Annotated in this window: 116 protein-coding genes, 4 tRNA genes and 1 pseudogene (2 of these 121 cut by a window edge); 81 read left to right on the top strand and 40 right to left on the bottom strand. The window is 40.7% G+C overall.

The features are described 5' to 3' along the window. Window positions 1–367 carry the start of an oxygen-dependent coproporphyrinogen oxidase gene (gene hemF / locus P9211_RS08270; protein WP_041391635.1) on the bottom strand. Its footprint begins 674 nt before the window's first position, so the window shows 367 of its 1,041 coding nt (coding positions 1–367); the start codon lies at window positions 365–367; its stop codon lies beyond the left edge, outside the window. A gap of 79 nt (window positions 368–446) precedes the next feature. Here hemF and P9211_RS08265 point away from each other — a divergent pair, with 79 nt between their 5' ends. The 8 genes from P9211_RS08265 (at window position 447) to P9211_RS08230 (ending at window position 10,897) form a co-directional block, all read left to right on the top strand. Next, window positions 447–1,520 (top strand): Mrp/NBP35 family ATP-binding protein, encoded by a 1,074-nt coding sequence (locus P9211_RS08265; RefSeq protein WP_012196252.1) that lies wholly within the window; start codon window positions 447–449, stop codon window positions 1,518–1,520. 3 nt (window positions 1,521–1,523) lie between these two features. Continuing rightward, entirely contained in the window at window positions 1,524–2,804 is a 1,281-nt protein-coding gene (gene rodA / locus P9211_RS08260) for a rod shape-determining protein RodA (RefSeq protein ID WP_012196251.1), read from the top strand. Further along, a complete protein-coding gene (locus tag P9211_RS08255; RefSeq protein WP_012196250.1) occupies window positions 2,801–4,168 on the top strand; it encodes a sensor histidine kinase in 1,368 nt (455 codons plus the stop codon). Before rodA ends, P9211_RS08255 begins: the two co-directional genes overlap by 4 nt. 105 nt (window positions 4,169–4,273) lie before the next feature. Further along, complete coding sequence (locus tag P9211_RS08250) at window positions 4,274–4,699, top strand: photosystem I reaction center subunit II PsaD (RefSeq protein ID WP_012196249.1); 426 nt, start codon at window positions 4,274–4,276, stop codon at window positions 4,697–4,699. Between the two features lie 63 nt (window positions 4,700–4,762). Further along, a complete protein-coding gene (locus P9211_RS08245) occupies window positions 4,763–6,283 on the top strand; it encodes an anthranilate synthase component I family protein (protein WP_012196248.1) in 1,521 nt (506 codons plus the stop codon). Further along, on the top strand, window positions 6,280–7,416 hold the full coding sequence (gene gshA / locus P9211_RS08240) for a glutamate--cysteine ligase (protein WP_012196247.1): 1,137 nt from the start codon (window positions 6,280–6,282) through the stop codon (window positions 7,414–7,416). The genes P9211_RS08245 and gshA overlap by 4 nt, the downstream gene beginning before the upstream one ends. A 1-nt stretch (window position 7,417) precedes the next feature. Next, the gene (ppc, locus tag P9211_RS08235; RefSeq protein ID WP_012196246.1) at window positions 7,418–10,441 is read left to right on the top strand and encodes a phosphoenolpyruvate carboxylase; all 3,024 of its coding nucleotides are present in this window, start codon (window positions 7,418–7,420) and stop codon (window positions 10,439–10,441) included. A gap of 60 nt (window positions 10,442–10,501) precedes the next feature. Then, window positions 10,502–10,897 (top strand): N-acetyltransferase, encoded by a 396-nt coding sequence (locus tag P9211_RS08230; RefSeq protein WP_225866206.1) that lies wholly within the window; start codon window positions 10,502–10,504, stop codon window positions 10,895–10,897. Window positions 10,898–10,912: 15 nt separating this feature from the next. On the opposite strand, the gene P9211_RS08225 is transcribed toward P9211_RS08230, so the two are convergent. Further along, window positions 10,913–10,986, bottom strand: a tRNA-Arg gene (locus P9211_RS08225). A 136-nt stretch (window positions 10,987–11,122) separates the two neighbouring features. Here P9211_RS08225 and recF point away from each other — a divergent pair. Next, window positions 11,123–12,187, top strand: coding sequence for a DNA replication/repair protein RecF (gene recF, locus P9211_RS08220; RefSeq protein ID WP_041391247.1), 1,065 nt, complete (start codon window positions 11,123–11,125; stop codon window positions 12,185–12,187). Window positions 12,188–12,216: 29 nt separating this feature from the next. Then, window positions 12,217–12,681: an adenosylmethionine decarboxylase gene (gene speD, locus P9211_RS08215; RefSeq protein WP_041391245.1), complete on the top strand. Its 465-nt coding sequence runs from the start codon at window positions 12,217–12,219 to the stop codon at window positions 12,679–12,681. 56 nt (window positions 12,682–12,737) lie between these two features. Here speD and larE read toward each other — a convergent pair whose 3' ends face one another. Then, window positions 12,738–13,604 (bottom strand): ATP-dependent sacrificial sulfur transferase LarE, encoded by an 867-nt coding sequence (larE, locus tag P9211_RS08210; RefSeq protein ID WP_012196242.1) that lies wholly within the window; start codon window positions 13,602–13,604, stop codon window positions 12,738–12,740. Window positions 13,605–13,677: 73 nt separating this feature from the next. Here larE and P9211_RS08205 point away from each other — a divergent pair, with 73 nt between their 5' ends. After that, on the top strand, window positions 13,678–14,889 hold the full coding sequence (locus tag P9211_RS08205) for a cob(I)yrinic acid a,c-diamide adenosyltransferase (protein WP_012196241.1): 1,212 nt from the start codon (window positions 13,678–13,680) through the stop codon (window positions 14,887–14,889). 20 nt (window positions 14,890–14,909) lie between these two features. On the opposite strand, the gene moeB is transcribed toward P9211_RS08205, so the two are convergent. After that, the gene (gene moeB, locus P9211_RS08200; RefSeq protein ID WP_012196240.1) at window positions 14,910–16,049 is read right to left on the bottom strand and encodes a molybdopterin-synthase adenylyltransferase MoeB; all 1,140 of its coding nucleotides are present in this window, start codon (window positions 16,047–16,049) and stop codon (window positions 14,910–14,912) included. A 43-nt stretch (window positions 16,050–16,092) separates the two neighbouring features. Continuing rightward, the gene (locus P9211_RS08195; protein WP_012196239.1) at window positions 16,093–16,587 is read right to left on the bottom strand and encodes a M67 family metallopeptidase; all 495 of its coding nucleotides are present in this window, start codon (window positions 16,585–16,587) and stop codon (window positions 16,093–16,095) included. Between the two features lie 125 nt (window positions 16,588–16,712). On the opposite strand from P9211_RS08195, the gene P9211_RS08190 reads away from it, so the two are divergent. Next, complete coding sequence (locus tag P9211_RS08190) at window positions 16,713–17,099, top strand: CAAD domain-containing protein (RefSeq protein WP_012196238.1); 387 nt, start codon at window positions 16,713–16,715, stop codon at window positions 17,097–17,099. A gap of 26 nt (window positions 17,100–17,125) precedes the next feature. Here the strand turns inward: P9211_RS08190 and P9211_RS08185 are convergent, their stop codons facing one another. After that, window positions 17,126–18,019: a fructosamine kinase family protein gene (locus P9211_RS08185; RefSeq protein ID WP_012196237.1), complete on the bottom strand. Its 894-nt coding sequence runs from the start codon at window positions 18,017–18,019 to the stop codon at window positions 17,126–17,128. 34 nt (window positions 18,020–18,053) lie between these two features. Between P9211_RS08185 and crtD the strand changes: the two genes are divergently transcribed. Continuing rightward, window positions 18,054–19,565 carry a C-3',4' desaturase CrtD gene (crtD, locus tag P9211_RS08180; RefSeq protein ID WP_012196236.1) on the top strand — a complete coding sequence of 504 codons (1,512 nt, stop codon included), beginning with the start codon at window positions 18,054–18,056 and terminating at the stop codon, window positions 19,563–19,565. A gap of 8 nt (window positions 19,566–19,573) precedes the next feature. Here the strand turns inward: crtD and P9211_RS08175 are convergent, their stop codons facing one another. Further along, window positions 19,574–20,440 (bottom strand): prephenate/arogenate dehydrogenase, encoded by an 867-nt coding sequence (locus P9211_RS08175; RefSeq protein ID WP_012196235.1) that lies wholly within the window; start codon window positions 20,438–20,440, stop codon window positions 19,574–19,576. 83 nt (window positions 20,441–20,523) lie between these two features. On the opposite strand from P9211_RS08175, the gene P9211_RS08170 reads away from it, so the two are divergent. Continuing rightward, complete coding sequence (locus P9211_RS08170; RefSeq protein ID WP_012196234.1) at window positions 20,524–21,975, top strand: helicase; 1,452 nt, start codon at window positions 20,524–20,526, stop codon at window positions 21,973–21,975. 35 nt (window positions 21,976–22,010) lie between these two features. Beyond that, on the top strand, window positions 22,011–22,256 hold the full coding sequence (locus tag P9211_RS08165; RefSeq protein WP_012196233.1) for a DUF2839 domain-containing protein: 246 nt from the start codon (window positions 22,011–22,013) through the stop codon (window positions 22,254–22,256). Between the two features lie 52 nt (window positions 22,257–22,308). Here P9211_RS08165 and recA read toward each other — a convergent pair whose 3' ends face one another. The 4 genes from recA to ndhN form a co-directional block, all read right to left on the bottom strand. After that, a complete protein-coding gene (gene recA, locus P9211_RS08160) occupies window positions 22,309–23,412 on the bottom strand; it encodes a recombinase RecA (RefSeq protein ID WP_012196232.1) in 1,104 nt (367 codons plus the stop codon). A gap of 105 nt (window positions 23,413–23,517) precedes the next feature. Continuing rightward, window positions 23,518–24,294 (bottom strand): HAD family hydrolase, encoded by a 777-nt coding sequence (locus P9211_RS08155; RefSeq protein ID WP_012196231.1) that lies wholly within the window; start codon window positions 24,292–24,294, stop codon window positions 23,518–23,520. Between the two features lie 16 nt (window positions 24,295–24,310). After that, window positions 24,311–24,382: transfer RNA gene (locus tag P9211_RS08150), tRNA-Gln, on the bottom strand. A gap of 116 nt (window positions 24,383–24,498) precedes the next feature. Continuing rightward, window positions 24,499–24,960 (bottom strand): NAD(P)H-quinone oxidoreductase subunit N, encoded by a 462-nt coding sequence (gene ndhN, locus P9211_RS08145; RefSeq protein WP_012196230.1) that lies wholly within the window; start codon window positions 24,958–24,960, stop codon window positions 24,499–24,501. Between the two features lie 380 nt (window positions 24,961–25,340). On the opposite strand from ndhN, the gene rplC reads away from it, so the two are divergent. The 30 genes from rplC to prfA all read left to right on the top strand — a co-directional run bounded on the left by rplC (window position 25,341) and on the right by prfA (window position 41,899). Beyond that, window positions 25,341–26,000 carry a 50S ribosomal protein L3 gene (rplC, locus tag P9211_RS08135; RefSeq protein WP_012196229.1) on the top strand — a complete coding sequence of 220 codons (660 nt, stop codon included), beginning with the start codon at window positions 25,341–25,343 and terminating at the stop codon, window positions 25,998–26,000. After that, complete coding sequence (rplD, locus tag P9211_RS08130; RefSeq protein ID WP_012196228.1) at window positions 26,000–26,635, top strand: 50S ribosomal protein L4; 636 nt, start codon at window positions 26,000–26,002, stop codon at window positions 26,633–26,635. The genes rplC and rplD overlap by 1 nt, the downstream gene beginning before the upstream one ends. Next, on the top strand, window positions 26,628–26,930 hold the full coding sequence (locus P9211_RS08125) for a 50S ribosomal protein L23 (protein WP_041391629.1): 303 nt from the start codon (window positions 26,628–26,630) through the stop codon (window positions 26,928–26,930). The genes rplD and P9211_RS08125 overlap by 8 nt, the downstream gene beginning before the upstream one ends. An 11-nt stretch (window positions 26,931–26,941) precedes the next feature. Then, window positions 26,942–27,805, top strand: a complete 864-nt coding sequence (gene rplB / locus P9211_RS08120) for a 50S ribosomal protein L2 (protein WP_012196226.1) — start codon at window positions 26,942–26,944, stop codon at window positions 27,803–27,805. 35 nt (window positions 27,806–27,840) lie between these two features. Beyond that, window positions 27,841–28,116: a 30S ribosomal protein S19 gene (gene rpsS / locus P9211_RS08115; RefSeq protein WP_012196225.1), complete on the top strand. Its 276-nt coding sequence runs from the start codon at window positions 27,841–27,843 to the stop codon at window positions 28,114–28,116. 2 nt (window positions 28,117–28,118) lie between these two features. After that, complete coding sequence (rplV, locus tag P9211_RS08110) at window positions 28,119–28,508, top strand: 50S ribosomal protein L22 (RefSeq protein ID WP_012196224.1); 390 nt, start codon at window positions 28,119–28,121, stop codon at window positions 28,506–28,508. Further along, window positions 28,508–29,239: a 30S ribosomal protein S3 gene (rpsC, locus tag P9211_RS08105; protein ID WP_012196223.1), complete on the top strand. Its 732-nt coding sequence runs from the start codon at window positions 28,508–28,510 to the stop codon at window positions 29,237–29,239. The genes rplV and rpsC overlap by 1 nt, the downstream gene beginning before the upstream one ends. Before the next feature lie 13 nt (window positions 29,240–29,252). Beyond that, entirely contained in the window at window positions 29,253–29,792 is a 540-nt protein-coding gene (rplP, locus tag P9211_RS08100) for a 50S ribosomal protein L16 (protein WP_012196222.1), read from the top strand. Between the two features lie 2 nt (window positions 29,793–29,794). Continuing rightward, window positions 29,795–30,007: a 50S ribosomal protein L29 gene (gene rpmC, locus P9211_RS08095; protein ID WP_012196221.1), complete on the top strand. Its 213-nt coding sequence runs from the start codon at window positions 29,795–29,797 to the stop codon at window positions 30,005–30,007. A 13-nt stretch (window positions 30,008–30,020) separates the two neighbouring features. Continuing rightward, complete coding sequence (gene rpsQ / locus P9211_RS08090; protein ID WP_012196220.1) at window positions 30,021–30,287, top strand: 30S ribosomal protein S17; 267 nt, start codon at window positions 30,021–30,023, stop codon at window positions 30,285–30,287. After that, window positions 30,284–30,649: a 50S ribosomal protein L14 gene (gene rplN / locus P9211_RS08085; RefSeq protein WP_012196219.1), complete on the top strand. Its 366-nt coding sequence runs from the start codon at window positions 30,284–30,286 to the stop codon at window positions 30,647–30,649. Before rpsQ ends, rplN begins: the two co-directional genes overlap by 4 nt. A gap of 51 nt (window positions 30,650–30,700) precedes the next feature. Then, complete coding sequence (rplX, locus tag P9211_RS08080) at window positions 30,701–31,012, top strand: 50S ribosomal protein L24 (protein ID WP_012196218.1); 312 nt, start codon at window positions 30,701–30,703, stop codon at window positions 31,010–31,012. A 68-nt stretch (window positions 31,013–31,080) separates the two neighbouring features. Beyond that, window positions 31,081–31,620 (top strand): 50S ribosomal protein L5, encoded by a 540-nt coding sequence (gene rplE, locus P9211_RS08075; protein WP_012196217.1) that lies wholly within the window; start codon window positions 31,081–31,083, stop codon window positions 31,618–31,620. A 15-nt stretch (window positions 31,621–31,635) separates the two neighbouring features. Further along, a complete protein-coding gene (rpsH, locus tag P9211_RS08070; RefSeq protein ID WP_012196216.1) occupies window positions 31,636–32,037 on the top strand; it encodes a 30S ribosomal protein S8 in 402 nt (133 codons plus the stop codon). Between the two features lie 11 nt (window positions 32,038–32,048). After that, the gene (rplF, locus tag P9211_RS08065; RefSeq protein WP_012196215.1) at window positions 32,049–32,588 is read left to right on the top strand and encodes a 50S ribosomal protein L6; all 540 of its coding nucleotides are present in this window, start codon (window positions 32,049–32,051) and stop codon (window positions 32,586–32,588) included. A 42-nt stretch (window positions 32,589–32,630) separates the two neighbouring features. Continuing rightward, entirely contained in the window at window positions 32,631–32,999 is a 369-nt protein-coding gene (gene rplR / locus P9211_RS08060; RefSeq protein WP_012196214.1) for a 50S ribosomal protein L18, read from the top strand. 14 nt (window positions 33,000–33,013) lie between these two features. Further along, on the top strand, window positions 33,014–33,643 hold the full coding sequence (gene rpsE, locus P9211_RS08055) for a 30S ribosomal protein S5 (protein ID WP_012196213.1): 630 nt from the start codon (window positions 33,014–33,016) through the stop codon (window positions 33,641–33,643). Between the two features lie 6 nt (window positions 33,644–33,649). After that, entirely contained in the window at window positions 33,650–34,117 is a 468-nt protein-coding gene (rplO, locus tag P9211_RS08050; RefSeq protein WP_012196212.1) for a 50S ribosomal protein L15, read from the top strand. Between the two features lie 36 nt (window positions 34,118–34,153). Continuing rightward, window positions 34,154–35,473: a preprotein translocase subunit SecY gene (secY, locus tag P9211_RS08045; protein ID WP_012196211.1), complete on the top strand. Its 1,320-nt coding sequence runs from the start codon at window positions 34,154–34,156 to the stop codon at window positions 35,471–35,473. Window positions 35,474–35,491: 18 nt separating this feature from the next. Next, a complete protein-coding gene (locus P9211_RS08040) occupies window positions 35,492–36,052 on the top strand; it encodes an adenylate kinase (protein WP_012196210.1) in 561 nt (186 codons plus the stop codon). A 36-nt stretch (window positions 36,053–36,088) separates the two neighbouring features. Further along, on the top strand, window positions 36,089–36,205 hold the full coding sequence (rpmJ, locus tag P9211_RS09460; RefSeq protein WP_011125841.1) for a 50S ribosomal protein L36: 117 nt from the start codon (window positions 36,089–36,091) through the stop codon (window positions 36,203–36,205). Between the two features lie 94 nt (window positions 36,206–36,299). Then, window positions 36,300–36,665, top strand: a complete 366-nt coding sequence (gene rpsM, locus P9211_RS08035) for a 30S ribosomal protein S13 (protein WP_012196209.1) — start codon at window positions 36,300–36,302, stop codon at window positions 36,663–36,665. A 62-nt stretch (window positions 36,666–36,727) separates the two neighbouring features. Next, window positions 36,728–37,120, top strand: a complete 393-nt coding sequence (gene rpsK / locus P9211_RS08030; protein WP_012196208.1) for a 30S ribosomal protein S11 — start codon at window positions 36,728–36,730, stop codon at window positions 37,118–37,120. A gap of 49 nt (window positions 37,121–37,169) precedes the next feature. Continuing rightward, complete coding sequence (locus tag P9211_RS08025) at window positions 37,170–38,108, top strand: DNA-directed RNA polymerase subunit alpha (RefSeq protein ID WP_012196207.1); 939 nt, start codon at window positions 37,170–37,172, stop codon at window positions 38,106–38,108. A 30-nt stretch (window positions 38,109–38,138) separates the two neighbouring features. Next, entirely contained in the window at window positions 38,139–38,489 is a 351-nt protein-coding gene (rplQ, locus tag P9211_RS08020) for a 50S ribosomal protein L17 (protein WP_012196206.1), read from the top strand. Between the two features lie 32 nt (window positions 38,490–38,521). After that, on the top strand, window positions 38,522–39,391 hold the full coding sequence (truA, locus tag P9211_RS08015; protein ID WP_012196205.1) for a tRNA pseudouridine(38-40) synthase TruA: 870 nt from the start codon (window positions 38,522–38,524) through the stop codon (window positions 39,389–39,391). Window positions 39,392–39,585: 194 nt separating this feature from the next. After that, the gene (rplM, locus tag P9211_RS08010) at window positions 39,586–40,035 is read left to right on the top strand and encodes a 50S ribosomal protein L13 (protein WP_041391628.1); all 450 of its coding nucleotides are present in this window, start codon (window positions 39,586–39,588) and stop codon (window positions 40,033–40,035) included. Next, complete coding sequence (rpsI, locus tag P9211_RS08005; protein WP_012196203.1) at window positions 40,035–40,448, top strand: 30S ribosomal protein S9; 414 nt, start codon at window positions 40,035–40,037, stop codon at window positions 40,446–40,448. Before rplM ends, rpsI begins: the two co-directional genes overlap by 1 nt. A gap of 44 nt (window positions 40,449–40,492) precedes the next feature. Continuing rightward, a complete protein-coding gene (gene rpmE, locus P9211_RS08000; protein ID WP_012196202.1) occupies window positions 40,493–40,777 on the top strand; it encodes a 50S ribosomal protein L31 in 285 nt (94 codons plus the stop codon). A gap of 24 nt (window positions 40,778–40,801) precedes the next feature. Next, entirely contained in the window at window positions 40,802–41,899 is a 1,098-nt protein-coding gene (gene prfA, locus P9211_RS07995) for a peptide chain release factor 1 (protein ID WP_012196201.1), read from the top strand. 7 nt (window positions 41,900–41,906) lie between these two features. On the opposite strand, the gene P9211_RS07990 is transcribed toward prfA, so the two are convergent. Further along, window positions 41,907–42,413, bottom strand: coding sequence for an HNH endonuclease (locus tag P9211_RS07990; RefSeq protein ID WP_012196200.1), 507 nt, complete (start codon window positions 42,411–42,413; stop codon window positions 41,907–41,909). Between the two features lie 71 nt (window positions 42,414–42,484). On the opposite strand from P9211_RS07990, the gene alr reads away from it, so the two are divergent. Together alr and P9211_RS07980 are read left to right on the top strand one after the other, a co-directional pair. After that, a complete protein-coding gene (gene alr, locus P9211_RS07985) occupies window positions 42,485–43,630 on the top strand; it encodes an alanine racemase (protein ID WP_012196199.1) in 1,146 nt (381 codons plus the stop codon). Between the two features lie 65 nt (window positions 43,631–43,695). Next, window positions 43,696–43,784, top strand: a tRNA-Ser gene (locus P9211_RS07980). A 231-nt stretch (window positions 43,785–44,015) separates the two neighbouring features. Here the strand turns inward: P9211_RS07980 and P9211_RS07975 are convergent. Both P9211_RS07975 and P9211_RS09455 read right to left on the bottom strand, forming a co-directional pair. After that, window positions 44,016–44,615: a photosystem I reaction center protein subunit XI gene (locus tag P9211_RS07975; protein WP_012196198.1), complete on the bottom strand. Its 600-nt coding sequence runs from the start codon at window positions 44,613–44,615 to the stop codon at window positions 44,016–44,018. Between the two features lie 45 nt (window positions 44,616–44,660). Beyond that, a complete protein-coding gene (locus P9211_RS09455; RefSeq protein WP_012196197.1) occupies window positions 44,661–44,777 on the bottom strand; it encodes a photosystem I reaction center subunit VIII in 117 nt (38 codons plus the stop codon). A 111-nt stretch (window positions 44,778–44,888) separates the two neighbouring features. Here P9211_RS09455 and P9211_RS09145 point away from each other — a divergent pair, with 111 nt between their 5' ends. Beyond that, window positions 44,889–45,359 carry a HEAT repeat domain-containing protein gene (locus P9211_RS09145; protein ID WP_012196196.1) on the top strand — a complete coding sequence of 157 codons (471 nt, stop codon included), beginning with the start codon at window positions 44,889–44,891 and terminating at the stop codon, window positions 45,357–45,359. Here P9211_RS09145 and P9211_RS07965 read toward each other — a convergent pair. Continuing rightward, complete coding sequence (locus P9211_RS07965) at window positions 45,314–46,279, bottom strand: glycosyltransferase (RefSeq protein WP_012196195.1); 966 nt, start codon at window positions 46,277–46,279, stop codon at window positions 45,314–45,316. The genes P9211_RS09145 and P9211_RS07965 overlap by 46 nt on opposite strands. Window positions 46,280–46,321: 42 nt before the next feature. After that, the gene (locus P9211_RS07960) at window positions 46,322–47,026 is read right to left on the bottom strand and encodes a C40 family peptidase (protein WP_225866205.1); all 705 of its coding nucleotides are present in this window, start codon (window positions 47,024–47,026) and stop codon (window positions 46,322–46,324) included. A gap of 53 nt (window positions 47,027–47,079) precedes the next feature. On the opposite strand from P9211_RS07960, the gene P9211_RS07955 reads away from it, so the two are divergent. Continuing rightward, window positions 47,080–47,979 carry a serine hydrolase gene (locus tag P9211_RS07955; protein ID WP_012196193.1) on the top strand — a complete coding sequence of 300 codons (900 nt, stop codon included), beginning with the start codon at window positions 47,080–47,082 and terminating at the stop codon, window positions 47,977–47,979. Window positions 47,980–48,057: 78 nt separating this feature from the next. On the opposite strand, the gene psaB is transcribed toward P9211_RS07955, so the two are convergent. Beyond that, the gene (gene psaB / locus P9211_RS07950) at window positions 48,058–50,286 is read right to left on the bottom strand and encodes a photosystem I core protein PsaB (protein WP_012196192.1); all 2,229 of its coding nucleotides are present in this window, start codon (window positions 50,284–50,286) and stop codon (window positions 48,058–48,060) included. Window positions 50,287–50,307: 21 nt separating this feature from the next. After that, window positions 50,308–52,629 (bottom strand): photosystem I core protein PsaA, encoded by a 2,322-nt coding sequence (gene psaA / locus P9211_RS07945; protein WP_012196191.1) that lies wholly within the window; start codon window positions 52,627–52,629, stop codon window positions 50,308–50,310. A gap of 317 nt (window positions 52,630–52,946) precedes the next feature. Between psaA and cobJ the strand changes: the two genes are divergently transcribed. Together cobJ and lipA are read left to right on the top strand one after the other, a co-directional pair. Continuing rightward, window positions 52,947–54,809: a precorrin-3B C(17)-methyltransferase gene (gene cobJ / locus P9211_RS07940; RefSeq protein WP_012196190.1), complete on the top strand. Its 1,863-nt coding sequence runs from the start codon at window positions 52,947–52,949 to the stop codon at window positions 54,807–54,809. Between the two features lie 121 nt (window positions 54,810–54,930). Then, complete coding sequence (lipA, locus tag P9211_RS07935; RefSeq protein WP_041391624.1) at window positions 54,931–55,800, top strand: lipoyl synthase; 870 nt, start codon at window positions 54,931–54,933, stop codon at window positions 55,798–55,800. Window positions 55,801–55,802: 2 nt separating this feature from the next. Here the strand turns inward: lipA and P9211_RS07930 are convergent, their stop codons facing one another. Both P9211_RS07930 and P9211_RS07925 read right to left on the bottom strand, forming a co-directional pair. Further along, entirely contained in the window at window positions 55,803–56,111 is a 309-nt protein-coding gene (locus tag P9211_RS07930; RefSeq protein WP_012196188.1) for a YciI family protein, read from the bottom strand. Window positions 56,112–56,114: 3 nt separating this feature from the next. After that, window positions 56,115–60,698, bottom strand: coding sequence for a glutamate synthase-related protein (locus tag P9211_RS07925; protein ID WP_041391234.1), 4,584 nt, complete (start codon window positions 60,696–60,698; stop codon window positions 56,115–56,117). Window positions 60,699–60,907: 209 nt separating this feature from the next. Between P9211_RS07925 and rpsL the strand changes: the two genes are divergently transcribed. The 7 genes from rpsL to P9211_RS07890 all read left to right on the top strand — a co-directional run bounded on the left by rpsL (window position 60,908) and on the right by P9211_RS07890 (window position 67,329). Next, window positions 60,908–61,279 (top strand): 30S ribosomal protein S12, encoded by a 372-nt coding sequence (gene rpsL, locus P9211_RS07920; protein ID WP_012196186.1) that lies wholly within the window; start codon window positions 60,908–60,910, stop codon window positions 61,277–61,279. A 52-nt stretch (window positions 61,280–61,331) separates the two neighbouring features. Next, window positions 61,332–61,802 carry a 30S ribosomal protein S7 gene (rpsG, locus tag P9211_RS07915; RefSeq protein WP_012196185.1) on the top strand — a complete coding sequence of 157 codons (471 nt, stop codon included), beginning with the start codon at window positions 61,332–61,334 and terminating at the stop codon, window positions 61,800–61,802. A 93-nt stretch (window positions 61,803–61,895) separates the two neighbouring features. Then, window positions 61,896–63,971, top strand: a complete 2,076-nt coding sequence (fusA, locus tag P9211_RS07910) for an elongation factor G (protein WP_012196184.1) — start codon at window positions 61,896–61,898, stop codon at window positions 63,969–63,971. A gap of 40 nt (window positions 63,972–64,011) precedes the next feature. Beyond that, on the top strand, window positions 64,012–65,211 hold the full coding sequence (gene tuf, locus P9211_RS07905; RefSeq protein WP_012196183.1) for an elongation factor Tu: 1,200 nt from the start codon (window positions 64,012–64,014) through the stop codon (window positions 65,209–65,211). A 147-nt stretch (window positions 65,212–65,358) separates the two neighbouring features. Next, window positions 65,359–65,679: a 30S ribosomal protein S10 gene (gene rpsJ, locus P9211_RS07900; protein WP_012196182.1), complete on the top strand. Its 321-nt coding sequence runs from the start codon at window positions 65,359–65,361 to the stop codon at window positions 65,677–65,679. Between the two features lie 58 nt (window positions 65,680–65,737). After that, on the top strand, window positions 65,738–66,400 hold the full coding sequence (locus P9211_RS07895) for an LON peptidase substrate-binding domain-containing protein (RefSeq protein WP_012196181.1): 663 nt from the start codon (window positions 65,738–65,740) through the stop codon (window positions 66,398–66,400). Continuing rightward, on the top strand, window positions 66,400–67,329 hold the full coding sequence (locus tag P9211_RS07890) for a methyltransferase domain-containing protein (RefSeq protein WP_012196180.1): 930 nt from the start codon (window positions 66,400–66,402) through the stop codon (window positions 67,327–67,329). Before P9211_RS07895 ends, P9211_RS07890 begins: the two co-directional genes overlap by 1 nt. Window positions 67,330–67,333: 4 nt before the next feature. Here P9211_RS07890 and pheA read toward each other — a convergent pair whose 3' ends face one another. Further along, window positions 67,334–68,179 (bottom strand): prephenate dehydratase, encoded by an 846-nt coding sequence (gene pheA / locus P9211_RS07885; RefSeq protein ID WP_012196179.1) that lies wholly within the window; start codon window positions 68,177–68,179, stop codon window positions 67,334–67,336. 53 nt (window positions 68,180–68,232) lie between these two features. On the opposite strand from pheA, the gene P9211_RS07880 reads away from it, so the two are divergent. Beyond that, a complete protein-coding gene (locus P9211_RS07880) occupies window positions 68,233–68,745 on the top strand; it encodes a DUF1997 domain-containing protein (protein WP_041391623.1) in 513 nt (170 codons plus the stop codon). 18 nt (window positions 68,746–68,763) lie between these two features. On the opposite strand, the gene P9211_RS07875 is transcribed toward P9211_RS07880, so the two are convergent. From P9211_RS07875 to P9211_RS07865, 3 genes are all read right to left on the bottom strand, one after another. Further along, on the bottom strand, window positions 68,764–69,354 hold the full coding sequence (locus P9211_RS07875) for a ribonuclease HII (RefSeq protein WP_012196177.1): 591 nt from the start codon (window positions 69,352–69,354) through the stop codon (window positions 68,764–68,766). A gap of 2 nt (window positions 69,355–69,356) precedes the next feature. After that, the gene (locus tag P9211_RS07870; RefSeq protein WP_012196176.1) at window positions 69,357–71,231 is read right to left on the bottom strand and encodes an Rne/Rng family ribonuclease; all 1,875 of its coding nucleotides are present in this window, start codon (window positions 71,229–71,231) and stop codon (window positions 69,357–69,359) included. Window positions 71,232–71,479: 248 nt separating this feature from the next. Next, on the bottom strand, window positions 71,480–74,128 hold the full coding sequence (locus P9211_RS07865) for a TIGR03960 family B12-binding radical SAM protein (protein ID WP_012196175.1): 2,649 nt from the start codon (window positions 74,126–74,128) through the stop codon (window positions 71,480–71,482). 133 nt (window positions 74,129–74,261) lie between these two features. On the opposite strand from P9211_RS07865, the gene P9211_RS07860 reads away from it, so the two are divergent. The 3 genes from P9211_RS07860 to P9211_RS07850 all read left to right on the top strand — a co-directional run bounded on the left by P9211_RS07860 (window position 74,262) and on the right by P9211_RS07850 (window position 76,756). Further along, entirely contained in the window at window positions 74,262–75,488 is a 1,227-nt protein-coding gene (locus P9211_RS07860; RefSeq protein ID WP_012196174.1) for an LL-diaminopimelate aminotransferase, read from the top strand. Window positions 75,489–75,509: 21 nt separating this feature from the next. Then, window positions 75,510–75,860 carry an ATP-dependent Clp protease adapter ClpS gene (gene clpS, locus P9211_RS07855; protein WP_012196173.1) on the top strand — a complete coding sequence of 117 codons (351 nt, stop codon included), beginning with the start codon at window positions 75,510–75,512 and terminating at the stop codon, window positions 75,858–75,860. Window positions 75,861–75,925: 65 nt separating this feature from the next. Then, a complete protein-coding gene (locus P9211_RS07850; RefSeq protein WP_012196172.1) occupies window positions 75,926–76,756 on the top strand; it encodes a CPBP family intramembrane glutamic endopeptidase in 831 nt (276 codons plus the stop codon). Here the strand turns inward: P9211_RS07850 and P9211_RS07845 are convergent. After that, the gene (locus P9211_RS07845) at window positions 76,678–78,312 is read right to left on the bottom strand and encodes a photosystem II high light acclimation radical SAM protein (protein WP_012196171.1); all 1,635 of its coding nucleotides are present in this window, start codon (window positions 78,310–78,312) and stop codon (window positions 76,678–76,680) included. The two genes, P9211_RS07850 and P9211_RS07845, sit on opposite strands and share 79 nt — an antisense overlap. A gap of 71 nt (window positions 78,313–78,383) precedes the next feature. Further along, window positions 78,384–78,455: transfer RNA gene (locus tag P9211_RS07840), tRNA-Thr, on the bottom strand. A gap of 70 nt (window positions 78,456–78,525) precedes the next feature. Here P9211_RS07840 and P9211_RS09450 point away from each other — a divergent pair. After that, window positions 78,526–78,684: pseudogene (locus P9211_RS09450) on the top strand (photosystem II assembly family protein); the annotation flags it as partial. Here the strand turns inward: P9211_RS09450 and P9211_RS09910 are convergent. From P9211_RS09910 to P9211_RS07815, 5 genes are all read right to left on the bottom strand, one after another. Continuing rightward, entirely contained in the window at window positions 78,610–79,353 is a 744-nt protein-coding gene (locus P9211_RS09910) for a low-complexity tail membrane protein (RefSeq protein WP_012196169.1), read from the bottom strand. The pseudogene P9211_RS09450 and the gene P9211_RS09910 overlap by 75 nt on opposite strands. 24 nt (window positions 79,354–79,377) lie before the next feature. Then, window positions 79,378–82,719 (bottom strand): translation initiation factor IF-2, encoded by a 3,342-nt coding sequence (gene infB, locus P9211_RS07830; protein WP_012196168.1) that lies wholly within the window; start codon window positions 82,717–82,719, stop codon window positions 79,378–79,380. Between the two features lie 62 nt (window positions 82,720–82,781). After that, complete coding sequence (locus P9211_RS07825) at window positions 82,782–83,060, bottom strand: YlxR family protein (protein ID WP_012196167.1); 279 nt, start codon at window positions 83,058–83,060, stop codon at window positions 82,782–82,784. Then, the gene (gene nusA / locus P9211_RS07820; protein ID WP_012196166.1) at window positions 83,057–84,472 is read right to left on the bottom strand and encodes a transcription termination factor NusA; all 1,416 of its coding nucleotides are present in this window, start codon (window positions 84,470–84,472) and stop codon (window positions 83,057–83,059) included. The genes P9211_RS07825 and nusA overlap by 4 nt, the downstream gene beginning before the upstream one ends. A gap of 55 nt (window positions 84,473–84,527) precedes the next feature. Beyond that, window positions 84,528–84,995, bottom strand: a complete 468-nt coding sequence (locus tag P9211_RS07815) for a ribosome maturation factor RimP (RefSeq protein ID WP_041391231.1) — start codon at window positions 84,993–84,995, stop codon at window positions 84,528–84,530. 209 nt (window positions 84,996–85,204) lie between these two features. Between P9211_RS07815 and P9211_RS07810 the strand changes: the two genes are divergently transcribed. Both P9211_RS07810 and rpiA read left to right on the top strand, forming a co-directional pair. Further along, entirely contained in the window at window positions 85,205–86,317 is a 1,113-nt protein-coding gene (locus P9211_RS07810) for a trypsin-like peptidase domain-containing protein (RefSeq protein WP_012196164.1), read from the top strand. Window positions 86,318–86,353: 36 nt separating this feature from the next. Next, window positions 86,354–87,067 carry a ribose-5-phosphate isomerase RpiA gene (gene rpiA / locus P9211_RS07805; protein WP_012196163.1) on the top strand — a complete coding sequence of 238 codons (714 nt, stop codon included), beginning with the start codon at window positions 86,354–86,356 and terminating at the stop codon, window positions 87,065–87,067. On the opposite strand, the gene hisD is transcribed toward rpiA, so the two are convergent. Then, entirely contained in the window at window positions 87,045–88,316 is a 1,272-nt protein-coding gene (gene hisD, locus P9211_RS07800) for a histidinol dehydrogenase (protein WP_012196162.1), read from the bottom strand. The genes rpiA and hisD overlap by 23 nt on opposite strands. Window positions 88,317–88,500: 184 nt before the next feature. On the opposite strand from hisD, the gene rpsT reads away from it, so the two are divergent. The 8 genes from rpsT to P9211_RS07760 all read left to right on the top strand — a co-directional run bounded on the left by rpsT (window position 88,501) and on the right by P9211_RS07760 (window position 102,408). Next, on the top strand, window positions 88,501–88,803 hold the full coding sequence (rpsT, locus tag P9211_RS07795) for a 30S ribosomal protein S20 (protein WP_012196161.1): 303 nt from the start codon (window positions 88,501–88,503) through the stop codon (window positions 88,801–88,803). A gap of 70 nt (window positions 88,804–88,873) precedes the next feature. Beyond that, window positions 88,874–89,659, top strand: a complete 786-nt coding sequence (locus tag P9211_RS07790) for a TatD family hydrolase (protein WP_012196160.1) — start codon at window positions 88,874–88,876, stop codon at window positions 89,657–89,659. Between the two features lie 287 nt (window positions 89,660–89,946). Then, the gene (gene rpoB, locus P9211_RS07785) at window positions 89,947–93,237 is read left to right on the top strand and encodes a DNA-directed RNA polymerase subunit beta (RefSeq protein ID WP_012196159.1); all 3,291 of its coding nucleotides are present in this window, start codon (window positions 89,947–89,949) and stop codon (window positions 93,235–93,237) included. Window positions 93,238–93,290: 53 nt separating this feature from the next. Beyond that, window positions 93,291–95,192 (top strand): DNA-directed RNA polymerase subunit gamma, encoded by a 1,902-nt coding sequence (locus tag P9211_RS07780; protein WP_012196158.1) that lies wholly within the window; start codon window positions 93,291–93,293, stop codon window positions 95,190–95,192. 46 nt (window positions 95,193–95,238) lie between these two features. After that, entirely contained in the window at window positions 95,239–99,339 is a 4,101-nt protein-coding gene (locus tag P9211_RS07775) for a DNA-directed RNA polymerase subunit beta' (RefSeq protein ID WP_012196157.1), read from the top strand. Between the two features lie 55 nt (window positions 99,340–99,394). Next, window positions 99,395–99,547 carry a high light inducible protein gene (locus P9211_RS07770; protein ID WP_012196156.1) on the top strand — a complete coding sequence of 51 codons (153 nt, stop codon included), beginning with the start codon at window positions 99,395–99,397 and terminating at the stop codon, window positions 99,545–99,547. After that, complete coding sequence (gene rlmN / locus P9211_RS07765) at window positions 99,544–100,614, top strand: 23S rRNA (adenine(2503)-C(2))-methyltransferase RlmN (protein WP_012196155.1); 1,071 nt, start codon at window positions 99,544–99,546, stop codon at window positions 100,612–100,614. The genes P9211_RS07770 and rlmN overlap by 4 nt, the downstream gene beginning before the upstream one ends. Before the next feature lie 30 nt (window positions 100,615–100,644). Continuing rightward, window positions 100,645–102,408 carry a sodium:solute symporter family protein gene (locus P9211_RS07760; protein ID WP_012196154.1) on the top strand — a complete coding sequence of 588 codons (1,764 nt, stop codon included), beginning with the start codon at window positions 100,645–100,647 and terminating at the stop codon, window positions 102,406–102,408. Between the two features lie 12 nt (window positions 102,409–102,420). Here P9211_RS07760 and P9211_RS09660 read toward each other — a convergent pair whose 3' ends face one another. Beyond that, the gene (locus tag P9211_RS09660; RefSeq protein WP_162465532.1) at window positions 102,421–102,594 is read right to left on the bottom strand and encodes a hypothetical protein; all 174 of its coding nucleotides are present in this window, start codon (window positions 102,592–102,594) and stop codon (window positions 102,421–102,423) included. Window positions 102,595–102,616: 22 nt separating this feature from the next. Here P9211_RS09660 and P9211_RS07755 point away from each other — a divergent pair, with 22 nt between their 5' ends. The 5 genes from P9211_RS07755 to P9211_RS07735 all read left to right on the top strand — a co-directional run bounded on the left by P9211_RS07755 (window position 102,617) and on the right by P9211_RS07735 (window position 105,724). Beyond that, window positions 102,617–103,426: a HEAT repeat domain-containing protein gene (locus tag P9211_RS07755; protein WP_012196152.1), complete on the top strand. Its 810-nt coding sequence runs from the start codon at window positions 102,617–102,619 to the stop codon at window positions 103,424–103,426. Between the two features lie 88 nt (window positions 103,427–103,514). Further along, window positions 103,515–103,718, top strand: a complete 204-nt coding sequence (locus P9211_RS07750) for a DUF2997 domain-containing protein (protein ID WP_012196151.1) — start codon at window positions 103,515–103,517, stop codon at window positions 103,716–103,718. Further along, window positions 103,718–104,110: a DUF1257 domain-containing protein gene (locus P9211_RS07745; protein WP_012196150.1), complete on the top strand. Its 393-nt coding sequence runs from the start codon at window positions 103,718–103,720 to the stop codon at window positions 104,108–104,110. Before P9211_RS07750 ends, P9211_RS07745 begins: the two co-directional genes overlap by 1 nt. An 8-nt stretch (window positions 104,111–104,118) precedes the next feature. Beyond that, complete coding sequence (locus P9211_RS07740; RefSeq protein ID WP_012196149.1) at window positions 104,119–104,505, top strand: ferredoxin; 387 nt, start codon at window positions 104,119–104,121, stop codon at window positions 104,503–104,505. A gap of 10 nt (window positions 104,506–104,515) precedes the next feature. Next, window positions 104,516–105,724 (top strand): aldo/keto reductase, encoded by a 1,209-nt coding sequence (locus P9211_RS07735; RefSeq protein WP_012196148.1) that lies wholly within the window; start codon window positions 104,516–104,518, stop codon window positions 105,722–105,724. Here the strand turns inward: P9211_RS07735 and rsmG are convergent. Next, window positions 105,703–106,464, bottom strand: a complete 762-nt coding sequence (rsmG, locus tag P9211_RS07730) for a 16S rRNA (guanine(527)-N(7))-methyltransferase RsmG (RefSeq protein WP_049750872.1) — start codon at window positions 106,462–106,464, stop codon at window positions 105,703–105,705. The genes P9211_RS07735 and rsmG overlap by 22 nt on opposite strands. 57 nt (window positions 106,465–106,521) lie before the next feature. Between rsmG and P9211_RS07725 the strand changes: the two genes are divergently transcribed. Together P9211_RS07725 and P9211_RS10035 are read left to right on the top strand one after the other, a co-directional pair. After that, the gene (locus tag P9211_RS07725) at window positions 106,522–107,094 is read left to right on the top strand and encodes a J domain-containing protein (RefSeq protein ID WP_012196146.1); all 573 of its coding nucleotides are present in this window, start codon (window positions 106,522–106,524) and stop codon (window positions 107,092–107,094) included. A gap of 34 nt (window positions 107,095–107,128) precedes the next feature. Beyond that, window positions 107,129–107,272, top strand: a complete 144-nt coding sequence (locus P9211_RS10035) for a DUF3143 domain-containing protein (protein ID WP_343205489.1) — start codon at window positions 107,129–107,131, stop codon at window positions 107,270–107,272. On the opposite strand, the gene bioA is transcribed toward P9211_RS10035, so the two are convergent. From bioA to P9211_RS07695, 5 genes are all read right to left on the bottom strand, one after another. Next, the gene (bioA, locus tag P9211_RS07715) at window positions 107,273–108,577 is read right to left on the bottom strand and encodes an adenosylmethionine--8-amino-7-oxononanoate transaminase (RefSeq protein WP_012196144.1); all 1,305 of its coding nucleotides are present in this window, start codon (window positions 108,575–108,577) and stop codon (window positions 107,273–107,275) included. It abuts the gene before it with no gap. Window positions 108,578–108,665: 88 nt separating this feature from the next. Continuing rightward, window positions 108,666–109,325, bottom strand: coding sequence for a dethiobiotin synthase (gene bioD / locus P9211_RS07710; protein ID WP_041391226.1), 660 nt, complete (start codon window positions 109,323–109,325; stop codon window positions 108,666–108,668). Beyond that, window positions 109,322–110,080, bottom strand: coding sequence for a methyltransferase (locus P9211_RS07705; RefSeq protein WP_012196142.1), 759 nt, complete (start codon window positions 110,078–110,080; stop codon window positions 109,322–109,324). The genes bioD and P9211_RS07705 overlap by 4 nt, the downstream gene beginning before the upstream one ends. Beyond that, window positions 110,080–110,793, bottom strand: coding sequence for a pimeloyl-[acyl-carrier protein] methyl ester esterase (gene bioK, locus P9211_RS07700; RefSeq protein WP_012196141.1), 714 nt, complete (start codon window positions 110,791–110,793; stop codon window positions 110,080–110,082). Before bioK ends, P9211_RS07705 begins: the two co-directional genes overlap by 1 nt. After that, window positions 110,790–111,920: an aminotransferase class I/II-fold pyridoxal phosphate-dependent enzyme gene (locus P9211_RS07695; protein WP_012196140.1), complete on the bottom strand. Its 1,131-nt coding sequence runs from the start codon at window positions 111,918–111,920 to the stop codon at window positions 110,790–110,792. The genes bioK and P9211_RS07695 overlap by 4 nt, the downstream gene beginning before the upstream one ends. Before the next feature lie 132 nt (window positions 111,921–112,052). Between P9211_RS07695 and P9211_RS07690 the strand changes: the two genes are divergently transcribed. Next, window positions 112,053–114,827 (top strand): DEAD/DEAH box helicase, encoded by a 2,775-nt coding sequence (locus P9211_RS07690; RefSeq protein WP_012196139.1) that lies wholly within the window; start codon window positions 112,053–112,055, stop codon window positions 114,825–114,827. Between the two features lie 13 nt (window positions 114,828–114,840). On the opposite strand, the gene P9211_RS07685 is transcribed toward P9211_RS07690, so the two are convergent. Continuing rightward, window positions 114,841–115,343, bottom strand: the end of a protein-coding gene (locus tag P9211_RS07685) for a class II fumarate hydratase (protein WP_012196138.1). Its footprint extends 898 nt past the window's final position; the window shows 503 of its 1,401 coding nt (coding positions 899–1,401); its start codon lies off the right edge, out of view — the gene reads right to left on this strand; its stop codon occupies window positions 114,841–114,843.

Genomic DNA, 115,343 nt, shown 5'->3' with positions numbered 1-115,343 from the left:
CGAAATAACGGTAATTGAGATGAACAGTTGGAATATAGGGATTTTTTGGATGAAGGACCATAGAAGTCCCAGTTGCAAACCAGGGATGCCCTTTGGCTTCAGGTCGTTGATTAATTATTGATGGGGGGAGTTCCTGTCCTTGTACTTCAGAGAAGTTGACCCCTCCTTGTTCAAGAACTCTTCCTTCACTCATTACTCTTGACCTGCCCCCGCCTCCTTCAGGTCTTTCCCATGTCTCTTCCTTGAAAGTTCCTTCACCATCTACTGCTTCAAGGCCATTACATATTTGATCTTGTAGCGAAAGTACAAGTTCTTTGGCCCTCTGTCTCGAATTTGCAGGAGGCTGAGAAAGGTGTTCCAATGACACTGGGCTATATCTGTATTTTCTAGTTGAGGCTAGGACATCAGAATACCCATTTAGGATTATTGAATTCAGATTGCAAATTATGACCACTGCCGAAGAAGCTATTAAAGCTCTTTCTTCAATCAAAGATTCTGGAACTGGAAAATCATTATTAGAACTCGGCTGGCTAGATCAAATTAGAATTAATCCCCCACGAGCCAGTGTGCGCCTTAATCTTCCTAATTTCGCCAATAGCCAAAGGCAGGGCATAGCTCAAGAAATTAGGACTTATTTAGAGAAGTTTGATGATATTGATGCCGTTCAAATTGAATTAGCCAATTCACCTCAGCAAGGAGAGATTGGTAAAGCAGGGCATGGGGAGATGCAGCCGGTTCAAGCCATTAATGGCGTGAAAAATATTGTTGCAGTTACTAGTGGGAAAGGAGGTGTTGGGAAAAGCACTGTGGCTGTAAATCTTGCATGCGCACTAGCTCAGAAAGGATTAAAAGTTGGTTTGTTGGATGCAGATATTTATGGTCCTAATACACCCACAATGCTAGGTGTGGCTCAAAAGACCCCTGAAGTATTTGGGCAAGGAGCGGAACAAAAGATTATTCCAATCGAAAGCGCTGGAATAGCCATGGTTTCAATGGGATTTTTAATTGATGAAGATCAACCAGTGATTTGGCGAGGTCCAATGCTGAATGGAATTATTAGGCAATTTCTTTATCAAACTTCCTGGGGTGAGAGAGATGTTTTAGTTGTTGATATGCCTCCAGGTACTGGCGATGCTCAACTTTCCCTTGCTCAGGCAGTTCCCATAACTGGCGTGTTGGTTGTCACTACTCCACAGAAAGTTTCACTTCAAGATGCCAGAAGAGGTTTGGCGATGTTTAAGCAAATGGATATACCAATCTTGGGCGTAATAGAAAATATGACTTTTTTCGTGACACCTGATCCACCGGAAAGAAAATACTCATTGTTTGGCTCCGGTGGAGGTGAACAGCTTGCTAAAGAAAATAGTGTTCCTCTTTTAGCTCAGATCCCTATGGAGATGCCAGTTTTGGAAGGTGGTAATGAAGGATGGCCAATAGTCAAGAGATATCCTGACTCTCTTAGTGCAAAAGCTTTTAAAGAGCTTGCTATTTCTATTGTAAAAACTATCAAAATTAATTAAAAGATGCTGGCATCATTCTCTGTTATGAGAAGTAAAAAACTGTATCGAAGGTTTATTCCTTTTTCTGGAAAATTTAAAGAGTTTGAATTTATAATTTGGCTTATTCCTTCCACTTTAGTTTTTATATCAGGGTTATTAATCGCTAGTACGCAGAGGCAAGTTGATTATGCTAGTTGGTATCAACATTGGATTACTGCTGGTTTTGGTTTAGTTTTAACTCTCCTCTTAGCTCAAGTTCCTCTGGAAAGACTTCGTTCTCTCTTGCTGCCTTTATACATCATCACAATCTCTTCCCTTTTAGCAGTAAGGTTTATAGGAACATCAGCTTTAGGTGCTCAACGGTGGTTAAGCATTGGTGGAATAAATCTTCAACCATCTGAAATTGCCAAGATAACTTTGATACTTATCTTGGCGGCATTACTTGAGCGCCAAAAGTTTAATAATCCAATACAACTATGGCGGCCATTATTGGTTATTCTCATACCTTGGCTTTTAGTTTTTATACAACCAGATTTAGGGACTTCGCTTGTTTTTGGAGCAGTATTACTGATCATGCTTTATTGGTCAGGCATGCCTTTTGAATGGGGCTTAATAGTTTTATCTGGATTAGTTACTTCAATTTTCTCTGGAGTATTGCCTTGGTTTCTATTCGTTTGGATTCCTTTTGTTGGTTTTATGGCCTATCGCTCTTTGCCTAATAAAAAGCTTGTAGCAATTTTGACTATGGGTATGCAATCCCTAATTGCAGCTGTAACTCCTTGGCTTTGGATGAATGGCCTCAAAGATTATCAAAGAGATAGATTGATTTTATTTTTAGACCCAGGAAAGGACCCTCTAGGTGGCGGTTATCATTTAATTCAAAGTAATATTGGCATTGGTTCCGGAGGTTTCTTTGGCACAGGTTTGTTCCAAGGTCAATTGACAAAATTAAGATTTATTCCAGAACAACACACTGATTTTATTTTCAGTGCATTAGGAGAAGAAACAGGTTTTTTAGGGACAATCTTGGTCGTTATAGCTTTTTTAACTTTGATTCTAAGGATATTAAATATTGCTCGAGATGCTCATACAGATTTTGAATCTTTAGTTGTAATAGGCATTGGATCAATGTTTATGTTCCAAGTTATTGTTAATATTTTTATGACTATTGGACTTGGTCCAATAACTGGAATTCCTCTGCCATTTATGAGTTATGGACGAACAGCCTTATTAGTTAACTTTACTTCATTAGGTTTTTGTTTATCTGTTGCACGTAGAGGAAGATCATTTAATAAAAATTGGTGACTAATCAAATCACAATTAGTTCTATTCAGCAGCGCATGGCAGAAGGTGTTCCTTCTGGAAGAGTTGATGAACAAATTGTTAGAAGATTGTGGTGGGCAGCATTAGATACTTTGCAAGACGAAATTCTATTGCCAATGAATTTAAGTAAGGGATTATGGCTTGCTGCACCTTTGCCTGCATTGTATGAACCTAAATTATTGGAGCGATTAGATGGTTGGGTTTGGGCTCCGGATGAATTATCAAGTTTGCATTATCCAAATGCGGCTCTTTTGCCACCTTCTAGGACAAGATCAATTCATCATGATTCGACAGCAAGCTTTAATAGATTTCCATTGAGAGAAGAAGATGGACATGATCCTTTATTGATGATAATTACACCAGAAGTTCAAGTCGCAATTGCTCTACAAGGCAAGCCTGGGGAAAGAAATTTGTTGATGCGCAGTGATCCAGAAACTTTGAAAGATTTGTTGAAAATGTTGGACTTGAGGTTAAATAATGAAAACTCTAAGCAAGCAAATCATGTTCGAGAAGCATTGGCTGGTTTAGGGCAATTAAGAAGCAATGAAGATCTTTCAGGTATTTTTTGGCCACTACTAGCTTCAAAAATGGCAAGGATTGCTCCTAGCCTAAATATTCAGACATTGCCAGATAAAGAGAATGTTGATGAACTTGACAATCAAACTAGTGGAGAAATTTTGCTTTTAGAAGCCCTAACCCATGAAGTAAGAACCCCACTTGCAACTATAAGAACTCTAATTAGGTCACTTTTGCGAAGAAAAGATCTTTCTAATGTTGTTCTCTCTAGGCTCAAACAAATAGATACTGAATGCACAGAACAGATAGATAGGTTTGGTTTGATTTTCAATGCAGTAGAGCTAGAAAGAAATGAAACCAAGCAATCCAGCCTTGCAAGCACTGATCTTGGAGAAATGCTTCAGATGCTTTATCCAGCATGGAGTAAACAATTGGATCGACGAGGTATAAAGCTTCACTTAGATTTAATACCTGATTTACCTCACGTGCTTAGTGATCCCCAACGATTGGAGTTGATGTTAGGAGGCCTTATAGATAGAAATACTAGGGGGTTGGAACCTGGAGGGATGCTTGTATTAGCACTTCGTCCTGCAGGCCAACGTTTAAAGCTTCAAATAATGGGTAAACCCTTTCATTTAAAAGAGAAAAGGAATATTGCCAATGAGGAGAACTCTGACCTTGGAACAGTTCTTAGTTGGAACCCAAGTACAGGGAGCTTGCAATTAACACAAGCTGCAACTCAGAGATTATTGGCCAGTCTTGGCGGGCGATTGACTAGAAGGAGAGATAGTGGGCTCACAATTTTTTTCCCGATTGCAGGAATTAAATAAACTTAATGTTGAGTCGTGTGAAGGTTCTTCTTTACAAGTAGCAAAAGGTACAAAGGTTAGTGCTACTTTCGACTTGTTATTGAATGCCTAATTGCAAGAACAGCAATGACAGAAGTTTTAAAAGGCAGTCTTCCTCAAAGCATTGGAAGTACCGGTGGATTACTCAATTCTGCTGAAACTGAAGAAAAGTATGCAATAACCTGGAGCAGTAAAAAGTCTCAGGCTTTTGAACTCCCTACTGGTGGTGCTGCAGTTATGAATGAAGGGGAGAATCTTATGTATTTTGCTCGAAAAGAACAATGCTTAGCTTTAGGCACCCAATTAAGATCTTTCAAGCCAAGAATTGAAGATTATAAGATTTATAGGATCTTCCCAGGAGGGGATACAGAGTTTTTGCATCCTAAGGATGGTGTATTCCCTGAGAAGGTTAATGAAGGCCGCAGCATCATTAATCATAATCCTCGCAGGATTGGTCAAAATCCCAACCCAGCAAGTATTAAATTTACTGATAAAAACACTTTCGACTCTTAAGCTTTTAGGCGAAAATTTTCTTCAAATTTCTTTCGCAGACCTATAGGCTGCAATGATGCCTACATGCATATATCAGATCAGGATTCATTTTTAGAAGCAGCTTCTAGAGGATTAACTTTTATTCCACTGGTTCACAGTTGGCCTGCAGACCTTGAGACACCATTATCAACATGGTTGAAGGTTGGTGAAGGCCATCCTCCAGGGGTTCTTCTTGAATCTGTAGAGGGAGGCGAAACTCTTGGGAGATGGAGTGTAGTTGCTACCGATCCTCTTTGGATAGCAACTGCTAGAGGGAATAGTCTCAAAAGGGAGTGGCGTGACGGACAATGCGACGAAATACAAGGCAATCCTTTTGAAGTTATTAGGGAATGGCTTCTTCCATATCGTACTGAGCCTATTGACGGCTTACCTTGCATAGGTCAATTGTATGGAATATGGGGTTATGAATTGATTCAATGGGTAGAGCCAAAAGTTTCAGTGTTTGCAAGGACTAAAAGTGATCCTCCTGATGGAGTGTGGATGTTTATGGATAGAGTTTTAATTTTTGATCAGGTTAAAAGAGTGATTAATGCAGTCTCGTATGGAGATTTGACATGCAATGATCAACCACTTCAGGCATATGAAAAGGCTGCACAAAGAAGCAAAGATTTGCAAGTTCTTTTGCAATCCCCACTTCCTTCGCTGAAACCTCTTCAATGGCAATCAACAACTGAGACTCCAAACTCAGTAAAGAGTAATACCACTCAAGTCAAATTTAAGAATGCAGTTAAATCAGCTAAGGAATACATAAAAAAAGGAGATATTTTTCAAATTGTCCTTAGTCAGAAATTAAGAACTCAGGTTCCTAATAAACCTTTTGAGATTTATCGAAGTTTGCGCATGGTGAATCCTTCGCCGTTTATGGCTTTTTTTGATTTTGGTGATTGGCAACTTATTGGATCTAGTCCTGAAGTGATGGTTCAAGCAAAGCCCAGTGAAAAAGGTATCTATGCAAGCTTGAGACCTATTGCAGGTACAAGACCTAGAGGTATCAATGAAATGGAAGATAAAACATTAGAACGCGAATTATTATCTGATCCAAAAGAAATAGCAGAGCATGTAATGCTAGTGGATTTAGGACGTAATGATTTGGGCAGGGTTTGTCGATCTGGGACTGTTGAAGTTAAAGAGTTGATGGTGATTGAAAAGTATTCTCATGTGATGCATATTGTTAGTGAAGTAGAAGGAATGCTTAGAGAAGATAAGGATGTATGGGATCTACTAATGGCAGCTTTCCCTGCTGGCACGGTTTCTGGAGCACCTAAGATAAGAGCAATGCAGTTAATCAATGAATTAGAAACTCAGCCTCGAGGACCATATTCAGGGGTATATGGATCAATGGATTTAAATGGAGCATTAAATACAGCAATTACCATTAGAACTATGGTTGTATCCTCTCATTCAAACAATATTTCAAATGTGCAAGTTCAAGCAGGTGCAGGTGTAGTTGCTGACTCAATCCCTGCAAATGAATTCCAAGAAACTATGAATAAAGCTAAAGGCTTGCTCACTGCACTAGGATGTCTTGAGCGGTCTGATTCATGAATAATTCTTTGCTCAAGGGTTTTGAGGTTGAATTATTTACTGGACGCCTTTCAGGAGAGAATGTTGGTGTTTCAGATGCTGTCTCTAAAGAATTTCCTGAGTTTGTTATAGAACCGGATAAACGTAACCTTGAATACATCACGATTCCCGATAGAGAATACAAACATTTGAACGAATCTCTTTTAGCTCCTAGAAGAAAACTTCGAAATTGGCTAGCCCTTCAAGAATTAACAATTTTGCCAGGAAGTACCCTGAGCCTAGGGGATAGTAGAAAATTTGAAAGATCTGATCTTTCAAATCCCTATCACGACTTCATAGAATCCAATTATGGGACGAAAGTTGTTACAGCAAGTGTCCACATTAATTTAGGCCTTGAGGATTTATCCCTTCTTTTTGCTGCACTTCGTTTAGTACGTTGCGAAGCAGCATTGTTTCTGGCTCTGAGTGCTAGCTCTCCATTCTTAGACGGAAAACTTACAGGAGTGCATTCTCAGAGATGGATTCAATTCCCAGTAACACCAAAAGATGTCCCGTTATTCTTGAATCATGGTCATTATGTAACTTGGATAGAGGAGCAACTGAGGGAAGGAGGTATGCATAATGAAAGACATTTGTGGATTTCGGTAAGAGCAAATGGTCCTGAGAGGCCATATAAGTTGAATAGGTTGGAATTGCGAATTTGTGATCTCATTACTAATTGTGATTTGTTGCTGGCAGTTACAACTCTTCTAGAATTGCGAGTTCTTTGTCTTTGCAATAATCCTAAAAAACTAGATCCACTGGAAGGAAGTCTTTTAAGTCCTCAAGAGTTATCTAAACTAATTGATATGAATGAGAAAGCATCCGCCACTACAAGCTTGGACGCAACTTTACGAGACTGGGTTGATGGCAAAGAAATACTTTGTCGAGAGTGGATCGCTCAGCTAATTAGTGATGTAACACCATTGGCAAAAGATATGGGACTTTTTCATCAGCTTTCTCCTATTAACTCTGTCTTGGAGGATGGTAATCAATCCATGCAATGGATTAGGGCGCATTCCAATGGAATAGATCTGCCTGATTTACTAAAAGAAACTATTCATGAGATGGAGAATGAGGAAAAGCTTTCACCAATGATGCATCGGCGGGTTTGAGATGATCATGTCAAAATCAGAATTAGGCAATACACCCTTAGAGCAATCTTCAGATTTGCATTCATCTTTCCGCAATAACCAAGCAAGTACTACGAAAAACTCTGGAAGCTTGTTGCAACAGAGATTGGCACTTGTTGAAGATCTGTGGGAGACAGTTTTATGCAGTGAATGCCCATCAGATCAAATTAATCGGGTTCTTCGTTTAAAGAAATTGAGTAACCCGAATAATTTTGCAGGAGAAGAAGAGCAAAAAAACCCATTTAATGAAATTGTTTTGTTAATTGAAGAGATGGACTTGGCTGAGTCAATTGCAGCCGCGCGTGCGTTCTCTTTATACTTTCAACTTGTCAATATTTTGGAGCAGAGAATTGAGGAAGACACATATCTAGAAACTATTGGCAGGATCGAAGAAGATGCGTCTAATCAATTTGATCCATTTGCCCCTCCTCTTGCGAGTCAGACTGCACCAGCAACTTTCAGTCAATTATTTGAACGTTTAAAACGTCTTAATGTCCCTCCTGGGCAGCTAGAGGCATTAATGCAAGAAATAGATATACGTCTTGTCTTTACCGCCCATCCTACAGAAATAGTCCGACATACCGTTAGGCATAAGCAACGCAGGGTAGCCAATTTGTTACAGCAATTTCACTCTGAAGCAGCAATTTCTTTCTCTCAGAAAGAAAGCTTGCGACAACAGTTAGAAGAAGAAATACGTCTTTGGTGGCGTACAGATGAGCTACATCAATTTAAACCAACTGTTTTAGACGAGGTAGATTATGCACTGCATTATTTCCAACAAGTTCTATTTGACGCGATGCCCCAATTGCGTCGTCGGATTAATGCAGCATTAGTTAAAAGTTATCCTGATGTTGAGGTGCCTAGAGAATCTTTTTGCACATTTGGTTCTTGGGTGGGGTCAGATCGTGATGGCAACCCATCAGTTACTCCGGAAATAACTTGGAGAGCAGCATGTTATCAACGTCAATTAATGCTTGAGCGGTATATCAACTCTGTTCAAGACCTTAGGGATCAATTGAGTATTTCTATGCAATGGAGTCAGGTTGGCTCACAATTGTTAGAGTCTTTAGAAATGGATAGAGTTCAGTTTCCAGAGGTTTACGAGGAAAGAGCAGCGAGATACAGGCTAGAGCCATATCGACTAAAGATTAGCTATATTTTGCAACGACTTAAGCTAACTCATCAACGTAATCAAGAATTAGCAGCTGCAGGATGGAAGATAGTTCCTGAAGCTATGAACTCCTTGATTACTTCTGGTAAGCCATTTGAGGATTTGTATTACTGCTCTATAGCCGAGTTTCGTAGTGATCTAGAGTTAATTCGCAATAGCCTGGTGGCAACAGATCTTAGTTGTGAGTCGTTAGATACGCTATTGACTCAGGTACATATTTTTGGCTTTTCTCTTGCTAGTCTGGATATTCGACAAGAGAGTAACCGACATAGTGATGCTATAGACGAGGTTACAAGATTTATAGACCTCCCTGTCATCTACTCAGAAATGGATGAGAAAGAAAAAGTTCAATGGTTAATGCAAGAATTAGAAACTCGTAGGCCATTAATTCCTTCTTCAGTTGATTGGTCACCTTCTACTCAGGAAACAATATCTGTTTTTCAGATGCTCCACCGTTTACAGGAAGAGTTTGGTAGTCGGATTTGCAGATCTTATGTAATTTCAATGAGTCATTCAGTTTCTGATCTTTTAGAAGTACTTCTTCTCGCAAAAGAAGCTGGACTAGTAGATATTTCGTCTGGTTCAGCTGATTTACTAGTGGTGCCTTTATTTGAAACTGTTGAGGATCTGCAGCGAGCTCCCTCAGTGATGGAGGAACTCTTTAGCTCTAGTTTTTATCTCAACTTATTACCTCGTGTTGGAGAGAAACTTCAGCCTTTACAAGAACTAATGCTTGGTTATTCAGATAGCAATAAAGATTCTGGTTTTTTATCAAGTAATTGGGAAATTCATCAGGCACAAATTGCACTTCAGAACCTTGCAAGTAGTCATGGTGTAGCTTTACGTTTATTTCACGGTCGTGGAGGTTCTGTTGGGCGAGGTGGTGGCCCTGCTTATCAGGCAATCTTGGCTCAACCTAGTGGCACTTTAAAAGGACGAATTAAGATTACTGAGCAAGGGGAAGTTCTTGCTTCAAAATATAGCCTACCTGAACTAGCAATGTATAACCTCGAAACTGTTACGACAGCTGTGCTGCAAAATAGTTTGGTTACTAATCAGTTAGATGCAACCCCTAGTTGGAATGAGCTGATGACTCGATTGGCAGCGCGTTCTAGGCGGCATTACAGGTCGCTTGTACATGACAACCCTGACTTGGTGCCATTTTTTCAAGAAGTGACGCCAATTGAAGAAATCAGTAAATTGCAAATTTCTAGTCGACCTACTCGTAGAAAATCAGGCAGTAAGGATTTATCTAGTCTTAGGGCCATACCTTGGGTCTTTGGTTGGACTCAGAGTAGGTTTCTTTTGCCCAGTTGGTTTGGAGTCGGGCATGCTTTGTTTATAGAACTTGAAGAAGATCCTGCACAAATTGAGCTTTTGAAAATGCTTCATCAGCGTTGGCCTTTCTTTCGAATGTTGATTTCTAAGGTAGAGATGACTCTTTCGAAAGTAGATCTAGAGGTGGCTAATCACTATGTCACTAGTCTTGGTAGTAGGCAGAATAAAGAAGCTTTTAATAAAATTTTTGAGGTGATTTCTGATGAATACCATCTCACTAAGAGGTTGGTTTTAAGAATAACTGGAAAATCAAAACTTCTTAGCGCTGATCCTGCATTGCAAGCGTCTGTAGAGCTTAGAAACCGTACGATTGTACCTTTAGGGTTTCTTCAAGTGGCACTATTACGTCGATTACGTGATCAAAAGCGTCAACCACCTGTGAGCGAGGAGCTTTTTAATGAACGAGATCTTGCTCGTACTTATAGTCGCAGTGAATTATTGAGAGGAGCTTTGTTGACTATTAATGGCATTGCTGCGGGAATGCGAAATACAGGTTGAAACTTGCTTTCTTTTCAAAACTCAAAACTACCTAAACTACCTTCAGGCTTTCTTCTAGATTTGAAAGAGTCACCTTCCCCTGAGGCACTTAACAGGCTTTTAGCAAGATGTTTTGGAGAGACTCATCCCCCCAGAAGATTAGCTTTAGCTTTAAAACAAAGTTATTGCAATGCCAGTATCAAAGATGAAAAGACAGGAAGATTAGTTGGATTCGTGCGAATAACTAGTGACAAAGGCTTGAATGCAAATTTGTGGGATCTTGCTGTTGAGCCTGGAAACTATCAAAAACAATTGATAGCAGTATTAGTCAATAAATCACTTGGAATTATTAGAAAGGAATTGCCGGGATGCAGTGTTTCTTTGGCAGCTCCTGCGATTGCATTCGAGGCTTTGCAATCACAGGGGTTTTTATTAGACCCGAATGGTATTCGCGCCATGACGTATCAATTTCGTTAGCTTTCTTGCAAGCTACGAGCATGGAGGGACTCGAACCCCCGACCCTCAGAACCGGAATCTGATGCTCTATCCAGCTGAGCTACATGCCCAAGACCGGCATTATGCCGTGTATTTGAGACTATGTTTTAAAGCCTCAATGCAGCTACCTTAGCTAAAGGTTGCCAAAGGAAGATCAGCCTTCATCATCTCGAACTGAATTGTTTCCGTAATTACAGGCGGATTCAACTGGAATTGACTGAAAAACGTCTTCTGGTTATTGGTCCTAATGGTATTGGCAAATCAAACCTGCTAGAGGCTGTTGAGTTGCTTGGAAGTCTTCGTTCTCATCGTGCAAGTAGTGACCAAGATCTGATTCATTGGGAGGAAAAAAGTGCTCTATTGCGAGCGATTACTGAAGATGAAGATAAAATTGAATTAGAGTTAAGAAAAAAAGGTGGACGCAAGGCATATCGAAATGACAAATGTTTGTCTCGACAGATCGACTTGATAGGACCACTGAGATGTGTGGGATTTAGTGCACTTGATCTTCATCTAGTTAGAGGGGAACCTTCACTTCGTAGGCATTGGTTAGACAGAGTCGTTCTTCAATTAGAACCAGTATATTCAGACTTAATGAGTCGACTTATCAGATTATTACGCCAGCGAAATCAACTGTGGCGCAATTGGAAACATACTTCAAGTAAAGATTATGGAACTCTTTTAGATGCTTTTGATGTTCAGCTAGCATTAGTCAGCACGAGGATACATAGACGTCGACAAAGAGCTCTCAACAGGTTGAAACCCCTTGCGATATTGTGGCAAGAAAGATTGAGTAAAGGAAATGAAGCATTAGAGCTTCATTATTTGCCAGGGAGTTTTCTCGAGAAACAAGACGAAGAACTCGAATGTAGATTATCTATAGAGAAGCAGCTTTTAGAACAAAGAGCTGTTGAACAGAAGTTAGGTCATTGTAGGGTTGGTCCTCATCGCGATGAGATTGAATTTTTACTCAATGGAGCTTCCGCAAGAAGATTCGGGTCAGCAGGACAGCAAAGAACGATTGTCTTGTCCTTGAAATTAGCTGAATTGGAACTTATTGGAGAAATCTATGGAGAAGCTCCGATATTAATTTTAGATGACGTGTTGGCAGAGCTTGATCCCATGCGACAGTTATTACTTCTTGAGGCAGTTGGTCATAAGCATCAGTGTTTAATAAGTGCCACGCATTTGGATGCTTTTGAAGGAGATTGGAGAGGTGAGTCTCAACTTCTTCAATTAGGAAATCAAGATGGATCTCTAGAGTTGGGTTAATGTAATCAACTATTTTTTAAGATGATTCAATGGAATCAATGATTACACATTTATATCCCAATCCTGGATGGCCAGATGAAGAGACTAGAAAGTACTCTCAGCTTGACTCTAGGAGTAAGCAAAGAATGATTGGTAAGCATTGCATTCTTGAACTTTGTGAATGCAATTCAGTCAAGCTAGATGATGAGGCTTTTATACGTACCACTATTCAAATGGCATCAAAAGTTGCTGGAGCTCAATTACTTAATCTCATCACTCATAAATTTGTCCCCCAAGGTGTTACAGGTTTGGCACTTTTAGCTGAATCTCACATTTCAATTCATACCTGGCCTGAAAGTGGTTATGCAGCTGTAGATGTATTCACTTGTGGGGATCAGACTATGCCAGATAAAGCTTGTCAGCTACTTGTTGAAGAACTGCAATCTAAAAGACACTCCTTAAAAACATTGCGAAGAGATACCCCAGTAATGATTTCAAACGCATTGATCAATTAAAAATCAAACAATGACCTGCTGACCTATAAGGCTCGTTTCCTTGATTTGCGTTTTAACTAGGCTTCATCTTTATAACTGGTTTGTTTATGGCTAAGTTCTCGGTTGAGTTTTCCACTAATTAGACCTTCTAGATCGACACTGATAGAAGTGAATCCAATTGATAGAAAATAAGTTATGAGTTCTTCTCTTCTTAACTTTATCAACAAATCATTGATACGATCAACAGGCAATTCAATTCTCGCTCCTAGGCCTTGAATACGCACCCTGACTTCACTAAAACCATGATCAATTAGCCATTGCTCTCCTTTTGCTACTTGTGCTAGGCGTAAAGAGGATATTGACTCACCGTAAGGGAATCTAGAGGCTAGGCAAGGTTGTGATGGTTTGTCCCACCAAGGGAAGCCTAGGGCCTTTGAAATATCTCGAATGGTTGATTTTCTAATTTTAAGCTCTGCTAGTGGAGACCTAACTCCTGCGAGTCTGGCAGCTTGAATGCCCGGTCTATGGTCCCCAAGATCATCAAAATTTACTCCATCGATTACTTGAGATTCTTTGAAATTGCTTGCAATGTTTGCAAGGTGAGTATGTAACTCTTGTTTGCATGCAAAACATCTGTCTACAGGATTTTGATTGTAATCAGGACTTTCTAATTCGTTGGTTATGCATTCTGTATGCTTAATACCAATCCAAGCTGCTTGCTGCTGGGCTTCTTTACGAAGATGAGGAGCTAGCGAATCTGAAACCCCTGTTACTGCAAGGGCATTTGTTCCCAATTGTTCTTTAGCAATTGCAGCAATAAGTGAACTATCAACTCCTCCGGAATAAGCAATACAAACTTTTCCGATTTGTTTAATTGCATCTCTTAAAAGCTCTAGTTGTTGCAATTGTGGTGCATTCAGATCCTCTTGGAGTTTTAGAATCATTTTTTTTTCATGTGCTTAGAGACTATCTTCATTGGTGGATCTGGTTAAGCTCTAAGTGATGTGAGATTCTTTTATGAAGCCACAACCAGAAGAAGTTAAGACTTCCAAAAACAAAATACAGGCACAAGCATCTGGAAGAAAAAATCGTATTGGCATTGTTACTGCAACTGATAGCAAAGAACGCAGTAATGGGCAATTACATATTTATGACGGAGAAGGCAAGGGGAAAAGTCAGGCTGCCTTGGGAGTTGTACTAAGAACTATTGGCCTTGGAATTTGCGAGAAACGTCGTACAAGAGTACTTCTTCTTCGTTTTTTAAAAGGGCCAGGGAGAGAATACGATGAAGATTCAGCAATAGAAGCATTGCAGCAGGGTTTTCCTCATTTAATTGATCAAGTCCGTACCGGAAGGGCTGATTTTTTTACTGCTGGAGAGGCTACGAAATTTGATGCTAGTGAAGCACAAAGAGGATGGGATATTGCTAAAGGGGCCATTGCAAGCGCCCTCTATTCTGTAGTTGTTTTAGATGAATTGAATCCTGTTTTAGACCTTGGTTTGCTTCCTTTAGATGATGTAGTGGACACACTTGCTTCTAGGCCAGATGGAATGGAAATTATTGTCACAGGGCGTGCAGCTCCTTTTGACCTTATAGAAATAGCAGAATTACATTCAGAAATGCGTGCTCATCGCCGTTCTGACTTGGCCAAAAATGAATTGGCGTCACACACTTCTTCAGGCGGTATTGAGATATATACAGGAGAGGGTAAAGGTAAATCTACCAGTGCTCTTGGCAAGGCTCTACAGGCAATTGGTCGTGGTATTAGTCAAGATAAAAGTCATCGTGTTTTGATTTTGCAATGGCTTAAAGGAGGTAGTGGTTATACAGAAGATGCTGCAATTGCGGCTCTTAGGGAGAGTTATCCTCATTTAGTTGATCATCTGAGATCGGGTCGGGATGCGATTGTTTGGCGAGGTCAACAACAACCAATTGATTATGTTGAAGCAGAGCGTGCATGGGAAATTGCTAGAGCAGCAATCGCAAGTGGCCTTTATAAGACTGTTATTCTTGATGAACTGAATCCAACTGTTGACTTAGAGCTTCTTCCAGTAGAACCGATTGTTGAAACTTTGCTTAGAAAACCTGCGGAAACTGAAGTGATCATCACTGGTCGATGCAAGAATTATCCACCTTATTTTGATCTTGCTAGTGTTCATTCAGAGATGGTTTGCCATAAGCACTATGCGGAAAAGGGAATTAATCTAAAAAAAGGGGTTGATTATTAATCCCTGTATCAAAAAGAAGCTTAGCTTTCATTCCAAGAATTTATCCCACCTTCCAGATTGACAGCATCAATTCCATTTGATCGTAAACTCAGTATTGCTTTCCTCGACCTTTTACCAGTCTTACAATGAACAAATATATTTTTATTGCTAGCTAGTTTTCGAATTTTATCTATCTCTTGCCCATTTTGAATATTTTTGAGTGGCACTAATATTGATCCTTTGATTGCATTTAATTTAAACTCTTCCTCAGTACGAACATCTAATAAGATATTTTTGTTGGGATTATCTTCAAGTAAAACTCTAAGCTTTTTAGCCGAAATACTTTTAATACTGTCTTCGACTTTTGTTACACCAGAAGAACCACAAAAATCCTTATAATCAATCAATTCTGTAATTGGCTTTGCAGCATAATCCTTCTTTAACTTTAGCTCTTTAAACTTCATTTCTAGCGCATTAAATATCAATATCCTTCCACTTAAAGTGGTACCTATCCCAGCTATAATCTTAATTATTTCTGTAGCCTGTATTAATCCAATAATACCTGGAAGAACCCCTATAACACCAGACTCACTACATGAAGGTAGTAAATCCATTGAGGGAGGTTGAGGGATTAAATCTCTAAAATTTGGACTATCTTTATCTAGATTAAAAACAGAGGCTTGACCTTCGAACTTTGAAATTGCTCCATATATATATGGCTTTCCAAGCAAAACACAGGCATCATTTATTAAATATCTGCTTTCAAAGTTATCTGTGCAGTCACATACTAGATCATATGGTTTAATAATTTCTAGGGCATTTTCATTATTTAGTAATTCACTAAAAATGGTTACTTTACAATAAGGATTAATATCAATTATTCGAGATCGTGCTGATTCTATTTTTGACTTACCAATTGACTTGTGAGTGTGAATGATTTGTCTTTGTAAGTTTGACTCTTCTACCAAATCATTATCTACAATCCCAAGATTACCTATGCCAGCCGCAGCAAGATATATCAGTACTGGAGAACCAAGCCCTCCACAGCCAATGCAAAGTACAGAACTGCCTTTTAGTTTCTTTTGACCCTTAATTCCAATTTCTGGTAATGATAAATGTCGAGAGTACCGAGCAAATTCTTCAGGGCTCAGCTGCATATTATTGGCTTTTATAGACTTCATTGAAGTAAAAGGGTAATGAAGATTTGATTTAAGGTTTACGCCATTAAATCGGGATTTCGGTTGGTTCTATTGTTTTAGAGGCCCCGATCCACCATGCACGAATGACACCCGATCCATCAACAATAATCATTAAACCTGGAGAAAAATTCCAAGAAAGATCAAGTCTTGAAGGATTTGCACATGAATAACTATGTGAATGAGCAGAACCTAATAGAGACAGGTTTTTTTTTCTAGCCCATTTCTGAGCTGAAATTTGCTCTTTTGGGTCAATCGCAAAACGGTTCGTTTTGGAAGGGGGCTTTTGAGTCAAATCTTCTTTAAGACATTCTTCTGAAAAGCTTTTCATCTCAGGTTCCCAAATATTGCAGCACGGCCAAATTAAGGAAATTTCGTAAAAAAAATTCTTTGAAAGATTGGTTTCTTTTTTTTTCTTGCCTAGCAATAAAGCACACCCTTCCTGTGGAAATTTAATAAGCAAGCTCTTAATAAGAACTTCTTTGGAATGGCCATGGAATTTAATAACAGTTGGCAAATTCATCTGATTTTTGGGTTGTTCGGAGTTTTCTCTATCAGGGTTCGGAATTATCTCTATTTTGATGTTGGCAATAAAAAGATTCTTTAGTTAAAGTTTGCTCAAATTGCTTTCAATGAAGGCTTGTCTAAATGAGTGATTTCACTCCGGAGTCCAATCAAGACTCAACATCAACATCAACCACCACCTCTCCTGACACATCACCTCCAGGTCCGAGTATCTCTGAACGAGCTAGTGATGCTATGGGTAAGGCCAATGAAATTCTTGGAAAAGTTGATTGGTCACAAATGGGTAAGTACGGCAAAGCTGCAGGGATTATCGCTGTAGTTATAGTCGCTCAGATCATTATTAAAGTAGTAATTGACACAATTAACTTCTTCCCAATTTTGCCAGGCTTACTAGAGCTTTTGGGGGTTGTGGTGGTTGGTCAATGGGGTTGGCAAAACCTAACTACAAGTGAAAAACGTACCGCAGTGGTAGATAAGGTGCAAGACCTTCGGAAGGAATATTTAGGGTAGTCAATTTACTTTCCAAAGTTAATTGATTAATCTTTTAAAACTAAATTTAATTTCTTAATACTTTCAATACACTGATTTGGATATATACCTCCGAAGATATTTGCATGATTAAGTAGATGGTAAAGATTATAAATATCTACTCTTTGCATCCATAATTTAGGTAGGGGCCATACTTCTTCATAGCCTAGATAGAACTCTTTTGAAAATCCACCAAACATCTTTGTCATTGCAATATCAACTTCTCTATCAGCCCACCATATCGCAGGGTCAAAAATAACTCCTAGACCCGACTCGTCGATCCCAGCATTCCCTTGCCATAAATCACCATGGACTAGTGATGGAGATGGGTTGTGGCGATTCAGGAATGACTTTATCTTTGTTAGCAGTTTTGTAAGTTCAATAAGCTTTAAACCCCATTTTTCAGCAATTTTTATTTGAGGAATTAGACGCAAACTAGTAAAACATTCCCCCCAGTTTGTCTCCCATCCTCCAGTTTGCGGACCTAAGCCAATAAAACCATTGGTTTCCCAGCCAAAGGTACCAACGGAACTTTCTGATGTTGTTTTATGAACTAAAGCCAACCCTTTGCCTAGATTGACTTTATTTCCATTTGAAAAGTTTACCCAAGGCATTATTAAGATTGAATGAGTCTCGAGTTTTTGAAGACATATTGGAACTGGGAGTGAAATTAAGGATTTGTCTGCATATTTACTTAGAGTATTCAGACCTATTTCCTCAAATTGGAGCATCTCAAAATTCTCTATAGAAGTTGTTTTGGCAAAAATCTTTTCGTTATCATTTAAATTGAGCCTCCAAGCATTATGAATAGAGCCTCCATTGACAGCAGTGATACTTTTTATTTTTGCTCCTGCTAATGGACCTTTTGACCCAATAATTTGTTCTAGAAGATAGCTTTCCATGTAGTTTGATGATTTGGGATGTAAATATCAGGCTATGACTAATGAGCAAGTAATTGTTGTTGGAGGCGGAATCGCAGGGTTAACTGCATCTGCTTTATTGGCTCATGAAGGATTTAATGTAATTCTTTTAGAATCCCATTATCAGACAGGAGGGTGTGCAGGGACGTTTAAAAGAGGAAATTACGTTTTTGATGTAGGTGCAACTCAAATTGCAGGATTAGAGAAAGGAGGTATTCATGAACGGCTATTTAGATATCTTGATTGGCCTCAACCTTTGGGGTCAATTCTCGATCCAGGTTGTGAAGTAGACCTTAGAGACGGCTCTCGGCCAATAAAAATCTGGCATGATCCTGTGCGATGGGAGATAGAACGAAATCAACAATTTCCAGGTAGTAAGCGTTTTTGGTCTCTTTGCAGTTTGATTCACCAAAGCAATTGGTCTTTTGCAGAAAAAGACACAGTATTACCAGTTTCAGACTTTTGGGATTTTAAGCAGTTCATCAGTTCAGTTGAGCCTTTAACCTTTTTGTTTGGCTTATTAAGTAGGTCATCAGTTTCTGATCTTCTTTGGCTCTGTTCTTGCCCTCAAGATCAACGGCTCCAGAAATTTCTTGATTTACAACTTCAACTTTATTCTCAAGAAAAAGCAGATCAAACAGCTGCACTTTATGGCGCCACTGTGCTTCAGATGGCACAGGCACCACGTGGCTTATGGCATTTGCAGGGTTCTATGAAGAGTTTGAGTGATGCATTGGAATCTTGCTTGCTTCGTGATGGAGGTAAATTACTTCTGAGGCATAAAGTTACTGCGATAGAGACAATTAGTACGACAGATTCTTGGATTGTAGATGTTGTCGATGGTAATGGTTCTACATCCCAACTGGTTGCTTCTGACTTAGTATTCACTCTTCCTCCTCAATGTCTTTTGGGGTTAACATCAGGCAATTCATCTTTACCTACTAACTATCGGGACCGCATAGCTAAATTACCTCAACCTAATGGCGCGATAGTTTTTTATGGAGCGATTTCGCGTCAGTACCTTCAAGAAATTCATTCAAACCATTATCAATTCTTTGTAGAAGATCTTGGCTCATTATTCCTTTCGATTAGTTGTGAAGGAGATGGTCGTGCACCTCTAGGTGAGGCAACTATCATTGCAAGTGCTTTTACTTCTGTAGATTTCTGGGCATCTTTGGATGATCAGATTTACCGAAAAGAAAAACAAGTGTTTTTGCAGAAAATTTTAAAAGCCATCAAATCAGTTTTTAATATTCATCCTGATGATTGGTTACATAAAGAATTGGCAACTCCAAGAAGTTTTGCAAAATGGACAGGCCGGCCACAAGGAATTGTAGGTGGATTGGGACAGAGGCCAACTACTTTTGGCCCGTTTGGATTATCTAGTAGATCTCCTGTGAAGGGTTTATGGCTCTGTGGAGATTCAATTTATCCGGGGGAAGGCACTGCTGGAGTTTCGCAATCTGCATTAATGGCCTGCCGACAGCTAATGGCTACCAAGGGGCACCCTTTCAGATTACCCAAATAGCATTAAGTTTAGTCCAAGAAATCACGTCTAATAGCTTTCGCATTCTCTAGTTTCTCTTGTAGCTTTTCCCATTGCTCTAGTCGAATAATTCCTTCTAGCTTCTTTAGGGATGATTGGTAAGAATTTAGAACATCTAAGATTTGCCGACTGTTATGAGACGTTATATCTACCCCTAATTTAGGGTTTCCTCCACCAACTCTTGTTGTATCCGTAAAACCGCTAGATGAGAGCAATTTTGCAAGCTCTATATCCGACTTGTCCTTTTTCCCCTCGCCAGCAGTTGTTAGTAGGGTAGCGCTTATTAATAATGGTAAATGAGAAATCAGAGCAACGGCCTGATCATGCCGATTTGCATCTGCTGTAATCCATTTACTACCAAGGGAGACTGCTACTTTACGTACTTCCTCTAGAGCCTCTAGATCAGTCTTTTCTGTAGGAGTAGCTATCCAAGGCCGATCCTTGAATAATCCTTTTTGACCTGCTTCAACGCCAGCTTCACTAGTGCCTGCCATAGGATGACTTGCAACAAATCTGGGATGAAGTTTTTCCCATGAGTTGAGAACAGGTGTTTTGACTGACCCAACATCAGTGACTACGCTATTAGGATTTAAACAACTAATTAATGCTTGGGACGGTGTAATTATCTGAGATAATGGCAAAGCTAATATCACCATTGAGCAATTGGAAAGTATTTCGGGGTCTGTATCAATTAATTGAGCCAGACCTCGTTCTTTTGCTCTTTCTAATGTTTCATGTCGATTTACAAGACCACAAACTTTGTATCCAAGACTTTGCAAATCTAAGCCTAGCGAGCCACCAATTAGGCCAAGTCCAACTATGCCTATTTGATTTAATCTTGCAGATTCTGACTCCATTAACTTTGGTAAGAGTTGTTTCTCTACATATTGATCCTTTGATCAATATATACGTAAAAGTTTTTGATGAGTAGGCTTTTGATATGTTGGAAGCTTATGCCCACAATTATTTAAAAAATCTGCTGAAGAAGAACTCGTTTGCTTGGCCACATAATTTAACGCTAAGTAGACTTATTAGTAGAAGTTTAAGGAGAAAGGATAGATCTTTTATTCAATTGGAAACTAGTGATATGAAACAGTCTTGGCCAGGGGTTTTAGTGCCTCTGTGCTTGCACAGTAGTGAAGTGGTTTTAGTGCTAACCACTAGTCAACGTCAACGACTTTTAAGCTTTGAGCTTCCTCGATTGAAGTTAGAAGGTTTACATTTGTCATCATGGGAAGGCCCGATGCCCCCAACTGGGAATCAACTCTGGCTATTAGATCATCTGGAATTCTTCAAGGCATTTTGTGAAGGTCACCTACACTCAAAACAACTCATTATTCCAGAAGCAGAGCTACTCAGTAGTCGTTTAAGAGATTGTATGTCTATCAAAGTATGTGCAAATCATTGGGATTCTCTAAGGAGAGCCCATCCTTCTGCAGCCTCTGCACTAATTAAATTGCATGAACGTTTAACTAGAAAGCTCTTTGCTCACGCTACTTGTGTTGATGGAACTGTGCGGATGGATTTTAGTGAGACTGTTGTTTTAATGGATCTTGTGGCTGTACTTGGTCATGCTCCGTCTCCATGGCCAGAAGTGGTAGCAGCTATTAGGCATGGTTGGGCAAGCTGGGCAGAACTGGACCATAAATTGCTTGATTGGTGTTGGAATTTAAAACCACTAGAGCCTTTGAAAGATTTGCATATTGTTTTTGAGAGAAATTCTCTGGTTCTGCTTAGTCTCACTAAGCAGAATGATTTCTTCTTAAAGCAACTTGAACCATTTGTGGGTTCATTTGATGTCAAGGTGAAACTAGGTGACGAATTTTGTCAGCATCAAGAGCCAATTCAGTTGTTTGCGCCTCGTAGACAACCATTACCTAATACAGAATATTTCGCTGAACACTTGCTTGATCAATGTCGTCGTTTAATTCTTGGACGTAAGGGAATAACGATTATTTTACTGGATGATTATCAGTTGTTAAGGCAATTAACTAGTGAGCTTGCAGCAGAATTTGGCAAGCGAGTTATTTTGGAATCAACTTCACCAGAGACCAATGGAGTCATTTGTTGCCAGTCTTTTTGGTGGATGAATTTTCAAGACCAACTTCCCATACCTGAGCAGTTAATTTTGGGCATCTTGCCATTTCCAAGTTTGGAACTTCCATTGACAGCTGCAAGAGTTGATGCATACAAGCGTCAAGGCCAGGATTGGTTTAGAGACTTGTTGTTACCTGAGTTGCTCAATTTGCTCCCACGCTTGATTTGGCCAGTTAGAAAGCATCATGGTCGTATAGCAATTCTGGATGGTCGACTTCGCTCAAGAAGCTGGGGTGAAAGAGTACTTCAATCTCTTGAGCCATGGACCCCGCTAGAACGTCTATTGCCTGACTAGTGTCATATCATCCTTAATGAAAGTAAAGAGGATTTATGGGAGAAGCACGTCGTAGAACTTCGCAGGGTTTACCACCCCGAAATAAAGGAGGTCAAAACAAAAACGAATCTCAGAGGATTTTGAAGTGGCTGCCTGTTACTGATCAGCAAAGAAATCAATTTATCAACCTAACAATTCGTGGAGGTTGGATTGGTATCGGCGCTTTGATATTCATATGGTTAATTGTGCGTATTGTTGGTCCTGCGGCTGGGTGGTGGGTCCCTGCTGACTTGCGCTCATAATGATGCGACATCACTTTCTTGTAGTCAGCATAAGGTGATTTGTTTGTGACCTTTAAGCTGCTTTGCGATTGGCTGTTGTAAGAGGACGCATTGAATTAGAACTTACTTCGGACCCTTCGGTAAGCTTTTGCCTAACTAGTTTCTCAATTTTCTCTTTAGCTTCCGTGTTTTGTTCAAGCCAGGTAATAGTGTTATCCCGTCCTTGTCCTATATTGTCACCCTCATAACTATACCAAGCGCCTTTTCGTGCGACGATATTTGTTTCTTCGGCTAAATCTAGTAGACATCCTATGGTACTGATGCCTTTGCCAAATAAGATATCAAATTCCGCGATACGAAAAGGAGGAGCAACTTTATTTTTTGCTACTTTGACTTTGGCTCGTATGCCATACTCATCTGTTCCTCGCTTTAGAGTTTGAATTCGACGGATATCGAGTCTAACGGAGGCATAGAATTTCAGCGCATTGCCTCCAGTAGTGGTCTCAGGGTTCCCGTAGGTAACTCCTATTTTGAGACGCAACTGATTTAGAAAAATAACTGTACAGCCAGACTTGCCAATATTTCCAGTAATTTTTCGCATTGCTTGACTCATTAACCTGGCTTGACTTCCTATTACATGGTCTCCCATTTCACCTTCAATTTCGGCTCTAGGAGTCAGTGCTGCTACAGAGTCGACAACAACAAGCTCAACAGCTGCGGATCTGATTAATTGATCAACAATTTCTAGTGCCATTTCGCCAGTGTCAGGTTGAGACACTAGGAGATTCTCCACGTCAACTCCTAAAGAAGCTGCGTAAACAGGGTCTAACGCATGCTCGGCATCGACAAATGCCGCTACTCCACCACGCCTTTGGACTTCTGCTATGGCGTGCAATGTCAGAGTTGTTTTTCCTGAACTTTCAGGCCCATATACTTCGACTACTCTTCCTTTGGGATAGCCACCACCAAGCGCTAGATCAAGGGTAAGTGCGCCAGTAGAAATTGTCTCTACACGCATTCTCGAGGCATCGCCCAGTCTCATGATTGAGCCTTTCCCAAAGTTTCGCTCTATTTGCCCTAGTACAAGATTGAGAGCTTTGTCTCTTTCTCCCGATCGTGCAGCCTCTTGCCGAGATTCTGCATTTGGGGATTGATTTGCATTAACTTCAGTTGACATTGTGATTGCTTGAGGACAGAGAAGACAGTTTGTAAGCTTGGATTTTTAAAAAACCCGTGCCACATTTTTTTATTTGCCTTATTAGTACAGACGTACCCTAACGAGTTAAGACCAGTTCGCCAAGGGGGATAAAAATTTTCTTTTTTCCAATAGCTGAATTCCTGAAGGAAGATTCTTGTTGTCTAAAGGTTTGAGATACCCCCAATTTGCTAAATAACATGGAATTGATTTAAGACCAGGAGTATTTAGAACGGTTTCAAGGGTTTTTCGACGATCCTCGATAAATCCTGCAATAGGAGTTTCCTTGGAGATTTTCAGCAGCATACTTGCCTTGTCCCCTGCTTCATGGCCATAGAGAAGTTTGGGATGAAGATTTAGATGATCTAGAAGTTCTAGAGTGAATTCGGCACTTTTGGTTGTTAAAACACCAAATTCAATTGATTCATTTTTGAATTGTTTAATACGTTCAGCTACTAATGGGAATGCTTGATGACTTGTTAACCACCTTTTGCGATCTTTTCTTATAGCTTCTCGTCGAACATCGTCGAGTGCTGCTTGTAATTGTTCTGGGCTCCAACCCCATTTATTTAGTGCTTCAAGGCAATTGCGTTCATAATGCTTGGAGAATATTGATGCACCTGAAGCTTTCAAAAAACTATCTGCTTGGAGAAGCTCTGCTGTGAGAAGTACCATCTCCCAACCACTTTTGACCCAAGGTCGAAGTATCCGGAAATCCTTAGGTATATTGCTATTAAATGGATCTAAATGATTTTCTTTACCAATAATTTTCCAATAGGCTTTTGTAGAGCTAATCCAATATTCCCAAATGCCGTCGATAATGACACCATCAAAGTCAAAAATTAAAATGTGCTGGCTTGTCACTAAACCTTTCTTGGAACTGGGGCGCTAGGATTCGAACCTAGGAATGGCGAGACCAAAACCCGCTGCCTTACCACTTGGCGACGCCCCATTGAGGGAAATGAGCTTTTTAAAAAGCTCTTCCCAACTTATACAAAATAATTGCACATTTTGGATTCAGATAGTTCATTTCATTAGGACCAGCTTTTTTATTGGAGGATTGATTGCTTATTGCTCTAAAAATTTGCGCATTGATTGCCATTTCAGTTTCCTTTCCCCTCCCATTTCTACAACTATTTTTAATTGGGGGTCTTTCTCGGATAGATCGCATAAGGCAAGTAATTCTGAACGCGATAGCACTTGACCTTCTAGTAACCATAGTGCCAAGGGTTGTTCCTCGGAGAGTAATTCATGAAGTTGAGGAATTACTTCTTGGACTTCACCCAGTGCTCCATTGCGACCAATATTTTGATGGCCTAAATGAGGAGGCCTAATGCCATGAAGCTTTAGTAGAAAAACCTCTGGGTCGCCAAAACCTCTTACGGAGGTGATTTGTGTCCTATATCCAGCAGCTTTTAAGCGTCGTAGCAATCTTGTTTCTGCTCCACCTTCTAGTGGGGTCTGAATGGCAAGACAGCAAGCAGATTCAAGATCATCACGAAATTCCTTCCCAGATAGCAATAGAGGCATTTCTTTTGAAGTAAATTCAGTCTAAAGAGAGTTGGACAGAGAAATTGGTGGATTTCTAGAACCCATTGTGGTGTATTCTATAAAATTGCTGTGATTTTCTGTGCCCGTACGCTAGCCGGGCCTCCAGGAAAACCAGCAGATTCGATGATTGCATCGGATCAATTGGCTTGGACAGATTAGGGTTTTTGTAATCCAACTCTGTCGAGAAACTGATCGAACTAAATTTCGACCAAGTCTCAGCCAGCTGATTTTTGCTAGTTACAGCCGAACTAACAGTTAGTTTGTTTTCGGTTTTAAACGAGTCATTCAAATCAGCCAATTACTCAAAGTGCCTTTTTTTGGGGCTTGAGTATTTATCCAGCTGGCGTTATTGCTTCATTATGTCTATTGGCATCCTAGGTAAGAAATTGGGAATGTCCCAGTTTTTTGATGACAAGGGTAGGTCGGTTCCAGTCACGTTGATTGAGGCCGGGCCTTGTCGTATTACTCAATTAAAGAGCTTAGCTACGGATGGTTATTCCGCTGTACAGATTGGCTATGGCTTTACTCGGGAGAAGCTGGTAAATAAACCTTTTAAGGGTCATTTATCAAAGTCTGGGGAAGGTTTTCTTCGACACTTGCATGAGTATCGAGTAGATGATTTGGGTGTTTATGAGTTAGGAGCCAAAATCACAGTGGGTAATTTCGAGGCTGGTCAGAAGGTAGATGTTAGCGGTAATTCAATGGGGCGAGGATTTGCTGGTTATCAGAAAAGACATAGTTTTAGCCGCGGACCAATGAGTCATGGTTCAAAAAATCACCGTCAACCTGGATCAACTGGAGCTGGTACGACACCAGGACGTATTTATCCTGGCAAGAGAATGGCCGGTAGATATGGAGGTAAGAAAATTACAACTAGAGGCCTGACAATTATGAAGATAGATAGTGATCGAAATCTTCTTGTTGTGAAAGGATCGGTACCTGGCAAACCAGGATCACTCCTGAATATTCGACCTGCTCAACGTGTTGGTTCTCAGAATCTCACTGGAGGTAAGAAATAATGGCTAATTGTGTTGTGCTTGATTGGCAAGGTCAGGAGGCAGGCAAAGCCACTCTTGATTTAAAAGTGGCAAAAGAAACTACTGCGGTTGATTTAATCCATAGAGCGGTTGTGCGCCAACAAGCTCATTCAAGGCAGGGTACTGCAAGTACTCTTACCAGATCAGAGGTTAGAGGTGGTGGACGTAAACCTTATAAGCAAAAGGGGACTGGTCGAGCTAGGCAAGGATCAATTAGAACTCCTCTGCGTCCAGGAGGAGGCATCATTTTTGGTCCAAAGCCACGTAGTTTTAGCCTAGGTATGAATCGAAAAGAGAGGCGTCTAGCTTTGCGAACTGCTCTGATGGCAAGAATTAATGATTTGATGATTGTTCAGGATTTTGGCACTGCCCTTAAAGTTCCTAAAACTCGTGAAATCGTTGAAGCCCTATCTCGTTTTGGGATAGCTGATGATGCCAAAGTATTAATTATTCTTGCTCAACCATCTGAGATTATTATTCGCTCAGTTCGCAACATCGAAAGAGTCAAAGTCATAGGTGCTGATCAATTAAATGTTTTTGACTTGCTGAATGCAAATTCATTGGTCATTGGCGAAAAGGCTTTGTCCACCATTAAGGAGGTATATGGAGATGACTAAGATGTTTAAGGAACGTTTGGCTGACGTAATTCGTCGTCCTTTGATTACAGAGAAGGCTACTCGTGGATTGGATTTAAATCAGTACACTTTTGAAGTAGACCCTAGGGCTGCTAAACCAGACATAAAAGCTGCCATTGAAAAGATGTTTGATGTCAAGGTCATTGGTATTAGTACTATGAATCCACCAAGAAGAACTCGAAGAGTGGGCCGGTTCGCTGGGAAACGATCCCAAGTCAAGAAGGCAATTGTGAGGTTGGCTGAGGGGAACACAATTCAATTATTCCCAGAGGCATGAGGTTTTAAACAATGGCTATTCGTACATTTCGTCCTTACACACCTGGCACTCGAACTAGAGTTGTAACTGACTTCAATGAGTTAACAGGTCGGAAACCAGAACGATCCTTGGTCGTTTCTAAACATCGGCTTAAAGGAAGGAATAATAGAGGTGTAATTACTTGCCGACATCGAGGGGGAGGACATAAGCGTCTTTATAGAATCGTTGACTTTCGTCGTAATAAACATGACGTTCCAGCAAAAGTAGCGGCAATACACTATGACCCTCATAGGAATGCAAGACTTGCATTGCTTTTTTACTCTGATGGGGAAAAGCGTTATATCCTTGCTCCTGCAGGCATTGCTATTGGTCAAGAAGTGATATCTGGACCAAAGGTTCCGATTGAAACGGGCAATGCGATGCCACTTTCAGCTATCCCTTTGGGATCGAGTGTTCATTGTGTTGAGTTATATGCCGGACGAGGGGGGCAAATGGTTCGAAGTGCTGGTGCTAGTGCTCAAGTTATGGCGAAAGAAGGAGATTATGTCGCATTAAGACTCCCTTCAACAGAGGTACGGTTAATAAGACGTGAGTGCTATGCAACTCTTGGGGAAGTAGGGAATTCAGAAATTAGAAATACAAGTTTGGGTAAGGCTGGACGTCGCAGATGGCTAGGACGTAGGCCACAAGTTAGAGGAAGTGTAATGAACCCTTGTGACCACCCTCATGGTGGTGGTGAAGGGCGAGCACCAGTTGGTCGTGCTGGTCCTGTAACTCCTTGGGGTAAGCCAGCTCTTGGTTTGAAAACTCGAAAGAGAAACAAGCCTAGTAACAGGTTTGTTCTGAGAAAACGTCGCCGAGTCTCCAAGCGGAGTCGGGGGGGACGAGATTCTTGATGCTTTTTATCTTCATTTATTTCTCTTAATCCGCTATGGGACGTTCACTTAAAAAAGGCCCTTTTATCGCCGATAGCCTTCTTAAAAAGGTTGAAAAACAGAACTCTAATGATGACAGGTCAGTTATCAAGACCTGGTCAAGAGCCTCCACCATCCTTCCAGTAATGATTGGACATACAATTGCTGTGCATAACGGCAAAAGTCATATACCAGTTTTTATTACTGAGCAGATGGTTGGCCACAAATTAGGGGAGTTTGCTCCAACTCGTACTTACAAAGGTCACATTAAAGATAAAAAAGGAGCTCGTTAGAAATGGTTGAATCATCATCTTCCAAAACCAAATTTGCTCAGGCCCATGGTCGTTATATCAGAGGGTCTGCTTCAAAGGTTCGCCGAGTCCTTGATCAGATTCGTGGTCGAACTTATCGAGATGCCCTAATTATGCTTGAGTTCATGCCCTATCGATCGACTGGACCAATTACAAAGGTTTTGCGTTCAGCTGTTGCTAATGCCGAGAATAATATGGGTTTAGATCCTGCTTCTTTGGTTATCACTCGTGCAACAGCTGATATGGCTCCTTCCATGAAAAGATATCGTCCAAGAGCTCAAGGACGGGCTTTTGCAATTAAAAAACAGACTTGCCACATTAGTATTTCTGTGGCTCCGTCTTCTGAATCAACTAACTCTGAGGCTTCTGACTGATGGGACATAAAATTCACCCAAATGGCTTGAGGCTTGGAATTACCCAAGAGCATCGTTCTCGTTGGTATGCCTCCAGTAAGACATATCCAACCCTTCTTCAAGAAGATGATCGTATTAGAGGATTTATTCAAAAGAAATATGCATCTGCAGGGATTAGTGATGTATTGATAGCTCGTAAAGCAGATCAGTTAGAAGTTGAATTGAAAACAGCTAGGCCTGGAGTCATTGTTGGGAGACAGGGTAGTGGCATTGAAGAATTAAGATCTGGTATTCAAAAGACTATTGGTGATAGAAGTCGACAAGTTCGAATTAATGTTGTTGAGATTGAGCGAGTGGATGCTGATGCACACCTTTTAGCGGAATATATAGCTCAACAACTTGAGAAACGTGTTGCTTTTCGAAGAACAATTCGTATGGCTGTGCAACGTGCTCAAAGGGCAGGAGTGCTTGGGCTGAAGATTCAGGTAGGGGGGAGGTTAAATGGAGCAGAAATTGCCCGATCTGAATGGACTAGAGAAGGACGTGTCCCTTTGCATACTCTTCGTGCTGAGATTGATTATGCAAATAAGACTGCTAATACAACTTATGGTGTATTGGGCATAAAAGTTTGGGTGTTTAAAGGAGAGGTTCTTTCTAAAGAAGATCAACCTTTGCCAGTTGGTGCAAGTCCGAGAAGAAAAGGTAGTAGAAGACCTCAGCAGTTTGAGGACAGATCCAATGATGGTAAATAAGGAGGTATAAACCATGCTCAGTCCTAAACGAACAAAATTTCGCAAGCAACAACGTGGTCGAATGAGAGGAGTTGCCACAAGAGGCAATAAAATTGCATTCGGCCAATTTGCTTTGCAAGCTCAAGAATGTGGCTGGATTACATCCAGACAGATTGAAGCAAGTAGAAGGGCTATGACCCGCTATGTCAAACGCGGAGGCCAGATTTGGATTCGTATTTTTCCAGATAAACCAGTAACTATGAGGCCTGCTGAAACTCGTATGGGATCTGGTAAAGGAAACCCTGAATTCTGGGTGGCTGTGATTAAGCCAGGCCGCATACTCTTTGAAATGGGAGGTGAAGAAATTACTGAATCAATTGCAAGGGAAGCAATGCGTTTGGCTCAGTACAAGCTTCCTATAAAAACAAAGTTTATAGCGTTGGCGGAAGGTGAAACCCCTACTCAAGTTGGGAAGGCATCATCGGCGTCACTTGCCAACTTAGACGAAGATGCTAACTCTCAGACTGATGATGAGACATCTTCTAGTGGATCAGTCGCTACCGTGGAGTCTTAATTATGGCCAGACCAGAGATATCAGAGGTGACCAAGCTCACTGATGATGACCTTAAAAACAAGATTGATGAAATCCGTAAGGAGCTATTTGATCTTCGTTTTAAGCGGGCCACTAGGCAGCTTTCAGAAACCCATCGTTTTAAGGAGGCCCGCATTCAGTTGGCTCAGCTTTTAACGGTTCAGGGCGATCGTAATCGCTCCAAAACTTCCTCCTAAATATTTAGAAACTATGGCACTTAAAGAAAGACTAGGCACAGTCGTTAGTGACAAGATGGACAAAACCGTGGTGGTTGCGGTTGAGAATCGTTTTCCCCACCCCATTTATCAGAAGATTGTTAGTAGAACTGCTCGGTACAAAGTTCATGATGCCGAGAATACTTGCAAAGTTGGGGACAAGGTCCGCATTACGGAGACGCGTCCTTTAAGCGCTAGTAAGCGATGGACTGTTGCTGAGGTTCTTCGTTCAACTCACGAGATTAAGGAGGTATCAAAATGATTCAGCAAGAGACATTCCTTACTGTTGCAGATAATAGTGGCGCAAAGAAGCTGCAATGTATTCGAGTACTCGGCTCTAATAGAAGGTATGCCCATGTTGGAGATGTAATTGTCGCCGCGGTAAAGGATGCTTTACCAAATATGGGTGTTAAGAAGTCAGATGTAGTTAAAGCAGTAGTGGTTCGTACTAAGGCAACACTCCGCCGAGAAACAGGAAATTCAATTCGATTTGATGATAATGCTGCAGTACTTATTAATGAAGACAAAAACCCTAGAGGGACTAGGGTTTTTGGTCCTGTTGCGAGGGAATTGCGTGAACGCAACTTCACTAAAATTGTTTCTCTAGCTCCGGAGGTGATTTAAATGATGAACCTCAATCAAAAAAATAAGAATCTCGTTTCTTCAAGGATCAAGATGCGTATTCGTAAAGGTGACACCGTACAAGTGATTAATGGGAAAGAGAAAGGGAAAACAGGAGAGGTTTTAAAGACTTTACCGTTTGAGAATCGAGTAGTTGTTCAAGGGATTAATCTTCGAACGCGACATGTAAAACCAACTCAAGAAGGTGAGACTGGACGAATCGTTACCGAAGAAGCTTCGGTTCATGCTTCTAATGTGATGATCTATTCCACAGAAAAAAAAGTTGCTAGCAAGGTGGAAATTTTTATAGAAAAAGATGGTTCTAAGAAACGACGATTGAAGAAAACTGGTGAATTAATTGATTAATTCACCAGTTTCATTTCGTTGCTCTTTTTAAATTCTGACAAAGACCAGAATTAATTTCACCATCAACCATGTCACTCAAACATCGCTATCGAGAGACAATTCGCCCCAAATTGCTTAAAGACTTGGGCCTCTCCAATATTCATCAAGTACCTAAGGTTGTGAAAGTCAACGTTAATAGGGGGTTAGGAGAAGCTGCCCAAAATTCTAAGACTTTGGAAGCTTCTCTTTCTGAGATGGCAACTATTACTGGGCAAAAAGCCCTTGTCACTAGGGCAAAAAAAGCTATTGCAGGCTTTAAAATTCGTGAGGGCATGCCAATAGGTTGTACTGTCACGCTTCGTGGAGAAAGAATGTATGCATTTTTAGAACGTTTAATTAATCTTGCTTTGCCAAGAATTCGAGATTTTAGAGGAGTCAGTCCAAAGAGTTTTGATGGTCGCGGAAACTACACTCTTGGAGTCAAAGAGCAACTTATTTTTCCTGAAATCTCTTTTGACAAAATTGACACTATTAGAGGTATGGATATCACCATAGTTACTAGTGCTAGATCCGACGAGGAGGGCAGGGCTCTCTTAAAAGCGTTGGGATTTCCTTTCCGTAGTACCTGAGCTTTTTAGACACATATGGCTAACCACGATCCTATCTCTGACATGCTCACTCGCATTCGAAATGCCAGTGAAAAACGTCATGAAACTACTCGAATCCCTGCTTCTCGTATGTCTAGAAGCATTGCAAAAGTTCTTCAAAAGGAGGGTTTTATAGCCCAAATTAGTGAGGAAGGAGAGGGATTTAAAACCCAACTTGTTCTTGAATTGAAATACAGCGGTAAGCACCGCCATCCAACAATTCGTTCAATGCAGAGGGTTAGTAAGCCTGGACTAAGAATTTATAAAAATACTCGAGGGTTGCCCAAAATTTTAGGTGGTCTTGGAGTAGCCATTATTTCTACTTCTAAAGGAGTAATGAGTGACCGTGACGCTCGGAAACAAGGTGTCGGCGGTGAAGTTCTCTGTTACGTCTATTAGGAGATTTTATTATGTCTAGAATTGGTAAACAACCCATCCCAGTCCCTGAGAAAGTTGCTGTCGAACTAGATGGACTTTCTTTAACAGTTAAAGGACCTAAGGGAGAGCTTAGTAGAACTCTTCCAGAAGGAGTCAGCATTAGTCAGGTTGATAATTCTATTGTTGTTTCGGCAATCAATTCAAAAAGAAAGTCGCGAGAACGTCATGGCTTGTCTCGTTCTTTAGTAGCCAATATGGTGGAAGGAGTTAGTAAAGGTTATTCAAAAAAATTAGAAATCGTAGGTGTTGGATCTCGAGCTCAGGTTAAAGGTAAGAATCTAATCGTAAGTGCTGGATACAGTCACCCGGTAGAAGTTATTCCTCCAGATGGAATTACTTTTGTGGTTGAAAATAATACAAATGTGACAGTATCAGGCATCGACAAGGAACTTGTTGGTAATGAAGCTGCAAAAATACGAGCAATTCGTCCACCTGAACCTTATAAAGGTAAAGGTATTAAGTATGCTGGTGAGCGAATAATTAGAAAGGCTGGTAAGTCAGGTAAGAAATAGCAATTCTTTTTTCTCTTTTTTATCAATGATCTCGATTTAACAATGGCAACTCTTTCTAAAAAACAGCAAACTCAAAAACGGCATAAGCGATTGCGGCGTCATTTAAATGGAACCAATCATCGCCCTAGACTGGCTGTATTCCGTTCCAATAACCATATATATGCTCAAGTTATTGATGATGAGGCCCAAAGTACTATTTGCTCTGCCTCGACTTTGGATAAAGACCTTAGAGAGAAACTTAAGGCTTCAGGAGGCAGTTGTGATGCTTCAATGGCTGTAGGTGCTTTGCTTGCTCAACGGGCTCTAGCTAAAGGTATAGAGCAAGTTGTTTTTGATCGTGGAGGTAATCTCTATCACGGTAGGGTTAAGGCTCTAGCTAAATCTGCTCGTGAAGCTGGCCTTAAATTTTGACTTCTGATAAAACCATGTCCGACACTCCAAACAAAAACCAAACTAAAGAAACCTCTTCGGCAGTACCTGCGGCCGCTGAAGGACAGCAACAGCAACAGCGAAAAGGTGGCGGTAATCGCGGCGAAAAAAGAAATAGACGCTCAGGAAGAAATCAAGAACGAGACTCAGAATGGCAAGAGAGAGTAGTCCAGATTCGCAGGGTCTCTAAAACAGTGAAAGGAGGTAAGAAAATGAGTTTTAGAGCGATTGTTGTTGTTGGTAATGAGAAAGGTCAAGTAGGTGTGGGTGTAGGTAAAGCAGGAGATGTGATAGGCGCTGTAAGGAAAGGAGTGGCTGATGGTAAAAAAAATCTCGTCAAGGTTCCTTTGACAAGAAATAGTTCTATTCCGACTCTTTCTAATGGAAGAGATGGTGCAGCTAGTGTTTTAATTCGTCCTGCTGCCCCTGGTACTGGTGTAATTGCTGGAGGCTCTATTCGTACTGTTTTAGAGTTGGCTGGTATTAAAAATGTTCTTGCTAAAAGATTGGGTAGTAAAACACCATTAAATAATGCAAGGGCAGCAATGGTTGCTTTGGCAGAACTTAGGACTCATAAAGGCACAGCCAAAGAGAGAGGCATTTCTCTTGAGCAAATTTATTCTTAATTTCTAATGACTATTAAACTTGACTCTCTAAAACCAAATAAAGGTTCCAGGCGTAGAAAATTACGTAAAGGTCGTGGGATTGCTGCTGGACAGGGTGCAAGCTGTGGCTTTGGTATGCGAGGGCAGAAGTCCCGCTCAGGGAGACCAACTCGCCCTGGATTTGAAGGTGGACAGATGCCTTTATATAGACGAGTACCAAAATTAAAGCATTTCCCTTTAGTTAATCCAAAGAGCTATAGCATCGTTAATGTTGCATCCTTAAATCAATTAAAGGATGGGAGCAAAGTGAATTTGGATGTTCTAGTAAAAGAAGGCATTCTAACTAGCCCAAAATATCCTTTGAAGGTTTTAGGCAATGGAAATCTCAAAGTAAAGCTTAACGTTCAAGCTGCCGCATTCACTATGTCTGCGAAAAGTAAAATAGAAGGGGCAGGGGGCACCTGTGAAACCTTTGATTACAAGAAGTTTGATTAGATTGACTTTCTTAGTTTTCAATAATTAATCATTTCAATGCTTGTTAGTAGAGGTCGTAATCCAAGTGCATCTGAAGTAGTTTCTCAGCTTGTACTTAACAAAGAACTAAGAGGAAGGGTTTTAATTACCTTAGGGATGTTGCTTTTAGTTCGACTAGGCATTTATATCCCTGTCCCAGGGATAGATAGGGAAGCTTTTAAAGAATTTATCCAGCAAGGGGGGCAATTAATTGGGTTTTTAGATATTTTTACTGGTGGAGGAATTTCAACACTAGGAATTTTTGCACTTGGCATACTTCCATTTATTAATGCATCAATCATCATTCAACTATTAACAGCTGCATTGCCTCAGTTGGAAGATCTGCAAAAGAATGAAGGTGAAGCTGGGAGAAGGAAGATTGCGCAAATCACACGTTATTTAGCCCTTGGATGGGGTTTAATGCAGAGTTTAGTCTTTGCTCTAATTCTCAGGCAATATTCTATTGAAAGCTTAAGTGAAGTTTCATTTGTTTTTCAAACTGCCATAGCTTTAGTCACAGGATCAATGATTGTTATGTGGCTTAGCGAGATCATTACAGAGCGTGGGATAGGTCAAGGTGCTTCGCTGGTAATCTTTTTAAATATTGTTGCCACTCTTCCAAAGGCACTGAGTTCAACTATAGAGAAAGCACAAACTGGAGATAGAAATGATGTTGTTGGGATAATTGTTCTTTTAGTTGTTTTTCTCATAACAATCGTTGGGATTATTTTTGTTCAGGAGGGTGCAAGACGCTTGCCAATTGTCAGCGCAAAAAGGCAGATAGGAGGAACTGCATTGTTGCCTAATCGACAAAGCTATTTGCCTTTAAAGCTAAATGCAGGTGGTGTGATGCCCATTATTTTTGCGTCTGCATTGATTTTTTTACCTATTACGATTGCAAATTTCACCAAAAATCCTTTTTTAATTAGAGCTGCAGGCGCCTTGAACCCATCTGCTTCTAACCCTTGGCCATATGCTCTGACTTTCTTTGCCTTGATCCTAGGATTTGCTTACTTTTACGCATCATTAACTATTAACCCAATTGACATAGCAGCCAATTTAAAGCGAGGTGGTGTAGCTATCCCTGGAGTTAGGCCTGGAAGTGCAACTTCAAAGTATCTCTCATCTGTTCAGAATCGATTGACTTTATTGGGCGGATTGTTTTTAGGATCCGTAGCAATTGTTCCTGCTGCTGTAGAAAGAGCTACGAATGTACAAACTTTCCAGGGGCTAGGAGCCACATCTTTATTGATACTTGTTGGAGTTGCAATAGATACTGCAAAGCAAGTGCAGACTTATGTGATTTCTCAGCGATATGAAGGTCTTGTCCGACAATAAATATTTTATTTTAATTATATGAAAAGCAGATTGTTGTTTTTAGGACCCCCTGGAGCGGGGAAGGGTACACAGGCAAAGCTTTTGTGTGAGAATCAAGGTCTTATTCATTTGTCTACTGGAGACTTGTTGCGAGCTGAAGTCAATGCTCAAAGTCCCTTAGGGAAAGAAGCTGCTCTTATTATGAATAAAGGAGAATTAGTAAGTGATGAGATTGTTTTATCTATTGTTCAGAAGAGACTGAGTGCAGATGCTAAATCAGGGTGGTTATTAGATGGCTTTCCAAGAAACCTCATACAAGCTCAGTCATTGCAACAATTATTGGAAAATGTTTCACAACCTATTCAAGCAGTTTTGTTAATAGAATTAGATGATGAAACTTTAATTAAGCGACTTTTGTCTCGAGGCAGATCAGATGATACTCAAGAAGTAATAAGGCATCGTTTGGAAGTTTATAGAGAGAAAACTGCTCCATTGGTAGATTTCTATCAGAGCTTAGGCATTCTTGTAAAAATTCAAGGTGAAGGAGATGTCAAAGATGTTGCTCTAACAATTAGATCAGCTTTAGGCTTAGTAATGTAGTAAAATTGATGTTTGCAAACTTGGAGCCACACCCATATGAAGGTGCGAGCCTCAGTCAAAAAAATGTGTGAAAAATGCCGGGTGATTCGTCGCCATGGTCGGGTAATGGTCATTTGCACTGCTACCCAAAAGCACAAGCAGCGTCAAGGTTAATTTTTACTTTGGACTGCTCAAAAAAGGGCTTTGCTTTTTGGTTTAACCAAAACTAGCTTTGTTCTATCTCAAGTTCCTTTTGATTCAAACTTAAGTGGCAAGAATCGCTGGCATCGACATACCTCGCGAAAAGCGGGTTGAAGTTGCTCTTACATACATTTATGGTGTTGGTCTCACAAGAGCCAAATCCATCCTCGCCAAAGCTGGGGTAAATCCTGACATACGTGTCAAGGATTTAGATGATGGAGATGTACAAAAGCTTAGGACTGCTGTTGAATCATTCACCCTTGAGGGTGACTTGAGGAGACAAGAGGGCATGGCCCTCAAGCGATTACAAGATATTGGATGTCTTCGTGGTCGTCGTCACAGAATGAGCCTCCCAGTTAGAGGACAACGTACTAGGACAAATGCTCGTACTAGAAGGGGTTCTCGCAAAACAGTTGCAGGCAGAAAGAAATAAACTTTAACCCTTGCCTTTAGAGGCTTATTACATCACTTTATTATTTCAAAAGGCCCAGCCAAATGGCCACACCCGCAAAGAAAACTGGTTCTAAAAAGTCTAAGCGCAACGTCCCAAACGGCGTTGTGCATATTCAAAGCACTTTTAATAACACCATCGTTTCAATCACTGATACTAATGGTGAAGTTGTTTCTTGGTCTTCTGCAGGGGCAAGTGGATTTAAAGGTGCCCGAAAAGGTACCCCATTCGCTGCTCAAACTGCCGCTGAGGCAGCAGCAAGACGTGCTCTAGAACAAGGTATGAGACAAATCGAGGTTCTCGTAAGAGGACCAGGTTCCGGCCGGGAAACAGCCATAAGAGCTTTGCAAGTTGCTGGCTTGGAGATTACTTTGATCAGAGATGTTACTCCTCTTCCTCACAATGGTTGCAGGAGACCCAAACGCAGACGCGTTTGATCCTTCTTCACTTACGTGAAAACCTTCCCTTATTTTCTTGATTCAGCCCGTGTTGCAATACCAGATTGATCGGATCGACCATCAAATTTCCGATGACCGCTCTCAAACAGGTTTATTCCTCATAGGACCTCTTGAAAGAGGTCAAGCAACTACGTTAGGTAACTCTCTTCGAAGAGTTCTTATGGGAGGTCTTGAAGGAAGCGCTGTTACGGCAGTTCGCATATCTGGCGTAAATCATGAATATGCAACTATCCCTGGAGTGAGAGAAGATGTTTTAGATATTCTCCTAAATTGCAAGCAGCTTTCAGTAAATAGTAGAAGTCCAGAACTTGAAATAGGCCGTTTAGTGGTTAATGGACCTGCAGAAGTTAAAGCCCGTGATGTGCAATTTTCTTCTCAGGTACAAGTTGTTGATGGAGATAGACCAATAGCCACTGTGCATTCAGGACATAGCCTTGAATTGGAGCTGCATGTAGAAAGGGGAGTTGGCTATCGTCCAGTTGATCGTCATAACGAAGAAACAACTTCAATTGATTTGCTTCATATTGATGCTGTTTTTATGCCAATTAAGAAGGTGAATTTCAATATTGACGAAACGGCTGTTGCTGAAGGTGGTTCAACTAGAGAAAGATTGAAAATGGAGATAGTAACTGATGGATCCATGTCTCCTGATGATGCTTTAGCAGAGGCGGCAAATCAATTAATAGAACTATTTCAACCTTTAGCAACAGTAACTATGGTTGAAGAAATACCTCAAGAGCCAGAACCTTCTGCTGAGGCTCAAATTCCTTTAGAAGAATTGAATCTATCTGTTAGAGCCTATAACTGTTTGAAAAGAGCCCAAGTGAATTCAGTTTCTGATTTGATGGGATTTAGCTACGAGGATCTATTAGAAATTAAGAATTTCGGGTCCAAGTCTGCTGATGAAGTTATTGAAGCTTTAGAACGAATTGGAATTTCTATTCCACAGAGTCGGACTTCAGCGTAAAATTTTTTTATTCAAGGAAACTTTATAACAATGAGACATCAATTACGAGTGCCCAAACTTGGTAGGCCAGCAGACCAAAGGAAGGCCATTTTAAGAGGGTTAACTACTCAACTAATTCGCGAGGGAAGAGTTACAACAACTAAAGCAAAGGCAAAGGCACTTAGGAATGAAGCTGAAAGAATGATTACTTTGGCGAAAGAGGGAACTCTTGCTGCAAGAAGAAGGGCAATTGGTTATATATATGACAAAAAATTAGTGCATCAACTTTTTGAAAAGGCACAAGATCGATATGGGGATAGAGAAGGAGGATATACCAGAATAGTTAGGACTGTTCCTCGAAGAGGAGACAATGCCGAAATGGCTATCATTGAGCTTGTATAACAACCATTCTTGATCAATAAAAGCTTCAGATAATGGAGACTGAGGCATCAAATGAATCAATTGAAAAATCTCTTCCCAAAAGGATTGCTTTATTAATTCAATATAATGGAAGTGGTTTTTGTGGTTGGCAGCGTCAAAAGGAAGGCAATAGTGTTCAATCAATTCTTGAAGAAGCAGTATCTTCCCTAGACCCTTTTCAACCTATAAAAGTTGTTGCTGCTGGAAGAACAGATTCTGGAGTACATGCTTCTGGTCAGGTAGCTCATTTTGACTGTTCTGGCTTTATTCCTGCTAATAGATGGGCGGCAGCCTTAAATGGAAGATTGCCTAAAGCGATTCGTGTTCGTTACTCTGCTTTACGCCCCATCACTTGGCATGCTTGCTTTTCAGCAACCTATCGAAGATATAGATACACAATTTATAATGGCTGTAAGCCGAACTTATTTTTATCTCCTTGGTGCTGGCATAGATATCAATTTCGTCTTGATGAAAACCTAATGAATTTGGCTTTGCAAGGGATCAAGGGTTTTCACGATTTCACAGCATTTCAAAGGGCAGGAAGTAACCGGCCAAATGCATTAACAACAGTGGAAGATGTTCATCTTTTTAGACAAGGAGATTTGGTAAGTATTGATATTCAAGCAACGGGTTTTTTATATGGAATGGTTCGGCTATTGGTAGGGCAACTCGTTGCGGTTGGAGAGCATAGAATTAGCGTTGCAGAATTTGAAAGGCGTTGGAAATTAAAATTAAGGGAAGAGGTTAGAGAAGCTGCTCCTCCAAATGGATTATCACTAATTAGAGTGGGTTATGAAACAATGATTTTTCCAGAGAATATTGCCTTTGATAGCTTTCCTTTTTTTTCTTTATCTACTTCAGATCCCCCTCCATCGCCTCAATAAATTTGTGGACTAGCCTTTTAGAACTTTTAAGTAAAAAAAAATTGTCAGTATTTTGCTAGTAAGCCCGCCTTCTATGTACTTTGAAGTGTAAAATTAAAGTTTGAGCATTTAAAGCTAATATCTATTGGCTAATGTTCAAAAAAGTTCTGTTTTTTATAAAACAGATGTATTTGCCAATCCGGTATGCCGGCGAGATGAACAAGACAATTACCCCAAAGATCGACGCAATCGACCGCCAATGGTACTTGGTTGATGCAGAGAATCAGACTCTTGGTCGACTTGCAAGTAAAATTGCATCAGTACTTAGAGGTAAAAACAAGCCAAATTTCACGCCTCATTTAGATACAGGAGATTTTGTTGTTGTTGTTAATGCAGAGAAGATTCAAATTAGTGGCAAAAAAAGCCAGCAAAAACTTTATCGTCGTCATTCAGGTCGGCCAGGCGGAATGAAAGTGGAAACCTTCAACTCTTTACAAGAAAGGATTCCTGAAAGAATTGTTGAGAAAGCAGTCAAAGGAATGCTCCCTCACAATTCTTTAGGCAGACAATTGTTCAGAAAATTGAAGGTTTACAAGGGCGCTGATCATCCACATGCTGCTCAAGAACCTAAGCTTCTAAATCTTGATACCAACGGATTAATTTAATGAATAGCAGCTCTCAAAGAAATACCGTTGTTTATTGGGGCACTGGCCGCAGGAAGACTTCTGTGGCTCGTGTGAGATTAATTCCAGGAACTGGGAAAATTACAATCAATGGAAGACCCGGTGATCATTATTTGAATTTTAATCCTGCTTATTTAGCTGCAGTTAAAGCCCCTTTGCAAACTTTGGGCTTGAGCGATTCATATGATGTTCTTGTTAACGTATATGGAGGCGGTCTGACAGGACAGGCAGATGCGATAAAACAAGGTGCTGCTAGAGCCTTATGCGAGCTTTCGGCTGACAATCGTAAACCACTTAAAATTGAGGGTCACTTGAGTAGAGATCCTAGAGCTAAGGAAAGGCGTAAATATGGACTGAAAAAGGCTAGGAAAGCCCCTCAGTTCTCTAAGCGTTAGAGTCCTCCTTAATCAATTTTTTTTATTCCTCGCTTTACTTAGCAATGCCAAAAGAAGATATCCATCCCACTTGGTATCCAGATGCAAAAGTTATTTGCAATGGAGAAGTGGTAATGACAACTGGTTCCACGCAACCAGAAATCCATGTTGATGTTTGGAGTGGGAATCACCCATTTTTTACTGGAACACAAAAGATTTTGGATACAGAAGGCCGAGTAGATCGTTTTATGCGCAAATATGGAATGGCTGATTCTGAGAATGATTCCACTGATAAGAAAAAAACAACCAATGAAAAAAAAGTTTCAGATTCTCCATCAAAAGAGTCTTAAGTATTAATAGGAAGTTGATGTGGAATGGACACTTCAACCCTCAAGATTAGGTTAGAGACAGCCAGGTCAAGCTTCCAAAACTTGGAACTCCAATTGGCTGACCCTGATGTTGCTTCAGACCCTAAACGGTTGGAGACAATCGCTCGTGAGAGAGCTCGTTTAGAACCTTTGGTTTTGGATTATGAAAAGCTTCTTGAGATAGAAGAAGAATTGTTAGAAGTAAAAGATGTCTTGCGAGAGAGTAAATCAGATAAGGATTTAGAGGAGCTAGCTCAGGATGAGATGCGAAAGCTAGAACTTTTTAAAACAAATTTGATAAATCAGTTGACATTAGCCCTTTTGCCAAAAGATCCTAGGGATGAACGTAGTGTAATGCTTGAGATTAGAGCAGGGGCTGGTGGAGATGAGGCTTGTATTTGGGCTGGTGACTTGGCCAGAATGTATGAAAGATATGGTCAGAAGATTGGGTGGTCAGTAAGACCAATTAGCTCAACAGATGCAGATTTAGGAGGCTTTCGTGAATTAATTATTTCTGTAAAAGGAGATTCAGTGTTTAGTCAACTCAAATTCGAAGCAGGGGTACACAGGGTTCAAAGGGTTCCTGCCACAGAATCGCAAGGCAGGGTGCATACTTCCACAGCGACAGTTGCTGTAATGCCAGAAGCAGACCCGGTTGAAGTTCAGCTGGACCCTGGAGATCTAGAAATTAGTACTGCTCGCTCTGGAGGAGCTGGAGGGCAAAATGTTAATAAGGTTGAAACAGCTGTGGATTTGCTCCACAAACCAACTGGAATCAGAGTTTTTTGCACACAAGAACGCTCTCAGCTTCAGAACAGAGAACGAGCTATGGAGATTCTGCGAGCAAAATTACTAGAAATGGAAATTGCTGAAGCAAATGCCAAAGAAAGGTCAGCAAGACTGGCTCAAGTAGGAACTGGAGATCGTAGCGAAAAGATTAGAACTTATAACTATAAAGACAATCGAACTACTGATCATCGCTTGGGCATTAATTTTCCATTAGAGAATGTTCTTGAAGGTGAATTAGATAATTTGATCGGAGCTTGTATAGCTGAAGAACAAAGATTGATGATAGAAGAATTAGGCGAGCAGTCCGAGAATTAACTCGAATTCACCTAACCCAGCCAATAACATATTTCTTCCATTCTTTATGCTGACCAGAGTTTATGAGCTTGGTTGTTTCAAAATTAATTGTGCTTATAGGTTTATAGGGCTTTGTTTTTAAAGGCATATTTGCTTCTTGAGGGGTGCGATTCCCTTTCATAACGTTGCATGACAAGCATGCAGTAGTTACATTTTCCCAGATATCAGCCCCTCCTCGACTGCGAGGAATTACATGGTCAATCGAGAGTTTGTCACCTTTATAACCACAATATTGACAGCAGTTATTGTCGCGTTGGAGAAGAGTTTTTCTTGTAAGCGCTAATTCTTTATATGGAACTTTTATGAAATATCTCAGCCTAATGACAGTAGGCAGTTTTGTGTCGGGCCTTAAAAGCCGACTGGAATCTTCTTCCAGACTCTCAGCTTTCCCTTTAAGCATCAGCACCGTCGCTCGTCGCCACGTGGTGATATTTAAAGGTTCGTATGACGCATTTAAAACGAGAACCTGTCCCATGCAAGCTCCCTAATTAAACGGCATGCTATTGGCATGAAACGGAAGCGGCTGTTCACGTGATTACTAAGACTATGTTATTGGACAAGTTAGATCCATGCCAGAGAGCTTGGGTAGAAGTGAAGCCTGCTGCAATTGAGGCAAATACTCGCAATATCAAACAAAGATTACCTAAACAATGCATGCTAATGGCAGTTGTTAAGGCAGATGGATATGGACATGGGGCACAAACAGTAGCAAAGTCTGCTTTGGAAGGAGGTGCGCAAAGTTTAGGAGTTGCAACTTTGCAGGAAGGGATTGATTTAAGGCAAGCAGGCATTAAATCTCCAATTCTTTTGCTTGGAAATTTAACTAATGAAGAAGATTTAGATGCTTGTCTTTCTTGGAATTTAATGCCTACTATCAGTGATTACCGTGAGGCAGTAATTTGCCACAAAATTGCTGAAGAACGCGTTCAGACTTTTGCTGTACATGTAAAGGTTGATACTGGGATGACAAGGTTAGGTTGTGAATTAAGTGATGCACCATCATTGCTTAATTTCATAGATGATCTGAGGTTTCTTGATCTTGAAGGGGTTTATAGCCATCTTGCTTTGGCAGATGGAGACTTTGATGGCGAAGGGGGCAGGGTAACTTTTCACCAAAAACAAAAATTTGACAATCTTTTAAAGAGTATTTCTTTAAAAAATAAATCTATAGTTAGACACTTAGCTAATTCAGCAGGAACTCTAAGAGATTGTGGCCTTTATTACGATATGGTCCGCGTGGGTATTGCATTGTATGGATATAGTCCAATTGAATCTTTGAAGAATGACTTCTCTTTAGAACCAGCATTAGCTGTTAAGGCGAGAATAACGTTAATTAGAGAAGTACCAGCTGGAACAGGAGTTAGCTATGGTCATACGTTTATAACCAAAGAACAAAGCCGACTCGCTGTAGTTGGAATTGGCTATGCAGATGGAGTGGGAAGGGCACTCTCAGGCAAGATTTCTGTTTTGATCAATGGAAAGCTTTTCCCACAAGTAGGAGCTATTACTATGGACCAACTTGTTATAGATATAACTGGCAACTTGGATATCTCAGTAGGGAACGTCGTCACTTTATTAGGGTTTGATCAAGGTAGAAGCCTTAGTCCATATTATTGGAGTGATATAAGTGGCTCTATTCCTTGGGAAATTCTGTGTGGCTTTAAATATCGTCTTCCTCGGGTAATAGTTTGAAAATCTAAAAAAGGATAATTGTTTCTTTAAGATGAATGCTCTCTTGATAAGGTATGGAAGCGCCTGGAGAGGTGGCTGAGTGGTTGAAAGCGGCTCCCTGCTAAGGAGTTACAGGAGGCAACTCCTGTCGAGGGTTCGAATCCCTCCCTCTCCGTTTCAAGAAGTTTTAGTAGTTCTTGAGAGATCTACTCTATAAAAGGATTGGTATTAGATGCTTCCGGCCTATATTTAACTACATTCATCAATTAATTAATTATAAATCAAGACTAACTTCTTTTGACGCTTATTAAGTAAGTTTCTCAGCAATTTTTTGATTTTGATCATTACATAAAAAAACTGAGGATGAGAAACATCCTCAGTAAACAAAATTTAAATATTCACTGATTTAACCAGCTGCCCAAACGCCTTTAACTATTGGCATAATCGTATCTAAATGAAGGGTTCCACAAAGCAGCCATGCAAATACTGCTCCACCACAACCTCCTAGCCAGAATCCACTAGTGAAATCTGTCCAGCCTGTTCTAGTAAATAAATCTGTTGGAGGATTCTCTACAGTGCAATCTGAAGGCTGGACATTTGGATCTTTTCCAGGGGCCGTATACAACACAAAAAGAGCTGTGAGGATATGAACAGCACCAATAGTGCTAAGCAAACCAGCTGTTAGAGCAAAATCAGTGTTCCTAAGTGGACCTGTCATTGCAAATGGCCCATAGAGTAGATATCCAAATGCTGCTCCCACTTCAAGACCACGGAAATTAGGAGAAATTCCAGACCTATAAAATGGAAGGTTGTTAATAAAAGCCTTAGTGAAATAACCTGAATTAACAGGAGTTTCTAAGTTTCCTACAAACGGGTCTGAAACAGGTTTTACAGCCCATTGATCGGCTATACCTATATCGCCAGGTCGAATAGTGCTGTCAATATATTTCTTGTCAAACTTGACAGGCTCACCTGACTTTAAGAAAGGGTCTTGGAATTCAGTCATTGGCGAAGAAAGAACTGGGTTGACTTAAAGGGAAAGCAATGTAATTTAGTCGGCTGCTGTTATGTAGCGACCAATTAGAACGATAAATACCGCAGGAGTAACTAGCCCAATAAGAGGCACGAATACTGCAGGTAGCCAGGTGGCAGCAAACTCACTAGACATTGGATATACCTATAGATCCATAGATACTGTATAGAGTGAACATCTAATAGATCCATTGGTGACATAAAAGTTCAATCCAATTGGAGTCTTTTTTCAACCCTTTTTAATTCCATGAGTCAGTTCTTTACTGCAGGAGCCGCATTAATACTTGCTTTAAGTCTTTGGGGCCTTGGTAGAAAGCCTAAAAACTTTATGCAGAAAACATTTAAGGAAAAAACTTGGATTGATCAAAAAGGATTAGTAGAAACTAAGAAAAAACCCTATTTTGAGATACATCTTGCCTCTAAATCAGAATTTAATGAATGGCTTCCACCCAAAACCTATAGAGAGCGTGCCAACCTTAAGAAACAGCTATTTCACTGGATTTCATTGGGTCCTGAGTATAGATTGAATGCTATAGAAATCGCATCCCAATGGGGGGATTCTAGGGTAATACCAATACTTAAGCGAGGCTTAAGAGATTCTGATAGTCAAATAGTAATTTGTGCTGCAAAAGCTATGGCCAAATTCCGATGCTCCAAGCACCCAATTAAGCCTCAAATCAAATCTCGACCACCACGTAATGTTTTTCTTATGCGATAAATAGGCCTGCCTTGGCTTTCGTGATATGTACGAATTAATAATTCCCCTAATAATCCAAAGCAAAAAAGTTGAACGCCAGCAATCCCAAGAATTAAGGCAAAAGTCAAAAGCGGCCTACTTCCAATATCTTCACCTAATAACTTGATTATTAATAAATATGTGCTTGCTATAAGGCTGCCTAATATGGCAATAATTCCTCCCAAGCCAAAAACATACATAGGCCTTGTTAGGAATCGATTCATAAACCAAACTGTAAGTAAGTCCATCATTACTCGAAAAGTGCGGTCAATTCCATATTTACTTTGCCCATATTTTCTGGCCCTATGATTAACTTTTATCTCTGTAATTCTTGCTCCTTCTATATTTGCTAAAACTGGTAAGAATCGATGTAATTCGCCATAAAGTCTCACATCTGAGAGTACTTCCCTCCTATAAGCTTTTAGAGAGCAACCATAATCATTTAGTCGAATCCCTGTCACTCTCCCAATTAGGCGATTGGCAACTCTTGAAGGAAGTTTACGTCTTAATTCAGCATCTTTTCTTTGATAACGCCAACCACTAACTAAGTCATAACCTTCCTCTAGTTTATTTACTAACTTGGGTATATCTGCAGGGTCATTTTGCAAATCTCCGTCCAAGCTGACTATTACATCGCCACTAGAAAGATTAAAGCCTGCAGCCATGGCAGCAGTTTGCCCATAGTTTTTTCTAAGTATAACTCCTAATACTTCGGGAATTTCTTGTGTTAGCTTGGATAGCACATCAACACTTTTATCAGTCGAGCCATCGTTAACCAAAACTATTTCAAACTTATCATAACTATTACGCATTGCGTCTAGAATTTCATTCACTAATTGAGGAAGACTGTCCTCCTCATTGTAAATTGGGATTACTATGGAAATGTCTATATTTTTTGACATTTAGTTAATTATGGAAAAGGATTAATACAGAGGAAAAGTTGATTATGGCTGTATGCTGCCATCATAACTAGATTCCACTCTACCTATGCTACGTAGTTTGGATAGATAATAAGCAGAAATAATGTTTTTCCCATTAGGTTTTAATTCATCTATTCCAATACCATTTCTACCTTTAACACGTCCAGAACTATGCCAATAAAGTCCTTTGCCTTTATATATACCAACATGGGTACACCTTGTTTTAGTACCAAAGAAAATTAAATCACCACAAATAATTTTGTCTAAAGAATTTAATTCGAAGGTAATTGATCGACAAAAATTTTCTTGTTGGTATGAATCTCGTGGCAACCAAATTTGTTGGGATGCAAAAGCAGATTGTATTAGTCCTGAGCAGTCAAAATCTGGACCTATTGTACCTCCCCATAAATATTGGTTTGTATTTCTCGAAGCTTTTTCTACCCAATTCAATACTTTGGGTAATCTACGGTTAATTTCAGTTTTACTTAAGGAGTACGCTTCCCAAGAATCTATTGAAAAAGCAAGGTTTTCAATGTCTTTAAATTGTAACCAGCATATATAACCATCTTCTAATAATCGAACTTTAATCCTTGATGAAGAAGGCTTTTCAGGTATTTCTAATAACTCAAAAGACCTTCCTTTTACTGCTTGAGTTGCTAGTTCACTCCCTTCTTTTGTTTTGTAACCATTTACGTCAACTTTTAATTCCCAGAAACTCTTGGGAATCATTGTATTGATTGTAATAGGCTTTCCTAAGGACAGCATTGATTCATCCATGGGATATGGCGTTATATAGAGCGAATGCCCATATGACCTCTCTACTTCGGAGGTTACTTCAAAAGTTTGCAGAAGACGGGAGACCAAATCTGCAAAAAAGCATTTCCATTATTTGGATTTGTTATGAAGGTCAAAACCCTTCAAGTAGCAGTGGGTTTGGTGCTTGTTGGCTGCCCAAAAAACTAATTTATCCAGCCAGCTTAGTCAAGTTAATATATGCATGTGCAGTAGAAGATTGGCTCGATAAAGACTTGCTTGTTGAATCTTCTGAGTTGCGTCGAGCCCAATCAGACATGATCAAGCATTCTAGTAATGATGCAACTAGCTATATAGTTGATATGCTTACAGGCACTACTAGCGGCCCTTCTATTAAAGGCTTCAATTGGGAGTGTTGGAAACAGCAGAGAAATATAGTAAATAATTGGTTGAAAAGCTTTCAATTTCAAGAGTTGGACCTTATTAATTGTTCTCAGAAAACTTGGAATGATGGTCCTTATGGTAGAGAAAAAGATTTTTATGGGGATAAAAACCAAAATAGAAACGCACTAACCTCTTTAGCTGTTGCAAAAGTCTTGGAAGGAATAATGACAAGTTCATTTCTATCAATTAAAGCAACTAAAAAACTCAGAGACCTTTTATCGAGGTCTTTAGACCTTGTCTCTAGAAAAGCAGATACAGAAAACCAAATTGATGGTTTTTTAGGGGAAGGTTTGCCACAAGGAAGTCAAATTTGGAGTAAGGCAGGTTTGATGAGTGAAGCAAGGCACGATGCTGCTTGGTTTATTACCCCTAAAGGAAGTCCTACTCTTTTGGTTGTTCTATGCGAAGGGAAGGTCCTAGCAAAAGATAATTATTTACTACCTTCTTTAGCTGATGAATTAAGTAAATGGCATTTGCAGAAATAACAAAAACACCTACTGGAGTATTAGTCCAGTAGGTGTTTTCTCCTTTCCACTCAAGATTAATATCTTGTGTTTACTTAGCTATCCAAACTTGCCCGAAGTAGAAGCTATCACAAAGGCACCAAAGGTAACAAAGTTTCCTACGGTGAAATGTGTAAGTCCAACTAGACGTGCTTGAACAATTGATAAGGCAACTGGCTTATCTCTCCAACCTACAAGGTTGGCAATAGGAGTACGCTGGTGAGCCCAAACTAAAGTTTCTATGAGCTCCTGCCAGTATCCTCTCCAGGAAATCAGGAACATGAAACCTGTAGCCCAAATCAGGTGACCGAAGAGGAACATCCATGCCCACGGAGATAATGCATTAACTCCAAAGGGGTTATATCCATTGATCAGCTGAGAACTATTGAGCCATAAATAATCTCTGAACCATCCCATCAAGTAAGTACCTGACTCATTAAACTGGGCTACATTGCCTTGCCAAATAGCAAGATGCTTCCAGTGCCAATAGAAAGTTATCCAAGCGATTGTATTTAGAGCCCAGAACATTGCTAAATAAGTAGCATCCCAAGCCGAACTATCACATGTACCACCTCTACCAGGGCCATCACAAGGGAATGCATAGCCAAAGTCTTTCTTGTCAGGGATTAATTTAGTGCCTCTAGCATCAAGAGCACCTTTAATCAGTATTAAGGCAGTTGTGTGTAGTCCTAAAGCAATTGCATGGTGAACCAAGAAGTCAGCTGGCCCAATTGGGAGGAAGTTAGTTAAAGCGTCCTGACGATTAATAAGATCCATCCAATAATGGTTACCAGGCATGCTGTTTGCAGCCAAGGTTGCAGAACTATTTGCATTAGCTAATAACGCATCAATGCCATACATGACTTTTCCACTAAAGGCTTGAATAGCCTGAGCAAAAACTGGTTCAATGAGAATTTGCTTTTCTGGATTGCCAAAAGCAACTACAACGTCGTTATGAACATAAAGACCAAGAGTATGGAACCCAAGAAGCATAGTTACCCAGCTGAGGTGACTAATTAATGCTTCCTTAGTCTCTAGAACTCTTGCCAGAACGTTATCTTTATTGAGTTCGGGATCATAATCCCTCACAAAAAAGATTGCTCCATGAGAGAAAGCACCAACCATCAAGAACATTGCTATGTATTGATGGTGTGTATAAAGAGCAGATTGGGTTGTGTAGTCCCTGGCTATAAATGCATAAGAAGGAAGTGCACCCATGTGCTGAGCAACCAAACTACATGCAGCACCTAATGAAGCTAGAGCCAGACCAAGTTGGAAATGAAGAGAGTTGTTAACTGTCTCATAAATTCCATTGTGATTTATTCCGAAATGACCTTTATGAGGATCATTTGGATGGCCAGTGTTATGAGCCTCTGTAATTTCTTTAAGGGTGTGACCAATTCCAAAAGTATTTCTATACATATGGCCAGCAATGATAAACATCACACCTATTGCTAGATGGTGATGTGCAATATCAGTGAGCCATAGTGATTCACTTTGAGGGTGAAGTCCACCTAAGAACGTAAATATTGCGGTACCTGCACCTTGCGAAGTTCCAAAAACTGCATCCAAGGAGTCTGGGTTTTGTGCATAAGCACCCCAATTCAATGAAAAGAATGGAGCCAAACCTTCTGGGTGAGGAAGAACTGTTAACCAGTTATCCCAGCCAATATGTTGGCCTCTGGACTCAGGAATTGCCACATGAACAAGGTGACCAGTCCAGGCAATGCTGCTAAAGCCAAATAAAACTGCTAAATGATGGTTGAGTTGAGCTTCAGCATTTTTGAACCATGCCAAAGAAGGCCTGAACTTTGGCTGAAGATGCAACCAACCTGCGAATAGGAGCCAGCAAACAAGGATATTTAAGAAAATTGCACCTTGAAATAGCTGCTCATTTGTTCTCATTCCTATTGTGTACCACCAGTGGTATAGGCCGGAATAAGCAATATTTACTGGGGAAGTTGCCCCTGCTTGAGTTAAGGCGTCTGTTAGACCTTGACCAAAGTGAGGGTCCCAGATTGCGTGTGCTATTGGGCGAATATGAAGTGGGTCGGTAACCCACTGTTCATAGTTGCCCTGCCAGGCGATGTGGAACAGGTTCCCAGCAACCCATAAGCCAATAATGGCTAGGTGACCAAAGTGTGTAGCAAACAGCTTTTGATAAAGCTGTTCTTCGGTCATTCCGTCATGGCTCTCGAAGTCGTGAGCCGTGGCGATTCCGTACCAAATACGTCGGGTTGTTGGGTCCTGTGCCAGACCCTGGTTAAACGATGGAAATTTCGTTGCCATTGAGGGAAAGGATCAGAAAGGTTAGCCGAGCCCAATAAGGCGGGCGTGGAAGAAGGCCCAGGTGGTAGCTATTCCACCTAGAAGGAAGTGAGCAACACCAACTGCACGGCCTTGAGTAATAGACAATGCACGAGGTTGAATTGTTGGAGCCACTTTCAATTTGTTATGGGCCCAAACGATTGACTCAAAAAGTTCCTGCCAGTAACCACGGCCACTGAATAGGAACATAAGGCTGAATGCCCAAACAAAGTGAGCACCAAGGAACATTAGTCCATACATACTAATGGGTTGTCCATAGCTTGTTAGAACCTGAGAAGATTGTGCCCATAGGAAATCCCTAAGCCAACCATTAATTGTGATTGAGCTTTGGGCAAAATTTCCACCAGTTAAGCCCCATACATCACTTTGCATTTTCCATGAGAAATGGAAGATAACAACAGAGAGACTGTTATACATCCAAAATAGGCCAAGGAAAACATGATCCCATGAGGAAACCTGACATGTGCCTCCTCTTCCTGGCCCATCACATGGGAAACGGAAGCCAAGTTGAGCTTTGTCAGGAATGAGACGAGAACTTCTTGAGTAAAGAACTCCTTTTAAAAGAATTAGGAGAGTTACATGAATTGTGAATGCATGAACATGATGAATCATCAAGTCTGCAGTTCCTAATGGGATCGGCCCAATAGCAACTTTTCCTCCAACTTCAATGACATTTCCATTGAATACTTCACTAAGAACGTTGCCAGGTAAATTTCCTGCACCTACAAGCTGACCTGTACCAACAGCACTTTGCTGTAAGTTTTGAACCCATTGTGCCAAGAAAGGCTGTAATTGAATTCCTGTATCACTAAACATGTCTTGAGGGCGTCCAAGAGCTCTCATGACATCGTTATGAATATAAAGACCAAAACTATGGAATCCAAGCCACATGCAAACCCAGTTTAAGTGGCTGATAATTGCATCACGAGCCTTGAGCATTCTATCAAGAACGTTATCTACATGAATCGCAGGGTCGTAGTCCCTGATCATCGCTATGCCAGCATGAGCTGCTGCTCCACAGATAAATAAACCACCTATCCACATGTGGTGAGTAAATAATCCAAGTACAGTTGGATAATCAATAGCAATGTATGGATATGGAGGAAGCGCATACATGTGATGGGCAACAACAATACTTGCTGACCCAACCATTGCGAGATTGATACTTAATTGGCCATGCCAACTATTACTTAAGAAATCAAAAATCCCTTCATGCCCTTTTGGAGCAGGGAAAAGGATTGGATCACCCTTATGAACATCCATTATCTCTTTCATGCTGTGACCTACGCCATGAACCGCGTTACGCCACATATGACCACCAAAGATGGCAAAGACACCAAACGCTAGGTGGTGATGAGAGATATCAGTCATCCAAAGGCTTCCTGTTACAGGATTCAAGCCACCTTTGTTTGTAAGGATATCGGTGAACGCCCACCAGTTGAGAGTAAAGAAATTCTCAACAGTTCGGCCAGCTAGGCTAGGGAAAATCTGACTTGCTATAGCTGGATCACAAAGCTTTGGAGCAAGGTTAGTGACATCAGAAGCACTTGCAATTGATACACCATCAACTACTAATGGATTCCCTGCATCAATTGCATCTAATAGAGCTGATACCGGGGCACCAATATGAATTAGGTGACCTGCCCATGCAATTGATCCCAGACCTATCAAAGCTATCTGATGGTGCTGGATCATTGGTTCTATTTTTTGGAACCACTCAAGTTTTGGAGCTGCTTTGTGATAATGATAAATTCCACCGTGAAGCATTAAGGCAGCCATTACAACTGCACCAATGGCTAATGCCATTAGTTGTACTTCGCTGGTAATACCCCAAGCACGCCACATTTGGAAAATACCTGATGTGATTTGGAGACCGTGATAATTGCCTCCTAAATCAGCATTAAGAATTTCTTGTCCAACTACTGGCCAAACAACCTGGGCACCAGGCTTTACGTTTGTTGGGTCAGCTAACCAACCAGTGTAATTAGAGAAGCGAGCTCCATGGAAGAATGCAGCACTCATCCATATAAAAACCACAGCCAAGTGGCCAAAATGGGCTGAGAAGATCTTCCTACTTGTCTCTTCTAGGTCTCCTAGATGAGTGTCGAAATCATGTGCGTCAGCGTGGAGGTTCCAAATCCATGTAGTGGTTTTTGGACCTTTGGAAAGCTTTGAAGACCAGAACCCAGGTTTGTTGAGTTTTTCAAAGTCGACAGGAGCATTGCCTCTATCAACTGGCTGGTCATAAGGAGTTGGCACTCCTCCTTTTGCTTTCTCCCCACGTTCTGGTGGGCTAATGGTCATCGAGAATTTCCTCGAGGGTTGGGTTCCAGGTGGTTTGCCACCGAGTTTTCTTTGCAAGGTATAGGAATAAATTCCATACCAACATTGAAAACATGACCCCTAATTTGGGATCTGATTTAAGAAGCATAGATCCGAGAGCCAGTTACTACGTATGCAAGTAACAAATGTTCTACCCAGAAACTTTTTTTTCGAAAGAAAATCTTGAAAGCTTTTTCTATTTTTTTGCCAATACCCTTGTTATTAAAAGGATTTTCCAGAAGTGATGGCCAAGATTGTTTACCAGGCTCAAATCAAGAAATAAAGAAAATTAATCTTCTATGAACCTCAGGTTGATCAAAATATCCATAAATACATTGGAAATTATCTTCTTTTCTAAATCAGCTAAGCGAATTGCGTTAGGACTTTCTGGTTCTTCATGGGAATTACTCCAAAGACTTTTATATAGAAAGCATGCGGATCATCTGGCTCTGCCCCCTGGAGCTGCTTCTACTATTAAAAATCCCCCCAAAGAATTGTGGATTGACTCTCCTACAGAAATTTTTAAAGAAAATTGGGGACCAGAATCTACTTTTCTGGTTGTGGGTGCGGTTGGCGCAGTTATAAGGATTATTGCTCCTTTATTAACGACAAAAACAGACGACCCTGCTGTACTTGTTATGGATTCGAGAGCTGAAAATATTATTCCACTTATTGGCGGTCATAAAGCAGGAGCGGAAGAATTAGCTTTCCACCTATCTGAAGAATTTGGAGGAAACATAGTTCTTACAGGTTTCTCATCAATGAATGAAATGCTCCCAATAGATAGTTTTGGGACTGCATGGGGTTGGAAGCGTAATGGAGACTTAAAAAAATGGAATGAATTAATGATTCAGCAATCAAAATCTTTACCTATAAAGTTTTTCCAACAAGCAGGCTCCACTTTGTGGCAATCTTCCAAAGGCGCATTCAATTCTTTATTTGCTAAAGGGAAACTCACCAATCAAGAATGTCTTTCTTTTGAAATTAGTTCTGATTTAACTGAAAAATGTTCGTGGCACCCTCCAGTCTTATGGGTTGGGATTGGTTGTGAGAGAAATACATCTTTAAGCCTTCTAGAAAAAGCATTACAGGATTCATTAAGAAAGGCTGGCTTAGCAAAATCTTCAATAGCAGGCTTTGCAAGCATTGAAATCAAATCAGATGAACCTGCTCTGACTTCGCTTATTAGTAAAGAAGCATTACCAGTGCGCTTTTATAGTGCTCAAGAACTTTCTGAAGTGGAAGTCCCTAATCCATCAGCATTTGTTCAATCAGAAGTTGGGACTTCTTCGGTTGCCGAGGCGGCATCTATTTTATCTGCTGGGAAAGGTGCAAAATTGAAATTGGAAAAGCAAATATTTCAATCAAAGGAGAATGGTGCTGCAACTATTGCGATAGCTGAGTCCGTTGAACCTTTTGCACCAGATCGAGGAGAAATTCATTTAGTTGGCAGTGGACCAGGTGAACTTAGCTTCTTAACGCAAGATGCGCGATTTGCTTTATCTAGAAGTGCAGTGTGGGTTGGATATAAACGTTATTTGGATCTTTTAGAACCTTTCCGAAGGCATGATCAAGTTCGTATGGACGGATCTTTGACTCGTGAAAGAGACCGCTGCCAAGAGGCCTTGAAATTAGCAGTGCAAGGTGTTCGCGTGGCTTTGATATCTTCTGGAGATTCTGGAATTTATGGTATGGCTGGGCTCGCTTTAGAACTATGGCTGGAGCTTCCACAAAAAAGCAGACCTAGATTTGAGGTCCATCCTGGTATTACTGCTCTTCAGTTCGCAGCAGCTAAAGCAGGTGCACCTTTAATGCATGATTTTTGTGCAATCAGCCTGAGCGATTGTTTGACTTCTTGGGAAAAAATAGAAGAGCGCCTAATCGCTGCTGCGAAAGGGGATTTTGTTATCGCTTTATATAATCCAAGGTCTAAAGATAGATTTTGGCAGTTAGGTAAGGCATTGGAAATCTTTCTTCAATATCTTCCAGCTAATACTCCAATATTGTTGGCTCGTCAGCTTGGTAGATCTGAGGAGACAATTGCTACATATCTATTAGGAGACTTTCCAATAGAAAAAGTGGATATGCTTAGTGTCGTGCTGGTCGGTAATAGTTCCACCTACGTACAAGATGGATATTGGTTAACACCTCGGGGCTACTAAGGTCTTCACAAATTAAAAACTCGTATTTATCCCTTGATCAGATTAGAAAAATGTTCAAAGCATTTTTTTCATGATTTTTTTAATCTAATCTTTCTAAAGTTGTTTTATGAAGAGACCGAACTTGCTCAAACCGGAATGGCTACGAGTCAAAGCACCTCAACAGGAGAGGATTGGCTCAGTAGCTGAGTTGTTGTCAGATTTAAAACTCAATACTGTTTGTCAAGAAGCTAGTTGCCCCAATATTGGGGAGTGTTTTGCAGGAGGCACTGCTACTTTTCTGATAATGGGGCCAGGATGTACACGTGCATGTCCATATTGTGATATAGCTTTTGATAAAAGTGAGCGAGGTTTAGATCCAACGGAACCACATCGCCTTGGAGAGGCTGTTTCGAGATTAGGGTTAAACCATGTTGTTATTACTTCTGTAAATCGAGATGATCTCAAGGATGGTGGTGCAAGCCAGTTTGTGGCTTGTATTGAGTCAGTCCGGGCACGTTCTCCAGAAACAACAATAGAGCTATTGATTCCCGACTTATGTGGCGACTGGAATGCTCTAAATGTTGTGATGAAAGCAAAGCCAAATGTTCTGAATCACAATATAGAAACAGTTCCACGCTTATATAAAAAGGCTAGACCTCAAGGGCAATATGAACGTTCTTTGGAATTATTGCGTCGTGTTAGAGATGGTTGGCCTAAGGTATATACCAAGTCAGGATTGATGGTTGGCCTTGGAGAGACAGATGAAGAGGTTATGAATGTCTTATCCGATCTTAGGTCTAACCAAGTTGATATTGTTACGATAGGTCAATATCTTTCTCCTGGGCCTAAGCATTTGCCTGTAGCACGCTTTGTCACCCCTGACCAATTTGCAGCTTATAGAAAGGAAGGAGAAGCAAAATTAGGGTTCCTTCAAGTTGTTAGCTCCCCACTCACTAGGAGTAGTTATCACGCTGGAGAGGTACAAAGACTAATGGCTACTTACCCAAGATGAATTTAACTTAGGAGCTGTCCTGTTACAGGTATCCATTCTTGTAGTTCCCAAGTGACTAAATTATTTTTTACCATGGGGTCTTGCTCAACAAGTAATTTTGCTTCTTCAAAACAATTTGCTTCTATAACTAGTAATCCTCCTCCCCCAGGACATTTTTCTTCATTGACTAAATAGCCGGAGGCTAGCTTTTTACCAGTGGACTTTAATTTCTCCACCCAAAACTTATGCTCTGCTAGGTAAGCATGACGCTGTTCTGGCAAAAGCCTTAGAGTGTCTTGAGTGAATTGCTCGGTCTTGATAAATAACGACACTGCTTATACGAGTGCTATGTCCACTGCCTCTAGGCCAACTTTACTTTTCTCACTTGGTGGGACAATTACTTTAAAAAGCTCCTTCCAGTATGCCCAACGATTAAGAATGTCATGGGCTTTGGTGCTTTGAGTTTGTACTAAGTGCTCTTCTAAGAGAGGCTTGAGCAAATCCTCCTGTTCTTTGGTAGATAAGCCATGAATTCCAACATTTTCTTGATTTATACGAGCTGTAGCTTGATCCTCTTCATCTAATAGAAAAGCTACTCCACCAGTCATTCCTGCACCTACATTTCTGCCCGTTGAGCCAAGTACGACAACTATTCCTCCTGTCATGTATTCACAGCAATGATCGCCTGCACCTTCGATAACTGCATGAACTCCACTATTTCTTACACCAAAACGCTCCCCTGCTCTTCCAAGAGAAAAGAGCTTACCGCCTGTTCCCCCATAAAGGCATGTGTTGCCAAGGATTACATGATTGGAGACATTTTGATTATTGCTAGGAGGCACTATTGTTAAAACACCTCCATTCATTCCTTTACCTACATAGTCGTTAGCTTCCCCCACTAAGCGAATGTTCATTCCTTGCAAAAGGAAGGCGCCAAAACTTTGTCCTGCCGAACCCTTAAATGTCAGATTAAGATTACCTTTAAAGCCTTTGTTTCCATATAGTTGAGCTATCTCACCGGATATACGGGCACAAACGCTTCTATCGGTATTGAGGATTGGAATCTCTTTGATTACATTGGCATGTGAAATGATTGACTGCTTAATTTCACTATCTTTTAGAAGCTTATCTTCCAATACAATTCCATTTGAATGAGCTGTATTCTTGTGCTGAAGCCATGATCTATCATTTGCAGTTTCTAGAGGCTTAAGGAGAGAAGATAGATCAAGCTTGTTCGTTTTTGGCAGTTTTAAATTACGAGGCTCTAGAAGCTCTGTTTTTCCAATTAGATCTTCCAGTCTTGCAACTCCTAGATTGCTGAGGATGTGTCGCACTTCTTCTGCGACAAAGAGGAAAAAATTGACTACATGTTCTGGGAGACCTGGGAAGCGTTTTCGTAGTGCTTCTTGTTGTGTAGCCACACCCACTGGACATTTGTTGGTATGACAAATGCGTGCCATTATGCAGCCTTCGGCAATCATGGCAATCGACCCGAAACCAAATTCCTCTGCTCCAAGTAGGGCAGCGATAACGACATCCCAACCGGTTTTTAATCCACCATCTGTTCTCAGTAACACTCGACTTCTTAAACCATTTTCAATAAGGGAGCGATGAACTTCTGTAAGGCCTAATTCCCATGGTAAGCCTGCGTGCTTTATAGAGCTAAGCGGAGAAGCACCTGTCCCACCATCATGGCCTGAAATCTGTATCACATCAGCATTTGCTTTTGCCACTCCAGCTGCAATAGTCCCAATCCCTATCTCTGCTACTAGCTTTACGCTTACTTTTGCTGATGGATGAACTTGATGTAGGTCGTGAATTAGCTGAGCTAAATCTTCTATGGAGTAAATATCATGGTGTGGAGGAGGAGATATGAGAGCAACGCCTGCTTTGCTATTTCGGAGTTTCGCTATATATGAATCTACTTTGGGGCCAGGTAGCTGCCCACCTTCGCCAGGCTTAGCTCCTTGGGCCATTTTTATCTCCAGTTGCTTAGCACTCCTGAGATATTCAGGGGTTACTCCAAAACGGCCCGATGCGATTTGTTTTATTGCTGAGCATGCAGTGTCTCCATTCCTAAGACCCTTGATATTTGGCAAGATTTGAGATTGATTCTCTGAATCGACATCATTCAGGGTTTTAAATCTATCTGGATCTTCTCCTCCTTCACCGCTATTACTTTTACCTCCTATGCGGTTCATAGCTATTGCTAGCACTTCATGAGCTTCTCTTGATAGCGCCCCTAAACTCATGCCTCCTGTGCAAAATCTTTTGCAAATACTTTCAGCACTTTCTACTTGATCTAGAGGTAAAGTTTTCTTTGATTCGCGCAGAGTTAGCAAGTCACGCAATGCTGTTGCGGGTCTTGACTCTAATAGGGATTTATATGTCGTGAAGTGGTTATACTGTGGCCCAGCCTTTACAGCAGCATGAAGTGCTTTAGACATCTCTGGATTGTTTAAGTGGTATTCACCGCCAGTTCTATATTGAACAAACCCTAGAAACTCTAGTCTCTTACGATCTAATTGAGGGTATGCTTTGCTGTGAAAAGAAAGAGTTTCAATAGCTAACTCTTTTAAGCTCAACCCAGCGATTCTGCTCGTTGTTCCTGCGAAGGCCAGGTTGATTAAGTCAGAGCCAATACCTACTGCTTCGAAGATTTGAGCACCATGATAACTCGCCAAGAGAGATATACCAATCTTTGATAGGATCTTTCGAAGCCCATCTTCTAAAGCCTTTTTTAAATTCTCTTGTGCTTTATTAATCGTGAGGTTCGGTATTTTGCCGCTTTGAATTAACTTTTGGGTCTTTGGGTGCTCCCACCAATGGCGAGTGCTTTCCCACGTTAACCATGGGCATATAGCGCTTGCACCATATCCAATGAGACATCCCACATGATGCGTACTCCAGCATTGTGCAGTATCAACAATTATTGATGCATCTAGGCGCAGCTTATGAAGCAGTAAGTGGTGATGAACTGCACCAACTGCAAGTAAAGGAGGAATATATGTTTTAGTAGCACAGATTCCACGGTCTGAGAGTATTAGGATTCTGTTCCCATCTCGTACGGCTTTTTCGGCTTCATTACAAAGTTGCATGAGGCTTTCCTTTAGCCCAGTAACACCTTGCTCAATATCTAATAAAGTCGTTAGTGTTTTAACAGGAAGACTGGCTTTGCTTATCTGAGCTAAATCATTTTCATTTAATATTGGTGAGTTTATATGAACAACTGAGAAGGCATTTGGCTTGGGCTTGAGAGGTGAACCACGTTTGCCAAGATGCATTTCGAGGCTCATTACTAGCTTTTCTCTCAATGGGTCTATTGGAGGATTGGTGACTTGAGCAAACCTTTGTTTGAAATAGTCGTATAAGAGGTGAGGCTTGCTAGAGAGTATTGCAAGAGGAATATCGTCCCCCATGCAATAAGTAGGCTCTTTCCCTTCGCTGGCCATTGCTTCGATGACTAGATCTAAATCCTCTGCTGAGAATCCAAATGCTGTTTGAATTTGTATTAGATCTAGTTGGCTCAAATACGTTTCTTTTTTCCAGGGTTGTTTAGACAAGTTTAGTCGATTATCTGATAGCCATTCCTTGTAGGGATGTCTACTCGCAGCTTCTTTCTTGACATCCCAATTTCTTAAAAGTCTGCCTTGCTGAAGATCCACAGCGAGCATTTGTCCTGGCCCTAATCTTCCTTTTTCAAGGATTCGTTCATCTTCAATATCAACCACACCTGTTTCAGAACCCATGATGACTAAATCATCTTTTGTAACGCAGTAACGTGCTGGCCTGAGACCATTTCTATCTAGTGTTGCTCCTACAAAACAACCATCCGCAAAGACTAGAAGAGCTGGGCCATCCCAAGACTCTTGTGTACAAGCTGAATATTCATAGAATGATTTTATTGCAGATTGACCTTCGAGTTCTGGTTGGTCTCGAAATGCTTCTGGAACAAGAGTAAGAAGGCTTTCCGTAATAGGTCTTCCACTTCTGACGAGTAGTTCAAGTGTTGCGTCAAGATTTGCAGAATCACTTGAGGATGCATTCACAACAGGTTTTAAGTCATCTGTTGAGTCATTCCAAATTTCTCTTAAGTGGACTTCCGTAGCTTTCGCCCAGTTGAGATTCCCTAGCAATGTATTGATTTCTCCGTTATGCCCAAGAAGTCTCATTGGCTGTGCCAGTGGCCATCTGGGAAGTGTGTTTGTACTGAATCTTCTGTGATAGACGGCAAAGGCTATTTCAAAGCGAGGGTCTAGGAGGTCAGTATAGAAACTTGCTAAAACCTCAGACCTAACCATCCCTTTGTACACAACAGTTCGATTACTTAAAGAAGCTATATAAAGATCTTTTGCATTTTCTCCTAGTGTTTCTATGCATCGCTTTTCTATGCGCTTTCTTAATCGATATAACAATCTCTCTAGTTTCTCGCCATGTTCTTGCCCTTCAATGAGCCATTGCTCGATAAAAGGGGCTGTATCTCTGGCGAGTACTCCTAGAACAGAAGTTTTAACAGGGACTTCTCTCCATCCTTTTGAAATTAGCCCAAGGCCTCGTGCTTCTTTCTCAAAAATAGCTTTTGCAGAATTACGTTCTTTTTCATCATTAGGCATAAAAATCATGCCTAATCCAGTGTATCTATTGGCTGTTTTTGCTGCCGACCAAATGCTTTTTAAATATTTCCATGGAATTTCACAGAGGATTCCTGCTCCATCACCGGAATCACTGTCTCCACCACATCCTCCTCTGTGCTCCATGCATTCCAAGCCGCGAAGTGCTTGTTGCAGTACCCAATGGCTGGGGACGCCTTTTGTATGAGCTAAGAAGCCGACGCCACAGGCATCTTTCTCCCCAATCATTGAGTCTGGGGATTTGCTATCGCAGTAAGGCGACTTAGGACTACTGGAATCAAGAGGCATAAATTCAACCAAACTGATCGATTTACCTGAGTAGATGGAAAAGTAGTGTGAGGCGTATCAAATGATCCTAGAAGAGTGCATTCAATTCTTTAAAGCTTTAAGTGCCTTGAATCAATTTAAATTAGAAATTGTTATTTAGGGTGGATGACCGAGTAATATGGAAGTTTGTTGATAGCAGGTCAAATTCCAGGCCTAAATGTTAATTCTCGATGCCAACCATTCAACAGCTAATTAGAACTGAGCGAAAGCGGCTCACTCGTAAGACTAAATCGCCTGCATTGCGTTCCTGTCCAGAGCGTAGGGGAGTTTGTACTCGGGTTTATACCTCAACTCCAAAAAAACCAAACTCTGCATTGCGTAAGGTCGCTCGCGTAAGATTAACCTCAGGTTTTGAAGTAACAGCCTATATCCCGGGTATTGGCCACAATCTTCAAGAACACTCAGTGGTATTGCTTAGGGGAGGCAGAGTTAAAGATCTCCCCGGTGTGCGTTATCACATAATTCGAGGGACTCTTGACACAGCAGGTGTTAAGGATCGACGACAATCTCGCTCTAAATATGGAGCAAAAGTTCCGAAGTAGTAATTAAACTTTCATCATTTCTTTCTATTCAAATTTCTTCATCACATAACTTATGTCAAGACGTAATGCGGCAGAAAAAAGGCCAGTTTTGCCTGATCCTCAATTTAATAATCGTCTAGCAACAATGATGGTTGCTCGGCTTATGAAGCATGGAAAGAAATCAACAGCACAAAGGATTTTGTCAGACGCTTTTGGATTAATCAATGAAAGAACAGGCTCTGATCCAATAGAACTATTTGAAACAGCAGTTAAGAACGCTACTCCTCTTGTAGAAGTTAGGGCTAGAAGGGTTGGAGGAGCTACTTATCAGGTTCCTATGGAAGTTCGTCAGGAACGGGGAACGGCAATGGCACTTAGATGGCTTGTAAATTTCTCAAGATCAAGGAATGGTCGCAGCATGGCGCACAAACTTGCTGGCGAACTCATGGATGCGGCTAATGAGGCTGGTAATGCAGTGAGGAAAAGGGAAGAGACACATAAAATGGCTGAGGCGAACAAAGCTTTTGCTCATTATCGTTATTGAGTTTTAGCAAATAGCATTGAAAAACTTTCATTTATTGCATGCTGACCTGTAGAGTCACATCCGCTTTTTAATATCCACAACGGAGAGTTGACTGTGGCTAGGCCCTTTCCCCTAGAACGTGTAAGAAATATTGGTATTGCAGCGCATATTGACGCTGGAAAAACCACTACTACTGAAAGAATTCTCTTTTATTCAGGAGTTGTCCACAAGATCGGTGAAGTGCATGATGGCGCTGCAGTTACCGATTGGATGGCTCAGGAGAGAGAAAGAGGCATCACAATTACTGCTGCTGCTATTTCCACAAGCTGGCAGGATCACAGAATTAACATCATTGATACTCCTGGCCACGTGGATTTCACCATAGAGGTGGAAAGATCCATGAGAGTCCTGGATGGAGTAATAGCAGTTTTTTGCGCAGTAGGCGGAGTTCAGCCTCAATCAGAGACTGTTTGGCGCCAGGCTGATAGGTATTCGGTCCCTAGGATGGTCTTTGTAAACAAAATGGATCGAACTGGAGCTGATTTCCTTAAGGTTTATGGCCAGATCAAAGATCGCCTAAAAGCTAATGCGGCTCCAATTCAATTGCCTATTGGAGCAGAAGGTGACCTTTCGGGGATTATTGATTTAGTAGCTAATAAGGCTTACATCTATAAAAATGACCTTGGCACTGATATTGAGGAGTCAGATATACCAGCAGACATGGCTTCAGAAGCCGCGGAGTGGAGGGCAAAGCTTATGGAAACTGTCGCAGAGACAGACGAAGAATTAATTGAGCAGTTTCTTGAAAATGGAGAGTTAACAGAGCAGCAATTAAAAAAAGGCATACGTGAAGGTGTGCTGAAGCACGGTTTAGTTCCATTGTTGTGCGGCTCTGCATTTAAAAATAAGGGCGTTCAACTTGTTCTGGATGCAGTAGTTGATTACTTACCGGCTCCTGTAGATGTTCCTCCTATTCAAGGGGTATTGCCCAATGGTGAAGAAGCAGTTCGTCCTTCAGATGATTCTGAGCCTTTCAGTGCCCTAGCTTTTAAGGTTATGGCTGACCCATATGGCAAATTGACTTTTGTAAGGATGTATTCAGGAGTACTTGAGAAGGGAAGTTACGTTACTAATTCAACTAAGGATATAAAAGAAAGAATTTCAAGGCTAGTTGTGTTAAAAGCTGATGATCGAGAAGAGGTTGATCAACTGCGAGCAGGCGATTTAGGAGCTGTTCTTGGGTTAAAGAATACAACCACAGGTGATACTTTATGTACAACAGACGAGCCAATTGTTTTAGAGACTTTATTTATTCCTGAACCAGTTATTTCCGTGGCTGTAGAGCCTAAAACAAAAGGAGATATGGAAAAACTGTCTAAAGCCTTGGTTTCTTTGGCTGAAGAGGATCCGACGTTCAGAGTGAGTACAGATCAGGAAACAAATCAAACGGTAATTGCAGGTATGGGCGAGCTGCATTTAGAGATACTTGTTGACCGAATGTTAAGAGAGTTCAAGGTAGAGGCGAATATTGGTGCTCCTCAAGTTTCTTATCGTGAAACTATTCGATCAAGTTCCAAGGGAGAAGGTAAATTTGCCCGGCAGACAGGAGGTAAAGGTCAATATGGACATGTCGTGATTGAGATGGAGCCTGGAGAACCAGGAACAGGATTTGAGTTCGTTAATAAAATTGTTGGAGGTGTTGTTCCAAAAGAATATATTGGTCCAGCTTCAAATGGGATGAAAGAGACCTGCGAGTCTGGAGTACTTGCTGGATATCCTTTGATCGATGTCAAGGTCACTATGGTAGATGGGTCTTTTCATGATGTTGACTCATCTGAAATGGCATTTAAAATTGCTGGCTCAATGGCTTTTAAAGACGGTGTGAAAAAATGTAATCCTGTTCTTCTTGAACCAATGATGAAAGTAGAAGTAGAAACACCTGAAGATTTCTTAGGTTCTATTATTGGAGATCTGTCCTCTCGGAGAGGACAGGTTGAAGGACAGTCTATTGATGATGGACAATCAAAAGTCCAGGCAAAAGTGCCCTTAGCCGAAATGTTTGGTTATGCCACCCAGCTTCGATCAATGACTCAGGGGCGGGGTATATTCTCAATGGAGTTTAGCAATTATGAGGAAGTTCCTCGTAATGTTGCTGAAGCAATCATCTCCAAGAATCAGGGCAATTCCTGATCTCTACAATCAACTATTATTTTTCTGATTCTTTAAACCAATGGCCCGCGAGAAGTTCGAAAGAAACAAACCACACGTCAACATAGGCACAATCGGCCATGTTGATCATGGTAAAACCACCTTAACTGCTGCCATAACAAATGTTTTGGCGAAGAAAGGTCAAGCTCAGGCTCAAGACTATGGAGATATTGATGGAGCTCCAGAAGAACGTGAACGCGGTATTACCATCAATACTGCTCATGTGGAGTATGAAACAGATGGCCGTCACTATGCTCATGTTGACTGCCCAGGGCATGCCGATTATGTGAAAAATATGATTACGGGTGCTGCTCAGATGGATGGAGCCATCATTGTGGTTGCTGCTACAGATGGTGCCATGGCTCAAACAAAAGAGCACATACTTTTGGCCAAACAGGTTGGAGTACCGTCGTTGGTAGTTGCTCTAAATAAATGTGACATGGTTGATGATGCAGAAATGATCGAGCTGGTTGAGATGGAAATTCGTGAGTTGCTTAGTAGTTATGATTTCCCCGGAGATGACATACCTGTAATTCAAGTTTCTGCGCTTAAGGCTTTAGAAGGTGATTCTGAATGGGAAGGGAAGATTGACGAATTGATGAAATCTGTTGATGAGTCCATTCCAGAGCCTGAAAGAGAAGTTGACAAACCTTTCTTAATGGCTGTGGAAGATGTCTTTTCTATTACTGGTAGAGGAACAGTTGCAACTGGTCGTATTGAAAGAGGTAAGATCAAGGTAGGTGAGGAAGTAGAAATCGTTGGCATTAAAGACACTCGTGTGACAACTGTCACTGGTGTAGAAATGTTCCGCAAGCTTCTTGATGAAGGTATGGCTGGAGATAATGTTGGACTTTTACTGCGTGGGGTGCAAAAGGAGGATATTGAGCGGGGGATGGTTTTGGTGAAAAAAGGTTCTATTACACCGCATACAAAGTTTGAAGGTGAGGTTTATGTTCTGAAGAAAGAAGAAGGTGGCCGCCATACGCCTTTCTTCGCTGGCTATCGTCCTCAGTTTTATATAAGAACTACTGACGTCACAGGACAAATAACTGCATTTACAGCAGATGATGGAAGCAATGTTGAAATGGTTATGCCCGGGGATCGAATTAAAATGACTGGAGAACTTATTTGTCCTGTTGCAATTGAGCAAGGTATGAGATTTGCTATTAGAGAAGGTGGTAGGACAATTGGGGCAGGTGTAGTTTCTAAGATCATTAAATGATCTTTTGAAGATTGTTAGGTGTTTTGCCTAATGATCATTTAGATTTAGAACTTGGGCTTTGAAAACTTTTGTTTTACTAAAGCTCAGCTTGAACCATGAAAATCAATTCCTAATCCCCTTTTTAGGGGAAATCATCAGGATTACCTTATGTCAACGGCTATTGCACAGCAGAAGATAAGAATTCGCCTTAAGGCTTTTGATAGGCGCATGCTAGATCTTTCATGCGATAAAATTATTGAAACCGCTGACAATACTGCTGCCACTGCCATCGGTCCAATACCTCTTCCAACGAAACGAAAGATTTATTGTGTCCTCCGGTCTCCTCATGTTGATAAGGATTCAAGGGAGCACTTTGAGACAAGAACTCACAGAAGAATTATTGATATTTACAACCCATCTGCAAAGACAATTGATGCTTTGATGAAATTGGATTTGCCAAGCGGTGTGGATATTGAAGTTAAGCTCTAACTGTTTAAACCTCAATATCACCAAGATTTTATTAGGATTATTCAAGTAGGGAGATTTCGTGTCGGACCTTGCAGTAAGGGAGTTGCCATTATTTCCGCTTCCTGAGGTGGTTCTCTTTCCTCAGGAGGTTCTCCCTCTACATATTTTCGAGTCTCGTTACCGAATGATGCTGAAGAGTGTGTTAGAAACTGATAGCCGCTTTGGCGTTGTTCGTTTTGATCCACATACTAAAAGAATGTCTGAGGTTGGATGTTGCGCTGAAATAATCAAGCATCAAACATCTGAAGATGGCCGCAGCAACATCATTACTCTTGGTCAGCAACGTTTTCGAGTGCTTGAGTTGACAAGGAAAGCCCCTTTTTATACTGCATTAGTTAGTTGGATAGATGACTCTCAAGTAGAAAGTCAAGAAGATTTAAAACAACTTTCGGATAGGGTTTTGCTTGCTTTAAAAGATGTTGTTTCACTTACAGGAAAACTTACTGACTCAGATAGAACCTTGCCTGAAGGCCTGCCAGAAATGCCAAGAGAACTTTCTTTTTGGGTAGCAGCTCATTTGGGAGGGCCAGTAGCTGATGAACAACAGCACCTTTTAGAGATGCAAGATACAACCAACAGACTTCTCAGAGAGTATGAAATGCTTGATCATACCCGTAAACAACTTGCTGCTCGTACAGCATTAAAGGAAACACTCAAAAATACAGATCAAGCAAACACTTGATGGGTACATTAATTTCTTTATTGGTTGGTATTTTATTAATATTGATCATATGGATTTGGTTAAAGACTAATCGAGCTTATAAGAGCAAATCAAGTGTTTCACTAGCCTATGATTCTTGGACTAATGACCGCCTTCTAGAGAGATTGTGGGGAGAACATATTCATCTTGGCTATTACAAAGATAGTTCTGTAAAAACTGATTTTAGGCAAGCAAAAGTTGATTTTGTACATCAATTAGTCAAATGGAGCGGTATGGATCATTTGCCAAAAGGCTCACGAATTCTTGATATTGGTTGTGGTATAGGAGGTAGTGCAAGAATCTTGGCAAGAGATTATAACTTTGATGTTTTAGGAATTACTATTAGTCCTCTCCAGGTTCGGAGAGCCCAAGAATTGACTCCTGAGGACTCTACTTGTCGATTCGAAGTAATGGATGCTTTGGATCTTCAACTAGAAAATGGCAGCTTTGATGGTGTATGGAGTGTGGAAGCTGGGCCGCATATACCTGATAAACAACTTTATGCAGATGAGATGCTTCGTGTATTACGTCCAGGCGGTGTTTTGGCTGTTGCGGATTGGAATAGAAGAGATATCCAAAAGAAGAAATATGATTTTTTGGAAGAACTTGTGCTTCGTCAGCTTTTAAATCAATGGGCCCATCCCGAATTTTCTACTATTAATGCCTTTCAAAAGAATTTATCGAATAGTGCATATTCTGCAGGTACTGCAGATACAGATGATTGGACAAGATTTACGATACCTTCCTGGAATGATTCAATAATCGAAGGAATTAAAAGACCAAAAGTCTTTTTTGATTTGGGGCCAAAATCCTTCTATAAAGGATTTCGCGAGATTCCTACTATATTATTAATGCGGTGGGCTTTTTCTGTAGGCCTAATGGAGTTTGGTGTCTTTAGAACTAGAGGCTGATAATCTAATCAATTTCAAATTCTTCATTTTTATATGAACCAAAATAAACTATATTTTCACAAAGAGGTTCAAGTAATCTTTTAAGCTTCTTATTTGTATCTATTAACTTATCTTTTAGGTCAATATCAATAAAGAATATATATTCTCCCAACTCTCTTTTCGATGGTCGGGACTCTATTCGACTCATGTTCAAGCCTAGACTGGCGATGCAATTTAATGCTTTTAATAATGAACCCGGTTTATTTGAATGTAGCGAAAATGCAAAGCTGGCGATGTCACCTTCTTGATTACTTTCATTGTTTTGCAGTAACACAAAACGTGTGCAATTACCTTGGACGTCATTGATTGGGTAGGCTAACTTGCTAAGACCATTTATTTCTAAGGCGGCCTTGGTAGATCCTATAGCGGCACGGAACTTACTGCCTTGAACCATCCTTACTGCTTCGGATGTTGAGCTGGTTGGTAATTGCAAGCAGTTAGGTAGATTTTGATTAAGCCAGCCACTGCATTGAGCAAGTGCCTGCGGATGAGAAAGCACTTCAGATATTTCTTCTAAAGAGCCACTCCCAATAAGAGCGTGACGAATTGGTATTACTACGGCACTTTTAATAAATAAATTTGGATGCCCCCATAAAGCATCAAGAGTTTCCGTGACTCCACCTTCGACAGAATTTTCAATAGGAACTACTGCTGCTTCACAATGTTTTGTTGCAACATTTTCAATGACTGATCTAATCCCTGAACAAGGTAAAAGCGTTGCCTCGGAAAGCTTGTCAAGCTTTACTAATGCATAAGCTGCCTTTTCTGCATAGGTCCCTCTCGGTCCTAAATAGGCCACTTTAGTTGGCATTGTTTAAAAAGAGTGCGAGTGTCGATAGGATCATGTCGCGTCAGTTGCCAATTATGCCTCTGGCCTTCGATGCCCGACAAAAACTTGATTTGTCAGTCAAAAGCCATTCAGAGCGACTTTCTGATTATCTCTTACAGCAGGAAAGAGTTGTAGGAGCAATGCTTGATTCAAAAAAACTTATTGCTTTGGGCGATGGAAATTTTCGCTATACAGTTACAAGCTTTAAGGTTTTTCAGCTAGAAGTTAACCCAGTAGTATCAATTGCTGTTGTCAATATTGAAAATGCTTTGCAAATGAAGGCAACTGATAGCACTTTGGATGGATTGGGATTGGTAGATGATTTTGAATTAAAACTTGATGCGACTTTAAGAGCTACTGAACAAGGGTTGAAAGGAGATGCGCATTTAGGGGTGACCGTTAGTCAACCTCCTTTATTGAAATTTGTTCCATCTAATATCCTTGAATCTACAGGCCAATCAATTTTAAATGGAATTTTATTAGGGATAAAAGCTCGCGTAGGTCAACAGTTGATCCAGGATTTTGGTAGATGGTGCAAAGAGAATTAAGTCTTGAAACAGGAAGCCCTAAGAGTCTTCAAAGATAATTTTGGATAAAAAAGATTTTCTATGTAGTTGAGTAGGTCCTGATTTGATCAATGCTTTTCTGTGATTACTTGTTCCATATCCAACATTTGTTTCTAGTCCATATCCAGGGAATTGTTTGGCCAAGCGCTTAATTACTTGATCGCGTGATTCTTTGGCTATCACACTGGCGGCCGCGATTGCTGGGGACTTGCTCTCTCCTCTTATGAGATTTTCTTGATTGCCTTTCCATAAACGAAGAGGAAGTGAGCCATCGATTAATAGCAGACTTGGGTGGATTGTTAATTTATGAATAGCTCTTAGCATCGCTTTCTCTGTAGCTTTTCTTATGCCCTGAGAATCGATTTCTTTTGCGGAGGCTTGACCTATACCCCAGTTGTCAGCAAGTTTTAGAATTTCAGGAAATAATTGTGCTCTTTTAGCTTTAGTTAAGAGTTTGCTGTCTTTCAAGCCTGCGTCGAGTAGTTGGTTCTCAGAGGAATTATTTAACATTACTGCTGCAGCAAAGACTGGGCCAAATAAGCAACCTTTGCCAACTTCATCTAAGCCTGCAATTTTTATTCCCTCTTCCACAATTAATTTGAAGCAGAGGATCTTCGTCTGCGTCTTCTCGAGTCATCTAACTCACCTTCTGGAGATATTTTTTCGTCGTCTACACGTTCTAATTCTTCAACAGAACCAATGTTTTCGGGCATATTATTCGGTGTATCTTCTTTGGCAATATCTATGAGGACTTCGTCTTCTGAAGCTGTTATAACTTCTTGATTGTTGACTAATAAAGAGTTTTCTAGAGTTGTTTTAGTACTGCGACTTGCACCGTTTTTTGTTTTTCTTCTGCGCTTATTCGTATTCTGTGAAAGTTGTTGTTTGGCCTCTTCCAGGATATTCTTTGCGTCTTCGCCAGGTCTAACTACATGAACTGATAAATTCTCATTTGTAGGCTGCGTCTCTAGTAAAAGAATTGGATTAAGGCCTAAAGAGCTAAAAACATATTCTTCATCAGGGCTCATATTTACAGCAATTAGTTCAGGTTCTTGCCTAGGGTTTGTCGATTCAGATTCGCTTTCTTGATTGTTTGCTTCAGAATTAATTGCCAATGTTGATGATTCACTTTCCTGAGCAAGATCGGGATTTTTTGCTTTGCTAATAACTTCTTTCGATGGCAGTATTTTTTTCGAAGAATCTTCTGTTTGTATCAACCCACCTATAGTTGCCGATGTTTGTATCTCTTCTTTGCCTGGGATCTCTGCAGTATGCCCGAGCCCATTGCAAGTAGTGCAGGTTTTACTAAATAACTCATAGATATTCTGACCTTGTCTTTTCCTAGTGAGTTCAACTAAACCAAGCTCAGTTAATTGAGCTATTTGAGGTCTTGAAGAGTCATTCTTGATTGCAGAAGTAAAGTACTCGAGTAATTGCAGTTGATCCCTGCGTGACTCCATGTCAATGAAGTCAATAATAATTACACCACCAATATTGCGGAGTTTTAATTGTCTTGCTATTTCTATTGCTGCTTCACAATTTGTCCAAAGAACTGTTTCTCGAGAATTAGATGAACGTGTAAAAGACCCTGAATTTACATCGATTACCGTCAAAGCTTCTGTAGGTTCGATGATGATATAGCCACCTGACGGAAGCTCTACTCTTGGCTTTAAAGACTCAAATATAGTTTTATTTATCTTGTAATGATCAAGTAAATTCGTTGGTTGATCATGAGACTCGACAATGATATTTGAATCTACTCCTAGAAATCCCTTAGCCCTTTCAACACCTCCAGGAGTTTCAACGATTACACTTGTTAGCTCGGGGCTAACATGATCTCTAAGGATTCTATTGATAAAATCTTCTTCTCTATTTAAAAGTACTGGAGGGCTTGACTGCTCTGAGGCTTGTTGAATTGATTCCCATTGCTTTAGAAGAGCTTCAAGATCAGTTATTAAGAGCTCTTCATTAATTCCTTTTGCCTCTGAACGTATTAAGAGACCTGTTCCAGGTGGTTTGATTAATACACCGAGAGCTCTTAATCGATTACGTTCATTTTCTGAGTTGATTTTACGTGAAATATTTACCCCTTGTCCGTTTGGTTGAAGTATCAGATATCTTCCTGGTAAGGCAAGATTACCGGTTAGTCTTGGGCCTTTAGAGCCAGTTGGTTCTTTCATGACCTGAACCAAGACCTTTTGTCGAGGCTCAAGTAGCTCATTGATTCCGGCAGCGTGTTTCTTGAGTCTTAATGGACCAAGATCAGTGACATGAATAAATCCATTTTTTTCACTTGCTCCTATATTTACAAAGGCTGCATCTATTCCTGGAAGGACATTCTCTATTGTCCCTAAATAGATGTCTCCGATTTGGTAGTGACCTTGGGCGACGATTAACTCGTCCACTCGCTCATCGGTAAGCAAGGCCGCTATACGCACTTGCTCAGCGATGACAACTTTCTGCGGCATATAAAGAAAAAGTAGTGGCTCTGATTAGCTAGCCTGTTTCAAAATTTGCAGTATTGCTGCAATGAATGAGTTAGTTGAAAATTAGTGACCAAAGATCTTGGGAAGGTAGAACAAGCTCTTAAATGAGATGGTGGCTCAAAACTCGGCTTAAAACTTGCCGAATCATACAAGGAGAGATTAAGACTTTCTTCCTAAAAACTAAGGCTTAGTAAGCTCAGGAGGAGCCTTTTGCTAACCCTTCTATAACTTTAGCATCTTTTCAAGATAAGTTGATTTCTTTTAAGGTCTGTTATCTCAATAGACTTCCCTAAGTATTTAGCAAGCCAGTATTTTATAAACTCTGGCTTAATGCTTTTCCCTAATGGTGTTATGTAAGAATGAAACTGAACTTCTACATGCTTGATTAAAGTTAATTCATTACTTTCATTGACACTTGTTTTTAGTTTAAGAGACTTTAGCTCTCCTCTAAAATCTCTTTCTCGTTTTCGACCTTTTTTGTCCAGGTCACGCCACATAAGTGTTGTTGATTTAATAATGCTTTGAACAGCTTTATTTATTTCATAGAGTGAGGCAGTCTCTTCAGAGGCCAATTTCAAATTGAAACTCCAAATTGCTTCTTTGAGCTCTTGAGAAAGACTTTTTTTGCTAACAGGAACCAACTCAGAACTTGATAAGTTGATTCCTTCAGGTAAATTTTCCTGCAGCTTTGTTTTTATATTTGTAGGGTTAACTTCCTTGCAAAAATCAATATCCATCCACTCTCCTAAAGCTTCTACACCTAATGGCAGTGCAAGAGCGACTTGCATGCGGGGAAGAGGATGGAATCCACCTGAATAGCTTATTGGCAGCTGGCTTCTTCTTAGTGCTCTTTCTATTAACCTTACAAGATCTAAATGACTTATAAGATGCATTGGCTTTGTTTTAGAAAAGCATAATCTGACTCGACAGATTTTCTGAACTGGAGGTTCTTGAGGAATTTTGAGAGTGGGTATTGCGGGAGGTTTTGCGATTTCATTGTGTCCTAATTCTGAGCCACATACCCCACAACTACTGCATGCATTAAAAGAGCAATCATCTACCACAATTGCTTGAAGCGCTAATTGCAAGTCTTTGATTAGCCAGCTTTTATCTATCCCTGTGTCTATGTGATCCCATGGAAGTGATTGGGAGCAAAATCTGATTAAATCTTCTTTGGTGCAAGCTTGTGCTTCGCCCCAGTTTCCCAATTCAAGTTTTCTTAGTTTTTGATCCAATCCTTCTTTTTTAATTGCAAGAGACCATGCTTCATATGCTCGATCTTGTGATTCAAACCATGCGTCCATTCCAGCTCCAGCTTTCCAAGCAGCCTCAATGACTGGAGCTAACTTTCTATCCCCTCTGCCCAGAAAATCTTCAATGGAAGAAATCCTTACATCAGTGAAGTTTACTTTTAGACCTCTTAATGTAATTAGTTGTTCTTTCAGTAGTTTTTGCCTTCTAATAAATTCAGATTTTGAGACACTGTGCCATTGAAAAGGGGTGTGTGGCTTTGGTGTGAAATTACTAATTGTTAGGTTTAACTTGAGATGTCCTATGTCATTGCAACTTTCCTGTAGCCATTGGCATGTTTTTGCGATACCAATTACGTCATTATCTGTTTCTCCAGGTAATCCAATCATGAAATAAAGCTTGATTTTTCTATAACCTGTCTCCATTGCTTTACGAATTCCATTAAGCAAATCGGTGTCTGTAAGTCCTTTGTTGACGATGTCCCTTAGTCTTTGGGTCCCTGCTTCTGGTGCAAAAGTTAGACCTGCTTTTCGGCTTCCTCCAATTATATGGGCAATGTTTTCATCAAATCTATCTACTCTTTGGCTAGGCAGTTGTAAAGTGATATTTTGATCAGCAAGACGGTTCCTTAGCTCAACCCCAACGGCGGGTAGGGATAGATAGTCACTACAACTAAGCGATAAAAGTGAAAAGTCACTATATCCAGTTTCCTTCATTCCTTTTTCTACAGCATTTATAACTTCTTCGGGGTCAACATCTCTTGCAGGTCTAGTAAGCATGCCTGGCTGACAAAAACGGCATCCGCGTGTACAACCTCTTCTTATTTCAATTGTGAGACGGTCGTGCACTGTTTCTATGTTTGGGACTAATCCAGTTCCATAGTGCGGGATAGGTGTGGAGACACGTCTTGTGATTGTTGAAGGCGTTAATGGATGCAATGGTTGAATTGACCCAGAATTTTCTTCAACTTGATATAGCGAAGGAACGTAAACACCAGGTACTTCCGCAAGTGTCTGAAGTGCTTGAGAGCGCTTAAGGTTTGATTGCTTGCATTCTGAAAAAACTAGTCCAATTTCTGGTAGAAGCTCTTCTCCATCACCAAGTGCAAAAAAATCAAAAAAGTCAGCATAAGGCTCTGGGTTACTTGTAGCTGTTGGCCCACCAGCAAAGATTAATGGAGGAGACCTTAGGTCATTTAATTCAAAGTCATGCCGATCCTTTGAGTAGAGAGGAATTCCTGCTAGATCCAACATCTCTAGAATATTTGTTGCACCAAGTTCGTAACTAAGGCTGAAGCCAAGGAGATCAAATGCTTTTAATGGAAGACGGGATTCGACAGCAAATAATGGCAAATTCTTTTCTCGAAGTCGCTTGGCTAAATCTTTCTCAGGTAAATAGGCTCTATCACAAAGTTGATTAGGAACACAGTTCAGTATTGAATAGAGAATAATGTGTCCAAGATTACTTGCGCCAACTTCATAAAGCTCAGGGTATGTCAGTACCCAATGAACTTGATTGGTTTCCCAAATTCGCTGCTTTACCCCTAGTTCATGCCCCATATATTGTGCGGGCTTGTGCACACCAACATCCACCAATTGATCAAACTGATTTTGATTAAGGTGATTCATATTTTTTGCAGAGCATGTTTAGAGGGATTGTTCAAAACAGGCAAAATCTTTTTATCTATACATCGTATGTAGTTCCTATCTACATAGGGACCAATTTCATAGCAGGATACAAAGGATTAATAGGATTTTTCTAGTGGTTCAGATTAACGGAAGCTATCTAAAGCTAAAAGCAGGTTACCTTTTCCCTGAAATTTCAAGAAGGGTTAATGATTTCAGTACTGCTAATCCAAAAGCAGATTTAATTCGTCTGGGCATTGGTGATGTCACTGAACCCCTTCCTAAGGCATGTTGTAATGCCATGCAATTAGCTATAGAAGAAATGTCTACAGAAGCTGGTTTTCATGGTTATGGACCTGAACAAGGTTACTCTTGGCTACGAGAGGCAATTGCGAAATTTGCATATCAAGCTAGAAATTGTGAAATAACACCTGAGGAAATCTTTGTTTCTGATGGGTCCAAGTGCGACAGCAGTAATATCCTTGATATCCTTGGCGATAACAATCGAATTGCAGTAACGGACCCTGTTTATCCTGTATATGTTGATAGTAATGTGATGGTGGGGAGAACCGGCTTGGCTGAAAAGTCTGGTCGTTATCAAGGTCTGTCATATATACCTATGAATGCCGAAAATGGATTTGAAGCTGAGATCCCTTCCGAGCATTTTGATTTGATTTACCTTTGTTTCCCAAATAATCCAACAGGGTCAGTAGCAACCAAAGAGCAATTGATGCGTTGGGTTGAGTATGCAAAAAATCACGATGCATTAATTCTTTTTGATGCTGCTTACGAGGCTTTTATTCAGGACCCTGAATTACCTCATTCCATTTATGAAATTGATGGTGCTAGAGATTGTGCGATTGAATTTAGATCATTCTCTAAAAATGCAGGTTTTACGGGAACTCGTTGTGCTTTTACCGTTATACCGAAGTGTTTGAGAGGTCGATCTCCGAGTAATGATGAGGTGGATTTGTGGTCTTTATGGAATCGACGACAAAGTACTAAGTTTAATGGAGTTAGTTACATTGTTCAGCGGGGAGCAGAAGCGGTTTATTCCCCTGAAGGTCAATCTCAGGTTTCTGATCTCATTAGTTTTTATATGGATAATGCCCAAATTATTAGAAGTCAATTATCTAGCATTGGATTACAGGTTTATGGTGGGCAAAATGCACCTTATGCTTGGATCAAAACCCCTGAAGGAATGGATTCTTGGGCATTTTTTGATTACTTACTACAGAAAGCAAATGTTGTAGGAACCCCTGGGAGTGGTTTTGGATCATCCGGGGAAGGTTATTTTCGTCTATCGGCTTTTAATAGTAGAAATAAAGTTAATGAAGCGATGCGCCGGATCACGAGTATTTGAGTGGAATTTGTCTTAGAGGTGATGAGCCTCGTAGATTGGAATTACTTACCCACTGGAATAATGGTGGAAGCGACAGGTAGTAGCCCCGGAGGGGCAACAGTAATTGAAAAACAGTCAGAACTTGTGAGGAAGAGATCCCCTCGATACAAGGTCTTACTTCACAACGATCCAGTTAATTCAATGGATTATGTGGTTACTACTTTGCGACAGGTGGTACCCCAATTAAGTGAGCAAGATGCCTTGGCTGTGATGTTAGAGGCTCACAATACGGGAGTTGGACTTGTGATTGTATGCGATTTAGAACCTGCTGAATTTTACTCGGAGTCTCTTAAAGCTAAAGGGCTTTCAAGCACAATCGAAAAAGAAACCTGATTACTTTATTTGCTGGTTTTTGGTACAGGTGGCTAACTCAACGGTTTCGTTGGGTGCCGATTATCATGCTTTTGCCCTTGTTATATTTCATTGGCTGGTTGACTGTTCAGCCTTTACGCCTCATAAATTCGAAGATCCCTCAAGAAGATCTTGCTCTATTTGGAACAATTCTTACATTTGTTTATTTTTGCTTGATCATTCCTCATTGGGTAAAGGTTAGATGGAAAGCAAGGAGACCTTGGGCAGCGTTAGGTTTTTTTAAATTAAGTAAAAATTATTTTTTGGTTATTTTTTGGAGAGGTTTGTCTTGGGCTTTGCTTTTAATATCTGCAATTGGAATATCTGTTTGGGTGGGGTCTTGGGGAGTTTGGATAGGTGACTTGAAGTTAGACATCTTTATTAATGCGATTGCTCTTGGCATTGGGGTCGGTTTAGCAGAGGAGTTGATTTTTCGCGGTTGGCTTTTAGAGGAAATGAATTTAATTTTTGGATTTCGATGGGGGATTTTTATTCAGGCTGCAATTTTTAGTCTTTCTCATACCCCTTTTAGCTTCGGGGTGATAGGAGCATTATCTGTTTCGTTTGGACTATTTCTTTTGGGAATAGTGCTCGCCATCCGTAAAAGACTGGATGGAGGGTCTTTAATTAGTTGTATTAGTCTTCATGGAGGATTAGTAGGAATATGGTTTTTATTAAATGAAGGTTTAATTAGCCTCTTGCCAAATACACCTTCTTTGTTGTTTGGTCCAGGTGGATTGACCCCAAATCCTATTGGAGGCTTAATAGCTATTGTTGCTTTACTTTGGACAATATGGTTTCACCGGACAGCATTTGCTATAGCTCGAGAGCCTTGGAGAGGTGCCCGCAATGCTTCTTCTAATGGAGCAACTCCATAATCTCTTTCTAAGAAGTCAAAAACTGTGCGCCCAAAGTTCACTGGATCATGGTCAAATGCTTCTAAGCAAATTCTCCCAAAAATTTGACCCATTGGTTCCGGATTCCAGAGAAGTTTTCTTGCAGTCCAGGGCATCATGCTCATGGGATTGTATCCAGGTTTTAAAAGCCCTTGGTCAAATCCATATTGCTCTAAATGAGTATGTGGCTGCAGTCCAATGAAAAATATTGCTGGTTCAACGTTTTCTACTCCAAAAATCCTTTCTAGTTCTTTGTGATATGCAATTGTTTGTCGAATGGTTTCAGAAGTTTCGTCAATTACATTGAACGAGTAATTGACTGAAACATGATCACGGAATCCTGCATTTACTAGCAGTTTACAGTTCTCCAGCACTGTTTTTAGGTTGTATCCCATACGCATCTTTCTTACTAATTCTTGTGAACCGGAGGTGATCCCTATTTCGAAATAGTTCATTCCAGTCGCAACCATTAAACTTGCTAGTTCAGCATCAAGATTGTCTGCTCTGATATAGGCAGCCCAATTGATCTCAGTTAAACCTTCTTCCAGAATTGCTTTTAACAGTTGTTTGGCATCTTCTATATATCGTCTTGCAGGAATAAATTGAGCATCGGTAAACCAGAATTTTCTAATACCGATGTCATATAGCTGTCGCATTTCATTGACTACCTCTTGGACTGGATTTATGCGAACTTGCTTTCCTTCAACGACTGTATAAACACAGTAACAACAATTATGAGGGCAGCCTCTTTTCGTTTGAACCCCTACATAAAAATCTCCACCTTCTAGGTACCAGTTAAGTTGTGGCCATATTGAAGAAATATATGAATAATCACAAGCAGTTTTTTGGGAACTTTTAGGTTGTTCATGTATGAGTCCAGGCCTAGGAGGGCTTCCGATAATAAAACATCTGTCTTGGGAAATATCTTTGCCTTGTAGTAACTTCTCTAGTAAGGGTTCACCTTCTCCTATTGAAATAATTGTTCCTTTTGGCAAAGATCTTGCAAGTTGTTCATAAAAAACACTGACAGCACCACCACCAATAAGAGCTCTCGCATTCATATTATGTTTTTTGGCTTCATTGAGCCCTTTCTTTATTAATTTTGTGTTTCGCCATAATTCTCCATAATGGCTTTTCATTAAACGTATTCCCCCTATGGCACCTCGTATTCTTTTTAAAGGGTTTTGAGCATAGAAAGCTTCAAAAGAGTGTTGAAGGGGATTGCCTCCTCGACCATCAACGGGCGCATAGATTTGAATATCTCTCCAGGAATAAACAAGTAATGAAGGCCTGAAGATTTTTATCTTGTTTAATAAGATTCTCTCTACATCAAGTACAGGCAGTGCTGCTAGGTCAAGTATCTCTTGGGAAAGGCTTGGGAAGCATTTGTGTATATGGTCTGCGAGGTATACAGGACCAATTGGGAATATTGGGTTGCAAGGAAGTCTAATTATTAGAACTTTTTCAATCTGAATATTATTAGTAGTAGTTTGCCTGCTCACTATTAATTCATTGGATTGTGTTTGGCTCATTTTCATAAGCTTACTAGGTCTACAAAAAAGAAGAGAGGCAAAAAAATGGTTAAGTGTTGGGAGTAGATTAAATAAAGTGCCGGTGAATGGAATTGAACCATCGACCTACTGGTTACGAATCAGTTGCTCTACCCCTGAGCTACACCGGCTTAACCCTCCCCTGCACAACTTTATTGCTTTAGCCTTCATCTTTCCTGTTATAACCTTCGCAAACTGACTTTGACATTAGATCCAAAAGTTCGCAAAAAACTCTTAAAAGAGTCTAGAAATCCATTCCTAGGGATTCGTCGGATCCTTTGGATTTCATTGCTTGGGTCTGCTGGCATTGGTTTGGTAATCATGATCATCAGATTGATTAGTGGAGATAGCGTCCTTTTTGGGGATCTTGGGATTCAAATAACTGCTTTTTTGGTGCTTGGCTTGCTTACTATTTTTGATAGACGAAGAAGTGATTGAAGCTGAAAAATCTATTTGCTTAACTGGTAAAAAGCCAAATCCAACGCAGCATCTTGATTGAAGAATCTCAGTAGGTGTTAAAAACTCAATTTTGTTTAATTCTTCTTCGGATATGGCCAATAGCCAAATACTTTGGCAAATCTGATGCCATTGCCAGAGAATTAAGGAGAGAAGAGGCATTGCCTTGAGGAGAATGACAATTCTTGAATTACTTTGGAAAGGTGAGATTTCATTTATAACTAAAGCGGATTTATCAATTTGCCAAAAAACAATTGTCAGTAATACTGCACCTCCCCAAAGGGCTATACGGGGGATTATATGCTTTTGAACAGTGCTGAGTTGAAGTTGTAGTTTTGACCGATGCTCAATGGGTATCTTCAATATTAGAAGGGACCCCCAGTCTGGCGGTCGTTGAAAGAAATAAATTGTGGGCAGGATTATGGAGATTCCAGTGAAAATTATTCTTTGAAATTCAGGGAAAGGTCCTGGCTGAGCTCCTGCAAGAATTAGCCTCAGGAATAAGCACTCAAGAGGTATAAAACCAACCGCTAAGAGTTGAATCCATAAAATCGGCTCTCTACGGCTAGACAAGGTAAATCAGAGGCAAATAGTTCTTTACGGGCCTAGTGTGCGACGTTTTGTCACCAGCTTATAGCCTTGAATAATATCCCCCTCTTTCCAATTCGCGAATCTATCGCAACCTACGCCACATTCAAATCCACTGCCGACATCTTTGACAACATCCTTGTTTCGACGCAATGAATCAAGATCTCCTTCAAAAACTATTTGAGAACCTCTTTTGACTCGAACTTTGCAATTTCTTTGCAATTTACCATTGGTGATATAGCAGCCTGCCACTGCACTCTTCCCAATAGAGAAGATGGCTCGGACTTCAGCTTCTCCAAGACTTTCTTCGACCATGTCAGGTTCTAATAGGCCTTCCATTGCTAGTTGAATATCTTCTAGCAGCTTGTATATAACCTCATAATCTCGAACATCAACACTATTAGCATCTGCTGCTTTTTTGGCACCAGAAGCCATTGAGGTGTTAAAGCCTACTATTACTGCTCCAGACGCGGCCGCGAGGTCTACATCTGTTTCTGTTACTTCTCCTGGTGCAGATAGTAATACTCTTACTTGTACCTCGTCTTTAGGGAGTTGCTCGAGTGAGCCTAATATGGCTTCTATACTTCCCTGTACGTCGGCTTTGAGTATGATGTTTAATTCTTTTAAGTCTCCCTCATTGGCTTGGCCTGACATTGAAGAAAGTGATACGCGCCTTGAGGCCATTTGTTGGGCAAGTCGTGTTGCACGAGCGTCAGATGCTCTATCGCCAACTACTGCTCTTGCTGATTTTTCATCTGGATAAACCTCAAATTCATCTCCTGCTGTAGGTACTTCGTTAAAGCCAAGTGCTTCTACTGGGCATGAGGGACCAGCTTCTTTTAGACGTATGCCATTTTCGTCTACCATTGCTCGTACTTTTCCAAGTACTGGCCCTGCAGCAAGAACATCTCCAGATTTAAGAGTTCCATTTTGAATTAATAGTGTTGCAACTGGTCCTTTGGCTTTGTCAAGGTGAGCTTCAATCACAGTTCCTTTGGCGAGTCGATCTGGATTTGCTTGTAAGTCTTCTACTTCAGTTACCAGTAAAACCATCTCTAAGAGCTTGTCGATATTTTCTCCTTTAATGGCACTGACAGGTACCATTACTACCTCTCCACCCCATTCTTCCGCAACTAATTCTTGTTCAGATAATTCTTGTTTGACACGATCAGGAGATGCACCTTCTTTGTCAATCTTATTTATGGCTACAACGATGGGTACTTTCGCAGCACGAGCATGGCTTATTGCCTCTAGGGTTTGTGGCCGTACACCGTCATCTGCAGCAACAACAAGAACAGCCACATCGGTCACTTTTGTTCCTCTTGCACGCATCGCTGTAAATGCTTCGTGGCCAGGAGTATCGAGGAAAGTCAGCTTTCGCTTTTTCTTCTCATGTTCTAGCTCAACTTGATATGCGCCTATATGTTGCGTAATTCCCCCCGCTTCGCCACTGGCAACTCTTGCTTTACGTATTGCATCCAGAAGACTTGTCTTGCCATGGTCAACGTGGCCCATAACTGTCACTACAGGTGGTCGTCTGATTAAGTGATCTTTGTCTGCTTCATCGAGCATCTCAGCTGTTTTAGTTGCAGCTTCTTCTATGTCATCCTGTAATACTGGGACACCAAATTCTTCTGCAACTGTTTCGATAGTGGATAGATCTAATGATTGCGTGACTGTTGCTGTTATTCCTTTAAAGAATAGTGATTTGATGATTTCAGAGCTTTCAACGCTGAGCTTATCTGCAAGTTCTTGAACTGTGAGATTACCTTCTGGAATAATGATCATTTCAGGTCTAACTTGCTTTGCCTCACGAGCAGCTCGAAGTTCCATTGCTCTTCTTCTTTGTCTTTGTCTGGTGGACTCTTTTTTACGCTTTCTGGTTACGACAGTTGCTTTAGAATTGGATTTCTTTGTCGATTTTGGCTTTGCAGGTCGGGCGAGGCTTGCAGAAAGAACCATAGCTTCCTGCTCAGCTGCAAAACCGCTCGTTTCAGTAGTTAAGGCATCGTCATTTTCTCCAATAATGTGAACTTTTTGACGTTGCTTTTGAGGGGCTTTATTCCTTAAAGCTTCTAATTTGGCCGCATCATCCCAATCAGACCTTCTTTTGGTTGGACCAGAACCTGGAGGCCTGTGAGAAGGCTTTTTGGGTGCGGTTGCTGGGGTTGGTCTATTGACAGGTTGCTTTGCCCCTGGCGACTTTCCTTGTCGGTCTTTAGTGCTATCTGCACGTTGGGAAGGTGGTGCAGGTGCTCCTACTCTTCGGGGGGCAGGAGGTTGAGACCTTCCCGTTGGCTTCTGAAGCTGCATTAGCTCTCCAGGAGCGACAGGCTTTCTCATGCCTGGTGGCATTCCTGGGCGTTGACGAATTGGAGCTTTGATATCTCGTTTTACGTGACCTTGTTGATTTGAAGGATCATTTCTATTTGGTGGACCTGGCCGATAGCCTCCATCTCTTGGCCCTTTGACATTGTTGTTAGGCTTATTACTTCTTCGTATCGGGGCACCAACAAGCTCTACAGGAGGGTTTCCTCTTAAAGGAGGCTTCCCAGGTTTGTTAGGGATTCGTTGACGGTTTTGGTTGTTTTGTGTTCGTGGTTGAACAGGAGAATTTCTATCTGGTCCTGTTTTTTTGCGTGGGGCTTCAATGATTGGTCGTGATTTAACACTAGACCTGTTGTCTAGAATAGGTTTGCTTGGTCGCGCTGGGGGTGTAATAGGCCGTTTGGGAATACTTGTTTTCTGTTGAGGGGGCTCATTATTTTTAGTGGGTAATGGCGGTTTTTGGACTAGCTGCGTGCGAGGGCTCCTTTCTTGAAAATTATTGTTATCTTCAATATTTTGTTTAGATGCATTATTTTCTAGATGAATGCTTTTCGGTTGCTTAGGTTGAAGAGGGGAAGGTTTTTGAGGTTGAATTAAATTATTAATTACACCCTTAGATTGATTTGAAGTATTGGCTTTTTGAACCGGTTCTTTTATAGGTTTAATTGGAGCAACAGGTGCTTTAGAAGTTTCAATTCTTGGTTTTGATGATTGACTCTCAGCAGAGGCTTTAGGAGGGAGATTTGCTTTCTTCTTAGTTATTTCATCTTTAATAGGTTTTGAGCCAGCTTTTTTTAGAGAAAGGATTTCTTTGCTTGAGTTTTGCTTGGTTTTGTTATTTATAGACTGATTTGATTGCTTATTTAGGAATGCTTTGATTTCGTTTGCTTCTGCATTGCTTATTGAGCTGCTATGACTTTTTGCTGGTATTGATAATTTTTTAGCAGCATTGAGCACGTCTTTATTTTCCAGGTTTAAATCCCTAGAAAGCTCATAGATTCTGATTTTGCCGCTGCTGGTCATTAAGTTCTCCAGTAAGTCCTGGCCATGTGTTTTTGGAACCTTCTAAAAGGTGGGGCTATTACTCATATTGCCTCAGAGCTTGCATCATTGCAGCTATTTAAACGATTTTGCAGCACCTCTAAAATACTCATCTGTACCTGACATCTGAGTGCTTTTTGGAGACGTTTGCGCCGCAAAGCTTCTTCGAGGCAGGCCTCATTAGGGCATAGATAAGCTGAGCGACCCATGCCTTCGTCGAGGACTACTCCGCCCTGATGGTCTCTTGTCACTCTCCAAAGTTGTTGGCGGTCGATTAATTTTCGACATGCAACACAGCGACGCAGGACGGTTTTTTGGTTCACCGGGGTCCATCCTCGGGGCTTTGTTCATTACTCAATCCTTCATTTTGTTTGGCTTCTTCATTTTCACTTATTGGAAGCTCTTCTAATTCAGTTGTACTTTCTTCTATATTCTCTTCATCATCTTCTGGAAGAGGATAAAGCTCTCTTAGTCGGGCATCTTCTTCTGCCCTAGCAGCCTGTTCTGCAGCCAATCTTTCTTCAGCTTCTCTTTGCAGACTTTCTTCTTCTTCTCTTTGAGAGATCAGTTCAGCAACTGCTGAATCTTCAGACTCTTGGTCATATTCTTGTGAATTCTTAATATCGATTTTCCAGCCAGTAAGTCTTGCTGCTAATCGAACATTTTGACCTTCTCTTCCAATTGCAAGACTAAGTTGATCAGGGGGCACTAAGACATGCGCATGCTGCCCTTCTGGATCAACGAGCCTTACAACTTCAACTCTTGCAGGACTGAGCGAATTAGAAATGTATTGGACTGGGTCTGCAGACCAGCGAATCACATCTATTTTTTCTCCTCTCAGTTCATTAACTACTTGCTGAATTCTGGATCCTCTTGCACCTATGCATGCGCCTACTGGGTCCACTTCTCTTTCAATGCTATCAACAGCGACTTTTGTTCTGGGTCCGACAGCTCGTGTTGGAGGATTAGCTTCTCTAGCCACAGCTACTATCCTGACGGACCCTTCTTGGATTTCTGGTACCTCGTTTTCAAATAAATAAACTACTAAACCAGCGTTAGATCTACTAACAAATAATTGAGGACCTCGCCTGGGTGTTTCACTTACTTCTTTTAGAAATACTTTGAAAGTTGCATTTGCGCGATAATTATCGTTTGGCAGTTGATCTCTGCGAGGGAGCTCCGCTTCAACTTCTGGTCTGCCTAGCCCTGAACTGACTGCCATGATTACTGATTGACGTTCGAATCTAATTACTCGAGCAGTTAGGACAGGATCTTCTAAATCTGCAAATTCTTCTTGAATCATTCTTCGCTGTTGATCTCGCAACTTTTGAGCAAGGACTTGCTTAGTTGTTGCAGCTGCCATTCTTCCAAACTCTTCTTTCTCAGGAGTTACATCTAGAACTACTGTGTCTCCTATTTGAGCATCTTCAGCAACTTGCATGACTTCAGATAAAGCGATCTGATGATCTTCACTCTCAACTTCGTCAACAATGATTTTGCTTGCTAATACTCGATAACCTTCTTCATCAAGATCCAGTCCAACATCAAAATTACTAAAGTATTCCTCTTCGAAGGGGTTTTCATTAATCCCTAGATAGAGGGTTCGTCTATATCTTTCATAACCTTTTAGGAGTGCTTCCCTAAGAGCAGTCTCAACGACCTGAGCAGGGAGCTTTTTCTCCTCACTTATGTCGTCGATCAGGTTATTGAGTCCAGGGAGAAGAACTAGTGCCATCGAGGCTGGGATAAAGAAATTTGGTTTTTTGCTGAGAAGATTGTGTTTTGATTGATTAGCCTGTAGGGCTTGTCAATTGAACTGTTATTACATCTTCCCTAGGGATTTTGCTGATTCTCCCTTTTATATTTATTAGCAAGTATTCCTTTGATCTTTCATGCAGTAGTCCACTTTTAGTAAGTTTTGTGTTTTCGTTATTTTTAAAGAGTACTTCAATGGGGAACCCTTTGAAAGTTTTAAAGTCTTTATCAGTTTGAAGCAAATCCCCTAAACCTGGACTGCTAATTTCTAGCAGATAAGGTTCATTGATTAATTTCGAGAGTTCAATAGTCTCACTTATCAGTTCACTAAATTGTGCGCAGTCATCTAGTGAGACATCTTTCTTTGGTTTTTTTTGGATTTGCACTTGAATTGTAATTGGTTTGCTGTGGGGATTAAATTTCAACTCAACAACTTCTAAACCCTTATCGGCAGCCGTATTGGATGCAAGAATCTTTAAACTCGTGACGATTGGATTTGACAAGAGGCAGGGTTTAATCGGGCATTTCGCCCGACAGCTTCCAGATAGCACCTGCCTCCAATAAAGGAGGTAACCGCCAGGCAATAAAATTCTACTGGATAAACTTTGCTTTTCTATAATCTAGATAAATCTAAGATCATTAGATTAAAGTTTGAGTTGCCTTCAAAGGAAGGTGATTGAAATTGCCAGATTCACAAGCGAGTTGTTTGGTCATGAGATTTACTAGATATTGCCTCGCATTGGTTTGCATAATTTTGCTTCTGGGACAGGAACCTGCTCTTGCAGAGATGGCTTTATCTAATCAGGTCAATCATGGTTTCGTAGCTGATGCCGTGAAGAATGTTAGTCATTCAGTGGTTCGTATAGACACAGAAAGATTGGTTGAACGTGAGCAATTTGATCCAACATTGCTAGATCCCTTGCTGAAAGATTTACTAGGTGAACCCTCTTATGGCCCTGAGCATGAAAGGGGCCAAGGATCAGGAGTATTGATTGATACCAATGGGCTGGTTCTAACAAATGCACATGTTGTTGAGAAAGTGGATGACGTGCTTGTAACAATTTCAAATGGATATGAGATAGAGGGAAAGGTTATTGGTACTGATGAGATTACAGATTTGGCTTTAGTTCGTTTAGACGGAGATTTGGATCTCAACCCTGCACCTCTAGGAAATTCTGAGGCTTTAGAGGTTGGGGATTGGGCAATCGCCTTAGGCACCCCTTATGGCTTAGAAAGCACAGTGACTCTCGGCATAATCAGCAGTTTGCATAGAAATATAAATAGTCTGGGGTTTTCAGATAAACGTTTGGATTTAATTCAAACTGATGCAGCAATAAATCCTGGCAATTCGGGAGGGCCTTTAGTTAATGCCTCTGGAGAAGTTATTGGCATCAACACTTTGGTGCGCTCTGGACCTGGCGCTGGCCTTGGCTTTGCCATACCAATTAATCTTGCAAAGAGAATTTCCGCGCAATTGCTAGACTCAGGTGAAGTTATTCATCCCTATTTAGGTGTTCAGCTGGTTCCGTTAACCGCTCGTATTGCTAAAGAACATAATCGCGACCCTAATTCAATAATTCAATTACCAGAAAGATCAGGTGCATTAGTTCAATCAGTACTTTCTGAAAGCCCGGCAGCAAAAGCTGGAATGAAAAGAGGAGATTTGGTTATTTCTGCAGAAGAAAAAGAAATTTTTGATCCAGAGGCTTTACTTCAAAAGGTTGAACAATCAGAAATAGGAGTCCCTTTTGGTTTAAGTGTTTTAAGGAATGAGCATGAGATAAGACTTTCAATAAAGCCTGAACCGTTACCTGGCTTTAATTAGAAACTTTGCTACTGTCTCGCCAAGGATTTTTTTAGTATGGAAGATTTGCAAACTCAAATGAAAGAGGCTGTTGCTAAAGCAGCTATTGAGCAAATTCACGATGGGATGGTTCTAGGACTTGGCTCAGGATCAACCGCTGCCTTAATGATTAAAGCCTTAGGGGCAAAGATCTCGTCAGGTCATCTCAAAGATATTGTTGGAGTGACAACTTCGTTTCAAGGAGAAGTCCTTGCAACTGAACTTGGCATTCCTTTACAAGGTCTATCAGCTGTCTCGCAAATTGATTTAGCAATAGATGGTGCTGATGAAGTTGATTCTAATTTTCAATTAATTAAAGGCGGTGGTGCTTGCCATGTTCAAGAAAAACTTGTTGCTTCTTTGGCTGAGCGTTTTGTAGTGGTTGTTGATTCCAGTAAAATTGTTAAGACTCTAAATCTCACTTTTAAACTGCCTGTAGAAGTTTTGCCTTCAGCTTGGCAATTGGTGAAAAATAAGATTCACGAAATTGGCGGAGTAAGTCAGCTTCGAATGGCGCAAAAGAAAGCCGGTCCAATTGTCACAGATCAGGGGAATTTGGTTTTAGATGTAACTTTTGCAGGTGGTATAAACGACCCTCAAACCCTTGAAAAGCAAATCAATAATATACCTGGTGTCCTTGAAAATGGCTTATTCGTTAATCTTGCAGATGAGGTATTAGTTGGAGAAATTGTATCTGGAACCCCAGGTGTTAAATCTCTTCAGAAGATTTAGAGAGTCTAATCTCTATTGACTTCGCATGACTATGAAGTCCTTCGCTATTCGCAAGCTCAATAATTGCCTTACTATTCTTATCGAAAGCTTGTTTATTAAATTCAATAATTGAAGTGTTCTTCATGAAAGTCTCCACCCCTAAAGCCCCACTAAATCTTGCAGTTCCTGATGTTGGTAATGTGTGGTTTGGACCAGCAAGATAGTCTCCAGTAGCTTCTGGGCTCCAAGCGCCTATGAAAATTGCACCAGCATTATTGATTTTATCCGCCACCTGATATGGCATTTTTAGTAATAATTCTAGATGCTCAGGTGCAAAGTAATCTGTTAACTTTGCACAAGTTTCTAAGTCATTGCAAATTACAATTAGGCCCCAGTCTTTAAGTGCCTTAAGACATATTTCTTTTCGTGGATGCTCTTCTAACTGCTCCATAATTTCATCATCAATCTTTTCAGCAAGAACGGAGTTAGTTGTTAGCAAGATTGTCGCTGCCAATGGATCATGCTCTGCTTGTGCAAGTAAATCAGCAGCAATATGACGAACATCGGCACTATTATCGGCAATAATTAGTACTTCACTGGGACCGGCAAGAGCATCAATTCCAACATCTCCATAAACGTATTTCTTCGCCAAAGTGACATATAAATTGCCGGGACCACTTATTACATTAACTTTTGGAATTGTGTTTGTTCCATATGCCATTGCTCCAATGGCTTGAGCCCCGCCTATCCTAAAAACTGTTTTTATTCCTGTGATATAAGCCGCAGCGAGTACAGTTTGATTCACAAGACCATTAGAACCTCCAGGAGAAACCATAATAATTTCTTTTACTCCCGCTACAGATGCAGGAATTGCGTTCATAAGAACTGTGCTGGGATAAGAAGCTCTTCCTCCAGGAATATAGATGCCTGCTTTTTGAACAGGTTGCCATCGCCTACCTAATGTCTCACCCTCAATCCCTTTAAAAAGAATATTTTTTGGAATTTGCTTTTGGTGGAAGTCTTGGATTCTATGTTTTGCAGTAATTAGAGCATCTTGAAGTGGCTTTGGAGTTTCTTCCCATGCTCTTTCTATTGCTTCTAAAGGAACCTCAAGGGGATCAGGGTCAAATCCATCAAATTTTTTAGTGTATTCAATCAGAGCTGTATCCCCATCCTTTTTTACTCGTTCAAGGATTTTTTCTACTGTAAGAACAGCCTTTTTTTGACCGTCTCCGCAAGTTCTATTGGATATCCTTTCCAGGGCAGTCATTGCGTCCTGGAGGTTGTTTGTGCAAGTTAATATTTGGTCCTTTTTAGGCAATCTTTTTGAGTTCAACTCTTTTAACAAACTAAGACCTTGCTTATTTAATTGTCCTGTATTGGGACAATATGTTTTTTAAAATTAGCTCGCTGCGGTAATGTAGCAAGTTGATAAAACTCTTTCCTCAGCCTCAGTGGCAAATAACAATTCCGCGAAGAAGCGAATACAGATTGCTGAGCGCAATCGCCTGCAAAACAGATCTTATAAGTCTGCCATGAGGACTTTGATGAAAAGATGTTTAACTGCAGCTGGTTCTTATCTTGAAAAACCTGGTGAAGAAGCAAAGGCTAATCTTCAACAAAATATCAATGAGGCATTTAGTAAAATTGATAAGGCTGTAAAGAAAGGGGTTTTGCATCGCAATAATGGAGCAAATAAAAAATCTCGTTTAAATGCTGCTGTTAAAAAGCTCATTGAGCCAGCAACTAAGCGCTAGTTTTTTTACTTAAAAGAGCGATTACTATCAATGCAGAAAAAGTAATTGATTATTTTGAAGTTCCATCACTATGACTAGACCTGTACTCATAGACAGTCATTGCCATCTTATTTTTAAAAATTTCGAAGAAGACTTGGATGAGATAGCAGAAAGGTGGAGAGCTGTTGGGGTACAAAGTCTTGTTCATGCATGTGTTGAAGCTTCGGAGATTCCAGCAATTCGTGCTTTGGCAGATAGGTTCCCTGAATTGAGATATTCAGTCGGAGTACACCCTCTAGATATAAATTCTTGGACTGATGAGACTTTAGAAGTTTTACGCAGAGCTGCCTTAGAAGATTCTCGAGTAGTTGCGATTGGTGAACTTGGTTTGGATCTTTTTAGGGATTCAAATCTTGATGAACAATTAGCTGTTTTAAAGCCTCAATTGAAATTGGCTTTTGAGCTGGATTTGCCAGTGATAATTCATTGTAGAGATGCTGCTCAGCCTATGATTGATTTGCTTTCTGAGCTAAGGGATTTGGATATTTGCCCTAAAGGGGTTATGCATTGTTGGGCGGGGGACTCTCAAGAAATGCAAGCTTTTTTGGATTTAGGCTTTTTTATCAGTTTTAGTGGCATGGTTACATTCCCTAAAGCGCAGAAAACACATCTTTGTGCTCGCAAGGTACCCGAAGATAGATTTTTAATAGAAACTGACTGCCCGTTTTTGTCTCCTGTCCCTTGGAGAGGTAAACGTAATGAGCCTGCTCATGTTGAGGCAGTGGCTAAAAAGATTGCTGAGATTAGGGGGAAATCTTTTCTGACAGTGGCCAATCAAAGCACTGACAATGCGATTAAATTGTTTAATTTGATCTAATAAAGACTTTTGCTGGCTAAAAAAATCATCAAAGTGTAATATCAAGAATTGTCCTGGACTTGGTGTGGTTTCCTACGCCTTCGTTTAGAGAAGCATGGCCTCCCCTTCAGAGTTTTGTTGACTTTTGCAAGTTTGAACCGATTTTATTGACCCATTGAGTACAAAGGAACCCTTTTCTTGCTAAGGGACTACTTTGAGCAATCTCTTTGTCTTAATAAATCGACTTTACAAAGGCCAAACTATCTCAGTCCAGTTTTGTTTCACCCTTATTAACCGCAGGTTCTCGCATGAGTAGAAGCGCGATTCAGGTCGCTAAGACCGCTACACACCTGCCTGACTTGGTTGAGGTGCAGCGTGCAAGCTTTAAGTGGTTTTTGGAAAAAGGTTTAATTGAGGAGCTTGAGAACTTCTCACCAATTACTGATTACACGGGCAAGCTAGAGCTACATTTTATTGGCAGTGAATATCGGCTTAAGCGGCCTCGCCATGATGTGGAAGAAGCTAAAAAGCGCGATGCAACTTTTGCTTCCCAAATGTATGTAACTTGCCGTCTTATTAATAAAGAAACTGGAGAAATAAAAGAACAAGAAGTTTTTATTGGTGAATTGCCATTAATGACTGAAAGAGGAACATTTATCATTAATGGAGCAGAAAGAGTAATTGTTAATCAGATAGTAAGAAGCCCTGGCGTATATTTTAAAGATGAGCAAGATAAAAATGGCCGAAGAACTTACAATGCAAGTGTTATTCCTAATCGCGGGGCATGGTTAAAGTTTGAAACAGATAAGAATGATTTACTTCATGTTCGTGTAGATAAAACTAGAAAAATTAATGCTCATGTTCTAATGAGAGCAATGGGTCTATCAGATAATGATGTAATAGATAAATTAAGACATCCTGAATACTATAAGAAATCTATTGAAGCCGCTGATGAAGAAGGTATTAGCTCCGAGGATCAGGCTTTGCTTGAGCTATATAAAAAGTTGCGACCTGGCGAACCACCCTCAGTCAGTGGTGGTCAGCAATTGCTTCAGAGCAGGTTCTTTGACCCAAAACGTTATGATTTAGGACGTGTCGGTAGATATAAAATAAACAAGAAATTACGTTTAACTATACCTGACTCTGTAAGAACTCTGACTCATGAGGATGTTCTTTCTACTATTGATTATTTAATTAATCTTGAGCTAGATGTTGGTGGGGCGACTTTAGATGATATTGACCATCTTGGTAATAGAAGAGTTAGATCTGTTGGAGAGTTATTGCAAAATCAAGTTCGTGTTGGTTTAAATCGTCTTGAAAGAATAATCAAGGAAAGAATGACAGTAGGTGAAACAGATTCATTGACTCCAGCACAACTAGTAAACCCCAAGCCTCTAGTGGCTGCTGTTAAAGAGTTCTTTGGATCAAGTCAACTTAGTCAGTTTATGGATCAGACCAATCCTTTGGCTGAATTAACTCATAAAAGGCGGATTTCGGCATTAGGACCAGGTGGTTTAACTAGAGAAAGAGCAGGTTTTGCGGTAAGAGATATTCATCCTTCTCATTATGGACGCTTGTGTCCTATTGAAACTCCAGAGGGGCCAAATGCTGGTCTAATTAATTCCTTAGCTACTCATGCCAGGGTTAATGATTATGGATTCATTGAAACGCCTTTCTGGAAAGTAGATAAAGGAAGAGTTATTAAGGAGGGAAAGCCAATTTATCTATCTGCTGATCTAGAAGATGAATGCAGAGTTGCGCCTGGTGATGTTGCTACGGATAAAGAAGGCATGATTGTTGCTGATTTGATTCCAGTTAGATATAGGCAGGATTTTGAGAAGGTTCCTCCTGAGCAAGTGGATTATGTGCAACTTTCACCAGTGCAAGTGATTTCTGTAGCGACATCTTTAATTCCATTTTTAGAACATGACGATGCAAACAGGGCTTTAATGGGTTCTAATATGCAGCGTCAAGCTGTCCCTCTTCTGCGTCCAGAACGACCTTTAGTTGGGACAGGTTTGGAAACACAGGTTGCTAGAGACTCCGGGATGGTCCCTATCTCTCAAGTCAATGGAACAGTAACTTATGTAGACGCTAATATCATTGTTGTTACTGATGAAGAAGGTTCCGAGCATCATCATTCTTTGCAGAAATATCAACGTTCTAATCAGGACACATGCTTGAATCAAAGACCCATTGTTCATAATGGCGATCCGGTAATTATTGGTCAGGTTCTTGCAGACGGATCTGCATGTGAAGGAGGAGAAATAGCCTTAGGTCAAAATGTCTTAATCGCTTATATGCCTTGGGAGGGTTATAACTATGAGGATGCAATTTTAGTCAGTGAGAGATTAGTAAAAGATGATCTATATACTTCAGTGCATATTGAAAAATATGAGATTGAAGCTCGACAAACAAAACTAGGCCCAGAGGAAATAACGAGGGAAATTCCCAACATAGCCGAAGAAAGTTTGGGTAATCTTGATGAAATGGGCATTATTAGGATTGGTGCTTTTGTTGAGAGCGGAGATATTCTTGTAGGAAAAGTTACCCCTAAGGGGGAGTCTGATCAACCTCCTGAAGAGAAGCTTTTAAGGGCTATATTTGGTGAAAAAGCAAGAGATGTAAGAGATAATTCATTGAGAGTTCCTAGTACTGAAAGAGGTCGAGTCGTTGATGTGCGTATTTATACGAGAGAACAGGGTGATGAACTTCCGCCTGGAGCAAATATGGTAGTTCGAGTTTATGTGGCACAAAGAAGAAAAATACAAGTAGGGGATAAGATGGCAGGACGCCATGGGAATAAGGGAATTATTAGTCGGATACTTCCTAGAGAAGACATGCCTTATTTGCCTGATGGAACCCCAGTAGATATTGTCCTTAACCCTCTTGGTGTGCCAAGTAGAATGAATGTTGGACAAGTTTTTGAGTTGTTGATGGGTTGGGCAGCCTCGAATTTGGATTGCAGGGTTAAAGTTGTTCCATTCGACGAAATGTATGGTGCTGAAAAGTCCTATCAGACAGTAACTGCTTACCTTAAAGAGGCCGCTAGTTTGCCAGGCAAAGAATGGGTCTACAACCCAGAAGACCCAGGAAAGCTACTTCTAAGAGATGGAAGGACTGGAGAACCTTTTGATCAGCCTGTTGCAGTTGGCTACTCACATTTCCTTAAATTAGTTCACTTAGTAGACGATAAAATTCACGCTCGCTCTACTGGTCCGTACTCTCTAGTTACTCAGCAACCTTTAGGAGGTAAAGCTCAACAAGGAGGACAACGTTTAGGAGAAATGGAGGTTTGGGCTTTAGAGGCTTATGGAGCAGCATATACTTTGCAAGAATTGTTGACTGTCAAGTCTGATGATATGCAAGGTCGAAATGAGGCGCTTAATGCAATTGTCAAAGGCAAGCCAATTCCAAGGCCAGGAACCCCAGAATCGTTCAAAGTTTTAATGCGAGAACTTCAGTCTCTTGGACTAGACATTGGAGTGTATACAGATGAAGGGAAAGAAGTTGATTTGATGCAGGATGTTAATCCACGTCGAAGTACTCCTAGTAGACCAACTTATGAATCATTGGGATCAGATTATCAAGAGGATTAATCTCTACTATCAACTATTTCATTATTTCTTTTACCAACATTTTCTAGACTTCGATGACTAACAGCAACCTTCGCACTGAGAACCATTTTGATTACGTCAAAATTACTTTAGCTTCTCCTGAAAGAGTAATGTCATGGGGGCAACGTACTCTACCTAATGGACAAGTTGTTGGAGAAGTAACAAAGCCGGAAACGATAAATTATCGAACTTTAAAACCTGAGATGGATGGACTGTTCTGTGAAAAGATCTTTGGTCCTTCAAAAGATTGGGAATGTCATTGTGGCAAATATAAGCGTGTTCGCCATCGTGGGATTGTTTGCGAACGATGTGGTGTAGAAGTCACTGAAAGTAGGGTTCGGCGTCATAGAATGGGGTTTATCAAACTAGCGGCACCTGTATCTCATGTTTGGTATTTAAAAGGCATCCCAAGTTATGTTGCTATTTTGCTTGATATGCCTCTTAGAGATGTTGAGCAGATAGTTTATTTTAATTGCTATGTAGTCTTAGACCAAGGCGACCATAAAGATCTTAAGTACAAGCAATTATTGACCGAAGATGAATGGTTGGAAATCGAGGATGAGATCTATGCTGAAGACTCTACTATTGAGAATGAACCTGTAGTGGGGATTGGGGCTGAAGCTCTGCAGCAACTTCTTGAAGATTTAGATTTAAAGGAAATAGCTGAAACTCTGAGAGAGGAAATCACTGGTAGCAAGGGACAAAAAAGAGCAAAATTAATTAAAAGACTCAGAGTAATAGATAACTTTATTGCTACAAATGCTCGTCCAGAGTGGATGGTACTAGATGCAATTCCTGTTATTCCACCGGACCTTAGACCTATGGTCCAATTAGATGGGGGTAGATTTGCTACCTCTGATTTAAATGATCTTTATAGACGGGTTATTAATAGGAATAATCGGTTAGCTCGCTTACAGGAAATACTTGCACCAGAAATTATTGTTAGGAATGAGAAGAGGATGCTTCAGGAAGCTGTTGATGCTCTGGTAGACAATGGTCGACGAGGTAGAACGGTTGTTGGCGCAAATAATCGTGCTTTAAAATCTCTGAGCGATATAATTGAAGGAAAGCAAGGTCGTTTTCGACAGAACCTGCTAGGAAAGAGAGTTGATTATTCAGGTAGATCTGTAATAGTGGTTGGTCCAAAGTTAAAGATGCATCAATGTGGATTACCTAAGGAGATGGCTATCGAGCTTTTCCAGCCTTTTGTAATTCACAGGCTTATACGTCAAAACATTGTGAATAATATTAAGGCGGCTAAGAAACTTATTCAGAGAGCAGATGATGAAGTTATGCAGGTTCTTCAAGAAGTTATAGATGGCCATCCAATTTTGTTAAATAGAGCACCTACTTTGCACAGACTCGGCATACAAGCTTTTGAGCCAAAATTAGTTGATGGTAGGGCAATACAACTTCATCCGTTGGTTTGTCCTGCATTCAATGCTGATTTTGATGGCGACCAGATGGCAGTCCATGTCCCATTGGCTATAGAATCTCAAACCGAGGCCCGAATGTTGATGCTGGCAAGCAATAACATTCTTTCTCCAGCCACTGGGGAACCAATCGTAACTCCTTCTCAAGATATGGTTTTAGGGTCATATTATCTAACTGCCATTCAACCGGAGGCATCAAAACCAGATTTTGGGGATCAATCCAAAACCTTTGCTTCTTTAGATGATGTAATTAATGCTTTTGAGGATAAAAGAATAAAGCTGCATGATTGGGTTTGGGTAAGATTTAACGGTGAAGTAGATGATGATGATCATGGAGAGCCATCTCACTCAGAGACTCTGGAAGATGGGACTCGTATAGAACAGTGGAATTTAAGACGTGATCGCTTGGACGAGCAGGGTGCCCTAATCAGTAGATTTGTTCTTACTACTGTTGGCCGTGTAGTAATGAATCACACCATTATTGATGCTGTTGCAATCGCTTAATTCTTTATCAACATTTTCTCAAATCACTCGACCTTAGGCATTCACAATGACTTCAACTTCTCCAAAATCTCGTAGATCTTCAGGCAAGGGCAGGAAGGGTAGCAAGAAGAAAGGTAAGCAGGTAAGTCAAATACCACCTCTTTCCAAAACACCTCCCTCTTTTAGAAACCGTATAGTCGATAAGAAAGCTTTAAAACAGTTAGTAGCTTGGGCCTATAAAAATCATGGAACAGCAGTTACTGCTGCCATGGCAGATAATCTTAAAGATCTTGGCTTTAAGTACGCAACTCAAGCAGCGGTCTCTATCTCTGTTGATGACTTAAAGGTTCCAGATGCAAAACAGGATTTACTTGGAGAAGCGGAGCAGCAAATCACTGCTACAGAAGAGTGTTACCGCCTTGGAGAAATTACTGAAGTTGAACGTCATACGAAAGTGATTGATACCTGGACTGAAACGAATGAGAGATTGGTTGATGCAGTCAAAAAGAATTTCAATCAAAACGACCCTCTGAATTCTGTATGGATGATGGCCAACTCTGGCGCAAGAGGAAACATGTCTCAAGTACGTCAACTGGTAGGCATGAGAGGTTTAATGGCTAACCCCCAAGGTGAAATTATTGACTTGCCTATTCGCACTAATTTTAGAGAGGGTTTAACAGTAACTGAATATGTTATTTCTTCTTATGGTGCACGTAAAGGTCTTGTTGACACTGCCTTAAGAACGGCTGACTCTGGATATTTGACAAGACGTCTAGTCGATGTGGCGCAAGATGTAATAGTGCGAGAGGAAGATTGTGGAACCAGTAGAGCGATATTAGTAAAAGCTGAGGATGGACGTTTTGGGAATAGGCTTGTGGGACGTTTAACAGCAGAGCAAATCGTTGGTGACGCTGACGAAATAATAGCTAAGAAGGATACGGCAATCGACCCTGAATTGTCTAAGAAGATTGAAAAAGCAGGTTTAGCAGGAATTATGGTGCGATCTCCTTTGACTTGTGAGGCGACTCGGTCTGTTTGTAGAAAGTGTTATGGATGGGCTTTGGCTCATAATAATTTGGTTGATCTTGGAGAAGCAGTAGGGATTATTGCAGCACAGTCAATTGGAGAGCCTGGGACTCAATTAACAATGAGAACTTTCCATACAGGAGGGGTATCCACTGCGGAAACAGGTGTAGTGAGGTCAACTATTGCAGGGAAGGTTGAGTTTGGACCTAATGCGCGTGTGCGTGGCTATAGAACTCCTCATGGAGTTGAAGCTCAGCAAGCCGAAGTTGACTTTACCTTGAAAGTTAAACCCACAGGAAGTGGTAAGACTCAAACTATTGAAATTTCAAATGGTTCATTGATCTTTGTAGATAATGCACAAGAGATAGCCGCTGATGTCACAGTTGCTCAGATAACAGCAGGAGCTGTGAAGAAGAGTGTTGAGAAAGCGACTAAAGATGTTATTTGTGACTTAGCTGGACAGGTTAGATATGAAAGTGTGATCCAGCCTAGAGAAGTAACTGATAGACAGGGCAATATCACTTTGAAGGCACAACGACTCGGACGACTTTGGGTCTTGGCGGGAGATGTATACAATTTACCTCCTAATGCACGTCCAGTTGTTAAGGCTAACTCTAAAGTCTCCAAAGGAATGGTCTTGGCAGAAGCGAGTCAAGCTAGTGAGTTTGGAGGAGAAGTTCGTTTGCGAGATTCTATTGGAGATTCTCGAGAAGTACAGATAGTCACGACATCTATGACTTTGAAGGATTTTAAACTACTAGAAGAGTCGACTCATACAGGTGAGATATGGAATTTAGAGGCTAAAGATGGTACAAGATATCGTCTCAACTCTATCCCAGGTAGCAAGATTAGTAGCGGGGAGATCGTAGCTGAACTAGCAGATGACCGATTCCGGACAAAGACAGGTGGACTAGTTAAATATGCACCGGGACTAGCTATCAAAAAGGCAAGGTCAGCGAAAAACGGTTTTGAAGTTAGCAATGGTGGAACTTTGATCTGGGTTCCTCAAGAAACACATGAAATTAACAAGGATATTTCTTTGCTAATGATTAAAGATCGCCAGTGGATAGAAGCTGGAACTGAAGTTGTTAAGGATATTTTCAGCCAAACTGCTGGAATAGTGACTGTCACTCAAAAGAATGACATTTTGAGAGAGATTATTGTTCGTAGCGGCGAGTTTCACCTTTGTAATGAGTCAAAAGTTCTAGAACGTTTTGAGGATGAAGGGCAGATGGTTAACCCTGGTGAGAATATCGCTAAAGGACTTAAGGCTGATTCAATGGTCCTTGTTCAAACAGTGGAATCTAGAGATGGAAAAGGTCTTTTACTAAGACCAGTTGAAGAGTACACAATTCCAGATCAAGCCCAATTACCTGAACTTTCACATGTTAAGCAAGAGAAAGGTCCTTCTCTAGGACTGAGGGCGACCCAGAGACTTGCCTTTAAAGATGGTGAGCTTATTAAGTCTGTGGAGGGTGTGGAGTTATTGAAAACCCAATTAATCCTGGACACTTTTGAAACGACCCCTCAAATGACTGTAGATGTTGAGGTGGCTTTAGATAAGCGAGCTAAAACAATTAACAGATTAAGACTAGTAATCCTAGAAAGTATCTTGGTTAGACGAGACACCATGTCTGATTCAAGTCATGGATCTACTCATACAGAGCTACAAATTAAAGATAATCAACTAGTGAATGCTGATGATGTAGTCGCAACAACACAGATTTTATGTAAGGAAGATGGAATTGTTCAACTACCAAATGCCGTAGACGATGAACCTATACGTCGACTGATTGTTGAGCGTGCTCAAGATACTACTGTTTTGACTGCTAAAGACAACCCTATCCTCAAGGTAGGTGAAAGGGTTGTCGACGGGGATTTATTGTCTAAAGGAGAGCCAATTAATTGTTGTGGAGAAGTTGAAGATATTAAAGGAAATAAGGTAACACTTCGTCTTGGTAGACCTTATATGGTCTCTCCAGATTCTGTACTTCACGTACGAGATGGGGATTTAGTTCAACGTGGAGATGGCTTGGCTTTATTGGTATTTGAAAGACAAAAAACTGGAGACATTGTTCAAGGATTACCAAGAATTGAGGAATTATTAGAGGCACGAAGGCCAAGAGAATCAGCAATTCTTTGTAAAAAACCTGGTATAGTTGAGATAAAACAAGAAGAGGATGATGAATCTGTAGTAGTTAAAGTTATAGAAAGCGACGACTCTTTATCCGAATATTCGATCCTTCTCGGTAGGAATGTCATGGTTAGTGATGGGCAAGAAGTACATGCAGGAGAATTCCTTACTGATGGCCCAGTTAATCCTCATGAATTGCTTGAGTGTTTCTTTGGTGATCTTCGAGATAGAAAGCCTTTGTTGGAAGCTGCCCAAGAATCAATAGCAAAATTGCAGCATCGACTAGTTACTGAGGTCCAGAATGTTTATAAGTCCCAGGGCGTCTCAATTGATGACAAGCATATTGAGGTTATAGTTCGTCAGATGACCAGTAAGGTTCGTATAGAAGATGCTGGAGATACAACTTTACTTCCTGGAGAGTTAATTGAGATTCGGCAAGTTGAAGATACCAATCAAGCAATCTCTGTGACTGGAGGTGCTCCGGCAGAGTTTACTCCGGTTCTTTTAGGTATAACGAAAGCTTCTTTGAATACGGATAGCTTTATTTCTGCCGCTTCTTTCCAAGAAACCACTAGGGTTCTGACGGAGGCAGCAATAGAAGGTAAATCGGATTGGCTAAGAGGGTTAAAAGAGAATGTGATTATTGGGCGACTTATTCCAGCTGGAACAGGCTTTAGTGGTTTTGTAGAAGAACTGAGAGCCGAGGCTGGGCCGCATCCAGATATTTTGGCTGAAGATCCAGCAGGTTATAGACGTATGCAAAATCTAAGACCTGACTATACAGTTGAAATGCCTGTATCTACTGCTGCAAAATCAACCTCTGTATTAGATGACCCGAGCGAGGAAGATTTAGAGGCCACTAGGAGTAGGCATGGAATAGATCCAACCACTAGTAATTTTGCAGCATTTGCTCGTCCTTCAGGAGATGATCCATCTCAAGAAGATCAAAAACCTGACCCAATTGCTTTAGAGGGGCTGCAAGAGGAGGGATTGCTTGCAGATGAATAAGGTAAAAACGTTAAAGCTATGCTCTATTGCTAACCTATAGTTGAAGGTAAAGAAGATGATTGAACCAAAGCTTATTCCTAAAAGAATTTTGCCTCGTTATGGCTTTCATGGTCATACCGAGAAATTAAATGGCCGCTTGGCAATGATTGGCTTTATTGCATTAGTCATCTTGGAGATTAAATTGGGTCATGGATTATTAGTTAGGTGAATATTTCGCTATTAGAGGGAAAGAAAGTCGTATTACTTGGCCAGAACGTTGCAAAGCTTGAAAAACTAGCCCAAGAGTATGGTGAACCAGCTTTTAGGGGCCGTCAAATTCATGAGTGGCTATATCAAAAGGGAGTAAGAAAGCTAGAAGAAATATCTGTATTGCCTAAATTGTGGCGTACTACTTTGAGTGACCAAGGTGTTTGTACTGGACGTTTGGAAGAGGTTAAGCGATTAGTCGCCAATGATGGAACGATTAAACTTTTACTAGAGACTTCTGATAGAGAAAGCATAGAGGCTGTTGGTATCCCAACAAATAGTCGCTTAACTACTTGTGTCTCTAGTCAAGTGGGATGTTCTATGGGATGTAGATTTTGTGCTACTGGGAAAGGAGGGTTTCAGCGTTCTTTGGAAGTGCATGAAATTGTTGATCAAGTGCTTAGTATTAGAGAGGCGTTTGATCGACGCCCGTCTCATATCGTTTTTATGGGTATGGGAGAACCTTTGTTAAATATTGAATCGGTTTTAGAATCTATTAGCTGTTTAAATAATGATTTGGGTATTGGACAACGTCGAATAACTGTGAGCACAGTTGGCGTAGTAAATACTCTCCCACAGTTAGCTGAATTGGCACTTGCTAAACTTGGACGTGTTCAATTTACTCTTGCGCTAAGCTTGCATGCACCAAATCAACACCTTCGTGAAATGTTGGTGCCTTCAGCTAAAGTCTATCCAATTCAGGATTTACTAAGTGATTGTAGACATTATTTGGATATAACTGGAAGGAGGATTAGCTTTGAGTATATTTTGTTGGCAACAGTAAATGATAAAGTGGAGCATGCAGAGGAATTAGCAGATTTAATCAGCGGATTTCAGAGTCATGTTAATTTAATTGCCTATAATCCTATTGACGAGGAAGATTATCAACGCCCCTCACTTGCTCGTATTAATAGATTTATGACTGTTTTGCAAAGTAGAGGAGTTGCTGTCAGCCTAAGAGCAAGTAGAGGGCTTGATCAGGATGCCGCCTGTGGCCAACTGCGACATCAGCATACTCGATTAGATTAAGTCTTTGATTCAAAAAAGGCAGATGACTCCATGACATTAATTGATTGGTTAGTTTTACTTGGGTATTTGACAGCTACTTTATTTTTGGGAATAGCTTTGTCGCGGAGAAATCGTTCTGATAGTGATTACTTTGTTGCAGGGCGTCGGCTGACCGGCTGGCTTGCTGGGGCTTCAATGGCAGCTACAACATTTTCAATTGATACACCTCTCTATGTCGCAGGAGTTGTAGGAACTCGTGGCCTTCCTGGAAATTGGGAATGGTGGAGTTTTGGATTGGCGCATGTAGCAATGACAGTTGTCTTTGCTCCAATGTGGCGTCGAAGCGGGGTGATTACTGATGCGGCTTTTACTGAGTTACGTTATGGAGGTTTGCCTGCAGCTTGGTTGCGAGCAATTAAGGCATTTTTGTTGGCTATTCCTATTAACTGTATAGGCATCGGCTATGCATTCTTGGCCATGCGTAAGGTAGCAGAGGCATTGGGAATAGTGGATGGGCACACCATTTTTGGACCTTTTAGTGATACTTTATTGCTCCTTATAGTGGTTGCTTTCCTTTTACTTGTTTATACAGTTGTTGGCGGATTATGGGCGGTTGTAGTTAATGATTTAATTCAATTAATACTGGCTCTCCTAGGCGCCTTTGCCGTGGCTTTTGCTGTTATCCATGCTTCAGGCGGGATGAATCAAATGTTATTGAGGTTGCAAGATTTAGATCGACCTGAGCTGCTTTCTATTTTCCCTTGGACATGGACAGACAATGGGTTGGAATGGATTGAGAGTGCAGGAATAAGTGTTGCAACTTTTACGGCCTTTCTTTCACTGCAATGGTGGAGTTTTCGACGTAGTGATGGTGGTGGCGAGTTTATACAGAGATTACTGGCGACTCAAAATGAGAAGCAAGCAAAGAGGGCTGGTTGGGTTTTTCTGATTGTGAATTATCTTGTTAGAAGTTGGCTTTGGATTGTCGTCGGATTGGGAGCACTTGTTTTGTTGCCTGCTCAGCAGGATTGGGAAATGAGTTATCCCACTCTCGCGGTACGATATCTGCCACCTGTGGTTCTAGGGTTAGTAGTTGTCTCTTTAGTAGCAGCCTTTATGAGTACTGTTAGCACCTCTATTAATTGGGGTGCAAGCTATTTGACTCATGACCTTTATCAAAGATTTTTTAGGCCTACGGCTAGTCAAAAAGAATTGTTGTTGATAGGCCAAATAACAAGCTCTATTTTGCTTCTGTTGGGAATTTGCACAGCTTTGATCAGCGATAGTATTGGTGCAATCTTTCGTTTGGTTATTGCTATTGGTACTGGTCCAGGAGTAGTTCTTGTTTTGCGATGGTTTTGGTGGCGCATAAATGCAATAGCAGAGTTGGCAGCAATGCTTTCTGGCTTTTTTGTAGGACTTGTGACATCTATAGTCCCTGTTCTGAGGATCGATGACTATGGAATTAAGTTGATGGTCACAACTGGCCTTACTGCAATTACTTGGTTAATTGCTATGTTCACAACTCCACCTGAATCAGAAGAGGTTTTAGAAAAATTTGTAGTTTTAGTAAAGCCTCCTGGTCCTGGATGGGAGGTTTTAAGAAATAAGTTTCGAGTGCAGGCTGTTGATCCTTTGCAAGATTTGTTGATTCGTTTTTCCTTAAGCATTGGAGTACTTTTTGGCGGCCTTTTCTCAACAGGATCATTCTTATTGCATCAGGAGAGAGGCGGGTGGATAGGATTGGTTATTTGTTCTTTCTGCCTGGTAGGAATCAATGGGAAGTTTGTACGAAGAAGTTTTTCTGAGGGTTGAGTTTTGAAATTTTTAACTATTGGAGCAAAATGAATAAAAGAGATCTTCCACTGTGAGTTTTTTACGTACAACAGTTTTGCCAATTTTAATAGTCACCCTTTTTGGGATTGCTTTTTTTGCAGTGAGTGCTCGAATTTGGCTCCCGGGTGACATGCTTGCTCCTGCGCCACTGGGTTGTGTTGGCAATTGAAATTTTTAGAATGCATTTATGAAAGAAGATAACTCCACTTTTCATGAGGATGGTCTAACCAAATTGACCATCGACCCTGAGGTACTAGCTCAAGAGTTAGCAGCTGAACTTCAAGGAGATCCTTTGGATGAAATTGATTTGGATGGACTTGATCCAGATCAAGCCAAGGTTGCAAGTGAATGTGAAGCTGGACTGCATTGGTTACAACAAGGGCATGAAGAACGTTTGCAAGGTCTTCGAGTTTTCTGTGAGCATAGAGATCCAAGGGCTTTACCTTTACTAATTCCTTTGTTGTTGCAGCCTTGCCCTGTAGAAAGGATGAGTGCTGTCTATGCACTTGGAAGAAACCCTTCTCCAAAAGCTGTAAAAATTCTTCTTCAATTGCTGGAGACTGATAGCAATGCTTATGTAAGGAAAGCTGCTGCATGGAGTTTGGGGAATTATTCCAATGCTCCTGTTATGAAGCCGCTAATTAATGCTTTGCAGAATGATATTGCTGCTGTTCGATTGTGGGCAGCGAGTTCTCTTGCCGAGGTTGGCTTAAGCTCAACTGCAAATGCAGACATAGTTGCAGTCCAATTGCTTGTGAGTTTAAGAATCGATCATGAGCCTGTGGTTAGAAGTAACTGCATTTGGTCTCTTGGACGTTTGTATGAAAAACTGTCAAACGATCTAAAAAGTCAATTGCTTCATGCATTTGTTTCAGTTCTATCAACTGATTTGGAGGCGTCCGTTAGGGATGAGGTGAGGGTTGCTTTGGAACAAATAGAAGATCCTTTAGCTAAAAGCCAGATAAAAACCCTGCTTGAGGAAGCTAATTTGCTTTGATTTGTGATTCTTAATATTTAGATGTTACAAATGAACCCACTCTTGCGGCCCATTTTATATAACATTTAGTACCTTCATTTTTTGATGCATGCCTCAACGCACGGTGAGATTTCGAATTCGCCAAGATGGTGTTGTGGAAGAATCTGTTGAAGGAGTCATTGGTCAGTCTTGTAATCAGCTGACTGAAAGACTTGAGGCTGCCTTGGGCAGTGTTGAGCATAGAGAGTTAAAACCAGAGGCCTATCTTCAAGAAGAAGTTCAATCTCAGTCAATTCCCCTAGAGATCATTTAATGTCCCATTTCAGCACAGTCAAAACCCAACTTCGAAAGAAGGAGCCTTTGGTTCAGGCTTTATATAACTTGGGCTATCTACCCCAAGAGGGAGAACAACTTGTTAGGGGATACAGGGGACAAACTGTGAAGGCAGAAATGTCAGTACAAATGCCTGAAGGAGGCGACATAGGATTTCGATGGAACGAAGATACAAATTCTTATGAGTTCGTGGCCGATTTAGATCTTTGGAAACACCAGGTTCCTGTAGATAGGTTTTTAGCGAAATTAACTCAGCAATATGCTTTAAGTACTGTTCTTTCGGCAACAGCTGAGGAAGGTTTCCAGGTGGCTCAACGAAAAAATAATATTGATGGCTCTATTGAATTAGTTGTGACCCGTTGGGACTCTTAATTTGACCATTGAGTAATAATCCTTCGATAGCTTTTCAGACAAAGGTTTTCGAAGATAGTGCTGTTAATGGTAAAGAGCCTATCCTAGGTGGAAAACTTCGTGTGAAGGCTGTATGGGTTGATGAATCAACCTGCATAGGCTGTACTTATTGTAATTCAGTAGCTACAAATACATTTTCCATGGAAAGTGATATGGGTAGAGCTAGAGCTTTCCGGCAGGATGGAGACAGTACTGAAGTTATCCAGGAAGCTATAGATACATGCCCTGTTAACTGCATTCATTGGGTTAAATTTGAGGAATTAGATGATTTACGCGCACAGCTTGAAGAGAATGGTGTACACCCACTAGGTATGCTCCCAAAAGTTAAAAGACGAATAAAGCCTGGTAAAAATTAATGAAAACTTGATGACTAAAGGATCTATACCTTCTAGGCGGTTTGGACGTACTGAGATTCAGATTCCTGTTTTATCTCTTGGGGGTATGCGTTTTCAGCAAAGCTGGACTGATTTGGGGATCAAAGATATACCTATTTCGAATCAAGTTAATTTGGAAAAGATTCTTCATGAGGCTGTAAACAATGGACTTCATCATTTGGAAACGGCAAGGCATTACGGGACCTCAGAACTTCAAATTGGTTTATCAATAAGCAATGTTAATGATCCTAAAAGGATCCTTCAGACAAAAGTTCCACCAAGGGATGATCCTAAGGATTTTGAGCAGGAGCTTGAGTTGAGTTTTAAAAGATTGCAATGCAAAAGAGTAGATCTCCTTGCAATTCATGGCATAAATCTCCCTGAACATTTAGAGCAAACTATTAGGCCTGGAGGATGTATTGATATTGTGCGGCGATGGCAAAAGAAGGGTCTGATTGGACATGTTGGCTTCTCAACCCATGGCTCTAATGATTTAATTGTCCAAGCAATTGAGACAAATGAATTTGATTATGTAAACCTTCACTGGTATTTCATTTATCAAGATAATTCACCTGCATTAGATGCAGCAGCAAAATTAGACCTTGGAGTTTTTATTATTAGCCCTACTGATAAAGGGGGGCATTTACATACACCATCATCCAAGCTCGTAGAGTTATGTGCACCTTTGCATCCAATTGCTTTCAATGATCTCTTTTGCTTAACAGATAAAAGAGTTCATACGATTAGTGTTGGTGCGGCCAATCCAGGTAACTTTGAACGCCATATTGAGGCGCTTAGATTGCTAAATAACTCTGGTGAATTATTGTCGACTATTCAAGAACGTCTATTAGATGCATCTCGATCATCCTTAGGTGATGAGTGGCTGTCAACTTGGCGAGTTGGTTTGCCTAGGTGGGATCAAACACCTGGCGGGATAAATATTCCTGTTTTGTTATGGTTACATACTTTGATCGAATCTTGGGAGATGGAAGACTTCGCAAAATCTCGCTATAGGTTGTTAGGTAAAGCTAGTCATTGGTTCCCAGGGTCTAATGCTGATTGTTTTGATGATGACGTGAGCGAAGACGATCTTAGGGAAGTTCTTCTGGAGAGTCCTTGGTGTGATGAGATTCCTTTTTTACTTCGCCAATTGAAAACTAGATTAGCGGGCGAGCCTTCTCAGAGATTATCTAGCATTTGACTTTCTAAAGGCCTTTTGGCTGGGATGCCAATTGGTCTCGGAAACTTTTCTGGACATTGTTCATTGCTTACAAGTCTGACTATGTTTCTCATACCTTTGCCTTCAGGTAATTCGAAACTTTCAATGCTTTTTATTTTGCCTTTTAGTGGTTTGAGTGCGTTATTTAAATCTATTTGTTCATCTGTGCTCCATCTACCTTTATATAACCAAGCTTCACCTTGGGCATTTAAAAGAGGGATTAGATATTCAGCGACTACAGGGGATGTGGCCACAGCCCTCGCAACTGCTAAATCATAATTTCCTCTAAAAGAAATGCTTTGCCCTATTACTTCGGCTCTTTCTGTTCGAACAGAAACTCTTTCCCCTAGCCCGAGTGTTTGTGAGATTGCTTTGACAGCAGTTGTTTTTCTACTAATGGAATCAATCAAAGTGATTTCTGAACGTGGTAGTGCTATCGCTATTGCTAAACCTGGGAACCCACAACCAGTTCCTACATCAATAATTTTCCGAGAGCTTTCGAAATGATTTAATTCATATCGCAGTGGCCATAGGCTATCTAAGACGTGTGATATCCAAAAGTCACTTCCTTTTAGAAGGCGAGTAAGATTTACTTTCTCATTCCATTCGATTAAAAGAGCCTGCAACTGAAGGAATTGTTGAACTTGATGGCAAGTTGGTTCCCAATTCATTGTTTCCCAAACCAGAGAATCTTCACTTTTATGATTCAGGTGAATAGTCATGAGTAGAGCTCATATTTATGTAATGCTTCTTATGCTAAATATGCCATATTTATCCCTTTGACTTCATCTGGGAGCTATTACGAACTTCTGGGAATTTCTAGATCAGCAGATGCATATGCTTTGAGAAAGGCATTTCATCGATTGAGTAAAGACTTACACCCTGACACCACTGCGCTTCCTGTGGATGAGGCTGCACAGAGATTCCGTGAATTATGCGAGGCTTATGAATTATTGTCAGATCCATTAAGAAGAGAAGCTTATGACAAAACTCTTGATAATGAGATTTCTGATGAATTGGAGCTTCCTAAATCGCAGAAATTAAACAGTAAAGTTCCTAGTAAGATAAAATTTGATGCTGCTCCACGACGGCCTTTTTCTGGGGGAGAATTGTTTGCATTATTGCTTTTATGTATAACTCTTTTACTTAGCTTGATGTTAGGAGTAGGGTTTGCGCTATTAGATGGTAGAGAATTACAAGTAAGTCCAAGTTGGCTTAAGACAGAGCAAGCTTTGACTGTCCTTAACCCTTTAGGAATAAGAGATGCCAACACTTCCTCCAGCTATAACTCCTTTAAATCAGCATTCTTTGACATCGATAGAACTTTGGCTCTCAGAACTGGGGGCAGTTAAAAGCGCTGATGACCCGTGTCTTTGGCAATGGCATTTGCCTAAGTGGTTAGCTGAGATAGAACTTAAGCAGGATGAGTTACGTGTTACTTGGACTCAAGATACAAAAAAAAGTCAGTTTGACTTCCCTTATGGTCTTCCAAGACAAGATGTTGAAGCTGCTTTAGTGCAGGGTCCATGATTAGCAAAATTCCAATCCATCTTCAATTATTGAATAACATTTTTCTAATTGATCATCGGTAATACAGAGTGGGGGTAGGAGATATACGACGTTACCAAGAGGTCTGATTAAAACACCATGCTCTAATGCAAATTGCTTGAGTGATTTTCCCACAACATTAAGATATCCACTTTTTCCACTTACTTCTATATTAAAAGCTGCGATTGTTCCCGTAAGCCTAGGCTTAGTTACTTTTCGATGCTGAGCTAGCTTTTTTAGGTGAGGTAAGTGGCGAGATTCGAACCTTGTATATGCAGAGGGTGCATTTTCTAATAAATCTAAGCTTGCATTCGCAGCGGCACAACCTAAAGGATTGGCAGTAAAACTATGACCATGCCAAAAGGTTAGACGTGGATCATTCCCAACAAAGGTTTCAAAGATGTCTTCTCGTGCCATCGTTACTCCCATAGGAAGGAACCCACTTGTTAATCCTTTTGATAAAGTCATAAGATCTGGTGAGACCTGGGCACGTTTAGTTGCGAATAAGTCTCCACATCTGCCAAACCCTGTCATAACTTCGTCTGCAATAAGCAACGCCTTAGAGTCTTTGACTACTGTTTCAACTTTTTTCAGAAACTCTTCTCTTACCATGGACATACCACCAGCACCCTGAACAAGTGGTTCAAGAATGACAGCCGCAGTTGGTGTTTCCAGAAGTCTTGCAAGCTGAGTGATTGTCTCATTTTCGCGGTTTTCAATATCTTCGTCGTTCCACCAAGTAGCAGGCCAAGGCAATCTGCTAACAGGAAAAAGCATTTTTTCGAAAGGAGCATTGAATAAATTACGCTCTCCTACTGCCATTGCCCCAAATGTATCGCCGTGGTAAGCACCTTCAAATGCAATTAGTTGATGCCTGGGTTCCTTTCTGTTTTGCCAAAATTGACAGGCAATTTTAATAGCTACTTCTACAGCAGTTGAGCCGTTGTCCGAAAAGAATAATCGTTGGAGCCCTGTAATATGACTTAGCCTCTCAGCAAGTCGCTCTGCTTGTGGATGACTAAAGTCAGCAAATATTACTTGCTCTAGCTTTTTGGCTTGATCAGCAATTGCATTGGCAACATATTCATTTGCATGACCATGAAGTGTTACCCACCAGCTGCTAATTGCATCAATGATTGGTGGTCCTTGTTCTCTAAATAAGAGAGCATCCCTGCTACCAACTACCCTTTGCTGAGGCAAAGAAGATGCAATTTGTGTAAACGGAGGCCATATGTGCTGATTCCAGCCTTTGGCGAGGTATTTATCTGGTTTATCTAAATGATCCAAGGTTTTTTGGGTGATGTTTGGTCGAATTCATAGCCATATAAGCAACTATAAGGAAATATTGTTAGTCGTTCTATTTCTTCTATGCATTTTAGTAAGAAGTATTGTTTATTAATTGTTCCAGACGAACACCAATATTTTGCTTTTCCCACTCTTCAGAAAGTAGATGTGCTGAAAGTTTATTGAAGTGAGGTAATTCAGCAATAATTGGAACGCCTCCAAATCCTTTGAGCGTTTTAGGGTTGTCTTGATGGAGAGATCCATTTAATACAAGTCCTATGATTGGAATTCTGCGTTTATTTAATGCTTCGATACTTAATAGTGTGTGATTTAGCGTCCCAAGACCACTTTTAGCAACGAGTACTATGGGAAGTCCCCAACTTTTGAGTTGATCAATCTGTAATAATTGCCTATTTAAGGGAACCATTAAACCACCTGCAGTTTCAATAATAAGTGGGCTAGTGATTGAAGGTAGTGTTAATTGTCTAGGGTCTATAGTTTGATTCTCTTTCTCAGCTGCCCAGTGAGGGGAGACAGCAGCATTAAACTTATAAGCTTCTTTCAGGCAACGCTCTTTTGGAAGATTGAGAAGCTTGCAAATACTGCTGGTGTCTCCACCATCTTCTATTCCACTTTGTATTGGCTTCCAATACATAGCATTTAATCCTTGTACAAAGAGACTGCTTACGACTGTCTTCCCTACGTCAGTACCAGTCCCACAAATAATTAATTGAGGATATGTTGGATTCATTTTTGGATTAAAAGAATCTGTACTAACCAGGTTAGTTGTGGATTTTGAGAGTTTAGAGATAAGGGCCATTCTTTATGCAATCGACGCCAATGACTCAACTTAAGAGACTTTTCAGGAGTTGATGTTGCTCCTACTTTGACTAATGGTTTTAATAATGAGGATACTCCAGTTGCTGTTTGAGTGAATTTTTCTAATTGATTTACGTGGATACTGTTAATTGGAATACCATCTGTAAGAGAAGTATGTGATGGGAAGGATAATGCAGTACACCTTACCTTCGCGAGAGCCGCTGCCTTATGCCATTCGGGAAAACTTCCTTTTACGGGAAGTGCTATCGCGAGCCAACCTCCAGGTGCTATAGCAGAGAACCATTCTTGAACTTTTAATTCAGGCTTGCTTAACCAATGGAGTGCAAAATTAGATGCGAGCAAGCTAGGCGATTCTGACCAATTAGTAGGTAAACCTAAGTTTAAATCCCAAAGTTGAGTTTTTTTGGGGAGTGAGTGTTGCTTAAGCATTTCTCTAGATCCATCTACTCTCAAAACTGATTGCTGTGGGTTTAACTTTTCTAAAGCATCTGCAAGTAGGCCGGTACCTGCACCTAGATCAGCCCATATACCTGGGGGAATTAGCTTTTGAGAACAATATTTTGCTAATTTCTTGGCGTAGGTATTTTGAATGAAAGCTTCTTCGTTGTAATGCGTTGAGGCAGAATCAAAGTTTTTTAGAATGTTATCTTGCCATTTATTGGTCATTAAACTACCTCAAGCCATTTTCTTACGTCTTCCCTTAATCCTGCTTGAAGTATGAAATGACCTTCTCCTTTAATTGTCCAAATGGTTGGAGGAGTATTGAGATGACTGTTAAGGCTTATTAGGAGTTCTTGTTTTGTAGAAGAATGGATGATTTTATCTTTATCACCATTGATAATAAGAACTCTTGCTCTTTTGGATATTCCAATTGGCAACTGTTTGGTGCTAATTAGCAATTCTAAATCAGATTTAAGCTGTTTAAGACCTTCTGAGGACATTCCTGTTTGCATAGGACCTGCAGGTATGTCGCTGAATTTGTAAGGACTACTTGCCTTTTTGAGGAATGACATAAGCATAGTTTCTCTAGAGGGTTCTTCCATATGCTTTAGCATGCTAACTAGAGCTACTCTCAAGGCCCTACCTTCTTTGTTGGCAGGTATGAACCGGCTAAAGCTGTTTAGTAAAACAATGTCTGTTGCGACATTAAGCACTTTGCTTGATATCAGATGAGGCCCAAGTGAATGACATATTAAGACGTTCTTTGAATGTCTATCCTTTTGACCCTCACCTTCCCATTCAGGATCGTGGGGCTGAATCTTCCCATAACCTCTTTCACCATTTTGCCAATTCCATCTTTTTTTTTCGAAGTGATCTTTCCAAAGCTTCCAACTGTTGCTATCGCTGTACCAACCATGCATAGCGATTATTTGTTTCATTTCGAACTTAGGGAAGATAAGACTTCCTTGAGAGTAGTAGTAGGAAGATTTTTTCGAATGACAAGTCTTAGTCTCGAAGTCCCCTCAGGAACTGTAGGCGGCCGAATTGCCATGCATAATAAGCCTGCATTCTCTAGTTGTTTTTGATGGAAAAGAGTTTGTTGATCTGAGCCAATTAGTAATGACAGAATTGGACCATCTCCAGGTGGATAATGCCATTCTTTGTCCTTCAGTTTATCTCGCCACCTCTTAGCTTCTGTTTTAAGCTCTTCCCCCCAATGAGGATTTGCTTTAATCAACTTTAGGGCTTCGAAAGCCGCAGCTGCCAAAGGAGGCGCTAGTGCAGTTGTGTATCGAAAAGCCCCACTTGTCTGGATTAAATGATCTCTAATTGCTTTGTTGCTCGCTAAGAATGCTCCTCCACTTCCAAAGGCTTTCCCAAAGGTGCCACTGACAATCTCTATAGAATCTGAGATTCCAAAGCTTAGACCTCGCCCTTCTGGTCCCATTATTCCAAGTGCATGTGCTTCATCGACCAAAAGCTTGGCTGTATATTTTTTACATAGTTCAGCGATTTCTTTTAATGGCGGACTTGTGCCTTCCATACTGAACAGACTTTCAGTGATTACTAAGGGATTTTGACTTGCATAAATCTTTAGAAGCCTTTCTAGATCATTAATATCATTATGAGAGTAACGTTTTAGTTTTCCTCCACTTGCTTTGATCCCTACTAATAACGAATGATGAATTAGTCTATCTGCTATTACAGGTGAATTGCGATCTGTTAATGCAATGACTGCTGCCAGATTTGCCTGAAAGCCGCTTGGGAAAAGTAAGACAGATTCACGATTTAACCATTCACCTAGGCTTTGTTCAAGCTCTTGATGTATTGGGCGACTTCCAGTTAAAAGACGTGAGCCTCCAGAACCTACTCCTTCGCAATACATAGTTTTAGTAGCTGCTTCTATTAGCTTTGGATGCCTACTAAGTCCTAGGTAGTCATTACTTGCAAGATCAATAAGAGTTATTTGCTTGTTCTTAGCATTTATTGCGCTGAACTCGGCATCTTTCTTGCCTGGTATCAGAGTTCTGATTGTTCTTAGTCTTGTGGGAGGAATCTTTTGCATTTTCCTAATTTGTTGTTTAAAGCATGTTTGGGGCTGATGGATTGATTACGTCATGTTTAGAATCTGCATACCTTAACCTTCCTGGAAAAATTCAATTAGATTAATCATTCTTAGCTCATTAAGAGTTGGTTGATGAGTACAGAAAGGAGCGATACGACTTCAGATGATGTCGCAAGTATGGATCTTGATCCAAAGGGAATATTCCCCTTTCAATTGGATGATTTCCAATTAGAGGCTATTGATGCCTTAAATCAAGGCCATTCAGTTGTTGTTAGCGCACCAACTGGTTCTGGTAAAACATTAATTGGTGAATATGCAATTTATCGTGCAATTGCTCATGGGCAAAAAGTTTTTTATACAACGCCCTTAAAGGCTTTATCTAATCAGAAGCTTAGAGACTTTCGGAATCAATTTGGTTCTAAGAACGTTGGTCTTATGACAGGTGACTTGAGCGTTAATAGAGAAGCTTCAATTGTTGTTATGACTACAGAGATCTTTCGCAATATGCTTTATGCGGAAGTTGATGAAAATGACGATCCCCTCATTGATGTAGAGACAGTAGTGTTAGATGAGTGCCATTACATGAATGACTCTCAACGGGGTACGGTTTGGGAGGAGTCGATTATTCATTGCCCATCATCTATACAGCTAGTAGCTCTCTCAGCGACTGTTGCAAATGCGGGGCAACTCACAGATTGGATTCAGGAAGTTCATGGCCCAACAGAATTGGTTTTTAGCGATTTTCGACCTGTACCTCTTGAGTTTAGCTTTTGTAGTGCAAAAGGCTTGCACCCACTTCTGAATGATGCAGGGACAGGTCTTCATCCAAACTGTAAGGTTTGGCGTCCCCCAAAAGGTCATAGAAGGAAGGGACGTTCTGTAAAGCCACTTCAGCCCGAAGCCCCTTCAATTAAGTTTGTTGTTAGTAATATTGCTGAGAGAAGCATGCTTCCAGCAATTTATTTCATATTTAGTCGCCGTGGTTGTGATAAAGCAGTGAATGATTTGGGATCCGTATGTTTAGTTAACCCAGAAGAGAAACAGCGAATTCAAGCACGACTAAGATCATATATACAACTAAATTCAGAGGCGGTTAGAGATGGGATTCATGTTGATTCCCTTACCCGCGGGATTGCCTCTCACCATGCGGGCGTTTTGCCAGCTTGGAAGGAGTTAATAGAAGAACTTTTTCAGCAAGGCTTGATTAAGGTTGTTTTTGCAACTGAGACTCTCTCTGCTGGCATAAATATGCCTGCGCGGAGCACAGTGATTTCTGTTTTATCTAAACGAACAGAAAATGGCCATCGACAACTAATGGGGAGTGAGTTTCTACAGATGGCAGGAAGGGCAGGGAGACGAGGTCTTGACTCGAAGGGTTATGTGGTAACTGTTCAGAGTCGTTTTGAAGGGGTTCGCGAGGCAGGACAGTTGGCTACTAGTGCAGCCGATCCTTTGATCAGTCAATTTACACCAAGCTATGGAATGGTACTTAATCTTCTACAAAGATATGATATGGAGAAGTCACGCGAATTGATTGAACGAAGTTTTGGACGTTATTTGGCAAGTCTAGATTTAGTAGACGATGAAGAACTTGTTGACCAATTAAGAGATCAACTAGGGAAATTACAAGGGATTGCAGGAGATATTCCTTGGAATGATTTTGAAGATTATGAGAAACGTAAAGGACGCCTTAAGGAGGAGAGGCGTCTTCTTCGCATTCTTCAACAGCAAGCTGCAGAGACTCTCGCGCATGAACTTACTTTGGCTTTGCAATTTGCCAGTATTGGGACTCTTGTCAGTTTAAAAGCATCTCCACTACATGGTCGCATAACTCCTGCAGTGATTGTCGCGAAACAGGATGGGCCAGGACAATACCCGATGCTTTTATGCTTAACTGATGAAAATATTTGGATTTTAGTTTCTTGTAAGGCCGTCGTTAGCCTTCATGCTGAATTAAGTTGTTTAGATATTGAGTCCTATAAAGTACCTTCGCTGACACGTTCTAATGAACTTGCTCATGGGAGTGAGGAGACTAAGGAGCTTTCTCTAGCTATTTGTGCCATGTCAAATGCTAATAATATGACGACTCCTCAGTATGATCTTGCTGGTGAAGTTCTTGGCCAGGCTAAATTAGTCAAAGAATTGGAAGATGTGCTAGAGACTTTGCCAGCTCACAAATGGGGAGACCGTAAAAAGTTAAAGAAGCATCGTAGACGAATGGATGAATTAGAGCTTGAGATATTACACCGTCAACAATTAATACATCATCGTGCGAATAAACATTGGGAGACTTTTGTTTCTTTGCTAGAGATTCTCCAATATTTTGGATGTCTTGACGAGGTTGATGCTACAGAGATAGGTCGGACTATCGCCTCCATAAGAGGAGACAATGAGCTTTGGATAGGCCTCGCTCTTATGAGTGGCCATCTCGATGAATTACAGCCAGCGGCACTTGCTGGTGTCCTTGAAGGAATTAGTACTGAGGTTAATCGCCCTGATTTATGGAGTGGCTTTATTTCTTCTCCTCAATCCACTGAGGCATTTAATGATTTGTCTGGTATTCGCCGTGAATTGAACTCCCATCAAGAACGATGCCAGATTGATATACCAATTTGTTGGTCACCAGAGTTAATGGGATTGGTAGAAGCATGGGGACATGGAGTTTCTTGGAGCGAGTTAATAGCAAACACTTCCCTTGATGAGGGAGATGTTGTTAGAATTATTCGCCGAACGATTGACTTGCTTTCACAGATCCCTCATTGTGAGGCAATTAGTAAACAACTTAGAGATAATGCTCGTTTAGCTTTAAAAGCAATTAATCGCTTCCCGGTTTGTGAGGCTGAGGATTTAGTCAAGGAAGCGCAAGCGTCAAAAAAATCAAACCCTGCTACTGAAAGGATTTCTTAAGTACAATTCAAATCTATTTAGATTTTGGATTGGCCATCAGTATGGGATTAACTAATTGATCAAATTCATCTTCATCTACATAATTAAAATTAACAGCTGCTTCTCGTAAACTTACGCCTGTCTCATAAGCATATTTGGCAATCTTAGTGGCATTGTCGTACCCAATCTTAGGAGACAGCGCTGTGACAAGCATTAGTGATTGCTGAAGATCTTTTGCAATTTTCTCTTCGTTTGGTCTAATGCCCTCTACCATATTTTTTCGGCAACTTCTGCACGCATCATGTAAGAGTTCAATGCTTTTTAGAAGATTGAACCCTATTAATGGTTTGTAGGCATTCATTTGTAGGTGCCCCCCACCTCCACCCATAGTTACTGCGGTATCAAGACCTATTACTTGCATGCATACCATTGACATGGCTTCACATTGAGTTGGGTTGACTTTCCCAGGCATTATTGAACTTCCAGGCTCATTCTCTGGGAGTTGTAGTTCGGAAAACCCAGCTCTTGGACCACATG

Source organism: Prochlorococcus marinus str. MIT 9211 (assembly GCF_000018585.1).
GTDB lineage: Bacteria > Cyanobacteriota > Cyanobacteriia > PCC-6307 > Cyanobiaceae > Prochlorococcus_D > Prochlorococcus_D marinus_B.
Note: the sequence above shows the minus strand (reverse complement) of the source record. Positions and strands in the feature narration are given on the sequence as shown.

Bases quoted from the DNA above. Each gene is read 5' to 3' on its own strand.
- rpsG (WP_012196185.1), top strand. From the start codon at position 61,332: ATGTCAAGACGTAATGCGGCAGAAAAAAGGCCAGTTTTGCCTGATCCT.
- P9211_RS07750 (WP_012196151.1), top strand. From the start codon at position 103,515: ATGCCTCAACGCACGGTGAGATTTCGAATTCGCCAAGATGGTGTTGTG.
- psaB (WP_012196192.1), bottom strand. From the start codon at position 50,286: ATGGCAACGAAATTTCCATCGTTTAACCAGGGTCTGGCACAGGACCCA.
- rsmG (WP_049750872.1), bottom strand. From the start codon at position 106,464: ATGACTATTCACCTGAATCATAAAAGTGAAGATTCTCTGGTTTGGGAA.
- rplD (WP_012196228.1), top strand. From the start codon at position 26,000: ATGGCTAATTGTGTTGTGCTTGATTGGCAAGGTCAGGAGGCAGGCAAA.
- pheA (WP_012196179.1), bottom strand. From the start codon at position 68,179: ATGCCAACTAAAGTGGCCTATTTAGGACCGAGAGGGACCTATGCAGAA.
- rplC (WP_012196229.1), top strand. From the start codon at position 25,341: ATGTCTATTGGCATCCTAGGTAAGAAATTGGGAATGTCCCAGTTTTTT.
- P9211_RS08170 (WP_012196234.1), top strand. From the start codon at position 20,524: ATGTTGGAAGCTTATGCCCACAATTATTTAAAAAATCTGCTGAAGAAG.
- P9211_RS08165 (WP_012196233.1), top strand. From the start codon at position 22,011: ATGGGAGAAGCACGTCGTAGAACTTCGCAGGGTTTACCACCCCGAAAT.
- P9211_RS07975 (WP_012196198.1), bottom strand. From the start codon at position 44,615: ATGACTGAATTCCAAGACCCTTTCTTAAAGTCAGGTGAGCCTGTCAAG.
- speD (WP_041391245.1), top strand. From the start codon at position 12,217: ATGGAATCAATGATTACACATTTATATCCCAATCCTGGATGGCCAGAT.
- rplE (WP_012196217.1), top strand. From the start codon at position 31,081: ATGTCACTCAAACATCGCTATCGAGAGACAATTCGCCCCAAATTGCTT.
- rpmJ (WP_011125841.1), top strand. From the start codon at position 36,089: ATGAAGGTGCGAGCCTCAGTCAAAAAAATGTGTGAAAAATGCCGGGTG.
- alr (WP_012196199.1), top strand. From the start codon at position 42,485: ATGTTATTGGACAAGTTAGATCCATGCCAGAGAGCTTGGGTAGAAGTG.
- rplV (WP_012196224.1), top strand. From the start codon at position 28,119: ATGGTTGAATCATCATCTTCCAAAACCAAATTTGCTCAGGCCCATGGT.
- psaA (WP_012196191.1), bottom strand. From the start codon at position 52,629: ATGACCATTAGCCCACCAGAACGTGGGGAGAAAGCAAAAGGAGGAGTG.
- P9211_RS07790 (WP_012196160.1), top strand. From the start codon at position 88,874: ATGACTAGACCTGTACTCATAGACAGTCATTGCCATCTTATTTTTAAA.
- rpmC (WP_012196221.1), top strand. From the start codon at position 29,795: ATGGCCAGACCAGAGATATCAGAGGTGACCAAGCTCACTGATGATGAC.
- rplX (WP_012196218.1), top strand. From the start codon at position 30,701: ATGCGTATTCGTAAAGGTGACACCGTACAAGTGATTAATGGGAAAGAG.
- ndhN (WP_012196230.1), bottom strand. From the start codon at position 24,960: ATGCCTCTATTGCTATCTGGGAAGGAATTTCGTGATGATCTTGAATCT.
- rplO (WP_012196212.1), top strand. From the start codon at position 33,650: ATGACTATTAAACTTGACTCTCTAAAACCAAATAAAGGTTCCAGGCGT.
- infB (WP_012196168.1), bottom strand. From the start codon at position 82,719: ATGACCAGCAGCGGCAAAATCAGAATCTATGAGCTTTCTAGGGATTTA.
- P9211_RS07880 (WP_041391623.1), top strand. From the start codon at position 68,233: ATGCCTCTGGCCTTCGATGCCCGACAAAAACTTGATTTGTCAGTCAAA.
- P9211_RS08190 (WP_012196238.1), top strand. From the start codon at position 16,713: ATGAGTGATTTCACTCCGGAGTCCAATCAAGACTCAACATCAACATCA.
- P9211_RS08265 (WP_012196252.1), top strand. From the start codon at position 447: ATGACCACTGCCGAAGAAGCTATTAAAGCTCTTTCTTCAATCAAAGAT.
- rplM (WP_041391628.1), top strand. From the start codon at position 39,586: ATGAACAAGACAATTACCCCAAAGATCGACGCAATCGACCGCCAATGG.
- P9211_RS07865 (WP_012196175.1), bottom strand. From the start codon at position 74,128: ATGAATCACCTTAATCAAAATCAGTTTGATCAATTGGTGGATGTTGGT.
- P9211_RS07780 (WP_012196158.1), top strand. From the start codon at position 93,291: ATGACTAACAGCAACCTTCGCACTGAGAACCATTTTGATTACGTCAAA.
- P9211_RS07850 (WP_012196172.1), top strand. From the start codon at position 75,926: ATGCTTTTGCCCTTGTTATATTTCATTGGCTGGTTGACTGTTCAGCCT.
- recA (WP_012196232.1), bottom strand. From the start codon at position 23,412: ATGTCAACTGAAGTTAATGCAAATCAATCCCCAAATGCAGAATCTCGG.
- P9211_RS07960 (WP_225866205.1), bottom strand. From the start codon at position 47,026: ATGATTCCCAAGAGTTTCTGGGAATTAAAAGTTGACGTAAATGGTTAC.
- rpsL (WP_012196186.1), top strand. From the start codon at position 60,908: ATGCCAACCATTCAACAGCTAATTAGAACTGAGCGAAAGCGGCTCACT.
- moeB (WP_012196240.1), bottom strand. From the start codon at position 16,049: ATGAAGTCTATAAAAGCCAATAATATGCAGCTGAGCCCTGAAGAATTT.
- rpsK (WP_012196208.1), top strand. From the start codon at position 36,728: ATGGCCACACCCGCAAAGAAAACTGGTTCTAAAAAGTCTAAGCGCAAC.
- P9211_RS07890 (WP_012196180.1), top strand. From the start codon at position 66,400: ATGGGTACATTAATTTCTTTATTGGTTGGTATTTTATTAATATTGATC.
- P9211_RS08245 (WP_012196248.1), top strand. From the start codon at position 4,763: ATGCATATATCAGATCAGGATTCATTTTTAGAAGCAGCTTCTAGAGGA.
- secY (WP_012196211.1), top strand. From the start codon at position 34,154: ATGCTTGTTAGTAGAGGTCGTAATCCAAGTGCATCTGAAGTAGTTTCT.
- P9211_RS07705 (WP_012196142.1), bottom strand. From the start codon at position 110,080: ATGACCAATAAATGGCAAGATAACATTCTAAAAAACTTTGATTCTGCC.
- bioK (WP_012196141.1), bottom strand. From the start codon at position 110,793: ATGAAACAAATAATCGCTATGCATGGTTGGTACAGCGATAGCAACAGT.
- P9211_RS08195 (WP_012196239.1), bottom strand. From the start codon at position 16,587: ATGAATTTGCCAACTGTTATTAAATTCCATGGCCATTCCAAAGAAGTT.
- P9211_RS07965 (WP_012196195.1), bottom strand. From the start codon at position 46,279: ATGTCAAAAAATATAGACATTTCCATAGTAATCCCAATTTACAATGAG.
- rpsC (WP_012196223.1), top strand. From the start codon at position 28,508: ATGGGACATAAAATTCACCCAAATGGCTTGAGGCTTGGAATTACCCAA.
- P9211_RS08040 (WP_012196210.1), top strand. From the start codon at position 35,492: ATGAAAAGCAGATTGTTGTTTTTAGGACCCCCTGGAGCGGGGAAGGGT.
- P9211_RS07760 (WP_012196154.1), top strand. From the start codon at position 100,645: ATGACATTAATTGATTGGTTAGTTTTACTTGGGTATTTGACAGCTACT.
- P9211_RS07925 (WP_041391234.1), bottom strand. From the start codon at position 60,698: ATGCCTCTTGATTCCAGTAGTCCTAAGTCGCCTTACTGCGATAGCAAA.
- P9211_RS08185 (WP_012196237.1), bottom strand. From the start codon at position 18,019: ATGGAAAGCTATCTTCTAGAACAAATTATTGGGTCAAAAGGTCCATTA.
- P9211_RS07695 (WP_012196140.1), bottom strand. From the start codon at position 111,920: ATGCAAAAGATTCCTCCCACAAGACTAAGAACAATCAGAACTCTGATA.
- rplR (WP_012196214.1), top strand. From the start codon at position 32,631: ATGGCAACTCTTTCTAAAAAACAGCAAACTCAAAAACGGCATAAGCGA.
- rplF (WP_012196215.1), top strand. From the start codon at position 32,049: ATGTCTAGAATTGGTAAACAACCCATCCCAGTCCCTGAGAAAGTTGCT.
- P9211_RS07870 (WP_012196176.1), bottom strand. From the start codon at position 71,231: ATGCCGCAGAAAGTTGTCATCGCTGAGCAAGTGCGTATAGCGGCCTTG.
- ppc (WP_012196246.1), top strand. From the start codon at position 7,418: ATGATCATGTCAAAATCAGAATTAGGCAATACACCCTTAGAGCAATCT.
- rpmE (WP_012196202.1), top strand. From the start codon at position 40,493: ATGCCAAAAGAAGATATCCATCCCACTTGGTATCCAGATGCAAAAGTT.
- rplP (WP_012196222.1), top strand. From the start codon at position 29,253: ATGCTCAGTCCTAAACGAACAAAATTTCGCAAGCAACAACGTGGTCGA.
- P9211_RS09455 (WP_012196197.1), bottom strand. From the start codon at position 44,777: ATGTCTAGTGAGTTTGCTGCCACCTGGCTACCTGCAGTATTCGTGCCT.
- rpsQ (WP_012196220.1), top strand. From the start codon at position 30,021: ATGGCACTTAAAGAAAGACTAGGCACAGTCGTTAGTGACAAGATGGAC.
- hisD (WP_012196162.1), bottom strand. From the start codon at position 88,316: ATGACTGCCCTGGAAAGGATATCCAATAGAACTTGCGGAGACGGTCAA.
- gshA (WP_012196247.1), top strand. From the start codon at position 6,280: ATGAATAATTCTTTGCTCAAGGGTTTTGAGGTTGAATTATTTACTGGA.
- rplN (WP_012196219.1), top strand. From the start codon at position 30,284: ATGATTCAGCAAGAGACATTCCTTACTGTTGCAGATAATAGTGGCGCA.
- bioD (WP_041391226.1), bottom strand. From the start codon at position 109,325: ATGAATCCAACATATCCTCAATTAATTATTTGTGGGACTGGTACTGAC.
- rpsJ (WP_012196182.1), top strand. From the start codon at position 65,359: ATGTCAACGGCTATTGCACAGCAGAAGATAAGAATTCGCCTTAAGGCT.
- P9211_RS07845 (WP_012196171.1), bottom strand. From the start codon at position 78,312: ATGAAAATGAGCCAAACACAATCCAATGAATTAATAGTGAGCAGGCAA.
- crtD (WP_012196236.1), top strand. From the start codon at position 18,054: ATGACTAATGAGCAAGTAATTGTTGTTGGAGGCGGAATCGCAGGGTTA.
- clpS (WP_012196173.1), top strand. From the start codon at position 75,510: ATGAGCCTCGTAGATTGGAATTACTTACCCACTGGAATAATGGTGGAA.
- P9211_RS07690 (WP_012196139.1), top strand. From the start codon at position 112,053: ATGAGTACAGAAAGGAGCGATACGACTTCAGATGATGTCGCAAGTATG.
- cobJ (WP_012196190.1), top strand. From the start codon at position 52,947: ATGAACCTCAGGTTGATCAAAATATCCATAAATACATTGGAAATTATC.
- P9211_RS07955 (WP_012196193.1), top strand. From the start codon at position 47,080: ATGGCGTTATATAGAGCGAATGCCCATATGACCTCTCTACTTCGGAGG.
- P9211_RS07770 (WP_012196156.1), top strand. From the start codon at position 99,395: ATGATTGAACCAAAGCTTATTCCTAAAAGAATTTTGCCTCGTTATGGC.
- rpsH (WP_012196216.1), top strand. From the start codon at position 31,636: ATGGCTAACCACGATCCTATCTCTGACATGCTCACTCGCATTCGAAAT.
- rpsE (WP_012196213.1), top strand. From the start codon at position 33,014: ATGTCCGACACTCCAAACAAAAACCAAACTAAAGAAACCTCTTCGGCA.
- rplB (WP_012196226.1), top strand. From the start codon at position 26,942: ATGGCTATTCGTACATTTCGTCCTTACACACCTGGCACTCGAACTAGA.
- nusA (WP_012196166.1), bottom strand. From the start codon at position 84,472: ATGGCACTAGTTCTTCTCCCTGGACTCAATAACCTGATCGACGACATA.
- prfA (WP_012196201.1), top strand. From the start codon at position 40,802: ATGGACACTTCAACCCTCAAGATTAGGTTAGAGACAGCCAGGTCAAGC.
- P9211_RS08250 (WP_012196249.1), top strand. From the start codon at position 4,274: ATGACAGAAGTTTTAAAAGGCAGTCTTCCTCAAAGCATTGGAAGTACC.
- P9211_RS07990 (WP_012196200.1), bottom strand. From the start codon at position 42,413: ATGGGACAGGTTCTCGTTTTAAATGCGTCATACGAACCTTTAAATATC.
- rpsI (WP_012196203.1), top strand. From the start codon at position 40,035: ATGAATAGCAGCTCTCAAAGAAATACCGTTGTTTATTGGGGCACTGGC.
- P9211_RS07810 (WP_012196164.1), top strand. From the start codon at position 85,205: ATGAGATTTACTAGATATTGCCTCGCATTGGTTTGCATAATTTTGCTT.
- P9211_RS07745 (WP_012196150.1), top strand. From the start codon at position 103,718: ATGTCCCATTTCAGCACAGTCAAAACCCAACTTCGAAAGAAGGAGCCT.
- P9211_RS09145 (WP_012196196.1), top strand. From the start codon at position 44,889: ATGAGTCAGTTCTTTACTGCAGGAGCCGCATTAATACTTGCTTTAAGT.
- rplQ (WP_012196206.1), top strand. From the start codon at position 38,139: ATGAGACATCAATTACGAGTGCCCAAACTTGGTAGGCCAGCAGACCAA.
- P9211_RS07735 (WP_012196148.1), top strand. From the start codon at position 104,516: ATGACTAAAGGATCTATACCTTCTAGGCGGTTTGGACGTACTGAGATT.
- P9211_RS07755 (WP_012196152.1), top strand. From the start codon at position 102,617: ATGAAAGAAGATAACTCCACTTTTCATGAGGATGGTCTAACCAAATTG.
- tuf (WP_012196183.1), top strand. From the start codon at position 64,012: ATGGCCCGCGAGAAGTTCGAAAGAAACAAACCACACGTCAACATAGGC.
- rpiA (WP_012196163.1), top strand. From the start codon at position 86,354: ATGGAAGATTTGCAAACTCAAATGAAAGAGGCTGTTGCTAAAGCAGCT.
- rpoB (WP_012196159.1), top strand. From the start codon at position 89,947: ATGAGTAGAAGCGCGATTCAGGTCGCTAAGACCGCTACACACCTGCCT.
- larE (WP_012196242.1), bottom strand. From the start codon at position 13,604: ATGATTCTAAAACTCCAAGAGGATCTGAATGCACCACAATTGCAACAA.
- rodA (WP_012196251.1), top strand. From the start codon at position 1,524: ATGCTGGCATCATTCTCTGTTATGAGAAGTAAAAAACTGTATCGAAGG.
- truA (WP_012196205.1), top strand. From the start codon at position 38,522: ATGGAGACTGAGGCATCAAATGAATCAATTGAAAAATCTCTTCCCAAA.
- P9211_RS07775 (WP_012196157.1), top strand. From the start codon at position 95,239: ATGACTTCAACTTCTCCAAAATCTCGTAGATCTTCAGGCAAGGGCAGG.
- P9211_RS08125 (WP_041391629.1), top strand. From the start codon at position 26,628: ATGACTAAGATGTTTAAGGAACGTTTGGCTGACGTAATTCGTCGTCCT.
- P9211_RS08175 (WP_012196235.1), bottom strand. From the start codon at position 20,440: ATGGAGTCAGAATCTGCAAGATTAAATCAAATAGGCATAGTTGGACTT.
- rpsS (WP_012196225.1), top strand. From the start codon at position 27,841: ATGGGACGTTCACTTAAAAAAGGCCCTTTTATCGCCGATAGCCTTCTT.
- P9211_RS08205 (WP_012196241.1), top strand. From the start codon at position 13,678: ATGAAGCCACAACCAGAAGAAGTTAAGACTTCCAAAAACAAAATACAG.